We start from the raw sequence: 112,658 nt of genomic DNA on the forward strand, positions 1-112,658 counted from the left end.
ATCGTGCGGCGCTCTGCGTCGCATGCAGTTCTGGACGCTCTGCGTCCGATCTTGAGCGGGCGGTGCGGCACAGATTTATGACGCGAAGCGTCACCCACGGCATTCCTACGCTGGAGCGTGAGGAACGATAGTTCTGTAACTATCGTGGCGCTTAGTGCCCTTTGACCGAGCTCGGGTTGATCATCCGCGACAGGCCGAGGTTTTTCAGCGCCAGTTGCAGGGAGCTGCTGATGACTTGTGGGTTATCGTTGGTCATCAGTTGCGCAAGCAGTTCCTTGGCCTTGCTGAGGTTGATCTGACGCAGCATCCACTTCACTTTCGGCAGGTTGGTGGCGTTCATCGACAAGCTGTCAAAGCCCATCGCCATCAGCAGCACAGCTGCAGCCGGGTCGCCGGCCATTTCGCCGCAGATGCTGACCGGCTTGCCCTCGGCATGTGCATCACGCACCACGCTTTGCAGGGCCTGAAGCACGGCCGGGTGCAGGTAATCATAAAGATCGGCCACACGCGGGTTGTTGCGGTCGACCGCCAGCAGGTATTGGGTCAGGTCGTTGGAGCCTACCGAGAGGAAGTCGACCTGACGCGCCAGATCGCGGGTCTGGTAGACCGCCGCAGGCACTTCGATCATCACGCCCACAGGCGGCATCGGCACGTCGGTGCCTTCGTCGCGCACCTCGCCCCACGCCCGGTGGATCAGGTGCAGCGCTTCTTCCACTTCGTGGGTACTGGAGATCATCGGCAACAGAATGCGCAGGTTATTCAGGCCCTCGCTGGCCTTGAGCATGGCGCGGGTCTGGACCAGGAAAATTTCCGGGTGGTCGAGAGTGACGCGAATACCGCGCCAGCCCAGAAACGGGTTGTCTTCCTTGATCGGGAAGTAGGACAGCGACTTGTCGCCGCCGATATCCAGGCTGCGCATGGTCACCGGCAGCGGATGGAAAGCGGCCAGTTGCTCACGATAAATCGCCAGCTGTTCCTTTTCACTCGGGAAACGCTGGTTGATCATGAATGGCACTTCGGTACGGTACAGCCCCACCCCTTCGGCACCGCGCTGCTGGGCGCGAGCGACATCAGCCAGCAGGCCGGTATTGACCCACAGCGGCATGCGATGGCCGTCCAGGGTCACGCAAGGCAGTTCGCGCAGGGCATCCAGGCCTTGGGAGAGCTGGCGCTCCTCCTCGACCACCTTGCCGAACTGCTTGCGCATGATTTCGCTGGGGTTGGTGAAGACTTCGCCGTGATAACCGTCGACCACCAGATCGATGCCGTCGACCTTGGAGTAAGGGAAGTCCACCAGCCCCATGACCGTGGGAATGCCCATGGCCCGCGCCAGGATCGCAACGTGGGAGTTGCCGGAACCCTGAACCGATACAAGGCCGACCAGCTTGCCTTCCGGCACCTCGCCCAGCATGGCCGGGGTCAATTCTTCACTGACCAGAATCGTGTTGTCGGGGTAGACCAGTGCCTGCTGCCGCGCTTCCTGAAGGTAAGCCAGCAGGCGACGGCCCAGGTCCTTGACGTCCGAGGCCCGCTCGCGCAAGTAGGCATCGTCCATCAGTTCGAAACGTTTGACGTGCTCGCTGACCACCGAGCGCAAGGCACCCTGCGCCCACTGGCCGGTCTTGATGACATCGGTCACTTCGCTGCCCAGCGAGGCGTCATCGAGCATCATCAGGTAAACATCGAACAGCGCGCGCTCTTCGGGGCGCAGCTGGGTGGCGAGCTTGGCTGACAGGGTGCGCATGTCATTGCGCACGCCTTCCAGCGCGTTCTGGAACAACGCCAGCTCGGCGGCGATGTCAGTGACGGTCTTGTCCGGCACCACCTCCAGATCGGCAGGCGGCAGCATGACCACTGCCACACCTACAGCAGCGCCCGGCGAACCGGCCACACCCACGAACTTGGCCTCCTGAATGCCCTTGCCCTGGCGACCCAGACCGCGGATCGAGCCGGTGGCTTCGGCATGGGCAATAACGCCCGCCAGTTGCGCGCTCATGGTCACGAGGAAGGCTTCTTCGCCCTCGTCGAACTGACGACGCTCCTTTTGCTGGATCACCAACACCCCCACCACGCGACGGTGGTGGATAATCGGCGCGCCGAGGAACGAGGCGTAACGCTCTTCACCAGTCTCGGCAAAATAGCGATAACGAGGGTGATCTGCGGCGTTTTCGAGGTTTAGCGGTTCTTCACGCGTGCCGACCAGACCGACCAGGCCTTCATTCGGCGCCATGCTGACTTTGCCGATGGAGCGCTTGTTGAGGCCTTCAGAGGCCATCAGCACAAAGCGGTTGACCTCGGCATCGAGCAGATAGACCGAGCAGACCTGGCTGCCCATGGCCTCCTTGACGCGTAACACAATAATGCCCAACGCCGCCTTGAGATCCTTGGCGGAGTTAACTTCCTGGACGATCTTGCGCAGCGTATTGAGCATGGCTCGGGGTCGAACTCCGTGTCAGTCGCGCGATAACAGGCGCGGGGCAAGCTCTTTGAGTGCGCGTCGATACACCTCGCGCTTGAATGTCACCACCTGGCCTAACGGGTACCAATAACTGACCCAGCGCCAGCCATCGAACTCCGGTTTACCGGTCAAATCCATCCGCACCCGCTGCTCGTTGGAGATCAGGCGCAGGAGAAACCATTTTTGCTTCTGGCCGATACACAGCGGCTGGCTGTGCGTACGGACCAGACGTTGCGGCAGACGATAGCGCAACCAGCCCCGAGTGCAGGCAAGTATTTGCACATCATGTCGTTCCAGCCCGACTTCTTCATTCAATTCACGATAAAGCGCGTCTTCCGGCGTCTCCTGCGGGTTGATTCCACCCTGAGGAAACTGCCAGGCATCCTGGTTAATACGCCGAGCCCATAGGACCTGACCAGCATCGTTTGTCAGAATAATCCCGACATTAGGACGGAAACCATCGGGGTCGATCACGGCAACAACCTCGCAAACGCATGTCGCCGCATTGTTCCACAAAGGCGATCAAACCAGCAACGAGGCTTATCACCTTATGTGAAGACTTGTGAAAACCTCGTATTCTGGGACTCTTTTTTCAACTATTTCAGCGAGTAACCCTATGCGTCTGGCTTTATTCGACCTCGACAACACGCTTCTGGGCGGCGACAGCGACCATGCCTGGGGCGATTATCTGTGCCGACGCGGGATCCTCGATGCCGCAACCTACAAGACCCGCAACGATGAGTTCTATCAGGATTACATGGCCGGTACGCTGAACATGACCGACTACCTGAATTTTACCCTGGAGATTCTGGGCAACACTGATATGGCGCAACTGGAGGAATGGCACCGCGACTTCATGCGCGACTGCATCGAGCCGATCATGCTGCCCAAGGCGCTGGAATTGATCGCCAAACACCGCGACGCAGGCGACAAGCTGGTGGTCATTACCGCTACCAATCGCTTTGTGACCGCACCGATTGTGGCGCGGCTGGGCATCGATACACTGCTGGCAACCGAATGCGAGATGGTTGATGGTCGTTACACAGGCCGTACTACGGGCGTTCCGTGCTTCCGTGAGGGCAAGGTGACACGCCTCAATCATTGGCTTGAAGACAACGCGTTCAGCCTTGAGGACAGCTATTTCTACAGCGACTCGATGAACGACCTGCCGCTGCTGGAGCAAGTGGCCAACCCGGTTGCGGTCGATCCGGACGATAAATTGCGTGCCGAAGCCGAGCGACGCGGCTGGCCGGTTATCACCCTGCGTAACTGAACGTCGGCACTGCTCAGGCCGGTTTGAAGCCCATCAGACCGGCCATCGCCACAAAGCACACGACGCTGATCATGGTCAGCGCCAAGGTAAAGCCTCGCTTGCCGCCCTTGGCGCCGAGGCGCAACCGGTTGAGCCTGACCACCAGCCACACCCAACTGCACAGCCCCAAGGTGTAAAGCACGCTGCTGCCCAGCACCCAGGTCTGGCCCAGCGACAACCCTTTCAGATGCACCAGCCACCAGCCGCTGAATGGCAGTGTCGCAAGGCACACGGCCATAAGGACCCAGAAAAACAGCAAGGGCCGCTTGAGCAGGCGATTCTGAATGGTCGTGTCGCCTTCAAGACGCACCTTGACCACCCCGCTGGACAACACCAGCGCGCTGATCAACAACAGCGCAATGGCGACGATGTGCAGGGTATTGAGGGCGGTGATGGGTTCCATGACGCGGTGTTCCTCTGGAGTCGGGCTTGGGTGAGTTTAGCAGCGCGGACACAAGGGCCGCGCCTTAAGAGCTAGCGTGGGCATGCCGATCTGGACGCTCCGCGTCCTCTTCGACGCAGAGCGTCGTGAGCTGCATTCCCACGCTGGAGCGTGAGGAACGAGGGTCGTCAGGGATAACGTTACCGCTATCGTGCGACGCTCTGCGTCGCATGCCGTTCGGGACGCTCTGCGTCCTCTTGTGACGCGGAGCGTGAGGAACGGGAGTATCTAAGTCCTCAGCCCAGAAACAGCCTGTACGCCGGGTTCTCGCTCTCGTCCCAATACGGGTAACCAATCTCATCCAGAGCAGTACCGACCAGATGCCGCTCTTCCTCCGGCACCACCAGCCCGGCAACCACCCGGCCGTCAGCAGCGCCGTGGTTGCGGTAATGGAACATCGAGATGGTCCAGCGTCCGCCCAGGCGGTTGAGGAAGTTGAACAGCGCGCCCGGTCGCTCCGGGAACTCGAAGCGCAGCACCACTTCATCATTGACCCGCTCGGCATGCCCGCCAACCATGTGGCGAATATGCAGTTTGGCCAGTTCGTTGTCGGTCAGGTCCAGCACCGGAAAGCCCTGGCCGGTCAGGCTGGCGATCAGGGCGCTGCGTGGGTCGCTCTCGGGATGGGTCTGCACGCCGACGAAGATGTGCGCCTCGCGATCGGTGTGGTAGCGGTAGTTGAATTCGGTGATCTGGCGCTTGCCGATGGCTTCACAGAATGCCTTGAAGCTGCCCGGCTGCTCGGGAATGGTCACGGCGATGATTGCTTCGCGGCCTTCGCCCAGCTCGGCGCGCTCGGCAACGTGACGCAAACGGTCGAAGTTGACGTTGGCCCCGGAGTCGATGGCCACCAGTGTCTGACCGCTGATGCCGCGCTGCTCGACATATTTCTTGATCCCAGCAACACCCAGCGCGCCCGCAGGCTCGGTGATCGAGCGGGTGTCGTCGTAAATGTCCTTGATCGCCGCACAGATCTCATCGGTGCTGACGGTGATCACTTCATCGACATAATGACGGCACACTTCAAAGGTGTGATGGCCGATCTGCGCCACCGCCACACCATCGGCAAATAGCCCGACCTGGCTCAATACCACGCGCTCGCCCGCCGCCATCGCCGCTTGCAGGCAGTTGGAGTCATCCGGTTCGACGCCGATAACCTTGATCTCCGGCCGCAGGTATTTGACGTACGCCGCGATACCGGCAATCAAACCGCCACCACCGACCGGTACGAATATCGCGTCCAGCTGCCCCGGCTGCTGACGAAGAATCTCCATCGCCACGGTGCCTTGCCCGGCAATCGTATCGGGGTCGTCATACGGATGGATGTAGACGAAACCCTGTTCGTCGACCAGTTTCAGCGAGTAGTCCAGCGCTTCGGGGAAGGAGTCGCCGTGCAGCACCACTGTGGCGCCCCGCGAGCGCACGCCTTCGACCTTGATTTCCGGGGTGGTGCGCGGCATGACGATAGTCGCCAGAATGCCCAGTTCGCGTGCCGCCAGTGCCAGACCTTGCGCGTGGTTACCCGCCGAGGCCGTGACCACGCCGCGTGCGGCCTCTTCTGCGGTCAATTGCGCCAGCTTGTTGTACGCGCCGCGAATCTTGAAGGAGAACACCGGCTGCAGGTCTTCGCGCTTGAGCAATACCCGGTTTCCCAGCCGCTCGGACAGCTGGCGAGCGCCGTGCAGCGGAGTTTCGACCGCCACGTCGTACACGCGGGAGGTGAGGATTTTCTTGACGTACTGTTCAAGCATCGGGGTGGCATCACTGACGAAGCGGGCAAGGTCGGGAAGTCTACTCTGCGCACCGAAAGACGACCATACGAATGACAGGGCTTTGCAGCGCAGTCGCCGCTATAATGCGGGCCTTTTTTACATACCCCCTCTTTTTACCTACATCAGGCACCGTGGAGCCCGCATGAACCAGGATCAACTCAAACAGGCAGTCGCCCAGGCAGCTGTCGACTTCATCCTTCCGAAGCTCGATGACAAAAGCATTGTGGGCGTCGGCACCGGCTCCACGGCCAATTGCTTTATTGATGCGCTGGCTAAACACAAGACGGCATTCGATGGCGCAGTCGCCAGCTCGGAAGCTACCGCCGCGCGCCTCAAGGGCCATGGCATTCCGGTGTATGAGCTGAACACGGTCAGCGATCTGGAGTTCTATGTCGATGGTGCCGACGAAAGCGACGAGCATCTGAACCTGATCAAGGGTGGTGGCGCGGCGCTGACACGCGAGAAAATCGTCGCAGCAGTGGCCAAGACCTTTATCTGCATCGCCGACGGCAGCAAGCTGGTGCCGGTGCTGGGCGCATTTCCGCTGCCGGTCGAAGTCATTCCGATGGCCCGCAGCCACGTTGCGCGGCAACTGGTGAAACTGGGCGGCGACCCGGTTTATCGCGAGGGCGTTCTGACCGACAACGGCAATATCATCATTGATGTGCACAACATGAGCATCACCAATCCGGTGGAGCTGGAAGCACAGATCAACGCCATCGTCGGCGTGGTCACCAATGGCCTGTTCGCCGCCCGTCCGGCCGACCTGTTGCTGCTGGGCACCACCGAAGGCGTGAAAACCCTGACGCGCTGATAAAACCGGTCGTGCCCACGCAAGGTGGGCATGCCCCTCACAGGCTCAAGGCTTGCGGAACACGTAAAACAGGTTCGGCTCGCTCACCAGATACAGCGTCCCTTCTGCGTCCATAGCCATCCCTTCAGCCTGCGGCACGTCCTTGCTCAGCCCCATCGCCCCTTTTGCCAGCGAGCCGCTGCCAATCGGATGACCGCTGGTGTCGAGTTCAAGAATGCGCTTCGACTCATCGGACAAGGCCAGCAAATGGCCGCTGGTTTCATCGAATTGCAGGCTGGAAAGGTCACGAACCGACAGTCGGCCATCGCGCTTGCTGTTGGAGATGACCTGCAGATTGCCGGGAGCCTCGGAGTTGGTCCTGGGAAAGCCGCGCACTTCGATGATCTGCACCGGATCACGCTCGCGGGCGACAAACAGGCGCTTGCCGACGGAATCATAGGCCAGCCCTTCATAGCCCTTGTTGCCACTGGCGGTGATGCCCAGCGTCAATTGTTCTGCCTGGGCGGCGTCCAGACTTTTGGTGTTGTCATCGACGTGAATCTGAATCAGCCGGAGCCGGCGCTCATCGCTGATCACATAAGTGCCCGGGCTGATGTATTCGACAGCCTCGGCATCACCGAACCCCACCAGCGGAATGCGCCGCAGCACACGACCGTCCAGGCTCAGCTCGACCAGTTCAGGGTTCTGATTGGTCACCGTAAACAGGCTCTTGCGGTCCGGGTCGTAGCTCAGGCCCGAGACATCATCCTGCAGCCCGTCGATCACCTGTGCTTCGGTGACGACTCGGTACTGATCCAGACCAATGGACTGAAGTGAGTCGGACTGCCAGAACACCTGCCAGTCGAACAGGGCACTTTCAACATAGCGGTATCGCTGATTGGCGATCACGAACACAACGATCAGGGGTACAAGGGCCAGAAGCAGAACTAAAGAGCGAGTAGAGCGACGCATGAAGGGTGACTCGGACAGATTGAGCGGACGGGATTGATACCATGCCATCCTGAAAGCAAGCTTAATGGCATGGTGCTATATTTTTGCCGAATGTGTATCGGCGACCTGTGTAGTTGCCGTCCTGGCTCAGTGCTTGTGAAGCGCCCGGTGAAACGAATAGAACAGGTTCGGTTCGCTGACCATGTACAGCGTACCGGCCTCATCAAGGGCCACGCCTTCTGCGCGCGGAATTGTGTCCTTCAAACCGTTCATGCCGCCCAGCAGGGTCATGAAGCTTACCTGCTCGCCTTGCTCGTCGACTTCCAGCAACAAGTGCGAATCGGCAGACAGCGCGAGCATGTGGCCGGTGCGCGGGTCGATGCTCAATGACGACAGATTGCGCATGTCCAGCGAGCGACTCGACAGCGGTTGCTTGTCGCCTTTCAGCACGTCACTGCCATCACTTTTCCAGGTGTACAGCGCGGGAGGTCGCTCCTCGCCCAGTATCAGCTGCTGACGCTGCGGGTCCCAGGCGATACCTTCGAAGCCCTTGTTCTGGTTGGCAGACTTGCCCAGTTCGTACTGGGGGAAATCCGCGATGTTCAGGGTGGTGGTGTCGGCGTTTACTTTAACGATGGTCAGCTTGTGCTGGCGCTCGTCAGTGATCGCAATCAGGCCATCGTTCATGACGGCAACACCTTCCGGATTGCTCCAGCCCACCAGCGGGATCTTGCGCAGTACATCGCCCGTGAGCGTCAGCTCCACCAGAAACGCATTTTTGCCCATGACCGCAAACAGCGTTTTGGTGACCGGGTTATAGGACAGGTCGGACGCCTCGTCCTTTTCCATGCCCGGCAGCACCTTTGCGTCGATATCCACATGGTAGTCCGGCAGCCAGATACTGGCGTGACGACCTGCCTTGCTCTCGAACCGCTCCTGAAACCAGAGCAGCGCGCGATCATCCCAATGCATGATGAAGGCCAGCCCATAGCCCAGCAAGGCAACCACTAACAACCACGAATACCAGCGCATGTTTCGCAAGTAAGCGAAGCGTTTTTTGTTACGAGGCGGCGCTGCGGCAGTACTGGCCATTCATGTGTTCCTGAGCAAATGAGACTTCATGACGACGTGGTGCCCTTGCGGGGACGGCCGGATTATCCAGAACAGGTGTGAAAAAAACGCAAAATCGGCTGAACTATCAGTCACTCCACAAACAAAAGCCACCCGGGAGTGATCCCGCGTGGCTTTGGGTGCAGCCTGAAGATGCTGTCGGGTTACCTGACGACGCTCTCGAACGGCGTCTGCCCGACCAGTTCCAGTGCGATCTGGTCGCCGGCTTTGAACGGCCCGACACCGGCAGGCGTGCCGGTCATGATCAGGTCACCGGCCTGCAGCGAGAAGTTGGCTGCCATGTGCTGGATCATCGGCACGATCGGGTTGAGCATCATGTTGCTGTTGCCGTCTTGAACCACCTTGCCATTGAGGGTCAGGCGGATACCGATGTCCTCCAGGTCAGGGAAGGTCTCGGCGGGCACGAACGGCGGAATCACCGCAGCGCCGTCGAAACACTTGGCCAGCTCCCATGGAAGGCCTTTCTCACGCAGACGCGACTGCACGTCACGCAGGGTCAGGTCCAGGCCGGGCGCAAAGCCGCTGATCGCGTCGAGTACTTCTTCGCGCGAAGGGTTCTTGCTCAGAGGCTTGCCGATCAGGACAACGATCTCTGCTTCGTAATGCACCGAGCCGCGGTCTGCCGGGATAGTGAAGCCACCCTCCAGCGCAACCACCGCGCTGCCGGGTTTCATGAACAGCAGCGGCTCGGTAGGCACCGCGTTGCCCAGTTCCTTGGCGTGTTCGGCGTAGTTACGCCCGATGCAGACCACTTTACCCAGCGGGAAGTGAATGTTGGTGCCATCGACATATTTGTGCTGGTAGCTCATGACGTCTCCTGAGGCTGTAAGAGGTAGCCTGCTTATTGTTGCGACGGATCAAATGGTTGCGACGGATCAAACGGCGAAGATTTTGCCGGGATTCATGATCCCGTTGGGATCGAACACCGCTTTCAACGCCTTCATGTATTCGATTTCGACCGGCGAGCGACTGTACGTTAAATAGTCACGTTTGGTCATCCCGACACCATGCTCGGCCGAAATCGAGCCGTTGTACTTTTCGACAGTCTCGAATACCCACTTGTTGACCCGGGCACATTTGACGAAGAACTCGTCCTTGTCGAGGCCCTCGGGCTTGAGGATGTTCAGGTGCAGGTTGCCGTCGCCAATGTGGCCGTACCAGAGCACTTCGAAGTCTGGGTAGTGTTCGGCAACGATCGTGTCGATTTCAGCCAGAAACTCCGGCACTTTCGAGACAGTGACCGAGATATCGTTTTTGTACGGTGTGAAGTGCGAGATGGTTTCGGAGATGTACTCGCGCAGCTTCCACAGGTTGCGTAATTGCTGTTCGCTCTGGCTCATCACGCCGTCCAGCACCCAACCCTGCTCGACGCAGTGCTCGAAGGTCGCCAGGGCCTGATCGGCCAGGTCGTCGGTGGTCGCTTCGAACTCCAGCAACACATAGAACGGGCATGGCGTGTCGAAAGGCGACGGCACATCACCGCGCGCCATGACCCGGGCGAAGGATTTGTCCGAGAAGAATTCGAAGGCGGTCAGGTCGAGCTTGCCGTGAAAGGCATGCAGCACCGGCATGATCGAGTTGAAGTCCGAGGTGCCCAGCACCATCGCTGTGAGGTTCTTCGGCGCACGGTCGAGGCGCATGGTCGCTTCGACGACAAAGCCCAGCGTACCTTCGGCACCGATGAACAACTGGCGCAAATCGTAGCCGGTGGCGTTCTTGATCAGGTCCTTGTTCAGCTCCAGCAGGTCGCCCTTGCCGGTGACCACCTTGAGGCCCGCGACCCAATTGCGCGTCATGCCGTAGCGAATGACCTTGATACCGCCCGCATTGGTGCCGATATTGCCGCCGATCTGGCTGGAGCCCGAAGAAGCGAAGTCGACCGGATAATAAAGGCCGCTCTCTTCAGCCAGCGCCTGTAATTGCCGGGTGATCACGCCAGGCTGACAGACCGCCGTCCGGTCGGTGAGATTCAGCTCCAGCACCTGGTTCATGTAATCGAACGAGACGACCACTTCACCGTTGGCAGCCACCGCGGCCGCCGAAAGCCCGGTGCGTCCACCCGAAGGCACCAGCGCCACGAGCCGCTCATTGGCCCAGCGTACGATGGCCTGCACCTGTTCGGTGGTCTTGGGAAATACGATGGCCAGTGGCGCAGGAGTGAACTGCTTGGTCCAGTCCTTGCCGTAAGTTTCCAGAGAACCGGCATCGGTGAGTACCTTGCCGGGGTCAACCAGGGTCTGCAGCTCATCAATCAAAACGCGATCGGTCATTGAATCAACTCTCGAACGATTCATGGGCATCCTGAGAACGGTTCACGTTCGGGATGAGGTTTCGCGGGGCTCATATGCTAGCATACGCCCCCCGTGAGTCGTGCCCAGAGCCGAACCGGGCACCCCCTGCCAATTTTCTTCGGGACACAGGTTTACGCAGATGAGCAAGACTTCCCTCGACAAGAGCAAGATCAAGTTCCTTCTTCTCGAAGGCGTCCATCAGTCCGCTGTCGACGTCCTCAAGGCAGCCGGCTACACCAGCATCGAGTACCACACCAAGTCTCTGCCGGAAGCCGAACTGAAAGAAAAGATCGCCGACGCACACTTCATCGGTATCCGCTCCCGCACTCAGTTGACCGAAGAGCTGTTCGATTGCGCCAAGAAACTGGTTGCCGTCGGCTGCTTCTGCATCGGCACCAACCAGGTTGACCTCAATGCAGCGCGTGAGCGCGGTATTGCAGTGTTCAATGCGCCCTACTCCAACACCCGCTCGGTAGCAGAACTGGTGCTGGCCGAGGCGATCCTGCTGCTGCGCGGTATCCCTGAGAAAAACGCTTCATGCCACCGTGGCGGCTGGATCAAAAGCGCGGCCAACTCTTTCGAAATCCGTGGCAAGAAGCTCGGCATCATTGGCTATGGCTCGATTGGTACGCAGTTGTCGGTTCTGGCCGAAGGCCTGGGCATGCAGGTGTACTTCTACGACACCCTGACCAAGCTGCCACTGGGCAACGCGACTCAGGTGTCCAGCCTGAACGAGCTGCTGGGCATGTCCGATATCGTTACCCTGCACGTGCCGGAAACCTCGGAAACCCAGTGGATGATCGGCGAAAAAGAAATTCGCGCGATGAAAAAGGGCAGCATCCTGATCAACGCGGCTCGCGGCACAGTCGTTGAGCTGGACGCCCTGGCCGACGCGATCAAGGACAAGCACCTGATCGGCGCTGCAATCGACGTGTTCCCGGTCGAGCCACGCTCGAACGACGACATCTTCGAAAGCCCGCTGCGTGGCCTGGACAACGTGATCCTGACCCCGCACATCGGTGGTTCCACTGCCGAAGCGCAGGCCAACATCGGTCTGGAAGTCGCAGAAAAGCTGGTCAAGTACAGCGACAACGGTACCTCGGTGTCGTCGGTCAACTTCCCGGAAGTGGCCTTGCCTGCTCACCCTGGCAAGCATCGCCTGCTGCACATCCACGAGAACATCCCGGGCGTGCTCAGCGAGATCAACAAGGTCTTCGCCGAGAACGGCATCAACATCTCCGGTCAGTTCCTGCAGACCAACGAGAAAGTCGGTTACGTGGTCATCGACGTCGACGCCGAGTACTCGGATTTGGCACAAGCCAAGCTGCAACAGATCAAAGGCACCATCCGCAGCCGCGTTCTGTTCTGATCCGAGCGCCGTGCCCACCCCGTGTGGGCACGAGCGATGGTCTTGCGGGCACCGATCGTTCCTCACGCTCCAGCGTGGGAATGCAGTTCACGACGCTCCGCGTCGCAAGAGGACGCAGAGCGTCCAGAAAGGCATGCGACGCAGAGCGTCGCACGATAGTTGCGATAATCGTTCCTCACGCTCCAGCGTGGGAATGCCGTTCGTGACGCTCTGCGTCATACAAGCACTGACAGCCCTACTTCACATTGATCGTGATCTTCTTCGACTCGACCGACGGGTTCAGCGGCATGTGGCCTTTGTCGCCCATCAGCAATTGCAATGTGTGCTGACCAGGCGGCAGGTTGATTTCGGTTTCAGTCTGGCCCTTGCCGAAGTGGCGGATGTTGTCACTGACCGGCAGCGGCGCATTCATCGCTGGCTGGTCGTTCACATCGATCAGCAGGTGATGGTGACCGGTATCGGGAACATCCACACCCGCAGGCGCGACGCCCATGCCTTTGAGACCGAATTGCACCTTGAACGGTGAAGTCACGGTTTCACCATCCTTGGGCGAGATGATGTACACCTCGGCGCCTTCAGGGGATGCAGTGCGTGGCATATCGGCGGCGCTGACCAGCATGGATGCGCTGAGCAACAGGCCCGCGACCATCGTTCCAGAAAATAAGGATTTCATGATTGCTCCGGTTGCAGTTGACGTAAGTCGACCCTCACACAACAAATCCGTCGGTTCAGGAGTGCTCAAGATAGACCGCAGCCGGGCTCAATGGCTCACTGCATTGATGAAACAGTTTTCATGAACAGGCCACCGGTCACTGAAACAGCTCGTTACTGCGGCGCCTGAACCAGCCCGTCAGTGACAGTCGATCACGGCTGGCAGGCATGACTTCATGGGGAATATCACCGGACAGAAAAACCACCAGGCAACCGCCTGTAGGCTGGACGTCGTAAGCCACATCGTCCTTGAGGTACATGCGCAACTGGCCGCCATGCTCGGGCAGCCAGGCATTGTTGAGGTAAAGCACCGCCGACACCATGCGCTTGTCATCATCGCGAAAGCGATCCACATGCCTGAGGTAGCGGGCACCCGGTGGATACAGCGCAAAATGGCTTTCGTAGTCCTCCAGCCCCAGGAAAAGGCCGCGATTGAGCGCCTGACGCAGGCTTTCCATCAATTCCAGATAGCTGTCGCAACACTGCACCTGCCCCGCTTCAAGCCACTGAATGCGGTCACCACGAATACCTTCGCGTATTTCCTGCGCTGCGCCCTTGCCAATAGCGGCAGGCTCGAGCTCGCCTTCGGCAGCACGTTTTCGGCACTCTTGCTCAAGTTCAAGAGTCAGAGCTTCGGGCAGGAAAATATTCTGCTGCGACCAGCCGTTGGCGGCCAGGTCGTCGACGATTCGCAACAGCAGTGGGTGGTCAGAGGGTATGCGCATGGCGTGCATAGTATCGATAAGCCATGAAATCCGACAGAGGCGTATACATGTGGTATCACACGCGTGAGATTTCACTCGCCGACGGCACTCATAACTCGACAAATCCACGCTAACACCCGGAGAATAGCGGCCTGCCGACAGGAGTCCCCAATGCGTCGTTTGTTTGTTTTGCTGTTGATGTTCTGCACCTCCCCTGCCTGGGCAGACAGCTACGATCAGTTGTACAAGGCCGCAGGCTGGCCGGAACAGCGCGCGCATTTCAACGATGCTCTCAAGGCTGCTCAACAGCGCTACAGCAACAACCTGCCGCCTGCGGTTTATCAAGCGCTGGTCAATAACAGCAATCAGCGTTTTTCCCCCCAGGCCATGGACCAGCGCGCGTCGAAGCGCCTGCGTGAAAGCCTCAAGGACCCTGCCCCGTCGCTGCAGTTTTTCCAGTCGCCGCTGGGCCGAAAGATCGTCAACGCCGAGCTGACCGCCACCCGCGCCGATCAGCTGGCCAAACATGCCCAAGGGCTGCCGCATATCGAAGCGGATGCAACGCGTCAGTTGTTGATCGGCCATCTGGCCCAGGCACTGCCGGCCAGAGAGGCCGGCGCGGAAGTCAGCCTTGCCATCGCAGGCGTTGCCGCAGACAGCCTGAGCCAGATGATTCCCGGCCTGCTCGGTGGAGGCCAGGCGCAGGGCATGCTCGAAGGCCAGCGCGAGCGCCTGATGGCGCAGATGAGTGCTGATCTGAACAACACGCTGCTGTATGTGTACCGCGACCTGTCCGACCCTGAACTTGAAGAGTTCTCGACCTTCGCCGAGTCACCGGAAGGCAAAGCCTATTATCAGGCAGCACTGGCTGCGATTCGCGCCGGACTGGCGGTTGGGCAAAGTGCGTCGAGCCTGAACCCCTGATCGGTACCGACGGCTTAGCGCAAACGCCCTTCCAGAAAATCAAAGTACCTTGCCCGTAACTCCGGCGATTCATTGGCCAGATGATGCCGGGCGTGCCCCAGCATCAGGATCTGCGGCTGGCTGAACTTGCCTTTCAGAACCGTGAGGTTGTGAGACCAGTCGACCGTCATATCTGCGTCACCTTGAATGATCAACGGGCTGCGCAGGCTGCGCGGCGCGCGCTCAATACGCACAATCCATTGCGACAACGCGCCGACCCAGGCAGTGGGCAGGCGACGCGGCTGCAAAGGGTCCGCCAGGAGAAAAGGCAGGAACGCAGGCGCATTGGAGTTTTCGGTGAAACGCCGGGCAATGCCGTTTACGAACGGTTTGAGCAGGTGATAACTCAGACGCGACCAGCCCCAAGCGCGCGGCCGGACCAGCGGCGCCAGCAGGATCACCTCCCCCTGCGCCGGCGAGTCTGCCCCCTGATGAAGCAGGTGATCCGTCACGATGGCACCACCCATGCTTTGTCCGCACAGGTGCCAGGGATGTGGCAGCCCAAGGCCTTCGGCTTCAGACAGCAGACGTTGCAACACCAGTTGATACTCGGCGAAGTCATTGATACAGGCCCGACTGCCGCTGGACAGGCCATGGCCCGGCAAGTCGCAGGCGATCACGGCGAACCCCTGCTCCAGCGCCCATTCGATCACATGCCGGTATAGCCCCATGTGGTCGTAAAAACCGTGAAACAGAAACAGCGTGGCGACCGGACTGTCAGGCATCCACACCTGCCCGACAACCTCGTAGCCCGCGACATCGAGACGCCCCAGCCAGCTGCGTATGATTTTTTCGCCGCCCAGCCCGGCCAGGCCGTAGAAGCGTTGATAGGCCAGTCCGTCCATGGAAAGCGGGTCGATGATATTCAGCGGCAGCAGGCTGGCGCGCAGTTTATCGGGGTCAAACGTGGCGGACATGTGGCTTCCAGATTCCGGGAAACGGTAAGTAAAATTGTGTAACGATATTCTTCTGTATGCTCCGGCATGGCAAGCTGCTCGGCTGCAATCACACGCTTCACATGCTTAGGCACATCGCCATCAGACTGCACGGTAGCGAACGCTATCTTAATGTTTACTGCGTACTCGATCGCGGTAGGCTTTCGCGCTGTGTTATGCAGGGCGGCCTGTCAGGCTGCTGCCATATTGCACAACCATAGCCTTCGCCCATGCATCACGCCATTCACAGAGAAACCCGGATGAAACGCAGCCTCGTCATTCTAGCCATCATCATCGCCATCCTTGCAGGCGGCGCGGGCTGGTACGTCAATAGCAAACAACCGGTCCGTGATGGCGAGATTGCCATGAGCCATCTTCAGGCACCTGTCACGCTGCGTTACGACGAGCGTGGCGTGCCGCACATCCGGGCAGAGAACGAAGCAGATCTGTACCGAGCGCTGGGTTATGCCCATGCTCAGGACCGGCTGTTCCAGATGGAAATGCTGCGGCGTCTGGCGCGTGGCGAACTGGCGGAGATACTCGGGCCGAACCTGGTCGAGACCGACAAACTGTTTCGCACATTGCGTATTCGCGAGCATGCCGACGCGTATGTCGCACGCCAGGACAAGAACACCCCGACCTGGAAAGCGCTGGAAGCCTACATCGACGGCGTCAATCAGTATCAGGACACCCACGCACGACCGATGGAGTTCGACGCGCTGGGTATTCCCAAGCGGCGCTTCACTACCGAAGACACCGTGAGCATCGGTGGCTATCTGGCGTACAGCTTTGCGGCAGCATTCAGAACCGAACCATTGCTGACGTATGTGCGCGATCAACTGGGCCCGCAGTATTTGAAAGTGTTTGATCTGGACTGGCATCCGGACGGCATGCTCGGTTCTAAACCGGCATTGGCCAGCGCCGACTGGAAAGGCCTGGCGCAGTTGGCCCAGCTGAGCCACAAAGCGCTGGAAGGCGCAGGTCTGCCGCAGTTCGAGGGCAGCAACGCCTGGGTGATTTCCGGCAGCCGTACGCAAAGCGGCAAACCGATCCTCGCGGGCGACCCGCACATCCGCTTTTCCGTGCCTTCGGTGTGGTACGAAGCACAGCTTTCTGCGCCGGGTTTTGAGCTGTACGGACACTTTCCGGGGCTCAATCCGTTCGCGTTTCTGGGCCACAACATGGATTTCGGCTGGAGCCTGACCATGTTCCAGAACGATGACGTGGACCTGATCGCCGAGAAGACCAACCCGGACAACCCGAATCAGGTCTGGTACCACGGGCAATGGGTGGACATGAAACGCACCGAGCAGCAAATCACCGTCAAGGGCCAGGCCCCGGTCACACTGACGCTGCTCGAATCGCCGCACGGACCGATCGTCAACAATGTGATGGGCAAGAACGCCGGCCAGACGCCAATCGCGATGTGGTGGTCATTTCTGGTGTCCGCCAACCCGGTGCTGGATGGTTTCTACGAAGCCAACCGCGCCGACACGTTGGATAAAATGCGCAGCGCCGCCGAGAAGATCCAGTCGCCGGGCCTCAACATTGTCTGGGCCAATGCCAAAGGTGATATCGGTTGGTGGGCTGCGGCGCAACTGCCGATTCGTCCGCAAGGCGTCAACCCGAGCTTCATCCTCGATGGCAGCACCGCGCAGGCGGACAAATCGGGCTTTTACCCATTCAGCGCCAACCCGCACGAAGAAAACCCGGCGCGCGGCTACATCGTGTCCGCCAACTTCCAGCCGCTGTCGCCGACCGGCATGCAGATTCCGGGTTACTACAACCCGGCCGAGCGCGGTCAGGAGCTGAACCGGCAACTGAGCGACTCCACCATCAAGTGGGACCTGGCCGCCAGCAAGGCGCTGCAACTGGGCACGCAGACCGATTACGCACCGAGCATTCTCAAACCGCTGATTCCGGTACTGCGCAGCGTTGTCAGCGACCCGGACGAAATCGCCCTCGTGGAGCGGCTGGCCAGCTGGAAAGGCGATTACCCCGTTGATTCGGTGGGTGCCACACTGTTCAACCAGTTCCTGTTCGACCTGACGGAAGAAACATTCCACGACGAACTGGGCGATACGATGTTCGAAACGCTGCTGTCGACCCGCGTATTGGACGCCGCCCTGCCGCGTCTGGCCGCCGATGCCGATTCGCCGTGGTGGAACAATCGCAATTCACCCCATGAAGAAAGCCGCGCCAATACCGTCAAGGTAGCCTGGCGAGCCAGCGTGTCGCACTTGCGGTCGCTGTACGGCACCAACCCGGATGAATGGGTGTGGGGCAAGGCACACACCCTTACTCAGGGTCACCCGATGGGGTCGCAAAAGCCGCTGGACATGATCTTCAACGTTGGCCCGTATGCAGCGCCGGGCACCCACGAAGTGCCGAACAACCTGTCATCCAGCATCCGCCCTGCCCCGTGGCCCGTCGGCTACGGCCCTTCGACCCGCCGCCTTATCGACTTCGCCGACCCGGCGCATAGCCTGGGTATCAACCCGGTAGGCCAGAGCGGCGTGCCGTTCGACAAGCATTATTCGGATCAGGCCAAGGCGTTTGTGAGTGGCGAGTACGTGCCACAGCGCTTCAGCGAGAAAGACGTGGCAGAGCATACGGAAGGGGTTTTACGGTTAGTGCCGGGGGAATAGCCGCCCCCTGAAATGTGGCTTCTCGTGGGAGCGAGCTTGCTCGCGAACTGTCGGGAGCCGACAGTGAAACCTTCACGCACGGTACATCAGGCACAACCGGGTTTGACTATCGTGCCAATGCTCCGCGTTGGCATGCCTTTCGTGACGCTCCGCGTCACAAGTCTGCGTAGCACCGCGCTATCAAGATCGGACGCAGAGCGTCCAGAGCTGCGCTCCCACGCCGGAGCGTGGGAGCGATAAACCGAGATAGCTAGTTGCTGCCGGTAACCGGCAGTTCGCGAGCAAGCTCGCTCCCACGCCCTCCGGGCACGATCAGGTCTTCACGCCGCAGGCGCACGCCTTGGGTCCGGTTGTTTCCAGGCGTCTGCTGCGCTTTCCTCGATGGCTTGCTGGATGGCACGCTTGCGGCTGTTTTCCGCGCGGCGGGTGAAGAACCAGACCAGGAAGGTCGCCAATGAAACGGCCAGCAGAATCAGGCTCGCCACTGCGTTGATTTCAGGTTTAACGCCCAGTCTCACGGCGGAGAACACTTCCATCGGCAGAGTCGTCGAACCCGGCCCGGAAACGAAGCTGGCGAGCACCAGGTCGTCCAGCGACAGTGCAAACGACATCATGCCGCCGGCTGCCAGCGACGGCGCGATCATCGGGATGGTGATCAGCAAGAACACCTTCCACGGACGCGCGCCCAGATCCATCGCCGCTTCTTCAATCGACAGGTCCAGCTCACGCAGCCGCGCCGATACCACCACTGCCACGTAGGCCGCGCAGAACGTCGTGTGCGCGATCCAGATGGTCATGATGCCGCGCTCCTGCGGCCAACCGATCAATTGCGCCATGGCCACGAACAGCAGCAACAGCGAGAGGCCGGTGATCACTTCGGGCATTACCAGCGGCGCAGTTACCAGCCCGCCAAAGAACGTCCGACCCTTGAAGCGACTGATGCGGGTCAGCACAAACGCAGCCATCGTCCCCAGCGCCACCGCAGCAACGGCGGTGTAGCAGGCGATCTCCAGCGAGCGCATCACCGAGCCCATCAGTTGCGAGTTGTCCAGCAGGCCGACGTACCATTTCACCGACCAGCCGCCCCAGACCGTCACCAGTTGCGAGGCGTTGAACGAGTAGATGACCAGAATCACCATCGGCGCATAGATGAACAGCAAACCCAGAACCAGCATCAGGTTCGAGAATCGAAAGCGGTTCATGCCTTGCCCTCCAGTTCTTTGGCCTGACTGCGGTTGAACAGGATGATAGGCACGATCAGCACCAGCAGCATGATGACTGCCAGCGCCGAAGCCACCGGCCAGTCACGGTTGTTGAAGAATTCCTGCCACAGCACGCGGCCGATCATCAGGGTTTCCGGGCCACCCAGCAGTTCCGGAATCACGAATTCGCCGACCACCGGGATGAATACCAGCATGCAGCCGGCGATCACACCGTTCTTGGACAGCGGTACGGTGATTTTCCAGAAACTGTTGAAGGTGCTCGAACCCAGATCGGACGCGGCTTCCAGCAGGCTGGTGTCGTGCTTCACGAGGTTGGCGTACAGCGGCAAAATCATGAACGGCAGGTAGGAATAGACCACGCCGATGTACACCGCCAGGTTAGTGTTGAGGATCTGCAACGGCGCGTCGATCAGCCCGAGCCACATCAGGAATGCATTGAGCAGCCCGTTGTTGCTGAGAATGCCCATCCAGGCGTAGACGCGGATCAGGATCGCCGTCCAGGTCGGCATCATGATCAGCAGCAACAGCACGGTTTGCAGGTCCTTGCGCGCGCTGGCGATGGCATAGGCCATCGGATAGCCGATCAGCAGGCACAGCAAGGTGCTGATGAAGGCCATCTTCAGCGAGCCCAGATAGGCCGAAACATACAGGTCATCGCCACTGAGCAAGGTGTAGTTGGCGAAGTTGAGGACCATCTGCAGCTTTTCGTCGGCGTAGCTGAAGATCTCGGTGTATGGCGGGATCGCGACGTCGGCTTCGGCGAAGCTGATCTTGAGCACGATCAGAAACGGCAGGGCAAAGAACAGGAACAGCCAGAGGAACGGCACGCCGATGACCATCTGCCGCCCGTTGGGCTTTATGCGCTCGAACGCGCGCTTGATCTTGCGGATTTTCATGAGCGCAGCACCACGCCGCTGTCGTCTTCCCACCACACATAGACTTCATCGCCCCAGGTAGGCCGTGCGCCCTGACGCTCGGCGTTGGCGACGAACGACTGCACCAGTTTGCCGCCCGGCAGCTCGACGTAGAACACCGAATGACCGCCCAGATAGGCGATGTCGTGGACCTTGCCGCGTGACCAGTTGTATTCGAAGCCTGGCTGCTCGGTAGTGATCAGCAGCTTCTCAGGGCGCAGGGCGTAGGTGATGTGCTTGTCTTCCACCGACGTACTGACGCCGTGGCCGACATAGATATTGCGCTCCAGCTCGGGACTGCGGATCAGCGCGTGGGCTTCCATGTCTTCGATCACGTCACCTTCGAACAGGTTGACGCTGCCGATGAATTCGCAGACCAGACGGCTGGTCGGGGTTTCGTAGATATCGATCGGGCTGCCGATCTGCGCGATCCAGCCCAGGTGCATGATTGCGATGCGCTCGGCCATGGTCATGGCCTCTTCCTGATCGTGAGTCACCATTACGCAGGTCACGCCGACGCGCTCAATGATCTCCACCAGTTCCAGCTGCATCTGCGAACGCAGTTTCTTGTCCAGCGCACCCATTGGCTCATCAAGCAACAGCAGCTTGGGCTTTTTGGCCAGCGAGCGGGCCAGGGCCACACGTTGACGCTGGCCGCCCGAGAGCTGGTGCGGCTTGCGCTTGGCGTACTGGGTCATCTGCACCAGCTTGAGCATCTCCGCCACGCGGGCTTCGATTTCCGGCTTGGCCAGCTTGTCCTGTTTCAGGCCAAAGGCGATGTTGTCCGCCACGGTCATGTGCGGGAACAGCGCGTAGGACTGGAACATCATGTTGATCGGACGTTCATACGGCGGCATGTCGGTAATGTCGACACCATCTAGGTAGATACGGCCCTCGGTCGGGCGCTCGAAACCGGCCAGCATGCGCAGCAGTGTGGACTTTCCGGAGCCGGAGCCGCCAAGCAGGGCGAAGATCTCACCCTTGTTGATTTGCAGCGACACGTCGTCCACCGCAATCGTCTCGTCGAACTTCTTCGTGACCCGATCAATCCTGACCAGCACCTCTTTGGGTTGCTGACCGCCTTCGAGGGCTTTCTTGTAGGCGCCGGAGGCAACTGCCATGGGTGAAACTCCCAACAGATAGGCAACCGGCCAATACGGCCGGGTGCTGGATTTTTATTTGCCCGACTTGACCTTGGTCCAGCTGCGGGTCATCAGACGTTGCACCTTGGGGGGCAACTCGCTGTTCACGAACAGGCGGTCCAGCACTTCCTGAGGCGGGTAAACCGCTGCATCGGTGCGGATTTTCTGGTCCATGAACTCGCCGGAGGCGGGATTGGGGTTGGCGTAGCCGACTTCATCGCTGACCTGGGCGATCACCTTGGGGTCAAGCATGTAATTGATGAAGGCGCTGGCGACCTTGATGTTTTTCGAGTCTGCCGGAATGGCCAGCATATCGAACCACAGGTTGCCGCCCTCCTTCGGGATGCTGTAAGCGAGCTTCACGCCTTTGCCTGCCTCTTCTGCGCGCGCCTTGGCCTGGAACACATCGCCCGAAAAACCGGCTGCAACACAGATGTCGCCATTGGCCAGATCAGTGATGTATTTGGACGAGTGGAAATAGGTTACGTAAGGACGAATCGCCATGAGTTTGGCTTCGGCCTTCTTGTAGTCCGCTTCCTTGGTGCTGTTGGGGTCCAGCCCCATGTAGTTGAGCACCGCCGGCAACATTTCATCAGCGGAATCAAGAAACGCTACGCCACAGCTGGACAGCTTCTTGATGTTTTCCGGCTCAAACAGCACCGCCCAAGAGTCGATCTTGTCGACACCCAGCACTGCCTTGACCTTCTCGACGTTGTAACCGATGCCGTTGGTACCCCACAGGTACGGCACGGCGTACTGGTTACCTGGATCGTTCTTCTCCAGGCGCTTGAGCAGCGCCGGGTCGAGGTTCTTGTAATTGGGCAGCAGCGACTTGTCGAGTTTCTGGAACGCGCCAGCCTTGATCTGCTTGCCGAGGAAGTGATTGGACGGCACCACCACGTCATAGCCGGTGCGTCCGGCCAACAGCTTGGCTTCAAGGGTTTCGTTGGAGTCGAACACGTCGTACATCGGCTTGATACCGGTCGCGGCTTCGAAGTCCGCCAGGGTGGTCTTGCCGATGTAATCGGACCAGTTATAAATATGCACGGTGGATTCAGCCTGAGCACTGATCGACAGTGTCAGCCCGGCAGCCGCCAGCAAGGCTTTGGAAAAAATAGAAATAGACAAAGAATGAGTCCTTTTAACAGAGGGGCCTGAGCGCCGGAGGGCGTCCGGAAAACCAAACCGGCGCGCAACTTACCGTCTATGCGTCCAACCAGCAAAGGTTTAGGCAATATTCCTGTCTGTTGGAGGCTGCGCAGCCAAGGCTACGCAGCATCCACAGGTTTGATGACAGGCTTATTTACCTGACTTTATCTTGGTCCAGCTGCGGGTCATGATCCGCTGCGTGGCAGCAGGCAAGTCCGCGATTGCATACAGTTTGGCCTGTACGTCGGCAGGCGGATAAACGCCAGGATCACTGGTGATTTCCTTGTCGACCAGTGCCGTCGCTGCCGCGTTACCATTCGGGAAGCGCACTGCGTTGGTGATTTCAGCCATGATTTCGGGCTTCATCAGGAAGGTCATGAACTTGTAGGCACCTTCAACGTTTTCGGCATCCTTGGGAATGGCGACCATGTCGTAGAAGCTACCGGCACCTTCTTTGGGAATGTTGTAAGCAACTTTTACCTTGCCACCGGCTTCGGCAGCGCGGGATTTGGCCTGATAGATGTCACCCGAGTAGCCGACTGCGACGCAGATATTGCCGTTGGCCAGGTCCGAGATGTACTTGGACGAGTGGAAATAGCCAATCGACGGACGAATCTTCATGAACAGCGCTTCAGCTTCGGCGAGCTGCTTCTTGTCCTGAGAGTCGGTCGGGTAGCCCAGGTAATGCAGGGCAATCGGCAGCATTTCGGTCGGCGAGTCGAGGAAGCTGATGCCGCATGATTTCAGCTTGGCAGCGTTCTCGGGCTTGAACAGCAGATCCCAGGAATTGACCGGCGCATCGGCGCCCAGCGCAGCCTTGACCTTGTCCGGGTTGATGCCGATACCGATCGAACCCCACATGTACGGGAATGCGTGCTTGTTGTCCGGGTCGCTGACCGACACGGCTTTGAGCAACGATTCGTTCAGGTTTTTCCAGTTCGGCAGTTTGGATTTGTCCAGTTCCTGGTAGACGCCCGCCTTGATCTGCTTGGCCAGGAAGTTGTTGGACGGCACAACGATGTCATAGCCGGACTTGCCGGCGAGCAATTTGGCTTCCAGCGTCTCGTTGCTGTCGAAAACGTCGTAGACCACCTTGATGCCCGATTCTTTCTCGAACTTGGCAACGGTGTCCGGCGCGATGTAATCGGACCAGTTATAGACGTGCAGCACTTTATCATCGGCCTGCGCAGCGGCGGCCACAACGCCCATCAGGGACAGCGCGAGAAGGGTCTTGCCAAATTTTTTCATGCGTAGCTCCAATGTATTTTTATCACTGACCGTCAGTTAGCGGCTTGTAGCCATTAGTCTGGCAACTTCCAGGGCAGGCTTTCAAGCCGACACCCGTTAAACAACGCACATTGCGCTTGAATCGACCTTTTTTGCGGATTCAGCCCTGCAATACCGCCAGCGTCAGATCCAGGCATTTGCGAGCCTTTTCCACCAGTTCGTCGATTTCCGCAAAACTGATCACCAGTGGCGGCGCAATGATCATCGTGTCGCCCACGGCCCGCATGATCAGGCCATTATCGAAGCAGAAGGTTCGACAGATCATCCCGGCGCCCTTGTCGGTGTAGCGCTCGCGAGTGACCTTGTCCTTCACCAGTTCGATGGCCCCCAGCAGCCCGACGCCACGGACCTCGCCCACCAGCGGATGATCGCTCAACTCACGCAAACGCTTTTGCAAATACGGTGCCGTTTCCGACTTGACCCGTTCGACGATCTTTTCTTCGCGCAGGATACGTATGTTCTCCAGCGCAACGGCTGCCGCCACCGGATGCCCGGAGTAGGTAAAGCCATGATTGAAATCACCGCCCTCGTTGAGCACCGCAACGATTTCATCACGCACGATCAGGCCGCCCATCGGCACGTACCCGGAGGTCAGGCCTTTGGCGATGGTCATCATGTCGGGTTTGAGGCCATAAAAATCGCTACCGAACCACTCACTGGTGCGGCCGAAGCCACAAATCACCTCATCGGCGGCGAAAAGGATGTCGTAGCGGGAAAGGATCTCCTTGATCTTCGGCCAGTAGGAATCAGGCGGCACGATCACACCGCCTGCGCCCTGAATCGGTTCGGCAATGAATGCGCCGACATTCTCGACGCCCAGCTCGATAATTTTCTTTTCCAGTTGCTCGGCAGCCCACACACCGAACTCGTCCGGCGTCATGTCACCGCCTTCGCCGAACCAGTAGGGCTGCGGAATGTGGACAATACCCGGAATCGGCAGGTCGCCCTGCTCGTGCATGTAGGTCATGCCGCCCAGGCTGGCACCGGCGACGGTGGAGCCGTGGTAGCCATTGACGCGGCTGATGATGGTTTTCTTGTCTGGCTGGCCTTTTAGAGCCCAGTAATGACGAACCATGCGTAGCATCGTGTCATTGCCTTCAGAACCTGAACCGGTGAAGAACACATGATTCATGCCCTGCGGAGCGATTTCGGAAATGGCTTTAGCCAGTTCCAGCACCGGCGGGTGGGCGGTCTGGAAAAACAGGTTGTAATAAGGCAGCTCACGCATTTGTTTGCTGGCAGCGTCGGCCAGTTCTTCCCTGCCGTAACCAATGGCTACGCACCACAGGCCGGACATGCCATCGAGGATCTTGTTGCCCTCGCTGTCCCACAAATAAACGCCCTCGGCACGGGTAATAATGCGCGGGCCTTTCTCTTTCAATTGTTTGTAGTCGCTGAACGGTGCCAGGTGATGTTCGCTGCTCAAGGCCTGCCATTCGAGGGTTTGCGGATTATTGTGGGCACTCATGCAGCACTTCCTTTAATTAGGGTCAGTTATCAGAGCGCCGCATACCTGCTGCTGCGGCGCTCTGCGGGATCAGACGGCGAAGAGCAGGAATTCCCGCTCCCACGAGCTGATCACGCGCTTGAAGTTTTCATGCTCGGCGCGCTTGACCGCGACGTAACCGATGATGAATTTCTTGCCCAGGTACTTCTCGATGGTCTTGCTGTTTTCCATGCGCTCCAGCGCGTCTTCGATGGTCAACGGCAGACGCAGATTACGCCGCTCGTAACCCCTCCCGACCACCGGTGCGCTCGGGTTGATGCCTTCGACCATGCCGATGAAGCCGCACAGCAGACTGGCGGCGATGGCCAGATAGGGGTTGGCATCGGCACCTGGCAGACGGTTTTCCACGCGACGGTTCTGCGGCACTGCGTCCGGCACGCGCAGGCCGACGGTACGGTTCTCTTCGCCCCACTCGACGTTCACCGGTGCCGAGGTGTCGGGCAGAAAGCGGCGGAACGAGTTGACGTTGGGGGCGAACAGCGGCAATAGCTCGGGGATGAACTTCTGCAGACCACCAACGTGGTTCAGAAACAGCTCGCTCATGGTCCCGTCTTCATTGGAGAAGATGTTCTTGCCGGTCTCGATGTCGATGATGCTCTGGTGCAAGTGCATGGCACTGCCTGGCTCGCCGGTCATCGGCTTGGCCATGAAGGTCGCCGCGACGTCGTGCTTGAGCGCGGCTTCGCGCATGGTGCGCTTGAACACCAGAATCTGATCAGCCAGCGAAAGGGCATCACCGTGACGGAAGTTGATTTCCATCTGCGCCGTACCGTCTTCGTGGATCAGCGTGTCCAGGTCCAGGTTCTGCAGTTCGCACCAGTCATAGACGTCTTCGAACAGCGGATCGAATTCGTTGGCCGCTTCGATCGAGAACGACTGACGGCCGGTTTCCGGTCGCCCGGAGCGCCCGATCGGTGGCTGTAGCGGATAGTCCGGGTCGTCGCTACGCTTGGTCAGGTAGAACTCCATCTCCGGCGCCACGATTGGCTGCCAGCCCTGATCGGCGTAAAGCTTGAGGACCTTCTTCAACACGTTGCGCGGCGACAGCTCGATGGGGTTGCCCTGCTTGTCGTAGGTGTCGTGAATCACCTGCGCAGTGGGCTCGACCGCCCAGGGCACCAGGTACACCGCGTTCTGGTCGGGACGGCAGATCATGTCGATGTCTGCCGGGTCCAGCAGCTCGTAGTAGATATCGTCTTCTACGTAGTCGCCGGTCACCGTCTGCAACAGCACGCTTTCAGGCAGACGCATGCCTTTCTCGGCGATGAACTTGTTGGTCGGCGAGATCTTGCCGCGGGTGATGCCGGTAAGGTCGGACATCATGCATTCGACTTCGGTAATCTTGTGTTCTTTCAACCAATCGGTGAGCTGGTCGAGGTTGGTACTCATAAATACCTCAGGGTTTTATTGTCCTGATCGTGATCAGGCGTTCCAGACGCATCGGCGTCATGTTGTACAACTCGTTTCGGCAGACGCCGATTAGGGGTAAGGTGACAGCTGCGGGGCCGGATTTCCAGACGGCCGCGGTCACACTGACGAAGCCGTTATAGTGGTAATGTCCAGCATTGAGAGTAGAGCAGACTGGCTTCGATAGCCGTTCAGGGATGTCGCAAGGTGTGGCAACCCACCACGAGCACCGATATCACAGGCATGATGAGCGCTGTACGGACTTGATAGTCGCGTGTCGACCAGGGAAAGGTGAAGCATTGGACCCCCGCTATTGTTGCTCTACTGGGTTGCGATCGAGCTTAGCCTCGTTCATTTTTTTATACAACAACCCGTTAAAAATAGAAGACAGGCCGCTCTAGCTCGTATTTAACGACGGTCAGAAACGGAATAAAACGCCCTAAATAGCGGCAAAAAAGGCCATATGGCGCAGTTTTAGGGCAAAAAAGGCTCTATTGACTTCATCATGGCTTTCGGATTGACTGAGATCCGCAATCATTGATGATTGATATTTTTAACAACAAAGGTGTTGCATCATGTCGGTACCCCCGCGTGCCGTTCAGCTTAACGAAGCGAACGCGTTCCTTAAGGAACATCCTGAGGTTCTGTACGTTGACCTTCTGATTGCAGATATGAATGGTGTGGTGCGTGGCAAACGCATCGAACGCACCAGCCTCCATAAGGTTTACGAGAAAGGCATCAACCTGCCGGCCTCTTTATTTGCTCTGGATATCAATGGCTCCACGGTGGAAAGCACCGGCCTGGGCCTGGATATCGGTGATGCTGACCGAATCTGTTATCCCATCCCCGACACCCTGTGCAACGAGCCATGGCAAAAGCGCCCTACTGCGCAATTGCTGATGACCATGCACGAACTCGAAGGCGACCCGTTTTTCGCCGACCCGCGTGAAGTATTGCGCCAGGTCGTCGCAAAGTTCGACGAAATGGGCCTGACCATCTGCGCCGCGTTCGAGCTGGAGTTCTACCTGATCGATCAGGAGAACGTGAACGGTCGCCCGCAACCGCCCCGCTCGCCGATCTCCGGCAAACGCCCGCATTCGACACAGGTCTACCTGATCGATGACCTGGACGAGTACGTCGACTGCCTTCAGGACATCCTTGAAGGTGCGAAGGAGCAAGGCATTCCTGCCGACGCAATCGTCAAGGAAAGCGCCCCGGCACAGTTCGAAGTCAACCTGCATCACGTCGCCGACGCGATCAAGGCGTGCGATTACGCCGTGCTGCTCAAGCGCCTGATCAAGAACATCGCCTACGATCACGAGATGGACACGACCTTCATGGCCAAGCCCTATCCGGGTCAGGCGGGTAATGGTCTGCACGTTCACATCTCGATCCTGGATCGCGATGGCAAGAATATCTTCACCAGCGAGGATCCCGAGCAGAACGCCGCATTGCGTCATGCAATCGGCGGTGTGCTCGAGACCCTGCCGGCACAAATGGCTTTCCTGTGCCCGAACGTCAACTCGTATCGCCGGTTCGGTGCGCAGTTCTATGTGCCCAACTCGCCGACCTGGGGTCTGGACAACCGTACGGTCGCCGTTCGCGTACCGACCGGCACCGCCGATGCCGTGCGTATCGAACACCGCGTTGCCGGTGCCGATGCCAACCCGTATCTGGTCATGGCTTCGGTCCTGGCGGGCGTGCACCACGGCCTGGTTAACAAGGTCGAGCCTGGCGCCCCGGTAGAAGGCAACTCGTACGAGCAACACGAACAAAGCCTGCCGAACAACCTGCGCGACGCACTGCGCGAGCTGGACGACAACTCGGTGATGGCCAAGTACATCGACCCAAAATACATCGACATTTTTGTCGCCTGTAAAGAGAGCGAGCTGGAAGAGTTCGAACACTCCATCTCCGACCTCGAGTACAACTGGTACCTGCACACCGTCTGATTGAGGCTGAGCAACATAAAACGCCGCAAAGCCTTGAGCTTTGCGGCGTTTTTGTTTGCGCCCGGAGCACCTCTCGCGCCGCATAATCAGGAGAGAACGCGGAGCGTCCAGAACTGCGCTAACACGCGGAGCGTGGGAGCGATAATCGTTTGGCGACGACAGAGATTCATCCAGTCAGAATCCCTTACAATGCCGTCAGCCCAACCACGAGCCACGCCCATGACACGCGCCGCCACGCCCCGCAAACCTCAAGCACGCAGCCAGGCCAGGATCGATTCGATTCTCGACGCCGCGCGCACGCTGCTCGCCGAGCAAGGGGTGGCCAGCCTGTCGATCTACAGCGTGGCTGAACGCGCAGGTATTCCACCCTCATCGGTGTATCACTTCTTCGCCAGCGTTCCGGCGCTGCTTGAAGCGCTGACCGCTGATATTCACGCGGCTTTCCGCGCCTCACTGCAAGCGCCTATCGATCACGACCAGCTCACCACTTGGCGCGACCTATCGCGTATCGTCGAACTGCGCATGCTGGCCATCTACAACGCCGACGCCGCCGCCCGCCAATTGATCCTTGCCCAGCACGGCCTGACCGAAATCAACCAGGCAGACCGCCAGCACGACATAGAGCTGGGGCATTTGATGCTTGAGGTCTTTGACCGCCACTTCCAGCTGCCTGCGCTGCCGGATGACGTGGACGTATTTGCGCTGGCGATGGAACTGGGGGATCGGGTGTATGCACGGTCAGTGCAGTTGCATGACGAGATCACACCGCGCATGGCTGAGGAAGGGATGCGGGTGTTTGATGCTTATTTGGGGTTGTATTTGCCGATGTTTTTGGTGAAGCGAGTTATTTAAAGCTCACTATTCACGGATCTTCTTCACACCTTCATGATAAGGCGTAAAACGTTTTCTATATTTTCTTTCTCGCTCGATAAACCTGGCGTTCAGAACATTGTACCTCTCAGGATCAAAAGCACTGGTTCCTTTCGACGCCTCCATCACTTCGAGCGCTTTCACTGTAACGTCTAACTCTTCTCGGAAGGTGCTTTCTGCCAACTTGAGTACGTCTGCTTTGCGCTGGTCAGCTGCACCAGATTTATAAAAACGATTAAAAGTTTCACGTTTTTCTTTATAATTTCTGATCATGGATTTTAAAGTCCCGCCTGCACTCGGATCAACAGACGAGCTGGAAATTGAACTCTTACTTGCCAAGCCCACACCTGTTGATGAAGCAATGGGAAGCGAGGGAGTTGACGAAACAGTAGCAGAGGAATATGGCAATTCATCAACCATGCCAGGCAACTGTGATAACGGTATTTTTTTAGGCGCCAGTATAATTGTTCCGGCGCGTAATAACTTATCAAGCAACCCAGCACTTATATGCCCCGACGGATCCCCAAACCCAACCGGATCCCCACCCACATAACCATAAGCATTCAACCCTCCCTCGCCAAACGGGCTCAGACTGTCCGGGCTGTTAAACCGCATCAACACCGGGTTATAAGCCCGATACCCATTCCCCAGCAGATAATGCCCGGTCGCCGGATCTCGTCGCTCGCCATTGAAGCCCAGCAAACTGGTTAGTCCGCTTTCAGCCGGATGATGTCCGTAGACGCTATACGCCATAGACTCAACCCCGGTGTTATCCACAAGTTGCAAAACTGAACGTTGCTGATCGGTCGCCAGCAGCGTCGTGTCCACTAGATCATCAACGTGCCGCTGTTGAGCCAATAGCCGGTCTTCATGCTGAAAGACCGTGCTCCGCAACGCCCCCTGAATCTCGGTCGCCAGAACGTTCTTCCGATAGAAGCGCTGGATATCTTCCTGCCTCACCGGCGAACTGGAAGCCAGACGGTCCAGCGGGTCGTAGCGATAGCGGCATAAAACTGCTTGGGCTGAAGAGGTCATGGCTGATGCTTCAAATAGAACCAGCTATCAGCATCCAGCAAAACTGATACTTCGCCTACCTCACATAATTGCTAGGTAAACAGCAAAAAACCCCGGAGGGTCAGGACCGTCCGGGGCGTTTTTTATTCATTGTTTATAGCTTGGCGATGGAGACTTCTGTCGACTTCACGAAGGCAATCACTTCGCTGCCGACGACCAGTTCCAGCTCTTTTACCGAGCGGGTGGTGATAACCGAGGTCACAACGCCGGAAGCGGTCTGTACGTCGATTTCCGACAGTACGTCGCCGTGGACGATTTCCTTGATGGTGCCTTTGAACTGGTTGCGAACGTTGATGGCTTTAATAGTCATGGCATGTCTTCCTTTGGGGATCAGGGTTAATTTGCCCAGCGCAATTGCGTAGGCAGTGGCGAAAACGGTTCCGGGTCAGGTGGCGAACCCGGCAGGGCCAGCACACGGTTGAGCACTTCGGCCTCCAATGCTGCAAGGCGATGCGAACCACGAACACGCGGACGTGGCAGGTCGACCAACAGGTCTAAGCCGATCTGGCCTTCTTCGATCAGGATCACGCGGTCGGCGATGGCGACTGCCTCGCTGACATCGTGAGTAACCAGCAGTACCGTGAAGCCGTATTGGCCCCACAGTTTTTCAATCAGTTGCTGCATTTCGATGCGGGTCAAAGCGTCCAGCGCGCCCAACGGCTCGTCGAGTAACAGCAGGCGCGGCTTGTGAATCAGCGCACGCGCCAGAGCAACACGCTGCTTCTGGCCACCGGACAATGCCGCTGGCCACTCGTTGGCGCGTTCGGCAAGGCCGACGGCCTCGAGCGCTTCGAGTGCTTGCGCACGCCAGTCGCCGCTCAGGCCAAGGCCGACGTTGTCGATGATCTTCTTCCAGGGCAGCAACCGCGCCTCCTGGAACATCAAACGCGTATCTTCGCGAGCGTCGTCCAGTGGTGCAGAACCTGCAAGCAATTGACCCTCGGTTGGCTTGTCGAGACCGGCAAGCAGGCGCAGCAAGGTACTTTTACCGCAGCCACTACGGCCGACGATGGCGACGAACTGACCGGCCGGAATATGCAGGTCGATGTCCTTGAGCACTTCGCGAGTGCCGAACGCTTTTTTCAGGTTGCGTACTGCCAGCGGAATACCGCGCAGCAAATGTGGAGGTTGCTGTTTCAGACTGGTCATGCGGCACCGCCTTTGCTCACTTGATAGGCCGGGTGCCAGCGCAGGCACACACGTTCAAGGCCTCGCGCCGCAAGATCAGCCAGTTTGCCGAGGACTGCGTACAACACAATGGCCAGTACCACGATGTCGGTTTGCAGGAATTCCCGCGCATTCATCGCCAGGTAACCGATGCCGGAGCTGGCAGAAATGGTTTCCGCCACGATCAGCGTCAGCCACATGAAGCCCAGCGCAAAGCGCACACCGACCAGAATCGAAGGCATGGCACCTGGCAGGATCACATGCCGGAACAGGCTGAAACCTGACAGGCCATAGCTGCGGGACATTTCTACCAGCGCCGGATCGATGTTGCGGATGCCGTGGTAGGTATTCAGATAAATAGGGAACAGCGTGCCCAGCGCGACCAGAAATATCTTCGCTGTCTCGTCGATGCCGAACCACAGGATGACCAGCGGAATAAGCGCCAGGTGCGGCACGTTACGGATCATCTGCACCGAGCTGTCCAGCAGGCGCTCGCCCCATTTGCTCAGGCCGGTGATAAAGCCCAGAGCCAGACCGATGCCGCCGCCGATGGCGAAACCGATCCCGGCACGCCAGCCGCTGATAGCCAGGTGGGTCCAGATTTCGCCACTCGCGACCAGATTGATACCCGCCTCAATGACTGCGCTGGGTGCGGGCAGAATGCGTGTGGATAACCATCCGGCGCTGACAGACAGCTGCCAGACGGCCAACAACAGGACTGGAAGTGCCCAGGGCGCCAGTCGGTGAATGATGCGTTGCGAAGCACTGAGGCTCATGGAGTTGTCTCCTCGAAGGGCCTGACGATCACTGTGCTTGAGCAACAGCAGCAGGAGGTGTCCAGACCACATCAGCAATGCTGAGCGGCTTCGGAATCAGTTTGAGCTGGTAGAAGGTGTCAGCAATTTTCTGCTGCGCCGCTACAACCGGCGGAGTAATGAACAGCGCACCGTAGCCCTGGCGTTTTACCGAGGTCAGGGTGATGTCGGCGGGCAGCCCCAGCAACGGCGCAACCTGTTTGGTCACTTCGTCAGGGTGAGCCTTGGACCATTCGCCCACCGCACGAACTTCTTCGATCAAGGCTTGAATCACCTTCGGATTCTTTTGCGCGTAAGGCTTGGTCGCCAGATAGAACTGGTGGTTGTCGACAATGCCGGTGCCGTCTTTCAAGGTCCGCGCCTGCAATTGCTTCTCTGCGGCAGCCTGATACGGGTCCCAAATGACCCAGGCGTCTACGCTGCCGCGCTCGAAAGCGGCACGCGCATCGGCCGGAGGCAGGAAGACGGTCTGGATATCGGTGTATTTCAGGCCGGCATCTTCCAGTGCCTTGACCAGCAGGTAATGGACGTTCGAGCCTTTATTGAGGACGACTTTCTTGCCTTTCAGGTCTTTAACCGAAGTAATAGGCGAGTCTTTGGGCACCAGGATGGCTTCGCTGGTCGGCGCTGGCGGCTCGTAAGCCACGTACAGCAGATCCGCGCCTGCTGCCTGAGCGAAAACCGGCGGCGTTTCACCGGTCACGCCGAAATCAATCGAGCCCACGTTCAGACCTTCAAGCAACTGCGGGCCGCCCGGAAATTCTGTCCACTGAACCTTTACGCCCTGCTCGGCCAGGCGCTTCTCCAGCGAACCCTTGGCCTTGAGCAGCACCAGCGTGCCGTATTTCTGATAACCGATGCGCAGATCTTCCGCCTGGGCCTGGGTGACCGCGCCAAGCGCGACCGCAGCAGCAAACAGAGCGACAAGGCCTCGACGCAAAATGACAGTGCGCATATGCGCTCCTTTAGCGGGTGTTGGGTAGTGCCTGCTCAGCCAGTCACAGACGAACAAGGCGGGAATAGGGACGACATTAACAGCACTTTTTTATATCTATAAATCTTATTTATTCATTTAGTTATTCCATAAATGAATATAAAGGGCAGTACTATTTTTCAGCTATCGTGCGGCGTACTGCGGCGGCATGCCGTTCTGGACCCTCTGCGTCTGATCGTGAGTATGCGGCGTGGCGCATATCCATGACGCGGAGCGTCACCACAGGCATTCCCACGCTGGAGCGTGAGGAACGATGATCTCAACTATCGTGCGACGCTCTGCGTCCGATCTTGAACAGGCGGCGGGGCGAAGATCTGTGACGCGGAGCGTTACTCGCGGCATTCGTACGCTGGAACGTGAGGAACGATGATCTCGACTATCGTGCGACGCTCCGCGTCCGATCTTGAACAGGCGGCGGGGCGAAGATCTGTGACGCGGAGCGTCACCACAGGCATTCCCACGCTGGAGCGTGAGGAACGATGATCTCGACTATCGTGCGACGCTCCGCGTCGTATGCCGTTCTGGACGCTCTGCGTCCGCGCTTGATCAAGCGACGCAGTCGGCGGCTATGAGGGAGGAATAAAAAAGGGCCGATGAATCGGCCCAAATAACCCCACGCTTGGTAGATCGAAAATTAGCGGTTTGGCTGAGGTGTCAGGCGCAGATAAGGCGTGACGGCCTTGTAGCCCTTGGGAAAGCGTTCTTTGATCTCGGCTTCGTCTTTGATCGACGGCACAATCACTACATCATCGCCGTCCACCCAGTTGGCGGGCGTGGCAACCTTGTAGTTTTCGGTCAATTGCAGCGAGTCGATAACGCGCAGAATCTCGTGGAAATTACGCCCGGTACTCGCCGGATACGTAATCGTCAGGCGCACTTTCTTGTTCGGGTCGATCACGAACAGCGAGCGCACAGTCAGTGTGTCGTTGGCATTGGGATGAATAAGGTCATACAGGTCGGAGACCTTGCGGTCGGCATCGGCCAGAATCGGGAAGTTAACCTGGGTGTTTTGCGTGGTGTTGATGTCGTCGATCCACCTGATGTGCGAATCAACCGGGTCAACGGACAGCGCAATGGCTTTTACACCGCGCTTGGCAAACTCGTCTTTCAATTTGGCGGTGAAGCCCAGCTCAGTGGTGCAGACAGGTGTGAAGTCTGCCGGATGAGAAAACAACACACCCCAGCTGTTGCCGAGCCATTCATGGAAACGGATACGACCTTCGCTGGATTCCTGCTCGAAGTCAGGGGCGATGTCGCCAAGTCGCAGTGTCATGGTGTTGCTCCTTGTCTGTATCGGGTAGGCCTTGGTATGACGTTACTGTGCGCCCTGTTGAGAAAAGTTAAAAAGAATAAATAATGCGCTTGATAGACCTGCCAGGAATATCAAAAAACGGGCAAAAGAAACCCCGCACCGGGCGGGGTTTCTTCAGGCTTCAGTACACTTACAAGAAGTTGTAGGTGTAGTTGAAGAGGATACGGGTTTGATCGGTGTCAGCAGTAGTAGCGACGTCACCGCGGAAGGTGCCGTGACGTACAGTAGTACCGAAGCCTTTCAACACGCCGCTTTGAATCACGTAGTCAACGCGCATATCACGTTCCCACTCGGAGTGAGTACCCAGATTGCGGTTTACGTCACGGATGTCATCACCGCTCAAGTAAGCAATCGCAGCCTTCAGACCAGGAACACCGACCTTGGCAAAGTCATACGAGTACTGACCGAATGTGGTGTTTTCACCAGCACGGTTGAAGCCGTTGATCATCGAATCGGTGAACAGGTAGAAGCTTGAACCGCCGTTACCTTCAGGACGACCGCGACCATCCACTACGTTACCTTGACCAAGGTAGACCATGCCGCCGCTGTCACCCACTTGCTGGTGACCGACCATGAGCGCGTGACCACCCAGGGAGTAAGTGAACATTGCAGACCAGGTCTGGTTGTCGACTTCACCGGTGTGAGAGGCGTAACCACCGTTGTTGTTGAAACGATAGCCTGCTGCGGCCTGGCTGTTTTTGCCGTCAGCGCTGCTGTTGAAATAACGCAGGTCAGTCTTGAAGGACTGGTTGTCGCTGATCGGGTAAACATGAACCAGACCCAGGAAGTGCTGCTTGTAGAAGTCTTCCAGGTTGGCGTAGTAGTACTGCAGGGTCAGGTCTTTGGTGACTTTCCAGTCAGCACCAGCGAAACGGAACTGGTCGGAGCCCTGAGTAGCACCGGCAACGGACAGGTCAGTCCAGTTGCTCGAAGCACGGCCGATGGACTTGTTCAATTGACCAGCGGTGAAGGTAACGCTGTCCAGATCCTTCGAAGTCAGGATGCCGCCCTCAAAAGCTTGAGGCAACAGGCGACCATCGTTGCTAACCAGAATTGGCAGGTTCGGTGCCAGAGCGTTACCGACCTTCAATTCAGTTTTGGAGAAGCGCATCTTGGCGTTGGCGCCGACACGGGACCAGTCGCTGACCGAAGAACCATCAGTATCAGTCGGAACAACAGTGTTGGCCGTGTTGACAGTGTGGTGCTGAATGCCGCCACCCAGGTGCAGACCCATTACAGCTTGTGCATCAAGACCAAAACCAACGGTGCCTTGGGTAAAGCCAGAGAGGTAGTCGAATTTCAGACCGGTAGCGGTTTCACGCTGGTCAGATGCACGAACGCCTTCACGCAGGTCGTTGTTGAAATACAGGGTACGAGAACTGACGGACGCTTTGCTGTCTTCAAGGAAACCAGCTGCACCGGCCTGCTGAGCCAATGCCGCGACGGTTACGGCCAAGGCCAGGGTGGACTTCTTCATTAACTACGCTCCTCGTGAATCTAATTTTTTATGTCTCCGGTGCCGGGCATTGCCCTGACCCAGAGATATTGCGAAAGGTGACAGTCCCGATCTGGAGATCAATGGATTCTGTACACCCCGACTTTTGACTAGACCGCGCATGTCGGTGGCCGTACGTTAGTGAAAATTCATCATGCTCAAAAGAAACCGTTTTGCAGGTTCTAAGAACAATCAGGCATATGTCACAACTCGTGTCAGCCAGGACGTCACGGAGTGTATCGACCTAATCGGGTAATTCCCAAAATTTATTTCGGTACCATTCGTCAGATCTTTTGGTTTTGTATCAGTGACCGGCCAAATCGCGACCAACCGGTCATAGTCCCCAACGGCAAAGCGCAATTTGCTTGCCAGTAAAAGCCTTGTAAAACGGGTACTTCAGAGAGATTAGTGATGAAATGTGACAATTGTCATCACCTTGACTCCCGACGCTCCACGGTCATGAAATATTTTCTAAAAACCGCTCCAAACACCCTTTTTCAGCGTTTTTTACCGTCTGAAACATGCGCTCAACTGTAGTCCAGGTGAACAAAAAAGCAATTTTGGTGTCTGGCGCGTGAACCCCGAGCCGATCGGCAGATGCGCAACAGCCCCTCGATGTGCAAATGGGTTCTGCAGATGGCTCTAAAGCCCCTTCATAAGCTAATTCCCAAAAGTTATTTATTTTAAGATTCTTAGATCACTTAGTCTCCTTATCCAGCCAGTCCTCGGCCCGTCTGATTCGGAGCTTCATCATGAAACTGCATTTTTCCCTGCGCTTGCTGACTGCGCTGTCGTTGACTGGCGCAACATTCATTGCACAGGCAGCAGACTTTACCGTCGCCTACCAGACCACCATCGACCCGGCCAAGGTTGCCCAGGCCGATAACGCCTACGAAAAAGCCACCGACTCAAAAATCTCCTGGCGCAAGTTCGATAATGGTGCGGACGTCATCACCGCAATCGCATCCGGCGACGTACAGATCGGTTATCTCGGTTCAAGCCCGTTCACAGCCGCCGCTACACGCAAACTCCCGGTGGAGACCTTTCTGATAGCCACGCAGATCGGCGCGGCCGAGGCGCTGGTTGCCCGTAATGGTTCGGGGATCAACTCACCGCAGGACCTGATCGGCAAGAAAGTGGCCGTGCCCTTTGTCTCCACCGGCCATTACAGCCTGCTTGCAGCGCTCAAACACTGGAACATCGATCCGGCCAGGGTCACGATCCTGAACCTCGCGCCGCCCGCCATTGCTGCGGCCTGGAAGCGCGGCGACATTGATGCCACTTACGTCTGGGACCCGGCACTGGGCGTCGCCAAGGAAACCGGCAAGGTGCTGATCACCTCCGGCGAACTGGCGAAGGTCGGAGCGCCGACCTTCGATGCCTGGATCGTGCGCAAGGACTTCGCCAACAAACACCCGGAAGTTGTCAGCGCATTCGCCAAGGTAACGCTCGATGCCTACGCCCGATATCGCCAGGACCCGGCTGCATGGATCGCCAACCCGGCCAACGTAGACAAGCTGACCCGACTGTCTGGCGCCAAGGCATCTGACGTACCTGGCCTGTTGCAAGGCAATGTCTACCCGCTGGCTGCCGAGCAGACCGCGCTGCTGGGTACACCGACCATCGAGGCGGTGACCAAAACCGCAGCATTCCTTAAAGAGCAGGGCAAGGTCGACGCAGTACTGCCTGACTACTCACCTTACGTCAGCGCCCGGTTCATCCCACGCTAAGCGCTCTCAGCACAAGGAGACACGTATGGCGCTGTTGCAGTTGGAGCGTATTGGCGCTCAGTACCCCGGTGCAGCGGCACCCGTGCTGGCAGACATCAACCTGAGCCTGGGCCCACACCAACTGCTGGTTGCGCTTGGCCCTTCCGGCAGCGGTAAAACCTCGTTACTGAACCTCATCGCCGGCTTCATCAAACCCGGCAGCGGCCGCATTACTCTCGACGGCATTCCCGTAGAGGGGCCGAGCGCAGAGCGTGGCGTGGTGTTTCAGGACGATGCCTTGCTGCCCTGGCAGAACGTGTTGGCCAATGTTGCGTTTGGCCTGGAACTGGCGGGTGTCGGCCGCTTGGAACGTGAAACCAGAGCGCGGGAGATGTTGGCACTGGTGGATCTGGCCGGTTTTGACCAGCGGCGAATATGGCAGCTGTCCGGTGGACAACGGCAACGCGTCGGCCTGGCCAGAGCGCTGGCAGCCGATCCGCGCATCCTGTTGATGGACGAGCCATTCGGTGCACTGGATGCCTTCACCCGTGAGCAGATGCAGGAGCTATTGCTGCAAGTCTGGCAACGTACCGCCAAGCCGGTGTTTCTGATAACCCACGACATAGAAGAAGCAGTTTTCCTCGCCACCGACCTGGTTCTGCTCGCCCCTAACCCTGGTCGTATCGCCGAGCATCTGCACCTGGACTTCGGCCGTCGCTACGCCGCTGGCGAATCGGCCCGCGCGATAAAGTCCGATCCGCGCTTTATCGAAACCCGCGAGCATGTGCTGGCCAGCGTGTTTTCCCAGCGCACCCGGGAGCAGCGTGTATGAGCAGACTTGAGCCTGTTGGCAGCCATGAGCTTATAGATAGCCGCGAACTGACCGGCATCAGCAAACCGTTCGCCAAACAACCGGCTGCCCCCACGCCGAAGGTTTATCTGAGCACCCGAGCGATCAGCATCCTGACCCTCGTGGCACTGCTGACTCTTTGGTGGGCGATAACTGCCGGGGGCTGGATCGAGCCGCTGTTTCTGCCACCGCCAGCGGATGTGCTGAGCAAAGGCTGGCTGCTGGCAACCAAGGGCTACATGGACGCCACACTCTGGCAGCATCTGGACGCCAGCCTGCAACGCATCGGTCTGGCGCTGGCCGCGGCAATTTTGACGGCCATCCCGATAGGAATCGCCATCGGCCATAACCGCATCGCTCAGGGCATATTCGACCCGCTGATCGAGTTTTACCGACCGATACCACCGCTGGCCTACCTGCCGCTGATCGTTATCTGGTTCGGTATCGGCGAATTCTCCAAGGTACTGCTGATTTATCTGGCGATCTTCGCGCCGATTGCCATTGCCACGGCTACCGGCGTTCGCACCGTGGACCCGACCAAAGTGCGGGCGGCACAGTCGCTGGGCGCGACGCGCTGGCAGTTGATTCGGCACGTGGTCCTGCCCAGCGCACTCCCGGACATTCTTACCGGTATTCGCATCGGCCTGGGCGTGGGCTGGTCGACGCTGGTGGCCGCAGAGCTTATTGCTGCCACCAGCGGGCTGGGATTCATGGTGCAGTCGGCGGCGCAGTTTCTGGTGACAGACGTTGTGGTGCTGGGGATTCTGGTGATCGCCGTGATCGCTTTTGCCATGGAGCTGGGACTGCGCGCGCTGCAACGCAGGCTGGTGCCCTGGCATGGTCAGCAGCATTAATGCATCAGTATGGGTGTGTGCGTCGTTGCGGTGCGCAAATTGAGTGCATGCGCTGATACCGCATTGCGGGGCCTGGCGCGACATTTAGGGCGACCAGATGCCAGCGCCGAGCATTCACAGCGGCTGACTCATCAACCAATCCAAGGTTTTCGAATATGAAAAATACTTAATAAATTCAGTATCTTGATGATATTAAACGGCTTCGAACTCAAGAAGTGCTTAACCGGATATAGCTAAGTCAGCCTGTTCTTTCGGATTAATTCTCAAAACTGGCACGCACTCTGCAATAGGTATTACATCACCAGTTTTGGGGACCTTGGTACAGGCAGGCCGGGGATTCCCCTCTTTTATTCCTCCCGGAGACTGACCTCCAGTCTCCAGCGCCCGTCCACCTTCTCAGTGCGCCAGTCGCCATGAAGTGGACGGGCTGCCAGGAGTGTCAGCACCAACCCCTTCTCACCTCGCTCCACCTTCCAGCGTGCAACCCTGTTGTCGAACCTCAGTTGGCCCGTCCACGGCCGCCCTGAAGCATCGACGTTGAGCACCACAGCGCCATCCACCGTCGACCCTTGGTACTTCGGCTCCTCATTGAACCAGAGCGCCAGCCCGGCAGGCAGCTCCTCGATCTGCTCCAGTTCAACGGGGTCAGGTTGCTGCAGACGACCGATAATGGTGCCCACGGTAAAGCCGACAATCGCCATCGAACCCAGAACTCGCGGCCATAGCTTCGGTCTCGGGTCCTCTTCAGGGGTAGAATGCATCCCGTCCTTTCGTTCGGAGCCGTGCATGTTTCACGTCATCCTTTTTCAACCAGAAATTCCGCCGAATACCGGCAATGTCATCAGGCTATGCGCCAACAGCGGCTGCACCCTGCATTTGATCGAACCCTTGGGTTTCGAGCTGGACGACAAGCGCTTGCGCCGTGCCGGGCTCGACTATCACGAGTATGCCACGCTGCAGACGCATCCTGACCTGGCAAGCTGTATGGAGAAGATCGGCAACCCACGGTTATTCGCTTTCACCACCAAGGGCTCGCGCCCCTTTCACGATGCCAGCTTTGAACCTGGTGATGCATTTCTGTTCGGCCCGGAGAGCCGCGGCCTGCCCGCCGACATCCTCGACTCGCTGAGCAGCGAGCACCGCCTGCGACTGCCCATGCGCGAAGGCTGCCGCAGCCTGAACCTGTCCAACACCGTGGCGGTGGCCGTCTATGAAGCATGGCGCCAGCACGGGTTTGCCTGATAGCGCGCCGCCAGACACAAAAAAGCGCCCCGAAAGGCGCTTTTTGCTTGCAGCGGTAACGCTTATTGCACAGTCGGCGTTTCGCCAGCTTCCTGCATGCGTTGCAGCTCTTGGGCGTACAGGGCGTCGAAGTTCACCGGGGCCAGCATCAGCGCAGGGAACGAGCCGCGTACAACCAGGTTGTCGATGGCTTCGCGTGCATACGGGAACAGGATGTTCGGGCAGAACGCGCCCAGAGTGTGGCTCATCGCGCCGTCGTCCAGACCCTTGATCAGGAAGATACCGGCCTGTTGCACTTCAACGATGAAAGCAACTTCGTCGCCATTGTTGACGGTCACGGACAGGGTCAGCACGACTTCATAGAAATCGCCTTCCAGCTGCTTCTGACGGGTGTTGAGGTCCAGGCTGACGGTCGGTGTCCACTCCTGGCGGAAGATTGCCGGGCTTTTTGGCGCTTCGAACGACAGGTCGCGAACGTAGATACGCTGCAGGGAAAATTGTGGGCCGTTTTCTTCGTTGGCAACAGCACCGTTGTTCGGTTGGTCGGTCATCTCGGATCCTTGTCAGATAGGGCTGAAAGTTTAAGGGGAATCAGGCCAGCAGCGCATCAAGCTTGCCGGCACGCTCCAGAGCAAACAGGTCATCGCAGCCGCCCACGTGGGTCGAGCCGATCCAGATCTGCGGTACGGAAGTGCGACCGGCCTTCTTGGTCATTTCGGCACGCAGTTGCGGCTTGCCGTCGACACGGATTTCCTCGAAGGCCACGCTCTTGCTCTGCAACAGCTGTTTGGCGCGTATGCAATACGGGCAATAATCGCTGGAATAGACGATGACTTGAGCCATGTTCACTTCACCAGGGGAAGGTTGTCGCCGCGCCAGCTGGAAATACCGCCGGACAGCTTGGCCGCCTTGAAGCCGGATTTGAGCAACTCGCGGGCGGTGGTGCCAGCATGCTGCCCCATTGCATCGACTATGATCAACGTCTTGTCCTTGTATTTCTGCAGTTCAGCGGTACGCGTCAGCACCTTGTCCTGCGGGAAGTTCAGGGAGCCCACGATGTGGCCGGCAGTGAAATCCTTTTTCGAGCGCACGTCGATGACCACGCCCTGGTCGCTGTTGACCAGCGCGGTCAGCTCGCGAGTGCTCAGGCTGGCACCGCCCTTGCTCAGTTCGTAAGCGATCAGCAGTCCCAGCAGAATGACGAAGGCACCGGTGATCAAATAGTGGTTAGTGGCGAATTCAAGCAGGTGAGCAACCATCAGTAGGTTCCAGGGCGTTAAAATGTCGGCCAGTATACACAGCAGCCAAGGTGGGCCAAAGTCCGTACGGCAGTGACGCCGTTTGAACTTGTCCCTAAAATGCCGCTCCCTTGTACTTTGTTACTCTCTTTATTCAACCAGCATCGAGTGGGTTCTATGACTGCCACGCCAAAACCTCTGGTTCTTATCATCCTGGATGGCTTCGGACACAGCGAAAGCCATGAAGGCAATGCCATCCTGGCCGCGAAGATGCCGGTCATGGATCGTCTTTACGAAACCATGCCCAACGGCCTGATTTCAGGGTCGGGCATGGACGTCGGTCTGCCGGACGGTCAGATGGGCAACTCCGAAGTCGGACACATGAACCTGGGTGCCGGTCGCGTGGTGTATCAGGACTTCACTCGAGTGACCAAAGCGATTCGCGACGGCGAGTTCTTCGAGAACCCGACCATCTGTGCCGCTGTGGATAAAGCTGTCGGTGCGGGCAAGGCGGTCCACATCATGGGCCTGCTGTCCGATGGCGGCGTGCACAGTCACCAAGACCATCTGGTCGCCATGGCCGAACTGGCGGTCAAGCGCGGTGCAGAAAAAATCTATCTGCACGCCTTCCTCGACGGTCGCGACACGCCACCGCGCAGCGCGAAGAAATCCCTTGAGCTGATGGACGCAACCTTCGCCCGCCTGGGCAAGGGCCGCACCGCCACGATCATCGGCCGCTACTTCGCCATGGACCGTGACAACCGCTGGGACCGGGTCTCCACCGCCTACAACCTGATCGTCGACAGCACCGCCGAATTTCACGCAGACAGCGGTGTTGCCGGGCTTGAAGCTGCCTACGCACGTGACGAGAACGACGAATTCGTCAAAGCCACACGCATCGGTGAACCCGCTCGCGTCGAGGACGGCGATGCTGTGGTGTTCATGAACTTCCGCGCCGACCGCGCCCGTGAGCTGACCCGTGTGTTCGTCGAAGACGACTTCAAGGATTTCGAGCGCGCCCGTCAGCCCAAGGTCAATTACGTGATGCTGACCCAGTACGCGGCAAGCATCCCCGCGCCCTCGGCATTTGCAGCTGGCAGCCTGAAAAACGTGCTGGGTGAATACCTGGCAAACAACGGCAAGACTCAACTGCGTATCGCCGAAACCGAAAAATACGCGCACGTCACGTTCTTCTTCTCTGGCGGTCGTGAAGAGCCGTTTCCGGGCGAAGAGCGCATTCTGATTCCATCGCCAAAAGTCGCCACCTACGACCTGCAGCCGGAAATGAGCGCGCCGGAAGTGACCGACAAAATTGTCGATGCCATCGAGCATCAGCGTTATGACGTGATTATCGTCAACTACGCCAACGGCGACATGGTCGGCCACAGCGGCATCATGGAAGCGGCAATCAAGGCCGTGGAATGCCTGGACGTATGCGTCGGTCGCATTACCGCGGCATTGGAAAAAGTCGGCGGTGAAGCACTTATTACCGCTGACCACGGCAACGTCGAGCAGATGACCGATGACTCTACAGGCCAGGCGCATACCGCGCACACTTCCGAGCCGGTGCCTTTCGTGTACGTCGGCAAGCGCCCGCTGAAAGTCCGCGAAGGTGGTGTTCTGGCTGACGTGGCACCGACCATGCTGCATCTGTTGGGCATGGAGAAACCGCAAGAGATGACGGGCCACTCGATCCTTGTGGCGAAGTAAAACGCTGAAAACCGGCCTATAGCCATCAGGCAAAGCCGGTTTTTTATGTTTCAAGCCCTAAAGCAGTGGCTGCGGGGCGTTTTTTTTGCAGCGCATGGCGGGCATACTAAGCCTGACATTTTTTCTCACAATTCCTCGGTATCGCCCACCCACATGCTTCGCGCCTTGATTGCCCTTGCTCTGATCTGCCTGCTCAATCCGGCGTTTGCCGAAGACGAGCGTGTGCAAACCCAAAAACAGATAGATGCTGCGCGTCAGGATGTGACGGAGCTGCAAAAAGTCCTGGGCAAGCTTCAGGAAGAACGTGCAGGCGTCCAGAAGGACCTGCGCACCACCGAAACCGAAATGGGCAAGTTGGAAAAGCAGGTCGAGGTCCTGCAAAAGGAACTAAAAAAGACGGAAACCGAGCTGCAAAAGCTCGACAGTGAAAAGAAGAAACTGAACAGTGCCCGCGTTGAACAGCAACGCCTGATTGCTATCCAGGCCCGCGCCGCCTATCAGAGTGGCCGCCAGGAATACCTCAAGCTGTTGCTCAATCAGCAGCACCCAGAGAAGTTCGCCCGAACCCTCACGTATTACGACTACCTGAGCCAGGCGCGCCTGGAGCAGCTACGCAACTTCAATGAAACCCTGCGCCAGCTGGCCAATGTCGAAAAAGACATCGATCTGCAACAGGCACAGTTGCTGGTGCAGAAGAGCAACCTGGACAGCCAGAGCGAAGAACTGGCCAAGGTGCGCCAGGAGCGTCAGCAGGCACTGGCCAAGCTGAATCAGGACTACAAGGCCCGCGATCAGAAACTGCAGGCCCGTCAGCAGGATCAGGCCGACCTGGCCAAGGTTCTCAAGACCATCGAAGAAACCCTGGCCCGGCAGGCACGCGAAGCTGAAGAGGCTCGCCAGAAGGCGCTGGTCGCCGCTCGCGAGGCCGAAGAGAAACGTCAGCGCGAAGCTGAGGCCGTCGCCCGCAACAACAGCACCAGCAGCAGTAAAAGCGCTGATGAACCCACACCGCGTCGCCCGGTCAAAGCCCCCGGCGCAGTCGTTTCCAGTGCCGGAGTTTCCTACGGCGGACCTTTTGCAGAGGCCCGGGGAAAACTTCCATGGCCTATTGATGGTCGACTGCTTGCGCGTTTCGGTGAAGCCCGCGGTGATGACGAGCGAACCAAATGGGACGGCGTCATGATCAGCGCCGCAGCCGGAAGCCAGGTACATGCAGTGCATGGCGGACGAGTGGTGTTCGCCGACTGGTTGCGTGGTGCCGGGCTTCTGGTCATTCTCGACCATGGCAACGGTTATCTCACCCTGTATGGGCATAACCAGAGCCTGCTCAAGTCGGCAGGTGACATTGTAAAAGCCGGTGAAGCGATTTCCACGGTCGGCAATAGTGGCGGTCAGGACACGGCAGCGTTGTACTTTGCTATTCGTCAGCAGGGTCGCCCCAGCGATCCAGCCCAATGGTGCCGCACTCAAGGATAAGCCGGCGTCAATATCTGTAGGAGTTCGTTAGACATGCTGCATTTGTCCCGCCTCACCTCGCTGGCCCTGGCAATTGCCATCGTTATTGGCGCGCCTTTGGCGCAAGCTGCCGAAAAGACCGCGCCAGCCACGCCTGCAGCAGTCTCGCCCGCCAAGCCCAATGCCAACGCCAAGCCGCCGCTGCCGCTTGACGAGCTGCGCACCTTTGCCGAGGTCATGGATCGGGTCAAGGCGGCCTATGTCGAGCCAGTGGACGACAAGACTCTGCTGGAAAACGCCATCAAGGGCATGCTCAGCAACCTTGATCCACACTCCGCCTACCTGGGCCCGGAAGATTTCCAGGAGCTGCAGGAAAGCACCAGCGGCGAGTTCGGTGGACTGGGCATCGAAGTGGGCGTCGAAGACGGGTTCGTCAAGGTGGTTTCACCCATCGACGACACACCTGCTTCCAAGGCTGGCATTGAGGCAGGCGACCTGATCGTGAAGATCAATGGCACGCCGACCCAGGGCCAGAACATGCAGGAAGCGGTCGACAAGATGCGCGGCAAAATCGGCGAGAAGATCACCCTGACACTGGTGCGCGATGGCGGTACGCCGTTTGATGTGACGCTGGCGCGGGCGACCATCCAGGTCAAGAGCGTCAAGGCGCAGATGCTGGAAAACGGATACGGCTACATCCGCATTACCCAGTTCCAGGTCAAGACCGGGGACGAAGTCGGCAAGGCGCTGGCCAAATTCCGCAAGGACAATGGCAAGAAGATGAGCGGCCTGATTCTCGACCTGCGCAACAACCCCGGCGGCGTGCTGCAATCGGCGGTGCAGGTGGCGGACCACTTCCTTACCAAAGGCCTGATTGTCTACACCAAAGGTCGCATCGCCAACTCCGAACTGCGTTTCTCGGCAGACCCGGCAGACGCCAGCGAAGGCGTACCGCTGGTGGTGTTGATCAACGGCGGCAGCGCTTCTGCGTCGGAAATCGTCGCCGGTGCCCTGCAAGACCAGAAACGCGGGATTCTGATGGGCACCGACACCTTCGGCAAAGGCTCGGTGCAAACCGTTCTGCCGTTAAACAACGATCGCGCTCTGAAGATCACCACAGCGTTGTATTACACGCCGAACGGTCGCTCGATCCAGGCGCAGGGCATCAACCCGGACATCGTGGTACGTCGGGCCAAGGTCACCAGCGAAGCAGACGGCGAGAACTACAAGGAAGCCGACCTGATGGGCCACCTGGGCAATGGCAACGGCGGTGCCGACAAGCCGACCGTCAAGGGTGGCGCAGCAGCCAAGGCGCGTCCGCAGGATGATGACTTCCAGCTCAGCCAGGCCCTCAGCCTGCTGAAAGGGCTGAGTATCACCCGCGGCAATTGACGGATGCGCGCTCTCGCTCTGTTACTGCTGACACTCTCGATCACTGGTGCTGCCCATGCAGCGCCAGTCGAGAGCACCGGCAAGCCGCCGAAGGCCTATCTCAGCCTGATCATCGACGACCTGGGTCAGAACCCGGCGCGGGATAGCCGTACGCTGGCGCTCCCCGGCCCGGTAACGCTGGCGATCATGCCTGACACTCCGCACGCCACCGAATTTGCCCGCGAGGCCCACCGCGCAGGCAAGACGGTCATGCTGCACATGCCGATGGACCCGGCGACCGGGCCTTACGCCTGGCACCCCGAGCTGCCCTTGCCTGAACTGGAAAGCCGTCTCAATGCGGCGCTGCTGAAAGTGCCTTATGCAGCCGGCATCAATAACCACATGGGCAGCCGGATGACCGCCGAACCGGTCGCGATGGCCTGGTTGATGGCCGAACTGCAAAGACGTCATCTGTTTTTCGTGGACAGCCGCACCAGCGCGAAAACCGTGGCAGCCGCAGAGGCTCAGCGCATCGGCCTCGCAAGCGTCTCACGCGACGTGTTTCTGGACGACGAGCGCACGGCCGAAGCCATCAACCGACAATTGCAGTCAGCCATCAAAATCGCCCGCAAGCATGGCTCGGCAGTGGTCATCGGTCACCCCTACCCTGTCACGCTGGACGTACTGGAACGCGAGTTGCCCAAACTCAAGGATCAGGGCGTCGAATGGATCGACCTGCGCAGCATGATCAGCGAACGCGGCAATCAGGCGAGTGCGGCGCATGGCAAGAATGGGGTGTATCGCTGAGCCTGCGAACGACGAAACGTCCGTCAGCTGGTCTTTCAAATGAGGTGTTACACATCAAGCGGCCCGCTCAATGCTCAACGTAATACGCCGACCAAGCTCAGCCAGCGCTCGCTCCACCTGCTCGATTTTCGAGGCATGCAGAAAGTCCACAAGCCGATCCACCACTTGCCGCGTGCAACCGAGGCGACGCGCCAGCTCAGCACGGCTAACGCCCTCTTCCAACAAGCTGTTCCATAGCATGATTTTGGCAACCGTCAGCGCAGGCAAACGCATCAACAGTTCATGGCCGGGTACGACTGAGGCTTGGGGAATCTTGCGACGCTGATCGACGTAGAGCGATAGAGCCGATTCCATGCCGTCAAGAGCTTCGCTAAATGCTTCAGGCAGGGTGTCGCCAGAGGCGCTCATTTCGGGAATGTCTGGACACGACAGCCAAACGCCTGTCGGCTCCCGATGTAGATCCAATGGATATTGATACATAAGGTCTCACCTGTAGTGGAGCAGCTCGACGTCAATCCTTAAGGCCGAGCTGCTTGATGATCGACTTGCGTAACCCTTCGTGCATTTCTTTGCTTCCATGGTCTGCAAAGATGGTTGCCTTACCATTCAGGTAAACCTTGAAATGACTACCCTTGGCAGCCCTGAACTCAGCGCCTTGAGCCTGCAACCATCGCCGAAACTCGTTGCACTTCATTGCTTGAATCCTACCGTTTCGGCAACATCAATATGCAACACTTATGTAGCGCGGGCAACACTTATGATGCATATAAATAGCTCTTAATTGCATATAATTGGCTTTCGCCAATCTGCGCTCGCCTTTCCAGACATGACGCTGACGGATTTTACCGTCGATCCCGCCAAAACCGAGTCAGCACGTTCCGCACGCAAAGTAGGCAAGGTCTGTTTTCCATGTCACGCGCCGTTTCAGCCTTGATAACCCGATCAATTCCGGCTTAAAGGATGAGGTCTCCACAACGGAGAGCAAGACACCGTTATCAAGGACGGCATCCAGCCGCTTGCGCTTGCCATAGAGCTGCAACCGGCGGGACCGACGCCCGAGCCACAGGTGGTTATGGGGAAAAACCGGTTAGGCGCATTATCGGTCAGTTGGTCGTACGAACATCGCCCGATCGACCATTAAACGGTCAAGATGGGCCCGCCAGACACTGCTGCCGTTGAAGATCTGCACTTACGCCCATGACATCAATGGGCAGCCCTCCAACGTACGTGAAGACACCCTTCCCGCAGCAGGTTGAGCGATTACTGATAGCGCGCCTTGACGGCATCGACCCAACCCTCGGCGCGCATCTGGTCGAGGGCTTTCTGCAGGCGAGCCACAACATCGTCAGGCGTGCTCTTGTTGACTGCCAGGTAAAGTTCGGCGCTGTTGAAACGCAGCGCTGTCTTGAACCCCGAGACCCCTTCCAGTTTCGCCAGATAGCGGCCAACCGGATCGCCCACGGCCCACAGATCGATCTGACCATTGTCGAGCTTTTTCACGTTGTCCCGGTCACGCAGCATCAAAATCGGGTTAAGGCCCATCGCGTTCAGACGCTCGCCGATGGCGTCGCCTTTATAGGCACCAATCCTGTAGTTCTTTGCCTGCTCAAGCGACGTTAACGTGATGGGGCTGTCGCCGCGGGCGAGCATGATCCAGTCATAGGAGCCTACCGGACCCACCCATTTGAACAGTTTTTCGCGCTCAGGCAGGCGAGTGGTGGAGAACACACCATAGCCGGGCTTGTCGAGGGCAAGCTTGTAAACCCGATCCCACGGAAAACGCAGGGTCATGCTGTAACCAATGTTTGCGCGCTTGAACATCTCGCGCACCACTTCAGCGGCAATACCGTCGATGTTGTTTTCCTGCGCGAAATTCTTGCCATCGACCGCCATGTTGAACGGCGGGAAATTCTCGGTGAGCAACACCATGGAATAAGGCGTTGAGTCGCTGGCTCGCGCAGTTTCATTCAGCAACAAGCCGACACCGATCAGTGCGAGAAATAGACGTTTGAACATGTTCCGGCACTCGATCGTGACTGACGCATGCAGAGTGCCGCGAACCCGGCGCACTGTCTAGCGCGCTGTCCGGCGATGTCGCTTACAGGTAATACTCGAATGCCACAGGGCTGAAACAGAGCGAGCGCCGACTGCTTCAAACCCATGGTCTGAAACAAGCGACGCCCGCTTTGATGCGCAGCGACTCAGCGCACCACAATCCCGCGACTGGCCATATAAGCCTTTGCTTCGGGAACGGTGTATTCGCCAAAGTGGAAAATACTCGCCGCCAGCACGGCACTGGCGTGGCCTTCGATGACGCCGGCGGCCAGATGCTCAAGGTTGCCGACACCACCGGAAGCAATCACCGGGATGCCCAGCGCATCACTGATGGCGCGGGTGACGCCCAGGTCGAAGCCGTTCTTCATGCCGTCCTGGTCCATGCTGGTCAACAGGATCTCGCCAGCCCCCAGGTCTTCCATCTTTTTCGCCCAGAGCACCGCGTCCAGCCCAGTGGGTTTGCGTCCACCGTGGGTGAAGATTTCCCAGCGCGGGGTTTCACCCGGGCCGGAGACCTTCTTGGCATCAATAGCGACCACAATGCACTGCGACCCGAAACGAGCGGCGGCTTCACCGACAAACTCAGGGTTGAACACCGCTGCCGTGTTGATCGACACCTTGTCCGCGCCCGCATTGAGCAGGTTACGGATGTCCTGCACGGTACGCACGCCGCCACCGACAGTCAGCGGAATGAACACCTGACTGGCCATGCGCTCGACGGTGTGCAGCGTGGTGTCACGGCCATCGACGCTGGCAGTGATGTCGAGAAAAGTAATTTCGTCGGCACCCTGCTCATCGTAACGACGAGCAATTTCCACCGGATCGCCTGCATCCCGGATGTTCTCGAACTTGACACCCTTGACCACTCGACCGTTGTCGACGTCCAGGCAAGGGATGATGCGTTTGGCTAGGGCCACAGGGTCAGTCTCCAGCTATTCAGCGTTGTTCGCGGTCGCAGAGCGCCTGGGCTTCGGCCACATCCAGCGTACCTTCGTAGATCGCACGACCGGTGATTGCGCCGATGATGCCCGGAGCCTTCGCATTCAACAGCGCCTGAATGTCGCCCAGGTTATGAATGCCACCCGAAGCAATTACCGGGATCCGCGTGGCGGCCGCCAGCGCGGCGGTGAACGGGATGTTGCAGCCCTGCATCATGCCGTCTTTGGCGATGTCGGTGTAGACAATGGCAGACACGCCATCGGCTTCAAAACGCTTGGCCAGATCAATGACCTGAACCGAGCTGACTTCAGCCCAGCCATCGGTGGCGACGAAACCGTCCTTGGCATCCAGACCGACGATCACCTTGCCTGGGAACGCGCGGCAGGCTTCAGCCACGAACTCGGGCTCTTTGACTGCCTTGGTGCCAATGATGACGTAGCTCACGCCTGCCTTGACGTAGTGCTCGATGGTTTCCAGCGAACGGATGCCGCCACCAATCTGGATCGGCAGGTTCGGGTAGCGTCTGGCAATGGCCGTGACCACATCACCGTTGACCGGCTGTCCTTCGAACGCACCGTTCAGATCGACCAGATGCAGACGGCGGCAACCACCGTCGACCCACTTGGCAGCCATGGCCACCGGGTCATCGGAGAACACCGTGGAATCTTCCATCCGGCCCTGACGCAGACGTACACAGGCACCGTCTTTGAGGTCGATAGCGGGGATAATCAGCATGCTTATTCCTTGGTCAAAAAGAGCGGCAAGCTGCAAGCGATTAGCTGCAAGTATGCGTACTCACTGATTCTTGCGGCTTGAAGCCTGAAGCTCAAAGCTGCTTCTATTCAATTCTTTTCGAGCGCCCAGAGGTCGCTTTCGATGCTCTCGAACCGCTCCTTGAGCTGCTGCTGAACATCGAAAATAGCGCGATTGTAGTAATGCGGGGCAATCTCGCGGGTGAACAATTCCAGTACCTCAGCCACTTCAAACGTACCCAGCTCCAGCTCGAAGCGCTCTGCGAACAGGCGCTTGAGCTTGTCGATCGCCTGCTGCTCATGCTCGGGCGAAAGGGTCAGAATCGGCGGCTTGCTCTTGGTTTTGCTCATACGATTACCAGCGACCATCCCAGGCAGCGAAGTTCTGCAGTAATTGCAGACCGTGGATGTGGCTCTTTTCCGGGTGAAATTGCACGGCAAAACGCGAACCGTCGGCCAGCGCGGCGGCAAAGTCGAGGCCGTAGTGACCGCGCCCGACCACCTGACGCTGGTTGGCGGCATCGATGTAGAAACTGTGCACGAAGTAGAAACGCGCCAGGTCCGGAATGTCATGCCACAGCGGGTGATCCACCGCCTGAGCGACCTGATTCCAGCCCATGTGCGGCACTTTCAGGTGCTCGCCTTCTTCATACAGGTCCTTGCCGAAAAACTTCACCTGGCCAGGAAAAAGACCGATGCAGTCCACGCCGCCGCTCTCTTCACTTCTGTCGAGCAACGCCTGCATGCCGACGCAGATGCCGAGAAACGGACGGTCCTGGCTGACTTCCCTGACCAGCGAATCAAAGCCCAGACGGCGGATCTCGGCCATGCAGTCGCGAATCGCGCCCACACCCGGAAACACCACACGGTCGGCTTCGCGAATCACCTTGGCGTCACTGGTAATCAGCACACGGCCTGCGCCTACGTGCTCAAGCGCCTTGGCGACAGAGTGCAGGTTGCCCATACCGTAATCGATGACCGCAACCGTCTGCATCAGAGCACACCCTTGGTGGATGGCATTTGCCCGGCCATGCGCTCATCCAGCTCGACCGCCATGCGCAGCGCGCGACCGAAAGCCTTGAACACGGTCTCGATCTGGTGGTGAGTGTTGGTGCCACGCAGGTTGTCGATGTGCAGCGTCACGTTCGCGTGGTTGACGAAGCCCTGGAAGAACTCCTGAAACAGGTCCACATCAAAGCCACCCACCGTGGCACGGGTATACGGCACATGCATCTGCAGGCCCGGACGGCCCGAAAAGTCGATGACCACGCGCGACAGCGCTTCGTCGAGCGGCACATAGGCGTGGCCGTAACGACGAATGCCTTTCTTGTCGCCGATGGCCTGGCTGAACGCCTGTCCCACGGTGATACCGACGTCTTCCACCGTATGGTGATCATCGATTGCCAGGTCACCCTTGCACTCGATGTCCAGGTCGATCAGCCCGTGCCGGGCGATCTGGTCGAGCATGTGCTCAAGAAAAGGCACACCGATATCGAATCGGGCCTTTCCGGTGCCATCCAGGTTGATCGAGGCTTTGATCTGGGTTTCCAGAGTATTACGCTCGACGTACGCCTTACGTTCGGCCATCACCAGCTCCGCAAAATCATTGGGCGAAAAAAGGCGAGCATTATAGGCCCAGATGCGCCCGCCATGAAGCAAACAGACGACCAGCAGGGCATTTAGTGGGTGAAGAGGCTCGCGATTGCGTTACATACCTTGTCGATATTGCCTTCATTCAGGCCCGCCATGCACACCCGGCCACTGCGCAGCATGTAAATGCCGTGAACGTCTTTCAGTTCATCGACCTGCTGTGGCGTCAGACCGGTATAGCTGAACATCCCGCTCTGCCTGAGGATAAAGCTGAAATCACGTCCGGAAACCTTCTGCGCCAGCACCTCAACCAGCCGCGTGCGCATGTCGATGATGCGCACGCGCATGGCCTCGACTTCGCTCAGCCACTGCTCGCGCAGGTGCGGTGTGTTGAGCACTTTTGAAACCAGAAAGGCGCCATGCGCAGGCGGGCTGGAGTAGTTGCGACGTACAGTGGCCTTCAGCTGGCCGAATACGTTGGCAGCCGACGCGGTGTCTTCGCAGACGACCGACAGCCCGCCGACCCGCTCGCCGTACAGCGAGAAGATTTTCGAGAACGAGTTACTGACCAGCGTTGTAACACCTGCGTTGGCCATTGCGCGGATGGCATAGGCATCCTCATCAATGCCCTTGCCGAAGCCCTGATAGGCAATATCCAGAAACGCGATGAGCTGACGATCCTTGATAACCTCGATCAACCGGTCCCATTGCTCGACTGTCAGATCGGCACCGGTCGGGTTATGGCAGCACGGGTGCAGCAGGAGGATGCTCTGCGCAGGCAGGCCCTGCACCGTGTCGAGCATGGCCTCGAACCTGACCCCGCCAGTCTGCGCGTCGAAATACGGGTAGCTGTTGACCTTGAAGCCCGCACCACCGAACAGCGCGTTGTGGTTTTCCCAGGTCGGATCGCTGACCCAGACCTGCGAGTCCGGGAAGGCATACTTGAGGAAGTCGGCACCTACTTTCAGCGCGCCGGAGCCGCCCACGGTCTGGATGGTCGCCACGCGTCCTGTCTGCACAAGCGGGTGATCCGCCCCGAACAACAGGGTCTGCACTGCCTGCCGATAAGCCGCCAGGCCTTCCATCGGCAGATAGACAGAAGCCGCCTGCTCGCCCTCGGCCAGTTGCTGTTGTGCCGTTGCTACGCATGCCAGCTGAGGGATACGGCCCTGCGCGTCGTAATACAAGCCGATGCTCAGATTGACCTTGTCCGCACGGGAATCCTTGCCAAAGGTTTCCATCAGGGAAAGGATCGGATCACCAGCGTATGACTCCACGTGGGCTAGCATGCAAACAACTCCTACAGGCAATAAAAACAGGGGTTGCTAATGTAGCAGCGTCTGCGGGGGAACGGGCAGTGCATCAAACACATTGAGCCGCAGATAGGTGACGCAGAGCGTCACGAACGGCATTCCCACGCTGGAGCGTGTGGAACGATAGCCTCAACTATAGTGGGATGCTCTGCGTCCGATTCAGAGTGCGTGGAACAAGAATTCTGTGCACAAAAAAAAGCGCCTGCACCTAAGTGCAAGCGCTTATCTGTTACCTACAGGCTTTTAGTGGAACAGCACTGCGGTTTTTTGCAGGGTAATCCAGACGCCCCACGCCAGCGGGATGCCTACGGCCAGCCAGGCGGCGATGACCAGCGGCTTACTGCCTGCGGATGCTTTCCACTCCAGCGAAGTCGTGGCATTGGCACCCTTGTCGTGACCGATGGCTTGTTCAGCCGCCAGCTCGGCGTCGGTCATGAAGTACTTGTCGGCAACCGGACGAATCAGCAGGTTGCAGATAAAGCCCAGCACCAGCAGACCCGAGAGGATGTACAAGGTGATGTCGTAGGCATCGGCACGTGCAACACCGTGGGCGAGTTGGTACTCACGCAGGTAGTTGACCAATACCGGACCGAGCACACCGGCCGCAGCCCAGGCAGTCAGCAGACGACCGTGGATCGCGCCGACCATCTGCGTACCGAACAGGTCAGCCAGATAAGCCGGAACCGTCGCGAAACCGCCACCGTACATCGACAGCACGATGCAGAACGCGGCCACGAACAGGGCAATGCTACCCATGTGGCTCAGGGTCGGAACCGACGCATAAAGCAGGAAGCCCAGTGCGAAGAATACGAAGTAGGTTGCCTTGCGACCGATGAAGTCCGAGCACGAAGCCCAGAAGAAACGACCGCCGATGTTGAACAGACTCAACAGACCCGTGAAGCCGGCTGCAATCGCAGCAATGGCTTTCAGTTGGTCGGCATTGAGCTGGCTGAAGGTCAGATCGACGCCCAGCAGTTTGCCGGCGAACACTTCCTGCAACAGCGGCGAAGCCATGCCCAGGATGCCGATACCGGCCGATACGTTCAGGCACAGCACCAGCCAGACCAGACGGAACTGCGGTGTCTTCCAGGCCACGCTGACGTGCACGTGACGGTTGGTGATCATCGAGTTCTTGGCCTTGGCAGCCGGAGCGGTCCAGCCTTCAGGTTTCCAGCCGGTTGGCGGAACGCGATAGCCCAGCGCGCCACCGATCATGAAGATGAAGTAGATCACCGCCATCACCACGAAGCTCTGCCAGACGCCAACGCTTTCAGCCGAGGCAAAGTGGCCCATCAGCGCAGTGGCCAGTGGTGCACCGACCATTGCGCCGCCACCAAAGCCCATGATCGCCATACCGGTCGCCATGCCGCGCTTGTCCGGGAACCACTTGATCAGGGTCGAAACGGGGGAGATATACCCCAGCCCCAGACCAATGCCGCCGATAACCCCCGAGCCCAGCCACATCAGCCAGATCTGGTGGGTATAAATACCCAACGCGGAAATCAGCAGACCGCCACACCAGCACAGGGCAGAAACAACACCGGCCTTGCGTGGACCTGCGTGCTCCAGCCAGCCACCCCAGATGGCAGCCGAGCAACCCAGGAAGATAAAGAACAGGGTGTAGATCCAGCCCAGCATGGAGATCTGCCAGTCACAGGTCGACGCGAACATCTGCGCGAAGAAACCCATGTCCGGAGTACAGGCGACGGGTGCAGTAATACCCACGGCCTTGGACAACGGCAACCAGAACACCGAGAAGCCGTAAGCCATACCGATACAAAGATGGATGGCCAATGCTGCTGGTGGAACAAGCCAACGGTTGAAACCGGGCTTGGCGATAATGCGCTCTTTGGACAAGAACGCAGGCTGAACGGCGTCGCCGCCCAAGGCTGTGCTTGTGCTCATTATAATTACCCCAATGTGTGAAGCTCGCAGATGGTCCGCTGGTCCGCCACAGACTCTATGCCGAGCGGCCATGTCTGTTTTATCGGCAGGTTGTTCAGATACGTGACAAAAAGACGCACCTGAGCCAGCAAAAACGGAGACTATCACTGTCTGATGGCAAATAAGCATCTCGTTACATGCTTTTTATTATCTATTTTATCGGTTAATCCGCGCGCTCTATGACGCCATAGATGCAATCAATTAAATGATAAGGAAAAGCCTGTCAGAACCTTAGTTGAGGCAAAAAAGCTATGTAGCTGTAGGGTCGAGAGGAGCGCTGCTACCTCAAACCGGCGACCGGACAGCAATAAAGGCATCCGCAGCCCGGTACGCGCGTCAGAGCGGTATACTCACGGGCTATTTTTGAATATCGACACAAGGACTCGCCCATGAAAGCGTTCGGCAAAATCCTGGGGCTGTTTATTCTCGGGCTGTTGCTGATCATCGTGGCTCTCGGCTTCGCCCTGACCCACCTGTTTGATCCCAACGACTACAAAGACGAGATTCGCCAGCTGGCACGCGACAAGGCCAACGTCGAGCTGACGCTCAACGGTGATATCGGCTGGAGCCTGTTCCCCTGGCTCGGCCTGGAATTGCACGACGCTCATGTCGCCACCCTGACCGCCCCCGATCAGCCGTTTGCCGATGTGCAGATGCTCGGCCTGTCCGTACGTGTCCTGCCATTGCTTCGTCGTCAGGTGCAGATGAGTGACATCCGCGTCGAAGGCCTTAACCTGGCCCTGCACCGTGACGAAAACGGTCATGGCAACTGGGAGGACATCGGCAAGCCCGCTGTCGCAACCACCGCAGCGCCTGGCGAACCAACCCCTGCGCCTGCCCCGGACGCGCCCAAGGCCGATCGCCCTTCCCAGCCGATCCGGCTGGACATCGACAGCCTGACTGTCAACAACGCCCGCGTGGATTACAGCGATGCCCGCAAAGGCCGAACCTTCACGGCCGAGAGCATTCAACTGAGCACCGGACCAATTCGTGAAGCATCCGACATCCCGATCAAACTGACGGCGTTCCTGAGCACCAACCAGCCCGTCGTGCGCGCCAAGACCGAACTGGTCGGCGAACTGCGCATGGACCGCGTACTCAAGCGCTATCAATTCGAAGACATGCGCTTGTCCGGCGAAGTCGCAGGCGAGCCGCTGCAGGGCAAGACCGTCACTTTCTCGGCGCAGGGCCAGTTGCTGGCAGACCTTGCCGCCAATATCGCCGAATGGAACAGCCTCAAAGTGTCAGCCAACCAGTTGCGCGCACTGGGCGAACTGCGTGCCCGTGATCTGGACAAGACGCCACAGATCAGCGGCGGTCTGTCCATCGCCCAGCTCGACCTGCGCACCTTCTTCGAAAACATCGGCCAGCCATTGCCAGCCATGTCCGAGGGCGCGCTGAGCAAGGTTGAAATGGTCACACGCCTCGCTGGCACGCCCACCAGCCTTGCGCTGGAAAACCTCAACCTGAAAGTCGACGACAGCACCTTCACGGGTCGGATCGCCGTGGACGACTTCGCCAAGCAGGCGCTGCGTGTCCAGCTCAAGGGCGATACCTTCGACGCCGACCGCTATCGTCCGGCTGAGAGCGAAGAAAGCAAAGGTGCCAAGGCCGCGCGCAAATCCGAGGTTCAGTCCGGTGAAGCCGCCGCTGCTGCGGGCGATTCACCGCTGCCCGAACAACCGACCAAGGCCGCCTGGAGCACTGCCAGGCTGCTGCCGCTGGAGCGCTTGCGTACGCTGGATGTCGAAGCTGACCTGAGCTTCGGCAAACTGACCCTCAACAAACTGCCCATCGACAACGCAGCGTTCAAGACCCAGGCCAACGGTGGTCTTATCAAGGTCGATACGCTGAGTGGCGACCTGTACAACGGCAACTTCGAGGTCAAGGGCAATCTGGACGCGCGTCCGGACACGCCTGTGGCCACGGTACAGACGCGCATTGCCAAAGTACCGGTCGAACGCATTCTGGAAAGCCAGGGCCAGACACCGCCAGTGCGTGGCCTGCTGAACCTCGACAGCAACCTGACCGGCACAGGCAACAGCGAAAAAGCCCTGATCGACAGCCTGAACGGCACCGCCAGCTTTGCGCTCAATAACGGCGTACTGGTCAATGCCAACCTGGAGCAGCAGCTGTGCAAGGGTATTTCGATCCTCAACCGCAAGACGCTTAGCGGCGAACCACGCGCCAAGGACACCCCTTTCCAGCAGCTCAACGGCAATCTGGTGATACGCAACGGCGTGGCCAGCAATCCGGACCTCAAGGTTCGTACGCCGGGCATGGCCGTCAACGGTAACGGCGACGTCGATCTGCGCGTACTGGGCATGAATTACCGCGTCGGCATCATCGTCGAAGGCGACAAGAGCGACATGCCGGACCCAGCGTGCGAGATCAATCCGCGCTTTGTCGGCATCGAGTGGCCGGTGCAGTGCCGCGGCCCGCTGGAACTGGGTGCCAAAGCCTGCCGCCTGGACAAGGAAGGCGTCGGCCAGATCGCTGCCAAGCTGGCGGGCGACCGGATCAGCGAGAAGCTTGAGGACAAGCTGAATGAAAAACTCGGTGACAAGGTCAGCCCCGAACTCAAGGACGCCCTCAAGGGATTGTTCAAACGCTAGAGCAATGTGAACAGCTCAGGAGCGCCCTCGCGGCGCTCCACTGGCGCACCCTTTCCTATCCCGACTCATACCCCGACGACGAGAGCCCTTCAGGCCATGCAACCCGAACAATTCTCCAGCGCCGTGCTGGACTGGTACGACCGTCATGGCCGACATGACCTGCCCTGGCAACAAGACATCACGCCGTATCGGGTCTGGGTATCGGAAATCATGCTGCAGCAGACCCAGGTCAGCACCGTTCTGAATTACTTCGACCGCTTCATGGAGGCCCTGCCGACCGTGCAGGCGCTGGCTGAGGCACCGGAAGACGAAGTGCTGCACCTATGGACCGGGCTGGGCTACTACACCCGCGCCCGCAACTTGCAGAAGACCGCAAAAATCGTGGTTGCCGATCACGATGGCGAGTTTCCCCGCGACGTCGAAAAACTCATCCTGCTGCCCGGTATCGGTCTATCCACCGCAGGCGCAATCGCCAGCCTGAGCATGGGTCTTCGCGCGCCGATCCTCGACGGCAACGTCAAACGCGTGCTGGCGCGCTTTACCGCGCAGGAGGGCTATCCCGGCGAACCCAAGGTGGCCAAACAGCTGTGGGCCACAGCTGAACGCTTCACACCGCATAGCCGGGTCAACAACTATACCCAGGCCATGATGGACCTCGGTGCCACGCTCTGTACCCGCAGCAAACCCAGCTGCCTGCTCTGCCCGCTGGAACGCAGTTGCGAGGCGCACATGCTGGGCCTGGAAACGCGCTACCCGATCCCCAAGCCGCGCAAGACCGTGCCGCAGAAACGCACGCTCATGCCGATGCTCGCCAACGAAGACGGCGCGATCCTGCTTTATCGTCGCCCTTCCAGCGGCTTGTGGGGCGGCCTGTGGAGCCTGCCGGAACTGGATGACTTCGATGACCTTCAGCACCTGGCCACCCAACACGCGCTGCAACTGGGCGAGCATCATGAACTGCCGGGGCTGATCCACACTTTCAGCCACTTCCAGTTGAGCATCGAACCCTGGCTGGTCAAGGTCCAGGAGTCCGCCGATCACGTGGCCGAGGCCGACTGGCTCTGGTATAACCTCGCCACCCCGCCACGCCTGGGCCTAGCTGCCCCGGTGAAAAAGCTGCTCAAACGCGCAGCCGACGTATTGAACGCAGGAGAGTCGTCATGACCCGCACCGTAATGTGCCGCAAGTACAAAGAAGAACTGCCCGGCCTGGAACGCGCCCCATACCCTGGCGCCAAGGGCGAAGACATTTTCAATCACGTCTCGCAAAAAGCCTGGGCCGACTGGCAGAAACACCAAACCCTGCTGATCAACGAGCGCCGCCTGAATATGATGAACGCTGAAGACCGGAAATTCCTCCAGACCGAGATGGACAAGTTTCTCTCCGGCGAAGAATACGCCCAGGCCGAAGGCTACGTACCCCCCGAAAAATAAAGCGTTTCACGCAGTGAAGGTCGTAAGCGTCGGTAATAATTCAAATTTTTTAAAAAACACGCTTGACGACCTCCTGAAAAACACGTCTAATGCGCCCCGTTGCCCAGATAGCTCAGTCGGTAGAGCAGGGGATTGAAAATCCCCGTGTCGGCGGTTCGATTCCGTCTCTGGGCACCACCTTTCGTTTTCAGGTGATGCCAAGCACACCTGAAAGCACACAAAAAGCCCGCCTCGTGCGGGCTTTTTGTTGTCTGGTTTTTTTGAATGACAGACGTGTCTGCACCCTGCGCGCGCAGAAGAGACCAGTAGAATCAGACTACTGCACGTGTCGCCTCTTCCTGCACCGCACGTCTGCCGCCATCCGGCTTATTCGCTTGCCCGCATTTCGCAGCGCGTGACAAGGTAGCCAAGCCTCGGCAAACCAAAACCCGCTAATTTCAAAGGCTCCAAGCGCGACGCCTCAAGCGGAAAATAATCATTATTTACGACGCAAGGACGACACCCTAATATGGTGTCACCTATAAGGATTATAGGCAGCATGAAAAACAGGCAGCCCTTGTGGAGCAAGCAGCAACTTGAGGATCTTGTTCATGTCCTGGCAAGAGATTCCTCCAAAGTCGTCTTTCGCGAGCATTGCCTGGAGCGCCTCTATGAGCGCGGCATAACCGCCACGGAGGCCCTGAGATGCCTGCGTCGAGGAGCAATCATCCGAGGGCCTACGTACAGCGAGAGGCATGGCAACTTCGAGTTCCGGATGAGCGAGCTCGCGCCGAGAGATGTTGTCTGCATGGTAGTAGCCGTCAATCCAAGTCCTGAGCCTGACGAGCTTTTCGCAATTACGGTGTGGGAGGTATGAAAATGTACAAATATAAAGGCAGTGGACTGGACGGCATCTTCTTGAAAAATGGCTATACGATCCTCGAAACGCCATACGGCGAGGGTGTGAAGATCGAAGATATCGACGGACTTCATCGAGCGATAGCTGTGGATATCATTGGCCAGAAAACGCCAATGACCGGGCGTCAGTTTCGCTTTTTGAGAAAGGAGCAGGATCTCATTCAGGAGGAGGCTGCAGCCATTTTCCGGGTCGATGTGCAGACCATTGCCAACTGGGAAAAGCGCGAATCTCAAGAAATACCGGGACCAGCTGACGTTGCCATGAGGGCTTTTTACGCTGCCTATATCCACGCCAATTTTGGTCCGATCATCTTCGAACGAAATGCACAACCCCACGAAGGAGCCGCGTTCGAATTGGACGGAACACAGTGGAAAGAGTCCGAGCTGAAAGTCGCTTGACTCAGAGGGTGATTAGTCTGGCGGCATGTAAAGGTGCCGTTCAAGGCAACACTTGAGAAGATCACAACGGCCTTCTGCTACTCATACCAGCCATCCAGAGCCCTGCCAACCCATCCCGTTGAACTAATTTTCCCTCCCCACCATCGAAGCCATACATTTGCTTCCACAAGGAAAATTACGTGCTCAAGTTTACTGCCTCCGCCCTCATCATCGCCGCCACTCTGGGTCTGGCTGCCTGCGACAGCAAATCCGAACAGAAAGCACAGGACGCTCAGGCTCATCAGGAGAAATCCCAGGAGAAGATGGAGTCTGCCCAGGACAAAGTGAACGAGGCTGCCAAAGAGAACACCGAAGCGGCCAAGGATAAAGCTGCGTCCAAGGAAGCGGCTGCCGAAGAATCGAAGACCTTCGTGCCGACGTCCGAAGTGACCAACACCATCCAGCCGGAAAAAAAGTGAAAACAGTGAATACTCTTCACAAAGTTTTCACAGCGGCCGCGTCATTGTAGAGCTGCTCCCAAGTGTGAATCCTTAAGCCCGCTCCCCCATCGCGGGCTTTTCTTTGTCCGGAATTTGACGGGCAGACCGCTTTTCCAGATATCTGTGCACTTATAGTCAATGTATTTTTCTTTGACCAAAAACTGCACTTTTTTGACGCCAATAAATCTCTTCATTTATCCAGTCGATTGTTGCGATGAACCGTTCATGTCGCCGCTTTTCGAGCCGATACTCTAATCACAGCAAGTCCACAAACACACCAAGGGGCAGGTTATGTTCGGAAACAAGAACAAAGCTGAACTGACAGCCATGAAGGCCGAGGTAGATGGACTCAAAGGACTGACAAGCGCACTGGAAAAATCAATGGCGGTGGTCGAGCTGGGTCTCGACGGCAAGATCCTTCGTGCCAACGATAACTTCCTTGCAGCGATGGGCTACCGGGCCGATGAGCTGGCCAGCAAGACGCACCGCGACTTTTGCGAGCCGGAGATGCTCCGCAGCCGTGAATACGCGGACCTGTGGGCGTCTCTGAAGGCTGGCAAGTTCATCTCCGGCACCTTCAAGCGCATCGATAAGAGTGGCCGTAGCGTCTGGCTGGAGGCAAGCTACAACCCGGTGACCGATACGCAGGGCAAAGTCTTCAAGGTGGTCAAATATGCTCTGGACGTCACCAAACGCGTAATGCTCGAAAACGAGACCAACAGCAAGCTGGCAGCAGTAGACCGGGCCATGGCTATTTGCGAATTCGAGCCCAATGGCAATGTGATAACCGCCAACAGTAATTTCCTGAACGTCATGGGTTACGCACTGAACGAGATCAAAGGTAAACACCACAGATCATTCTGCGAACCGGCACTGACCAACAGCCCGGAATATGCCGAATTCTGGCGCAAGTTGAATCAGGGCGAGTTCATTGGCGATCAGTTCAAACGCCTCGGCAAACATGGCCGGGTTGTCTGGCTGGAAGCAACGTATAACCCGGTTTTTGATGTCGACGGCAAGCTCTACAAGATCGTCAAGTTTGCCAGTGACATTACCCAGCGTGTCGAAAAGCAGGAAGCCGATGCGCATGGTGCGTCGCGTGCCTACCATATCTCGGCAGAAACCGAGAAAGTGGCCGAACAGGGAACCCTGGTCATTCAGGAAACCGCTCGGGAAATGCGCCAGATTGCCGAAAACATCGGCGCGTCGGCGAAGCTGGTGAGCCAACTGGGCGATCGCTCCGAGCAGATCACCGCCATCGTCAATACCATCCGCGGCATCGCCGACCAGACCAACCTGCTGGCGCTCAACGCTGCCATCGAAGCGGCACGGGCGGGTGATCAGGGTCGCGGGTTTGCCGTGGTGGCAGACGAAGTCCGGCAACTGGCCGGACGTACCAGCGGCTCTACCACCGAGATTGCCGAAATGATCGGCAAGATTCTCGCCGAAACACGTGAAGCGGTGGCGAGCATGGATGCCACGCAGGAAGGCGCCATTCGAGGTGTGACACTGGCCGATCAGGCCGGACAGGTCATCGTGCAGATCCGCGACGGCGCAAGCGATGCGGTCGAGGCCGTGAACATGTTCGCCACGCGCATGGATGAAGCCGAAGCGTTTGCAAAGCCGGGCAAGCGATGACGATCGTGTAACACCCAGCACATCAAAACCCGCGTCCTGCGGGTTTTTTATTGTCCAGAGATTACGGCCAAGCCTTGGTTATCCAGCCCGTCTGCGCTTCAATAGCGGCCATCGCATTTCACGCCAGCCAAAGGACCGCTCATGGCCTCGCCAGACAAGCAGCAAAAACGTGCCAAGCGCGCAAAAATCAAGGCCAAGCAGAACCGTTCGGGCAAGGGCACAACCAGCCTTGTCCATCCGGTGTTTGCCTCTGCGCTGGTCAATCTGCCGTTTGATGACGTCGAACTTGATCTAAACACGTTCGACTTCAAAGACATCGTAGAGAACGGCTTCGACCCGGCCGACTATGATGATCTCTTCGTGGCCATGAAAGCCGCCGAAGCCATCAGCCAACTGGCGCTGTGCGTCGTCTTCCTGCAGTACCCGGTGCTGGCACTGGTCGTTTCCGAAGAGGACGAAGACCCTGCCACGGACTTCATGATGGGCCTGCTTATCGTGTACCGCGCCATGTACCACGATGAAGACGAAGACACGGCGATCGAATGGATCGAAAGCCCTGCCTTCCAGAAGGATTACACCCTGGCATCCGATCTGCTGATGAAACGAGACACCAAGGCCGCACGCTGATCGAAATCGTGCCGACGCAGAGCGTCAGCACGATAGTCAGCGGCCAATCAACCCAGCGCAGCAGCGCCTACACGCCCGGCTTTGCGGCGGCGCGAAACCAGCAGGCCAGCACTGATCACCAGCAGGCTTAGCAGGCCGGTGGCGATGATTTCGACGCGGTGCTCTTCCTGGATCAACATGATCGTCAGCACTGCAACGATGAATGCGATCACCGCCCAGGTCAGCCATGGGAACAACCACATCTTGAAGTCGATAGCCTCTCCCGCAGCAATGCGCTTCTGGCGCATCCGCAGTTGCGACACGGCAATCACCAGATACACCAGAAGGGCAATGGCACCGGAGCTGGCCAGCAGGAAATCAAACACGGCAGCCGGTGCAATGTAGTTGGCGAACACGGTCAGGAACGCCGCGGCAGTCGACATGATCACTGCCCAGTAAGGCGTGCCGCCCTTGCTGGTGCGTTTGGACAATGCTGGTGCATCGCCGCGCTTACCGAGCGAGAACAGCATGCGCGAAGCGGTATAGAGCGCCGAGTTCAGGCAACTGGTCACAGCAACCAGCACCACCAGATCGACAATCAGCTTGGCGTTCGGAATACCCATCGCATCAAGCACGGTCTGATACGAACCTACCTCGGCCAGGCGCGGATCGTTCCACGGCACCAGCGACACAACGATGAAGATCGAAACCAGATAGAACAGGAAGATCCGCCAGATCACCGAGTTGGTGGCCTTGGTGATCTGCTTGCCAGGGTTCTTGGACTCCGCCGCAGCAATGGTCACAATTTCGGTGCCCATAAACGAGAACATGGTTGTCAACATCGCCGCCAGCACCGCGCCCATGCCGTTTGGCAGGAAGCCACCGGTATCAAACAGATGGCTCACGCCACTGACGTTACTGGTTGGCAGCAGACCAAAAATCGCCGCAACACCCAGCACCACGAACGCGATGATCGCCACAACCTTGATCAGCGCAAACCAGAACTCGAATTCGCCGTAATTCTTCACACTGAACAGGTTGGTCGCGGTCAGCAGCAATGTGATGACCAGCGTGAACATCCAGATCGCGATCTTCGGGAACCAGGCATGCAGAATGGTCGCGGCGGCATTGGCCTCCAGCGGGATCACCAGCACCCAGAACCACCAGTACAACCAGCCGATGGTGAAGCCGGCCCAGTGCCCGATAGCGCGGTCGGCATAGGTTGAGAACGAACCGGTGTCTGGCGAGGCAACGGCCATTTCGGCCAGCATACGCATCACCAGCACCACCAGCGTACCCGCAGCGGCATAGGCCAGCAGCACGGCAGGGCCTGCCTCGGCAATCGCGTGGCCGGAGCCGACGAATAGACCGGCACCAATCACGCCGGCAATCGACAGCATCGTAATGTGTCGCGGTTTCAGCCCTTGTTCGAGCTCGGAAGAGTTAGCGGTACTGCTCATAAAACCACCTGTGCAAGACGAGCGAGGCACACCGAAGCGTTACGTAAAAAGAAAGCTACGGTGCCGTTCTTTATTATTGACGCAAGAATTGCGCCAAAATATTTCGAAAACGACGTCGCTTAGAGAATACGAGGCCTGTGGCTTAGCCCGTGAAGCATGCAGGGTGATGGCTTTTATACGCAGTCCGTAGGACTTGTTACCAAACGCCTCAGATTCGCCTACATGCACGCACCAAAAATGCCCCAAACCTTCCTCAAAGCGCAAACATGGTGCAGAAATCAGACCACCACTCAGCAAATGCTACTTCCAACACCAGGCCAAAGCTGGCAACATCGCGCCTTTTTCGCGCACGCCCCTGTTTTGCAGGGCATGGCGCTTGCCTTCATGCGACCGTCCGCTGCCCGGATGAGACAACCCGTCGAGCGCCTCCACGCTCGACACAATACGTCGATGGTTGTCCTTTAAACGCTGTGCTAGCTTGGCGTTCGCTGGCAGCCAGCGCGCACACTTCAACGAGGACCCCACATGGCCGAGGCCACGCCCGCCCTGGAAATCCGCAACCTGCACAAGCGCTACGATCAGCTTGAGGTGCTCAAAGGCATCTCGCTGACCGCTCGCGACGGCGATGTCATATCGATCCTCGGCTCATCCGGTTCCGGCAAGTCCACGCTGCTGCGCTGCATCAACCTGCTGGAAAACCCGCATCAGGGGCAGATTCTGGTGGCCGGTGAAGAGTTGAAGCTCAAGGCTGCGCGCAACGGCGACCTGATTGCCGCCGATAACCGGCAGATCAACCGCTTGCGCAGCCAGATCGGCTTCGTGTTCCAGAATTTCAACCTGTGGCCGCACATGAGCGTGCTCGATAACATCATCGAAGCCCCGCGTCGCGTGCTCGGTCAGAGCAAGGCCGAGGCCATTGCGGTGGCTGAAGAGTTGCTGGCCAAGGTCGGTATCGCCGACAAGCGACATGCCTACCCCGCGCAACTTTCCGGCGGACAGCAGCAACGCGCCGCCATTGCGCGTACGCTGGCCATGCAACCAAAGGTTATCCTGTTCGACGAGCCGACCTCGGCCCTCGACCCGGAGATGGTTCAGGAAGTACTCGGCGTCATCCGCGCACTGGCTGAAGAAGGCCGGACCATGCTGCTGGTGACCCACGAAATGAATTTTGCACGTCAGGTATCAACTGAAGTGGTGTTTTTGCATCAGGGAATGGTCGAAGAACAGGGCACACCGCAGCAAGTATTCGAAAACCCGCTGTCGGCAAGGTGCAAACAATTCATGTCGAGTCACCGCTAACGGAGCAACACCCATGCAGTCGTACAAAAAGATCTTGCTGATCGCAGCGGCCACCCTTGCCTTCAGCGGCAGTACCTTTGCTGAAACAATGAAAATGGGCATCGAAGGTGCCTACCCGCCGTTCAACAACAAGGACGCGAGTGGCCAGGTGGTGGGCTTTGACTATGAAATCGGCCAGGCCCTGTGCGCCAGGATGAAGGTCGAGTGCGAAGCGGTGACGTCAGACTGGGACGGCATCATCCCGGCGTTAATGGCCAACAAGTTCGACTTCCTGATCTCGTCGCTGTCGATCACCGAAGAACGCAAGCAGGTGGTCGATTTCACCAACCCGTATTACTCGAACAAGCTGCAATTCATCGCGCCGAAAACTTCCTCGATCGACGTATCGAGCACTGAAAAAGCCAAAGAAAGCCTTGCCGGCAAGTCAGTGGGTGCACAGCGATCGACACTGGCCGCCACCTGGCTGGAAGACAAGCTCGGGATCATGGACGCCAAGCTCTATGACACTCAGGAAAACGCCTTCCTCGACCTGTCCTCCGGTCGCGTCGACGCCATGCTGGCCGACAAATACGTCAGCTTCGAGTGGCTGAAAAGCGAAGCGGGTCAGAACTTCGAGTTCAAGGGCGAACCTGTCGTTGAAGACGACAAGATCGGCATCGCCGTGCGCAAGGGTGATGATGCCCTGCGCGAGCGCTTGAACGCGGCCCTGAAAGAAATCATCGCTGATGGCACCTACAAGAAGATCAACGACAAGTATTTCCCTTTCAGCATCCTCTGATTCACCTGACCGCGTCGCCGCCGCTTCCTGTAGAAGCGCGGCGACCGGCCCTGACAAAGCCTGCCCATGAACATTGATCTCCACGGATTCGGCCCGGCCCTTGCGGCTGGCGCGCTGATGACGGTCCAGCTTGCACTCTCGGCCCTGTGCCTGGGGCTGATACTCGGACTGCTCGGCGCCTTGGCCAAGACCTCGCCCTACAAGCCGCTGCAATGGCTGGGCAGTACCTACTCGACCCTGGTACGCGGCATTCCCGAACTGCTTTGGGTGTTGCTGATTTACTTCGGCACCGTCAACGGCATGCGCGCTCTGGGCAAACTGTTCGACATTCCTGACCTGGCCCTGAGCGCCTTCGCTGCCGGGGTCATCGCCCTGGGCATTTGCTTTGGTGCCTACGCGACCGAAGTGTTTCGCGGCGCGATTCTGGCCATCCCCAAAGGTCATCGTGAAGCCGGGCTGGCGCTGGGCATGTCACGCTCGCGCATCCTCTTCAAGCTGGTGCTGCCGCAGATGTGGCGCATCGCCCTGCCCGGCCTGGGCAATCTGTTCATGATTCTGATGAAAGACACCGCGCTGGTCTCGGTGATCGGCCTGGAAGAAATCATGCGCCACGCGCAGATCGCCGTGGGCTTCACCAAGCAAGCGTTCACCTTCTACATGGTCGCGGCCTTCATGTACCTGGGGCTGACCGTGCTGGCCATGGCCGGCATGTACTTCCTGGAGAAGCGTGCCAGTCGCGGCTTTCTGAGGAGCGCGTCATGAACTGGGAAGTCATCATCAAGTGGCTGCCACGCCTGGCACAGGGCGCGACCCTGACCCTTGAGCTGGTGGCGATTGCCGTCATCGCCGGGCTGATCCTCGCCATCCCGATGGGCATCGCCCGTGCATCGCGTCACTGGCCGGTGCGCGCCCTGCCCTACGCCTACATCTTTTTCTTCCGCGGTACACCGCTGCTGGTGCAACTGTTTCTGGTCTATTACGGCCTGGCGCAGTTCGACGTGGTGCGTCAGGGGCCGCTGTGGCCGTACCTGCGCGACCCTTTCTGGTGTGCGGTTGTCACCATGACCCTGCACACCGCCGCCTACATCGCAGAAATCCTGCGTGGCGCCATTCAGGCCGTGCCGGTCGGTGAAGTCGAGGCTGCGCGGGCGCTGGGCATGTCGAAATGGAAAGCATTGTTCTACATCGTCCTGCCCCGCGCGGCACGTATCGGTCTGCCTGCGTACAGCAACGAAGTCATCCTGATGCTCAAGGCCAGTGCCCTGGCCAGCACCGTTACCCTGCTGGAGTTGACCGGCATGGCCCGCACGATCATCGCCCGCACCTACCTGCCGGTAGAAATTTTCTTCGCCGCCGGTATGTTCTACCTCGTGATGACGTTCGTGCTGGTACAAGGCTTCCGCCTGCTGGAAAAGCTATTGCGTGTAGACGCCAGTCAGGGGCGCTGATATGAAGGGTGCTGGCGTCGACCCAGTCAGCACCTTGCCCCGCGAGGCCGCCACTATGCCCACTGAACCTTGCTTGCAGGATGAACACCTCGGCAGCCACTTTCGTGCGCTGGACAGCTTTCTGTTCGCGCATCAGGCCTTGTGGCGGCCAAAACCGTTCACACACCTGCGTCTGCCGTGGGAAGACAAATACCCGGACCTCGCAAACTGGCTGCGGCAACGCACGCTGGAACAGGCCGAGGCCGCGCATAACCACCCGGAACAACTCGACGCGCCGTTTCCGTTCCCGCAACTGGCCGCCGAAGCCGTCGCCCTGAGCCACGTCGCTGAACTGCCTTCACATCCTCTGGAGCCAGTCGATGCGCGCATGAGTGTCGACGTTCCGGGGCGCAAATGGCAACAGATCGAAGCCTTCGCCAGCCATCTGGACATGCGTGATGCCACCACTCACTGGCTGGACTGGTGCGCAGGCAAAGGCCACCTGGGGCGTCGCCTGACCGGGCGCGGTCAGCGTCTGACCTGCCTGGAGCACGACCCGGCGCTGATCGAAACAGGCCTGGCACTGAGTACGCGGCAAGGCATCGACGCCAGGCATGTGCAGCAGGATGTCATGGCCGACGACGCCTGGCGCTGCCTGCAACCCGAGCACACGCCTGTGGCGCTGCATGCCTGCGGCGACCTGCACATCCAGTTGATGGAGCTGGCAAGCCAGACCGGCTGCCGGCACATGGCAATCGCGCCATGCTGCTACAACCGCACCCGGCACGACCTTTATAGGCCGCTGTCCAGCGACGGCAAGGCATCGGGTTTAAAGCTGTCGCGAGACGAACTCGGCCTGCCACTCAGCGAAACCGTGACGGCTGGCGCTCGCGTGCGTCGTCAACGCGACATCTCAATGGCCCGCCGTCTGGGCTTCGACCTGCTGCAGCGCAGCTTGCGCGGCATTGACGATTACTTGCCCACGCCCTCGCTGCCGACTTCCTGGCTGGACGCGTCCTACGCGGACTACTGCAATCATCTGGCGCGACTGAAGAATCTACCGGCACCGGGCCAGCAGGACTGGGCTTCTCTGGAAGCCGCTGGCTGGAAAAGGCTGGCCGAAGTGCGCAACCTGGAACTGATCCGCGACCTGTTTCGGCGTCCGCTGGAGATGTGGCTGGTGCTCGACAGGGCAATGTATGTCCACGAGCAGGGCTACAGCGTCAGCGTTGGCACTTTCTGTGACAGCCGGATTACACCACGCAACCTGCTGATTCTGGCTCGAAAATCGTGACCTAAATCGGTTGAGCAACCTGTGGATAAGTCTGTTGATGAAAATGTGGATGAGTGCGTTAAAGCTTGGCGCGCCAGTTACTAAAGCCCCTTATTTTTTCCCGCAATCCTTTGCGTACCCCGCAAAAACAATGCCTTGCGGCGCATCAGGCCAATGTGCGCACATTTGGTAACGCGCGTATTTTTTTATCAAGCAATTGTGCATAAAGATTTGGTAAAGGCTCTGGAACAAGCCTTTTATCTGGCTCAATCGTGCACACGCAAGTGCCTGTGCACGACTTGTTTAGTGCGAGGTTTCAGACCTCTTCGACACACTCCAGCGAGCGCTCGACCATGACTTTGGCCATTTCCAGCATGTGCATGGAGGCAAACGCCAGGTCGCGTTGCGCACCGGCCAATTCATCGCCCAGTTCGTGGGCAGTAGCCGATGCACAACGCAGGAAATCCAGCGCATGCACCAAGGTTGCTTCCAGGCTGATGAAGTCGAACTTGCTGTCGTGGGGCTCTTTGTCAGTGCGGGGGATTGGCAGGTAACACGCCATGGCGCGCTTGACGACCGCCTTGTCGAAGATTGGCGCGGTGCTGGACTGTTTGGGTGGGTCGGGGGTTATTTTGACCATGCTTAGCTCTCTCCTCAATGGAACTGCCACTGGGGTCGCGACTAAACGAGTGAGGTGGCAGCTGTGCGAAGGTTAGTCGACCGGGAGCTAAGACCGGCGCACCCGAAGGTGCCCTCGCGCACAGCCGCCATAAAGTGCAGGAAGAAGACCTGACCAAAACAGCGACGCGATACGCCTTAACTCAAATCCGGGCGACTAAACCCGATCGCTGATATGCAGCGACGGGCGGAGATTAGAAGCACACATCGAGAGGCGCAAGCGGTCGGGGATTCTCTCGGAAATGTCCTTCAAAAGAAAGAGACCAAGCCTGCAAAAACCGGCCTGAAAGCGTTGCAAAAGATGATCTCTGCACACAATTGCCGAAGCCCGTAGGAGCGGACTTGTCCGCGAAGAATTAACAGACGACGCGGTACTCACGTCACAGCCCAACCGCTAAAACTGATCATCCTTCAACCGCGCAAACGGCACACTGCGGTTCTGCAACTTGCGCAACGTCAGCTTGTACGCACTGGACTTGATCTGACTGCCCATCGGCGTCTCTTCCAGCAAGATCCGACCCGACGCAAAGGCACAGCCCGTGCTCATCATCTTGTACTTGAGCAGATACAGCCCCGGGTCCATCTTGGCGAACGTAAACACCGCACCGGCCGGTACAAACGCATGCCGAAACGCCCTGCGCCCCACCGCATCCGTGACCTTGGCATACACCGCCGACTCGCCGGCCGAGTTATCCACCGTGATCTGCGACCAGCCGTTGTCCTTGAGCAACGGCATATCTTTCACGTAACCCGCCTTTTCCGGCCAGGGTGCGCCCATCGGATCCAGCACGGGCACCTCACACTCCGACGTTACCGCATCAACCGGCTTGGCCGGGCTGGCCACAGGCTCTTCAACCGGTGCGGCGGGCGCTGGCTTGACCCACGTCTGCGCCACCGGCTCGGCTGGCACAAACGCCTTGCCAGCATCCGGGTCATAACCCATCCACGCCCCGGCTGCGCAAAACACCACAAACACCAGCGCCCAACGCCACGCACTGCGACGACGCTTGTCACTGGAAGGCGATGAGAAGGAAGGAGAAGCCTTGGGAGCCGAGCCCGTCCGAGCCGCCCGAGAGGGCGTTGCAGTGGCAGTAGCAGAGTTTGCGGCGTACACATTCACCGCCTGCCCACCCGCCGCCCGCGCCTGCTTGCGCCGCAACGCGTCCATACGAGCCTTGTGCTCATCGGCAGCAAGCTGCGCATCATAAGCCGCACGCCGCGAAGGGTCCGCCAGCACATCATGAGACGCGTTGACCACGCCCATCATGTCCGAGGCGTAAGGGTCGGGATTCCTGTCCGGGTGCAGCTTCTGCGCCAGCTTGCGATAAGCCTTCTTGATCTGCTCAGGAGAGGCATCGCGAGCAACACTCAGCAGCTCGTAATGCGTGGGCGTTCTCTGCATTGCACTTGCTGTCCATGGCTGACTGCCATTTTGATACAGATGTATCGGCCAAAAAGCCCATATCTCCAGTGCAAATGCAACGCAACAAGAACCAGCCCACAAGAAAATGCCCGAATCCAGAGGATCCGGGCATTTCTTGAAACATCGACGAAGCCTTCGTGAGCGTCCAGACGCACATTCATGCGATTCAGACAGCAATCCTCAGCCCCACCTTGCGCAAGACCCGACAGGCCAGACGCAACTACAGATATCCTTCAACAACTCCTCAGCGAATGACCAGCCTGCGGCAAACAAAACCCCAAACCCGGTTACGATCCATCGCATTACTCATCAGATAGTCCTTTATCTGCTGGCTGAAAAGCTAACGCCCCGTGCTGCTGACTCAGTAGCCTGGGCCGTTGAGAACAAGCCTATGCAAAGCCTTCCCGCCCCGCAACAGCCCGAAAATGGCGGGGTCGGATGGGTGTCTGTTCATACGCCAAATCGCCATCAACGCTGGGCGCATTGGTTTGCGCGACCAGGTTAAAAATCCAGCGTTCTGTCAGGCACAAGCTGTGCGTGCCAGAGGCGAAATCAGCGTTCAAATACGCAGTGCTCACACACATCAAGCAGACCATTCCGCCAAAACCAACAGAAACGTCCTGCACCACCACCCGCCCGCATCCCACCCAAAGCGCCAATGGTCGATTTTTTTCAACTGAATCAGACAGCTAGGCTTTACAAGCGCATCAGAAGCTATATACTCGCAGCCCATTACGCCGGTATAGCTCAGTTGGTAGAGCAACTGACTTGTAATCAGTAGGTCCCGGGTTCGACTCCTGGTGCCGGCACCATATAAATCAAGGGCTTGCAGCGATGCAGGCCCTTGTTTTTTTCCCCAGACGTAATAAGCCACGTAACAAGGCCAAAGATCGGGCCTGTCTTACGCGCTCCACGTCGAGCTCCAACCGCAGCTACAGACGCTCATGAGCAGTAGCGCGAGACCCTGGCCAACCGCTCGGTACAGGGGGCCCCGCTCAAAATCTGAGGGGGGTCAGAAAAAAGGTAATATTAGTAATACGTCTCGGGAAAATTGGCTGCAGCCCTTGCAGGCCGTGGCTTTCAGCGTTTTCGGGCAAAGGTAATATTGAAGCGATACAAAGGCGATAATATTACCTTTTACTAAAGCTATATTTTCATTTCCTAAAACCCAATGAATCCGGGGGTTTCAGGAAAATATTACCTTTCATATTGCTTCATATTACCTTTCGATGTAATACGCGCAGCCCAGTAAAACCGTGGCCTCCAGCCTAGGTTCGTGGGTCATATAGCTAATATCGCTCTTTTTGAAAACACCCTCCCATACCTGAGCTTCGATCTCATTTAAAACGGCTTTTTTTCAAAACGCCGACTGCAGCGGACTAAGGTCTTCAGGTCGTCACCAGCACGTGTAACCGTGTGCAACGTCCAAAGCATCCTGAGTGCGGCTATAGCCCCCGTCCTGCGTGCGTTGTAGAGGTTTGACGTGATCTGGCTATCGATGCCCTGATGCGCCGCTTCAGGACTGGTGTCGATTTGGAAAACCACCCTCCTCCTCGGTTTTCCAACTTTTCACCCAAGCGGGCCGGGCCCCTGAGGTTTGCCACCATCTGTACCGCTCCGTCGCTCACTGTGTAAGGCGCTGACATTTTTCTGCATAAGCTTGCACGTTGTGCAATTGCCGCTCCCCTGCGCAACCACACGGCTGGCCTGGGCTGGGGTAGTGCTTTCATCGCATCTGGATTCGCACAAAAAACGGACGTGGAGCCCGTCGGCGGGAGGGGGATAAGTGCTTTTCCTTCAATTTTTTTATTTCTAATACGATTTCCGGCCAGGCTGATCAGGGCCACCAATCGCAAATTTTTACACCCGAAATTGCCACTCTCCTGCTTTCGACGATTACTGGGCATTCATACAAAAATTTTGCTCAGGCATGCATAATGAACGTCCGAATCCTTGGCCGCCTCTCTGAGTCGGGGCTACTGCTACCGTTTTACTCATTCAGGATCCCCACGGGATTCTCTAATCCAGCAGCTGCTCATATCGAACAAGATTTCTCGTCAGGTAGGCTGATGGACGTCAGGGCACCATATATCTATGTGGCGCAGATCGACAGCGACAGCATGAGGGGAATCGGAATATTTGATGCCGACTTGATCGCTGTTGATAGGTCGCTAAAAGCTGGTCACAAAAGCATCGTCATTGCTGCCGTGAATGGTGAGCCAATGTGCAAGCGTTTGTGCATCAAGGGTGACGACGTCAGTCTGCAGTCGGAGAACCCGAGCTATGCCGCCAAGTACATTCTGAAAGGTGAAGAGTTGATGTTTGGGGGGTAGTACGACATAGGGTACGCACCTTTGAAACCCCAGCCCGAACCTATCTTTTGGTTGATCAATTGCAGCTTCTATGCGAGCTGTGAACGAGTTTTTCGCCCAGATCTGGCCAGAGGTTTAAGCGACAACGATTGCTGCGTCGTCGCTCGAAGCCACGACGCCAAGAAGCACGTCAAAATGTGTGCACCGTATTATCAGATCAAGCACTCGCTTCGACAGAAAGGGATCATGGCCTTTAGCAGCAACTACGCATTTTAGTAGCTTAGGCGGAATGCTTCTGAGCCACCCTGATTCTGTCGACGTTCTGGGGGCCATGGCCTTGACGAAATCGTATGCGCACGGTCAATGGCCATAGCTCCGTGTTATAGTTAATTCCTATAAGGACTAGGGGTAAGTGACGACAACTGCATTGATCCGCCTGGTTGTTCCGCTATGCGATAGTGTTCTGAGGAGGCACGCGCTGGCATGGCCTGCTGTAATTCTCTACGAAATCCATCCCATTTAGATTTCAGGCTCTGAATGCTACTCATAAGTTGATCTGAGGTTGTGCTTGATATGGCTGATATGTCTCCCCTCACGCTCCTATCATGAATATCTACCGCGTCGAGCACCGTCTGTGTATTTCGAAAGAGGGTGTTATGGCGATCTCTTAGATCTGCAGGTGCACTGTTGCTACTAATGAAGCTGTGTACATCTCTGGGCAGGCCTGCCACTTCACTCAGTTCATGCCTTGCATTAATTAATTGATCGGGTGTTATGCCATTATTATCGCCAGAGCTGCTGTTGGCTCGATCTGGAGAATGTACCTGATTAGCCATACTGGACCCACGTACACACATATTTCCCATTTATATAAAGCCTCTTAAGATGAAAGCATGGTCGACTGCTAGTGAGTGGCGCTTGAGGTGCATTCGGTTCCACTGTCCTATCCAACTCTCGTAAGGGACTCTAAAAAACCTAGGGTTATGGTGCAATACCCGCCTGATGTAGCTTAGCGGTCGGTTTTACGATACATGTCCTTCGCCTTCGCTGGATACGCCAGGAAAAGTCAAGCGTCTCCTGATTGAGATGGGGTCAGGTTGTACCCTGGAAAAGAATGGTTCCCAAATTGGCTGGGAAGCTGGTTGACTGTTCCGCATCTAGAACACTTGTTAGTGGTATGGCGTAAAGGGTTGACTTTCCATTGAAGTGGATGGTGGAGAGCAACCAGTTGGGCCAAGAGCGGCGCATTCAGATTTTTATATGCAGCTCACCGCGTGCTCGAACAGGTGCCGGATCAACCGAGATATATTCATAAATAGTAACTATGGGTTTCGGCGCATTTTTTACTACTTTTAAAAAATCTTCAGCACGACCCCACCAATCATTAATTTTAAAATCGACACCGTCGTAAGAAAGAAAGTATCCATAATCAGATTTTTGATGCGAGTTGACAGGTGAAAAAACAACGGCAGCGGCACACCGGCCAATACCGGCAACGTCGTGTCGATCTCGCCGTCTGGCCCCATCACCTGCAGGTCGACCGAGAAGCGCGGTCGGAAGTCGTCACACAGACCGGCGCTGGCCGGCGCATCCGCCACGGCTACGACCTTGGCGAAGCGCGGCAAGTGATAGCCACCAGTGAGTTCAGGGAATTGCCGCTCTACGCTGCGCTTGATTGCGTCGTCCATTTGATAGCCATCTGCGTGCCGGCCAGCGTCACGTTCGTGATCCGCTCGCCCTGATTGATTGATACGCCTGGTCGCAAGCCCGGTAGGGCCGCGATCATTGCGCTCTGACTGCCCTGGTAACCGTCGAAAAGGTTAACCGGCAACTGCAACGGCGACCGAGCGCCGTAGAAACTGTCAGCCCAGGCACCAACGTAGATCTCGCCGTCGCCCTGTTGCTGCCAGATAAAGTCCTTGATGCCAAACACCCGCGCCATGCTGTCCAGTGCCTGGTAACCAGCGGCCAGGTTGTAGAAAAACGGCGTCTTGGTGCGTGTATAAGCCTGATCCGGTACCTGAAAGCGCAGCCCGGTCTTGCCGCCGATATCGGCCAGCACAGCGCGCAGATCCACGTGGCGCAGGTTCATGGGCAACGGGTTGGCCAGCACCGCGGCTAACTCGCTGCAAAGCACCACCTGCTCGATGCCATTGGTGGCGGTGCAGCGTTCGACGTAGCCAATGAAATGACGCTGCAGAACGGCTTCGTTGTAGCCGATATCGAACGTGACCAAACCTTTGACGGTAACGCCCGCCTTGATCGTGAACGTGGCGCGGCCCGGACTCTTGAGGTCAAGACGGACATCGTCGTTGACCAACGGCATGACCGTGCCGCCGATCGTCAGCACCTTGTGCAGCTTCATGCTCACCTCAAGCGTAGGGGCATCACCGACACGGCAGGTACTAGGGCAGATAAGCAAGAGGCGAGCGGTCACAGGGACGGAGCGATGATGGATGTCTACGATCTCAGCATCCCACTTGTTAACGCCTCACGGACGTAGACCTACTGTATGCGTACCTGAAGGATGTTCTCATGCGCTTGCCGACGCGCCGAACGAGCGAGATTGATCAGTTGCTGCCGTCTATTTTGAAGACTGAGTAAGACGGAATGTCGGGAGGAATAGCGCCTGCCTGCATGTTATGGAACCGAATGGCTCATCCGGACACCCACATATCGATTTTAGGGTACTTGGCCAGTTTCTTGGTCGAAGAGCCACGTCGAAAGCAATCTGAGGCACATATGAAGATAAATATAGCAACATCATCGATAGCTATTTTACATCATCAGGAAAACCATGCTCCAAAGGCATCAAGCGCGCCTCAACCTGAGCATGCGCAAACAAATCAACAGATGCCTTTGGACTTAGCTTTAAGGCCTAAGACACGCGGGATACATCCGTTTCTAGCCCTGATGCTGGGTGACAAAGGCTGCGTATCTTCTTCAAATGTAAATCTAGAAGATGATTCTACGACACAGGTTAACTTAGAAGATTTTGCAGTAGCATCCAGAGATGTTAATCGAAACAATATCTGCGCAGGTCTTTCTACCGAATGGCTTGTAATGAGCAACAGCGGCGACGCTCAATCGCGCATGGACCACCTTGACCATAATGGAGAAGGGCAAAGTAACGGAGCACAGAGGCATCAGGTTTATGACAATGCATTAGCCTCGGCACTTTCAAATGATGACGAAGCCCCGTTTTTCACGGCCAGCACCGCTGTCATCGAGGATGCAGGTTTCTCATTGCGCAGAGAACCTAAAACTGCTCGAGCATCAGGTGGTAGTGCGCAATTAGCCCAAACATTAGCAAACGATTTGGCTCAGACAGGTAGAAAGCATTTGCTAAGCTTACGCTTTGCGAGCGTTCAAGGCCATGCAATAGCTTGTTCTTGTGAAGGAAGTAGGTTCAAGTTGTTCGACCCCAATCTTGGTGAGTTTCAATCATCTCGTAGTGAAGCCCCACAGATGCTTAAAGCTTTGATCGATCACTATAACAACTTGAATTACGATGTATATTGCGTAAACGAGTTTAGAGTTTCGTAGCGTTGAGTTAGTAGATTTTCGTCCTGATCTACGGGCAAAGCTATGCTGGTCAGTGGAACCGTTTTCAGTCGAAAATTGAACAGCATCAGATACTACTAGTTGCTTTCGATTGATCCCTAATCAGTATTTCAAAAAAGGGATGATGCCCGACAGCACACACGCTAATAGGAGCTGCAGACTCGTTGTGCCCTATCCCGTCACTTTGCCCAGTGGTACCTCTGGCGTCCAGCAGACGCCAAAAAAAAGCCCGCCAGAGCGGGCTTTCTTGTGAGATCGATTGAACATAAGACCTGTTATGAGAACTTAACGGCGCGAGCTTAATGTGTAGGTAAACAACTCTGCGTCATGCGCTGTGGTTCATCCAACGAACGCCATGGGGATGAGCGCTTATCCGCCCTTGGCGTCACGGCTGGATTGTGTCGGGTTGCGACTCCGCGACTGCCGGGCTTATCGATTCCCGGCGCAGTAATGTCCAATCAATTAGGGATTCAATCGTTGGGCCGAGCGCCAATCCCAAGTCGCTAAGCGCATACTCGACGCGTGGCGGCACTTGCGGGTAAATGGTGCGCGTGAGGATGCCATCTTTTTCAAGCTCTTTCAGTTGCTGAATAAGCATCTTCTGATTCACCCCCTCGACACGTCTACCTAGCTCAGAAAAGCGCAGTGGCTCTTTGGCAGCGAAAAGTTGGACGATTATTGCGATTTTCCACTTACCTTCCAAAATCCGTAGCGCTTCCCCAGTCGCTGCTGCCCAAATAAGCTGCTGTCTAGGGTTGTCGCATTGCCAATCGCGCTCTGCCATAGGGTGCCCTGCTCAATCAATACTTACTTTTTGGTTACCTACCCACTTTTCAGTAGGTACTTGACGACTAGTTTATATATCAACATTCTGGCTACCGAGCAATAGATATCAGATAGGCGAACTTATGAAGATCGGAATTCTCGGCACAGGCAACATTGGTAAATCTCTCGTCAAAAAACTAAGCCAGGCTGGACACATTGTGAAGGTGGCCAACTCGCGCGGCCCGGACACGATCGAAGCTGACTTACTGTCTTGGGGAGCGCGGGCAGTGACAACAGACGAAGCTTTGACCGATGTAGAGTGCGTCATATTATCGATCCCCCTCAATCGTATCCCCGATGTCGCAACGCAAATCGGCCGCCTTCCAGAAAGTACAGTGATCGTAGACACCTCGAACTATTACCCGTTTCGAGACAATAAAATCGAAGCGATTGAAAATGGACAGGTGGAGAGTCTGTGGGTTGCCGAGCAACTTGATCGCCCAATTGCCAAAGCTTGGAATGCCATTGGTTCTGCATCCCTCGCCAAGAAGGGTAAGCCTGCCGGTGCACCCGATCGCATAGCCATTCCAATTGCAGCCGACCGTGATCACGACAAAGAGTTTGTGAAGATTCTGGTTAACGACACCGGTTTAGACGCGTTCGACGCAGGCTCGCTAGCACAAAGCTGGCGCCAGCAACCTGGAGCTCCAGTTTACTGCACTGATTTAACCTATGGCGAAATCGCAACAGCCCTCGAGTCGGCAGAGCGAGAGAGGTTGCCCAAGCGCCGAGATCTGGGTGTTGCCGTAATGCAAGAAAGGCTTGGCGATGGGACTGCTAACCCTGATGAAGACTGGGGTGTACGCCTAGTACGTGCTATCAACATCTGAGTGATATTGCAGCTATCGGAACCTGCCGAACGCGGCTTTCCATCACGTAATAAGGACTAGAAACCCTATGCAGTACAGCGTTTCTACCACGTTGCCACGTAATAAGAAAATCTCTAACCGATTGATATTACTGCTAAAAGCATCTTCGTTGTAATCAGTAGGTCCCGGGTTCGACTCCTGGTGCCGGCACCATATAAAAGAAGGGCTTGCAGCGATGCAGGCCCTTTTTTGTGCTGCATATATAACTAAATTGCTCGCCCCTCCCTGAATACCCGCACATCAGTTACTTTTTGCCTCGCAGAGCTATAGCTGGGGAAACGCGGGATGAGGCAGATCGGGCATCTCCATGCACACATTGACCGATTGCTCAGATTTGAGTAGCCCACCGGTGTCTGGATATATACGGAGTCCGTATCTCAGGTGATTCGAAAGCTTTCTCGATTCGTCTTGATTTACGGGTGTTCAGATGCCGCCAATGGTTCCGGCCGTGCCGGTTGATGGGTTTACCCTAAGGGCATCCGTGCCCCCCCTTCACTGGGGGGTTTGTTTTTTCAGCGCTTGCCAAGCTTCAAGTTGTTCCCCTTATGCCCTCTGACGGGCTGCCCCCTCGCTCGTTTCAAAAACAGCTTCCAAGCCGTTATCTTGTCTTCTTTCTTGAAATTCACCGGCTCATTTTCGGCGTGCTCATCACGCACGTAGACGCTTTCGATGAATAACTTGACCGTATTCTTGTGATCGTCTTTTCTGACGTTGAAGTAAATCTCGTACTTGGTATGGGCATCGTAACCAGGAAGGATTTCTCCCAGCTCAAGGGTCAGAAAATTTTCCTTACCTGTGAAAAAACATCTCCGATCCTTAAAAGTACCAGTGCCGCATTTGGTAACAAGTGAAGCTTGAAGTCGGAGCTACCCATTCATAAGCGATCGATGGGCGGCTAAGCGCCCAAGATATCAAGTGTCCGCTGTGGGTTCGAAGTGTTTAAAAACGCTGGCCTTGGCGAAGCTTTACAAGGCTATGGTGTATTGTCGGACACTAGGACTGGATCGATTCCAAGAGGATGAAAATGACGTTGACTGTCGAGAGGTTGGCCAGGATAGCAATGGCCAATCCATTAAACGCTGAACTCATCTTACGCTTACCTTCACTCGGCTTGAATCAATGCATGCTCACTGCCGGCTGCCTGTTCCAAGCCGTCTGGAATCATCAGTCTCACCTGCCGTCAGCCTGGGGGGTGAAGGATTACGACGTTTTTTACTTCGACAATGATCTGTCTTGGGAGGCAGAGAATGAGGTCATCAACTCTGTTCGGTGTCTCTTCCAAGACCTCGAAGTTAACATTGAGATCAAAAATCAGGCTCGCGTTCATTTGTGGTACAGCAAGCGGTTTGGCGGGAATTACCCCCAGCTTCAGTCGGCTAAAGACGGGATTGATCGCTACCTGATTGCCGGTACCTGCATAGGTTTGGATGTTGAAACTAGCGAAGTCTATGCTCCCAATGGCTTGGCCGACACCGAGCAAGGGCTACTTCGTATCAATCCAAAGAATCCCAAGCCAGATCTGTTCTATCAGAAGGCGAAAAGTTATCAAGCTCGCTGGCCCTGGCTCAGCATCGTAGACCCCCAAGGTTGAATCGAAACGCGCGGAGTATGCCGATGAAGGCATTTATGGGGGATGAGAGCCGATTGCTGTCTATCCCTATGGCTGCAAACGGCATCGGGTTTGTAAAAGCACAACAGCGAACATTTGTGATTTATGAGGAGTTCATCGCAAGGATTACCCATGAAGCGCTTCACCCAAGGCGAACATTGACGTCAGAGCACTTTGCTTCCGGAAAGCCTCGACGACTATGTCAGCGATATCAGCCTAACCCCCATCCAGCGTCGCCTGCGCGCCTGGAGAGCACATATCCACAACCATTAAGCACATGGTTCGCGATTTCATACTCACGCAACTCAGCCATAGCCCGCTCACAAATGACCTGCGGCCTGCACTCGATCAACCAGGCGACGGCATTGATGAATTGCCCATGCGAAAACACTGCGATGTTCTGGGCGGGATGGTCTGTGAGTCGAGCCAGGAAAGTCTGGGCTCTGGTTATAAATTCTGAAAAAGACTCAGCGCCTGCGCCATCCGTAAACGCCGGGTCTGACCTGACCCAATAAGCGTCTACCCAATCCTTTCTCTGAGCAACGGTCGTGTTGGCACACCGCGCGGGTTCGAGGTAGGTGAATTCCTGAATAGGCCAGGTTTCAAAAGGGGTGTCAGGGTAGGTAGCTACGGTCGCCATCGCGGTTGCCTGCGCTCGGGAAAACGGCGAAGCGATAATCAGGTCCGGCGCATGTGTGAATGATCGGGCCACTAGTTGCGCTTGTTCTACACCCTTCAGTGTGAGGGGAATAGTCGCGTGATCCACACTGGCTTCGCCTGCGTTGGCAGCGCTTTGTCCGTGACGAATTAGTCTGACCTGCTTCATTAATCAGAGACTCGTGTGAGGGGTAGAGACTGAGCTCATTCCAGCGTACGCCCTCTTCTGGCAAAAACCATCAACATCAGGGGCGCCGCATACATGGGGCGGATTACCACTCGCGCGGCGCAATCATTTCCTCAATGTCTGCGTCGGTGAAACCATAAGCGTCTGCTATCCGTACGAAATCCTCAGCAATGGTTTCGCGGGCGAAGGTTTCGATCTCACTGCCGTTCTCTTCGAACACCTCCTCCAGCTCGTTGATTTGCTCTGTCGCTTTGTGAGTCAGAGCATACAGCGCATCCAGGTCGGAAGGCTTTTGCCGCTCGATTTCGTGACACAGGTTGACCAGCACGTCTTCGCACATTTTCACAACGGCATCGGGGAAATACTCGTCCTGATACATGCCTTTCAAGAAGGTGTGTTTGGCCATGGTTTCATTGGTCAACTGCATGGGTGTCCCTCGTCGATGTACAGTGAGCGCTCAGTGAGTCCAATTGAGGTGACAATCTGAGATGCATTACAAGATTATTGCCCACTCTGCGGGCTGGGCGTATACGGCGGCGGAGCCAGGACTGATAGCCTACAAGACAGTGGTCACTTATAACTCCGTTGTGAGCAGCGAAGATCAGGTTTTTTAGCCATGCACGAACCCCTTGATTACAAAATAATGGATAGCATCGTCGTCTGTATCCACGATACCGCAGGCTTTGGAAGGAAGGCATTTGAAAGCTTCAGCTTGGCGACCGATGTCGCGAGGGACATGGGTGTAGATGGCGACGATTCAAATGATCTGATGGTCGAGTTCTTCGAAAGGTTCTCTATCGATCTTAACGATTACGACCCTTATCGGTACTTTTTGGAAGAAGGTTTCAACTTCTTTTCCTTCAGGCGCGCCAAAGACAGACGCGGAAACATACCGCTGAGAGTGGGCATGTTGTATTTAGCCTTGAAAGCGAGACGTTGGGATACACAAGCATTTGAACAAGCCACATTCAGCGATGCTCCACTGTATGAGCGCACAGAAGATATTCCGATTGATGGCTACAAGATAAAGAGCCGTTGATCTTGCCTACGTGATCCGCTTGGTATGCATGTCATACCCCAAGGCCTTACGAAAAGTGGATGCGCTCGGTGATGACGTCAGATTGCAGCAATCCACATAATTCAAACCTCCTTTCAGCGTGACGGAGGTTTCCCGTACGCGTGGCCTTGAGCAGGCCGCGACCTACCAAGCTCCCGAGGCAAAGCTCATAAGGCAGCTCTGGCATTGGGCATAAAAGCAGGTGTCGACCAGTAGCATCAACAACGACTGGACCAATTCGAGAAGCTCGACTATTGGTGCCGGCACCATACAAAATAAGTGCTTTCAGCCTACAAGCCCTTTTTTCGCATCAGATTTAGCAACGCACATTTAGATCTTCATTACGAACGAACCAAAACAGACCACTCCTCCCGCTATGCCCCGCCACGCGTAAGAAGTTTCCGATTTCCTCAGATATCTCCGCTCACGTCTCAAAATCCTATAGCTATTTCGCAGCCCCTCGTAGTAGCGTTGCGCCTCTATTGACTATCGATAGGACTGAGGGCTCACGAGCCCGGCACGGAGCAATAAAAATGGATTTTCTTGAAGCACTCAATTCCCTTTCCGCAAAAGTCCGCCAGCAAGCTGCGTCCATACGCACCGAAGAGGCTACCAAAACGGCTCTGGTCATGCCGTTTATCCATACCGTGCTGGGCTACGATGTATTCGATCCTTCTGAGGTTGTGCCGGAATACACGTGCGATGTAGGCACCAAGAAAGGCGAGAAGATTGACTATGCCATCGTTAAAGAGGGCAATATTCAGATCCTCATAGAGACCAAGAAAATCGGCGAGCCGCTGAACATCAATCATGCCAGCCAGCTGTTCCGTTATTTCCATGTGACAACTGCAAGGATTTCGATCCTCACCAATGGCCGGGTCTACAAGTTTTTTACAGACCTGGACGCGCCTAACAAGATGGATGAAAAACCATTTCTTGAACTGGACCTGTTGGCGATTGATGACCATGCCATTCCGGAATTACAGAAGCTGACCAAGTCGTCCTTCGACGTTGAGTCAATTCTCAATGCCGCTGGTGAGTTGAAGTACGTAGGTCAGATCAAGCGTGTGATTGCGGCCCAGTTCAGTCAGCCGGACGATGATTTCGTCCGTTATTTCGCGTCACGCATTTATGAGGGCGCAATCACTCAGAAGGTACGTGAGCAGTTCACGATTCTGACCAAAAAGGCCACCTCGCAATTTCTGAACGATCAGGTCAACGACCGGTTGAAGCTGGCAATGAGCGGAGTTCAGGCACCCACGGTGGCCGAAACCATCATCGAAAATAACACTCAGCCTGAAAAGGAAGAGCCGTTAGACGACCGGATCGTAACGACGGTGGAAGAAATGGAAGGCTTCCATATCGTCAAGTCGATTATCCGCACTGTGGTTGAAGCGAAACGTATTGCTCATCGTGATACACAAAGTTATTTCGGCATTCTTCTGGATGACAACAACCGAAAACCCATCACTCGCCTGCATTTCAATCGCGCTCAGAAATACATCGGTATTTTTGAAAAGGACAAGGGCGAGACCCGCCACCCGATCGCTTCCCTGGACGATATTTACGGTTTTGCCGATGCCCTAAAGGACACTGTATTGAGCTACGCAGAGTCCTGAAGAAGCATTAATACCGTTAAGGGCGCGCGCGGCAATGCGCGCCTTGCAAGTACGTCGGAATATTTACGCCCCCCGACCTCCCCTCAAGCTCTCCCCCTCCCCGTCGATACCCTCCTTACACCCCGCAATCATGGATCGATGAAATGGTTATCTCACTAACCCCCGGCAACAACACCTCTCCCACCATCACTCTGCCCAACTCCGGCATCACGCTAACGCCGCAGCCGCTCACCGACGCGCAGAAAGAAGCGCTGAAGAACGCTGCCGCCAACACGCCTGCCGTTGTTTACCACCCGAGTACCGAAGTGCCTGCAACCACTGAGCCGATGGAAGCAGTCGATACCTGGATAGGCCGTTCGCAGTCGCCTGACTTCCCGCAGAAAGCGGCGCAGCACAGTAACTCTACAGAGGCGTTGAAGACTTCGTATGAAGCGTTCAAGTCGACGCTGGCGTCTGTCTATCCGGATCTGGCCAGCAAGAAGTTTGGCTTCACGATTGAGGCAAACGGCAATCTGAAGGCGACCAACAGTTCCGGTGAGTTGAGCGATGCGGACACTCAGCAATTAAACACGCTGCTGAATGCGTCCAGTGGGCTGAAAGCTGCAGCCGCCACCTACCGGGAGACGGCTATCGATATGGTCGATGCCGATTCACCGTGGAGCGGCAGTTATCTGGGACGGTACAACCTGACAAAGGAGAACTTCGCCAGCTCGCTGGATCTGGGCGCGTTGTTTATTCCCAAGACGTCGACGCCATCGAAAGATCAGATCGACGGCATGTTCTTCAATCAACTGGCGTACAAAGGTGAGCTGCACACCCAGGAAACGGAAGCGGCGATGCTCGCTGCACGTGCGGCCAAAAAGGCCGCCACTGAGGGTTGATCAACACCAGTCAGCGACTCGTCAGCCGTTGCGGGCGGACATCCACGCTTGTCTACCGCAACCACGAAGACCACAACCTCTTGGTCAATAACCTGATAAACCAGCCGATAGCCGCTACTGCGCAGTTTGATTTTGTAGCAGTCAGGCAATGCATGCAGACGATTGGCTTCAACACGCGGAGCAACCAGAATCGTAGCCAGCTTTTTCTTGAGCTGCTGACGCACGGTATCTCCTAATTTGTGCCATTCCTTTAGAGCCCGCGCATCGAATTCGAGGTTATAGGTCATCCAGTGAAACCTTGACCCGCTGCGGAGCTGCAAGGCGCTCGCGCACAGTTGCCAACAGCGCTTCGTCTTCCTCTGTCATCAGAACCGTCTTGAAGGGTAGCTGACCACGCTCAGCTACGTACTGCAGGGTTTGGCGCAGCAACTCCGAGGGGGTGACTCCAAGCTTTTCCAGCTCGAGGTAAGCACGCGCTTTGAGATCGTCGTCGATACGAACGTTGATAGACGCCATGTGGGCATCCTCCAGTGTAATGACATTTGTATTTACAGTGAGGCAAAGTGGCCATTTTTGCAAGCAGCTGTAAAGATCATTTAGATCCCTACGCTCTCGCTGATCAGCTCGAGCTGCGCGTACAGCCAAAAACGTGACAACTGCGGATTAATATTCCAACCCGTCAGCACATCGGCAGACGTTGCGGGCGGAGGTAGTAGTTGTCGAACTCGCCGCTCTCAACGAGCTGAAAACCGTGGCGAATGTAGAAGCGGTTTGAGTCGCTGTCTTTCAAGGCGCCTACCCGTACTGTCGAGGCGGTTGCGTCTGCTTGTGCGAACACCTGCCGAAGCACGGCAGCACCAATGCCCTGCCCTTGAAAGGCGGGCTTGATGTATAGGTGATCCAGCAACAGGCCATCGCTGGTCGGTTTGACGACCATAAAGCCGACCTTACTGCCGTCTACCTGGATGTAGTGTGTGCATGGCGCAGAAAACCCTTCACGAAAACGCTCTCGGGCGCGCACCGGGTCGAACCGACCAACGCGCTCGAGGCTTTCGCGCATGGCTTCGATACGTATGGCCACCAAGGTTTCGAAGTCTTCGGGTTGGACCATTACCAGGGTAATGTCGGGCTCGGTCTTGCGGGTCAACGGCATTCGGGTCGCCCTCTGTTTATCGGGAATATCACTGGGCTCGTGGTTTTGGCAACAGATTAGTGCCCGGTCGGCCTCTACGTCAGATGTTCGAAGTGGCTGTTTACAGCCCCCGCGCCGACCACTCCTCCCGCGTCATCTCCCAGACTTCCACTTCGAACCGCCCGCTGACGAACTCACCCTCGTGCGTGCTCACTATGCGCATGCCTTCGTTGATTGAAATACGCCGCGAGGCTTCATTCGGGGCGGCTTTGGGTACCTGCATCACGGGCATGCCCATTACTTCGAACCACTGTCGATTGACCACATGGCAGGCCTCTTTCATGTAGCCGTTACCTTGCCAGTCCGGGTGTAGCCAGAAGCCGCGGTTGTTGCCGCGGTGGGTCATGAGGGTAATGCTGCCGATGATCTCCTGGGGCGCGCTGTGTAGGCGGATCATCCAGTGCCACTCGGTGCCGCTTGCGATGGCTGGCAGCGCAACGTCCTGAATGTAGTGCAGCGCACCGTCCTCAGGGTAAGGCCAGGGGACGCGGTTGTTCAGGTACTGCACGATTTCCCATAGCGGGAAACGCTGCTGGACAGCTGGCGCATCCTCTAGCTTGAGGGGCGTCAGCAGTAGGCGGTCTGTGTACAGCGTGGGGGTGTTAGTCATGACTATGTCCCTCTCCGTCGAACAGTGCTCACAGGATGAACGGTCCCGTATGCCGGGGATTAAGTCGAACTGCTTGATGCACAAGGGAGTCTATCCAGCATCTTTTACAAATCGGTAACGCCAGTGCCCAGAATCATTACGGATCAGACACCCCAAAGCGTGGTGGATGAGCAGCAGGTCAAATTGTTTGGCTCGCCCAAGGAACGGCTGGATTTCTATCGACGCGAAATTCATTACGAAACCACCAATCTGTCCAACCGCACCAACGCCTATTTATCAGCACAGTCGTTTCTGGTGATTGCTTACGCGTCGTCCATGGCGAACATGAACACTGAATGGGGCGCGATGTTCACGCTGGTGGTGCCGCCGATGCTGGCCTTGCTGGGGCTGCTCAGCACGCTGTTCGCCTGGCCGGGGATTCGGGCGGCTTGCGACATCATCCAGCACTGGCATCACAAACAGTCTCAGTTGCTGCTCAGCGAGCCCGTCATCGGGCTGACCTATGACGACTCACCGCTGTTCAGCGACTGGGAATCCAGCGAAACAGGGCCGAAAAAGTCCTTGCTGTTCTCCAAGCGCAGTCCTTGGCTGTTCAGCTTTTTCTGGATATTCCTCGGCGGCTTCGCGGTGTTTGTGCAGTTGATTGCGGATTGAGGCGGCCTTTTTTGCCAGGCCGCCTCCCTCACATCAAAAAACGTTGATCGGGTAGTCGACGAAGATACGCGTCTCGTTGCCTTCGCTGTTGTACGCCAACGCATCATCCGAGACACGCAGGAATGAGTTGCGCAGGCGGATCGAGAGGTCCTTGGCCGGGCCGCTCTGAACCACGTAGGTCAGCTGACTGAAGATCTCGCGTTCGGTGCCATCGCCGCTTCCAGGCGTGCCGTCGTCGATATTGTCGCCGCGTACATAAGCCGCTTTGTAGCTCAGACCGGGCAGGACCAGGCCGGACAGGTCGACGCCGTAGGCAGCCTGCCAGGAGCGCTCGTCCTTGCCGTTGAAGTCGGACCAGTAGGAGTTGGCGAGGTAGATGGTGTTGCCGCCATCACCAAAGCCGCCATCGTTGCGATAGCCACCGTAGGCGTAGCCCATGTCGCCGGTGCTGCGCTGGTGTGCGAGGGTGAAGGAGTGGATGCCCACAGCCCAGGTCGCGGCCAGGCTCCAGATTTTGTTGTCACGCGCATCGCTGGTGGTGAAGTCCTTGTCCAGCTTGGTCTTGTAGCCGTTGAAGTCGAAGGTCAGCGACTGATCTTGCGGCAGAGCAAAGACGTAGTTCAGGTTGACGTACTGCTTCTTGAGCACGTCTTCGTTGTCGGAGGCGTAGAAAGCTGCACTGAATGCATCGGTGAACTTGTAGCTGGCACCGTAGACGTTGATGCTTTTCAGATCACCGCTGTCGCGACCCTCAGCACTTTTACGCGCCTCCTGGGTGAAACGCCCGGCAACCACTTCAAGCCCGTCGATCTCTTTAGAGGTGATCATGGTGCCGGTGTAGCTTTCCGGCAGCAGACGGGAATTGTCATAACTGAGCACCGGCAACTGAGGCATCTGGTCGCCGTACTTGATAACAGTATTGGAGATACGGGCCTTTACCGCCGCACCTGCACGGGACAGGTCATCGGCAGCAGCGCCGCTGTCACCTTGCTTGAAAAAGTCGATGCCGCCATTGCCGCTGCGACCCTTGCCGCCATCCAGACGGATGCCGTACAGGGCAAAGGCATCAACGCCGACGCCCACAGTGCCCTGAGTGAAACCGGACGCGAAGTTGCCCATGAAAGCCTGGCCCCATTCGGACTTGTCTTCACGGTCGTTCTTGTAGTCGCGATTGATGTAGGCGTTACGCAGATTGACGATCAGCCTGCTGTCTTCGACGAAACCCTTTGAGTCTGCTTGCCCTTCGGCCATGGCCTGACTGGCGCTGATGATGCCCAAAGCGAGCATGCCCATACGTTTGTTAAGCATCTTGTCTTCCTTTTCTGCGAATTGACACGCGCTGCAGCGACAGCCAATGGCTATCGGGGCCTCCAGCCTCTGAACAAGCAGTATAGAAGGCGACACGAATTCATCGCAGTGGACTGCTGATGCACGTACAGGATTGAGCCGCAGACGGTGGGACGCGAATCCTAGTCCCGACGCATGGGGGTGTCAAACACGCAGATGGCCGGCCTAGAGCGGCTCAGCCAAGTTTGCTGGAGCAATCAACACGCTCGGTCAACACGCGGAGCAACGCTTCGAGCTCGGCCTCGTTGAACAGGCCTGCCGGGTAACGCTGTAACAACATTGCGCGAACATCCGGTCTGGATTTCGCGGGCCTGGTCGTCCTTAACCAATCCGCCACTAGCTGGCGGGCCTCGTTACTGAGAGAAGCAGAAAAACCACGAGCACGCTGCTGGTTCATACCTGCGTTCATAACGAAAACCTCTTGATTTCATGAGGGGCTAAATCTACTCACGCCATATGACAGTCAAGCTAAGAAAACGAACGTTTACCAACCTGCTTCAGAGGTAGCGCTCTGCGCATCTGTTACAGGATGTTACTCGACAGGTAAAAACAAAAAGCCCATCGGGTGATGGGCTTGATACAGCAAGAACGGGACCAGTTGCCCCTTATCGGATGTTACTAGTTATTTCTAACTAGGCCTTGTGAGGGGCCGGTTGCTGCTGCGTCAGGCAGTGAATATTGCCGCCACCGAGCAGTAATTCGCGGCCAGGTGCCATCACCACTTCGTGCTCTGGAAACAGTGTTTGCAGGAGCTCACGGGCCTTTTCGTCCATCGGATCGTCGAAACTCGGCGCAATGATGCCGCCATTGACGATCAGGAAGTTCACATAGGACCCGGCCAAACGCACTGAAGGGTTGCGTTCCTGACTGCCGTGCACCTGATCGACGCCTGCACATTCTTCTTCTGTGGCGAACAATGGTCCGGGAATCGGCATTTTATGAACGATAAACGCGCGCCCCTTTGCATCCAGTGTGTTTTCCAAAATACCCAGCGCCGCATGGCAACGTGAATAGTTGGGGTCTTCGGGATCATCGGTCCAGGCCAGTAACACCTCACCCGGACGAATGTAGCAACAGAAGTTATCCACATGCCCATCGGTTTCATCGTTGAACAGACCATCTGGCAGCCAGACAACTTTATCCACAGCCAGATAATCACCGAGGATTGCTTCGATCTGTTCGCGGGTCAGGTGCGGGTTGCGGTTGCGATTGAGCAGGCACTCTTCGGTGGTAATCAGCGTGCCTTCGCCGTCGACGTGAATCGAGCCGCCTTCCAGCACGAAGCCTTCGGTGACGTAACGCGGGCAGCGCTCGATTTCCAGTACCTTGCTGCCCAGCTGAGAGTCCAGGTTCCACGGCGCATACAACCCGCCGTCGAAGCCACCCCAGGCATTGAATTCCCAGTTCACACCGCGCACTTCGCCACGCTCGTTGATGACGAACGTCGGGCCGCTATCGCGCACCCAGGCGTCGTTGCTGCTCATTTCCACAACCCGGATGTTCGGCATGTCCAACCGCGCACGAGCGTTGTCGTACTGCGCGGCAGACACGGCCACGGTAACCGGCTCAAAGCGGGCGATGGCCTTGGCGATCGCAACGTGGGCGGCCTGGGCGGGCTTGCCGCCCAGGCGCCAGTTGTCCGGGCGCTCGGGCCAGACCATCCAGACCTGGGTTTGCGGTGCCCATTCGGCCGGCATGTGGAAACCGTCGGCGCGTGGCGTGCTATTGAGCGTGGTCATGGCGATCAGGACTCCAGCGAACCGTCGAGGGTCTTCACCGCGCCGTACAGGTTAGGGCGGCGATCACGGAACGTACCCCACGCGCTACGGATGTGCTCCAGCTCGTCCAGGTCGAAGCTATGGACCAGCACGCCTTCTTCGGTTTCGTTGAGCTCGGCGACTTTCTCACCAAACTGGTTGGCAATGAACGACGAGCCGTAGAAGGTGATGTCGTAGCCATCCTGCTCTTCGTTGCCGATACGGTTGCTGGCGATCAGCGGCATCAGGTTCGCGCCGGCATGGCCTTGCTGCACGCGCTGCCAGTGATCGCGCGAGCTGATGGTTTTGTCGTGTGGCTCGCTGCCGATGGCTGTCGGGTAGAACAGAATTTCTGCGCCCTGCAACGCCATGCTGCGTGCGCACTCCGGGAACCACTGGTCCCAGCAGATGCCAACGCCGATTTTCGCGTAGCGGGTCTGCCAGACCTTGAAGCCGGTGTCGCCCGGGTTGAAGTAGTACTTTTCGTGGTAGCCGGGGCCGTCCGGGATGTGGCTCTTGCGGTAGATGCCCAGGTTGGTGCCGTCTGCGTCGATGATCGCAATGGTATTGAAACGTGCACGGCCGGCCAGCTCGAAGAAGCTGATCGGCAGTACAACTTGCAGCTCTTTGGCGAGCTTCTGGAAATGCTTGATTGCGACGTTGGATTCGATAGTAGTCGCCAACTGCAGATAGTCCGGGTTCGGCTTCTGGCAGAAGTACGGGGTTTCAAACAGTTCCTGAATCAGGATGATCTGTGCGCCCTTGGCGGCAGCTTCACGCACCAGCTTTTCAGCGGTCTCGATGTTGGCTTCCAGATCCCAGGAACAGGCCATCTGGGTAGCAGCGACAGAAACGATACGGCTCATGAAAATATCTCCAGGGGCGGATGCAAGGACTTATCACCATAGCAGACAGGCGATGAAGATTATGAATGCCTTTATAACGGATATAAATCGGCATTAAAAGCTAAAATTTTGTTACGTTCATCATATTTTGTTATTTTTGCCGATATTAATCGACTTAAAATCCATCACAGTGCCCATTCCCCAAGCTGGGTGTGACGCGGAGCGTCACGAACGGCATTCCCACGCTGGAGCGTGCGGAACGATGGGCCCCCGGGCACCACCTATCGTACCCATTCCCTCGCTGGTACATGCGGAACGATGGGTGCCCGGGCACCACCTATCGTGGCCATTCCACCGCTGGTGCGTGCGGAACGATGGGTGCCCAGGCGCCACCTATCGTACCCATGCTCCGCGTGGGTATGCCGTTCTGGACGCTCTGCGTCCTCTATTCCAGTTCGTGGAGCACCTTCGATACGTTGTCGACGAAAAAGTCCACGCTTTGGCGGGTGGTGCACATCGGAGGTTTGATTTTCAGGATGTTCAGGTAGTCGCCGGTCGGCTGCATGAAGATGCCCAGTTCACGCAGGCGCTCGCAAAGCTGCGCGGTTTCTTCTGTGGCAGGTTCCAGGGTCTGGCGGTCGCGGACCAACTCCATGCCCAGATAAAAACCCATGCCATGCACCGCGCCTACCAGCGGATGTTTGTCGGCCAGGGCCTGCAGCCGCGCCTTGAAGTGATCGCCCACGAGTCTGGCATTGTCCCAGAGCCTTTCCTCCTCCATGACGTCCAGCACTGCCATGCCGATCCGGCAACTGACCGGGCTGCCACCGGATGAGGAGAAGAAATAGCCCTCGGCCTCCAGCGCCTCGGCGATCTCACGACGGGTGATGACCGCGCCCAACGGATGGCCGTTGCCCATGCCCTTGGCCATGCTGATGATATCCGGCACCACGCCCTGCTCTTCGAAGCCCCAAAAGTAATGACCCAGACGGCCATAACCCACCTGCACCTCATCGGCAATGCATACACCACCCGCAGCGCGAATCTTCTGATACACCTGTTGCAGATAGCCGGCAGGCAAGGAAATCCCGCCTGCATTGCCATACACCGGCTCGCAGATGAAGCCCGCCACCTGCCGTTGCTGCTCTGCCAGCGTGACGAGTACCTTATCGATACTGCGCACATACTCCAGCGCACTGTCAGCGCCACGAAACGGCCCGCGATAGGTATTGGGTGCGGTGACCGGATGCACCCAGTCCGGGCGGGTGCTGAGTGCCTGCGGGTTGTCGGCAATCGAGGTGGAAATGGCGTCGGTCGCCACCGACCAGCCGTGATACGCCTCCAGCACACTCAGCATGTCGCGGCCGCCGCTGTAGGCCCAGGCCAGCCTGATTGCCAGGTCGTTGGCCTCGGTGCCGCTGTTGACCAGAAACACGCGGTCCATGCCCTTGGGTGCCAGCTCGAGCAAACGCTCAGAGAACTCGGCAATCGCCGCGTAATGAAAGCGCGAGTTGGTGTTGAGCAGCGACCACTGACGAGCCGCTTCATGGGCCATGCGCGGGTGGCCGTGGCCGAGGACCGCGACGTTATTGAGCATGTCCAGATAGGAACGGCCCTGCATGTCGATCAGGTGATTGCGCCAGCCACGCTCGATCTGCGGCGGAGCCTGATAGTAGTGTTTTTGCGAGCGGGCGAAGCTGGCATCACGCCGCGCCAGCAATTGCGCCGCGTCTGCGGGCGCTGGCGCGTCACAATCAAAACCGAGCAAGGCCGATGGCGACGGGCACACTGTGCGCCAGGCTGCCGCCCAGGCAGGTGTGGTGAACAGCGGCGGGCTGAGGTCTGCCATGGTGCACAGTTGCAGCAACAGCGAACCACCGCCCTGCCCGATCAACGCGCCTGCTGATACTTGATCAGCCAGTGAAGCATCCGGCAGCACGCCCCACAGCTTCAGACTTATGCCTTCCCCGACCAGCAGCAATGCCGCATCCGCGGTCAACCGCAGAGTGCCGTTGAACGGCGCATGCAGCGCCGTTTCGGCGGGCACATGCAGTTCAACGTGCAGGGCGAAGGTTTCGGGCTCCTTAGCGCTGTCAGGCAAGGTGCGCGACAGACGGTATTCCCCAAAGCGGCTGGCTGCCAGGCCATCGTCACCCGCAGCCTGGGAGAGCAGGTATTCATCAATGCCACTTTGCTCCCAGTTGCCTGCTACAAAGTGCTCACTGAGCACACCCAGATCCACCACTGTCGGCTTGAGCCCCTGCAGAGCGGGCAGCATAGGCTGGTAAGCGGGCTGTCCGGCAGGCGGAAACTCCACACCCACGGCCTGCAGAATCGCCGCTTCCATCAGCGCCATCGGCACCGAAGTGGCGACGTCGAAGATGTTCCATTCCCCGGCAAGGTTGGCCTGGATGTACGCGTTGTCCGGCTCGATGCTGGCCTGCTGTTCGCTGCTGAGCACCAGCACTGCGGATCGAGCGACAATCAGCGGCCAGAGCGCCTGCAATTCTTCGGTCTTCAGCGGATTGAGGGCGTGGTAGGCGCGAATGGCTGGCAGGATGTACAGCGGGTCGCCGTCGGCATGGTGCAGCAGCGCCGCGCAGGTCACCGACAGGTCGGCCACTCGCCAGGTGCTGACCAGATCGCCGAAGTCGATCAACCCCTGCAATTGCCATTGGCGCTGTGCATCACGCAGCCAGACCACGTTGTGCTCGGTGATGTCCAGATGCACCGCCTGTATCGGCAGCGCTGCTATCAATGGCAACAAACGACGATGAGCCTGTTCACCGGCCTCGATGACACAGGCGCGAGCGTCGGCGTCCTTGATCACCGGCAGCAGGTGCTTGATCAGCGCATGAGCGTGGCGCGGGTCCCATTGCAGAATGCGCTCCAGGCCCGGATGCTCGAAACCTGCCAGTGCCATGTCTACCCTCGCACACAGCTCGCCCAACCCGACCACCACCTCATGGCCCAGATGCCCGGCGTGCCCCAATGACTGCCCATCAATGAATTCAAGCAAGCGCACGTGAACCGCCTGCCCGTCGATCCTGATGGATAACAATTGCTCGCCGTCATTGGCGCCAACCACGCCGGGCACGCCAACGGCACTGTGGCTGCTCAGGTGTTGCAGCGCCGCGTGCTGGGCGTTCAGTTCAGTGGTCGAATAGGCCCCGTGGCAGATTTTCAGCACATAACGCCGCGTGTCGGTTTCAAGCAGAAAGTTGCGATCCTGCTGGCTGCCCAGCGTTTTCAGCGTGCCGCTCAAGCCGTAATGCTGCGCGAGCAATTGCAGCGCCTGATCCACGCTCACCTCGGGACAAGGCAGACTGGACCGGCGGATGAGCGTGGCAAGCGGCATGGAGAACCTCGATCTTGTTGGAAGGCCCGGGCTCGACGAGCAAGGCGTCATGGGCAGTCGCGCAACTATAAGGGCATTGACGGGGGATTGCTCTGCACTCCCCATCAGCACGAGTACTTCAGTGTTGGAAGCCCGCCAGAGTTTTATTCAACCGCCTGCTCGGGTTTAATGGCCTTATCTCGCCATATGCGCTCAAGCGCTATGCTGCTATTACGTCAAAACACACAAGAAGGTCAGTTAATGCGAATACTCGTTACCGGGGGCGCAGGTTTCATTGGTTCTGCACTGATCCGCCACCTGATAAACAACACCGAACACGAAGTGCTGAACTTCGACAAACTGACCTACGCGGGCAATCTTGAATCGCTGCAGTCAATTGCGACCGACACGCGCTATGAGTTCGTTCAGGCCGATATCTGCGATCAGGCCAGCGTCAGCGCGGTGCTGGAACGGTTTGCACCACAGGCGATCATGCACCTGGCGGCCGAGTCCCACGTCGACCGTTCCATTGATGGCCCGGCCGAGTTCATTCAGACCAACATCGTCGGTACCTATAGCCTGCTGGAAGCCACGCGCGCTTACTGGCTGAAACTGCCGGAAGCTGAACGTCAGGCGTTCCGTTTTCACCATATCTCTACCGATGAGGTGTATGGCGACCTGCACGGCGTCGATGATCTGTTTACCGAAACCACGCCGTATGCGCCCAGCTCGCCCTACTCGGCGAGCAAGGCGGCGTCGGATCATCTGGTGCGCGCCTGGCATCGCACCTACGGCCTGCCTGTCGTGGTAACCAACTGTTCCAACAACTACGGGCCGTTCCACTTTCCCGAAAAGCTCATCCCGCTGGTGATTCTCAACGCCCTGGCGGGCAAGCCGCTGCCGGTGTACGGCAATGGCCTGCAAGTGCGCGACTGGCTGTATGTCGAGGATCACGCACGAGCACTGCTCAAGGTCGTGACCGAAGGCAAAGTCGGCGAGACCTACAACATCGGCGGTCATAACGAGCAGAAAAACATCGACGTCGTTCGCGGTATCTGTGCGCTGCTCGATGAGCTGGCCCCGCAGCACCCGACGGGCGTCGCGCAATACAGCGACCTGATCACCTACGTGGTTGACCGCCCGGGCCACGACCAGCGCTATGCCATCGATGCCAGCAAAATCGACAACGACCTGGGCTGGACGCCCGAAGAGACCTTCGAGTCCGGGCTGCGCAAGACGGTGCAGTGGTATCTGGACAACCTGGACTGGTGCCGCAGGGTTCAGGACGGCAGTTATCAGGGCGAACGACTGGGTTTCACCGACCCAAAGGACCTGATTGCCTGATCACCCTACTTTTCGGCAGACGCGCGTGAGTGCAGACTGTCGAGCTGCCACCATTTATTGAAGATTGCAGGGGAAGCCACGTGAACGTAGTAGCGACAAAATTGCCGGAAGTCCTGATTCTGGAACCCAAGGTATTCGGTGATGAACGAGGCTTCTTCTATGAAAGCTTCAACGCCAGGGCTTTTCAGGCTGCTACTGGCCTGACCCGTGAGTTCGTGCAGGACAACCACTCGCGTTCGCAGCAAGGCGTGCTGCGCGGCCTGCATTACCAGATCGAAAACGCCCAGGGCAAACTGGTGCGCGTCACCGTTGGCAAGGTGCTGGATGTGGCCGTAGACATTCGCCGCAGTTCGCCGAACTTCGGTCAGTGGGTCGGCGTCGAGCTGTCTGCCGAGAACGCCCGTCAGCTGTGGGTGCCGGAAGGTTTTGCGCATGGCTTCGTAGTACTCAGCGAGCATGCCGAGTTTCTCTACAAGACCACCGACTACTACACGCCGTCAGCTGAGCGTTGCATCGCCTGGAACGATGCGGATCTGGCCATCGACTGGCAGTTCGACGGCCAGCCCAGCCTGTCGGCCAAGGATCAGCAAGGCAAGTGTCTGAAAGAAGCCGATCTGTTTCCCTGAACACATGACCACAGGCCACCCGGCGCAATGTCCGGGTGCCTGACGAGTCGGCGGCGGGCATAATACGCGCCTGATGCCCACGTCAGGATCGACCGGGTGTTTCTGTTGCCTGTACCGGCCTTGTCGCTGGCAGGCATCGCCAACCCTTCGGCGACGGCCAATCGATGACCATGACTTCTGCTGCTCTGCCGCCCCGCCCTCGCTGGCGCAGCCTTGCCCTTCTGGCACTGTGCCTGGCGCCGCTGCTGTGGCCGCTGGAGCATCTGGCCGAACGTTATTACCGCAGCGTGCTGGCCAACCAGAACCGCCAGACCCTGGACCTGTACGTCGCCAATCTGCTCGGCACCCTGCACCGTTATGAAACCCTGCCGCAGATTCTCGGCGACCTGCCCGCCTTGCGCGGCGCACTGGCCGCACCGAGCGACGTCACCACCCTGAAAAACGCCAATCTTTTGCTCAGCGAGATAACGCACCAGACCGGTGCCGACGTCATGTACCTGATGGACGCCAACGGCCTGACCCTGGCCGCTTCGAACTCGGAGCAGAAGGACAGCTTCATCGGCCGAAACTTTTCCTTCAGACCCTATTTCATCGATGCGCTGGCAGGCAGAACCGGGCGTTTCTTCGGCCTTGGCACCACGTCGGCCAAGCGTGGCTACTTCTTCGCAGGCCCGGTGCGCGACGGTGATCGGGTGATCGGCGTGCTGGTGATCAAAGTCGACCTGGACCACACCGAAACACTGTGGGGCAAGACGCCCGAGCAACTGCTGCTGACCGATCAGAACGGCGTGGTAATCCTGACCTCCAACCCGGAGTGGCGCTTTCGGGCGACCCGCGACCTGACCGATGACGAGAAAAAGGCCATTGTCGCGATCCAGTCCTACCCGACCCGCGACCCGCGGCCTCTGAGGATTGATGAGCACGCCTGGCTGACCCAGACCCAGGCCATCGAAGAAACCGGCTGGAACGTGAACATTCTCGCGCCTCGCGCCCTTGTTGACCGTCAGGTACGCACGGTGGTGGCGATTGGCGGCGCAGCGCTTCTGGTGCTGATGTTGTTGCTGGGCCTGATGATGCAGCGTCGCCGCCATTATCTGGACCGCATCGCCTTCGAGGCCAAGGCACGTCGCGAGCTGGAAATGCGCGTTATAGAACGCACCAGCGATCTGGAAGGGCTCAACAGTCGTCTGCGCCAGGAAGTGCTGGAGCGCGAACAGGCGCAGCAGGAACTGGTGCAGGCTCAGGACGAACTGGTGCAGACCAGCAAGCTGACCGCGCTGGGCACCATGTCAGCGAGCATCAGCCACGAATTGAATCAGCCCTTGGCCGCCATCCGCAGTTACGCCGAAAACGCCGAAGTGCTGCTTGATCATCAGCGCACCGAAGACGCACGCGGCAACCTCAAGCTGATCAGCGAGCTGACCGGGCGCATGGCCTCGATCATTGCTCACTTGCGCGCGTTCGCCCGCCGAGACCGGCACGCCCCTGAAAGCGTGGCGCTACAACCGGCGCTGGACGATGCGCTGGCGTTGCTGGCCAAGCGGCGGCGCGCCATGGAAGTCGAGCTGATCCGAGACCTGCCGGACGCAACGCTGTGGGTACAGGCCGGTGAAACCCGTCTGCGTCAGGTGCTCGGCAATCTGATCGCCAACGCGCTGGACGCACTCACCGAAAAAGGCCCGCCGCGCAGGCTGTGGATAAGTGCCGAGCAAACTGCCGAGGGCGTCAATCTGTACATTCGTGACAACGGCCCCGGATTTTCTCAGGAAGCACTGGCGCGGGCCCGCGAGCCATTCTTCACGACCAAGACCCGTACCCAGGGCCTTGGCCTGGGTCTGGCCATCTGCGATACGCTGATGCGCGCGCTGGGTGGCGAATTGCTGTTCGCCAACCATCCGAGCGGCGGCGCAGTGCTTACCCTGCGCCTGCGTGCCGGCGCTTCCGGGGCCAATCTTCAACCGCCAGAGGACCTTTCCGCATGAGTTCGGACACAGCCATCGACAGCCAGATTCAGGTGGTGCTGATCGACGACGACTCGCACCTGCGTCAGGCACTTCGCCAGACCCTGGACCTGGCTGGACTGAACGTTCTGTCGCTGTCCGAGGCAACCGGGCTGGCCGAACGCATCGGCCGCGACTGGCCTGGCGTGGTGGTCAGCGATATCCGTATGCAGGGCATGGATGGCCTGGAACTGCTCGACCAGCTTCACGCGCAGGACCCCGACCTTCCAGTGCTGCTGATCACCGGTCACGGCGATGTGCCGCTGGCGGTCAAAGCCATGCGCGCCGGAGCCTATGATTTTCTGGAAAAGCCCTTCGCCAGCGATGCCATGCTCGACAGCGTGCGCCGGGCTCTGGCGCTACGCCGTCTGGTACTGGATAACCGCAGCCTGCGCCTGGCCCTGAGCGATCGCCAGCAATTGAGCACACGGCTGATCGGTCAGTCACCGTCGATCCTGCGTCTGCGTGAACAGATCGGAGCCTTGGCCGGGACTCGCGCTGATGTGTTGATCCTCGGCGAAACCGGTGCGGGCAAAGAAGTGGTGGCGCGCGCTCTGCACGATCTGTCCAACCGTCGCAGCGGCCCGTTCGTGGCGATCAACGCCGGCGCGCTGGCTGAATCGGTGGTGGAAAGCGAGTTGTTCGGTCATGAACCCGGTGCCTTTACCGGCGCGCAGAAGCGACGTATCGGCAAGTTCGAGTTTGCCAACGGCGGCACGCTGTTCCTCGATGAAATTGAAAGCATGAGCCTGGATGTCCAGGTCAAACTGCTGCGCCTGTTGCAGGAACGCGTGGTCGAGCGAATGGGCAGCAATCAGCAGATCCCGCTGGATATCCGCATCATTGCGGCGACCAAGGAGGACCTGCGTCAGGCAGCTGATCAGGGCCGCTTCCGGGCGGACTTGTATTACCGGTTGAACGTGGCCTCGCTGCGTATCCCGCCGTTGCGCGAACGTGGCGAAGACGCGCTGATGCTGTTCGAGCATTACGCTGATGCTGCGAGCATGCGCCACGGCATTCCCAAGCACGAACTCAAGCCCGGCCAACGCGCGCTGTTGCTGCGTCATAACTGGCCGGGCAACGTCCGGGAACTGCAAAACGCCGCCGAACGCTTTGCGCTGGGTCTCGAGCTGGAGCTGGAGGGCGGCGATGCAGAGCAGGCGCCACCGCCGGGCGGCGGCTTGAGTGATCAGGTGGAAAGCTTCGAACGGGCCTTGATCGCCGCCGAGCTGGCTCGCCCGCACAGCTCGGTTCGCAGCCTGGCGGAAGCGCTGGGTGTGCCGCGCAAAACCCTGCACGACAAACTGCGTAAACACGGCCTGACGTTTGGCGACAGCAGCGGAGCTTCCGATGACAACGATTGAGCCTGAGCATGACGCAGCCCGCGAGCTGGAACATGTGCTGCATCACGACATTCCGCTGACCCGCGAAATGGGCATGCGCGTGATTGACTGGCACAACCAGACACTGCGCCTGCACCTGCCACTGGCACCCAACGTCAATCACAAGAACACGCTGTTCGGCGGCAGCCTGTATTGCGGCGCAGTGCTGGCGGGCTGGGGCTGGCTGCACCTGCGGCTACGCGAGGCCGGGATCAGCGATGGGCATATTGTGATTCAGGACGGGCAGATCAGTTATCCACTGCCGGTACGCACCGACGCCATCGCCCGCTGTGAGGCGCCAGAGCTGGCGCTGTGGGACAAGTTCATCACCACCTACCAACGCCGAGGCCGCGCCCGCATGACCCTGCACACCAGCATTACCGCGCAGGACAGCGAAGAACAGGCTGTTCGTTTTGTCGGGCAGTTTGTATTGCACCGGTGAAGCTGCGCGCAGTGGATGCACTGGACGCAGACCTGTGGGAGCGAACTTGTTCGCGAAGGCGTCGTTTCAAGCACTGGATTTGCTGTGGATTCACCGGCCCTTTCGCGAGCAAGCGAAGCGTCGCCCGGTTCGCTTCTACGCTCGCCGGGCAGAGGCCTTGAAGCCGGCCTCAGGACTGCGCAAGCACCAGCAGTTTGTCGCGCCATTCGGCGTTGGCAGGCAACGCCAGGAAGAACGGGTTGAGCAGCGATTCGCGTGCCGGGTAGCTGAACGGTTTGCCGTCCAGCTGCAGCACTTCGCCACCAGCGCCTTCAAGCACGCCTTGCGCCGCAGCGGTGTCCCATTGCGAAGTCGGGGCCAGTCGCGGGTAGCAATCGGCAGCACCTTCGGCCAGCAGGCAGAATTTCAATGAGCTGCCGATATTGGTCAGCTGCAAATGCCCAAGCCCGCTCGACAGGCCAGCCAGCAAATGCTCCTGCTCCGGACTGGAATGGCGGCGGCTGGCGACTACGGTAAAGGTCTGCCCTTCGCCCGGCTGAGTGCGCACGGCAATCGGCTGGAGGTGGTCGATGTCATCGCTGCGCCAGGCACCCAGCCCTGCACCGCCGAAGTAACAACGGTTGTTGGTGGGCATCGACACCACACCGAACACCACACGACCGTGCTCAATCAGCGCGACGTTGACGGTGAACTCCTCACTGCCGGAGATAAACTCCTTGGTACCATCCAGCGGATCGACCAGCCACCAGCGCTCCCATTTCGCCCGCTCGCTGAACGGGATGTCGGCGTCTTCTTCAGAGAGCACATGAATGCCTGGATCAAGCGCCTGCAAACCCTCGACCAAAACCTGATGGGCTGCCAGGTCGGCGGCGGTCACTGGCGAGTCGTCGGTCTTGGTGGTGACGGTGACATTGGCTCGCCAGAACGGCAGGATCACCTCGCCCGCCAGGCGGACCAGTTCAATCACCGGGGCGAGCAGCGGATGTGGCAGGTTTTGTAACGAATCGGTCATGGCTGGAACAATCCACGCTGGGTTAGCAGGTCACGGGTCAGGTACAGCGCCGCAAGCGCCCTGCCTTCACTGAACTGAGCATTCTGCGCAAGACTCGACAGCTCGCGCAGGTTGATCCGGTCGACCCGGATTGGCTCGGGCTCGTCGCCTTCCAGCCGCTCTTCATAAAGGTCAGTGGCGAGGACCACCTGAATTTTCTGGCTCATGTAACCGGGGGACAGCGACAGTTCAGTCAACAATTCCAGTTGCCGGGCACCAAAACCGGCTTCTTCCTTGAGTTCGCGGTTGGCGGCTGCCAGCACGTCTTCGCCGGGCTCGATCAGCCCCTTGGGCAGGGACAGCTCGTAGGCATCGGTACCACCGCAATATTCTTCGATCAATACCGCGTGGTCGGCATCGAGCATGGCCACGATCATCACCGCGCCGGGCCCCGTCCCCCGGCTGGCCAGACGCTCGTAGGTCCGCTCGACGCCATTGGCAAAGCGCAGTTGCAGCTCTTCAACGCGGAACAGACGACTACTGGCGACAATTGCACGGGCAAGTACGGTAGGTTTCTGACGCATGACAGGCTCCTTTACATGAACGAGGTACTATACCGAGCTTTTCCCGATGTCTGTGTCGGATATGCTTACCCGCACTCAACCCCTGACGAGGCCTTAATGCTTTCCATGCCCTGGAGCGAAATCGATACCGTCCTGCTGGATATGGACGGCACGTTGCTCGACCTGCATTACGACGAACACTTCTGGATGCAACACCTGCCGCAGCGCTACGCCGAACTGCACGGCGTCAGTTTCGCCATGGCCTGGCTGGAGTTAAAGCCGCTGTTCGAAAACAACGCGGGCACGCTCAATTGGTACTGCCTGGATTTCTGGAGCGCCGAGCTTAAACTGTCGGTTCGCGACCTGAAACGCGAAATTGCGCACATGATTGCACTGCGCCCGGACGCCGAGACCTTTCTCGCCGCCATCAAGCAGGCGGGCAAACGGGTGATCATGATCACCAACGCGCACCGCGATTCGTTGTCGCTGAAGATGGAGCGAATCGAGCTGGCGCCTTATTTCGAGCGCCTGATCAGCTCTCACGATTACGGCTTCCCCAAAGAGAGCCAGCATTTCTGGGACGCCTTGAAGGCCGACACCGCGTTTGACCCGGCACGCAGCCTGTTTATCGACGACACCTTGCCGATCCTGCGCAGCGCCCGCCACTTTGGTGTAGCCCATTTGCTGGCCGTCAGCCAGCCCAACAGCCAGAAAGGCCCGAAAGACACCGAAGAGTTCGCTGCGGTGGACGATTATCGGGAGCTGATCAAGGGCGTGCTCCATCCTTCAGCCTGAACGCGTAGAATCGGCCGTCTGGACGGCCCAGCGGAGTGAATATGGACATCAAGCAACTTAAGTTTCTGATCGCCCTCGATGAAACGAGGCACTTCGGCCATGCGGCTGCGCGTTGCAATATCACCCAGCCCACCTTGTCGATGCGTCTGCGCAATCTGGAAGAAGAACTCGGTTTGCCCCTGGTCAATCGGGGCCAGCGTTTTGAAGGCTTCACTGCGCCAGGCGAACGCGTGTTGGCCTGGGCACGCACGGTACTGGCAGCCTACGACGGCCTGCAGGCTGAAGCGGCTGCCTGCCGGGGGCACTTGGTCGGCACACTGCGCTTGGGTGTAGTGCCGCTGTCGAGCTTCGATCCGCTGCCATTGCTGCACCGGCTGCACCAGATGCACCCCAACCTGCGCTTCGAGCTGTCGTCACTGAGTTCCGAGCAGGTGCTGGAACAACTGGCGAGCAATCGTATCGATCTGGGCGTTTCGTACCTGGAACGGCTGGACACCGAACGCTTCGACTCGCTGACCCTGGACGACACGCGCATGGGGCTGCTGTATGACCGTCGGCACTTTACCTTTGGTGACGAACCGTTGAGCTGGGCCGATCTGGTCGAATTGCCGCTGGGCACTCTGACCAGCGGCATGCATTTTCGCCAATCGATCGATCACAACTTCCACAGCCGTGGCCTTCAGCCCAATCCGTTGATCCAGACCGATGCCGTTCATCAGTTGCTGCAGGCCGTCCATGGCGGTTTTTGCTGCGCGATCATGCCGCTGGATGGCGGCCTGGAAACGCTCACCGAGCATTTGCGCCTGCACCCGATCGCCGACGCCCGTACGCTGGCCCGGCTGGGGTTGATCATGCGCCGCAGTGCACCGCGCTCGGCACTGGCTGAAGCCTGCTTTGCACTGGTAGCAGAAATGCCGCGCTAGAGCGTTGATCGACGTCATCTATCGGCACATCAGCACTAGCGATTAGACGATTTACCAGAACGGGCCTAGTCTTGCAGATGTCATTCTGCCGGTATTTCAGCCCATGCCCGTTACGCGCAAGGTCAGCTCGGCGTCCTTTGCTACGCCAGCCCCCGAAGCAAGCCAGTCTTACAGCTACTCGAACCTCGAGGGCACGGACTCTGCACGTAACGAACTTGCCGAAGAAGTGGCGCTGGCGATTGCCTACAACGGCATCAGCCAGGCAGTCATGCTGGTCAGCCCCACCGATCTGGAAGACTTTATCGTTGGCTTCAGCCTGGGCAGCGGCATCATTGCCTCGCACGACGAAATCTACGACTTCAAAATCAGCGGTTGCGGCTCGGCGATGCAGGCCGAAGTCGAAATCGCCAGCCGTGCCTTCTGGGAACTCAAGCAACAGCGTCGGCAACTGGCAGGCACCAGCGGTTGCGGGCTCTGTGGCGTTGAAGCGGTAGAGCAGGCTCTGCCAGAACTGAACGTGTTGCCCGGCGCACCCTTGCCGCCGATTGAGTGGCTGGAAGGCTTGCGTCAGCGCATCGGTGAGTTCCAGCCGCTTGGCCGCCATTGTGGCGCTGTGCATGCTGCGGTGTTCATGGACGGTAACGGCCAGTTGTTGCTGGGACGTGAAGACATTGGCCGCCACAACGCGCTGGACAAGCTGATCGGCGCATTGATCCGTCAGGACATCCCCTTGGCAGGCGGCGTCGCCATCGTGACCAGCCGCTGCAGCCTGGAACTGATTCAGAAAGTATTGCGCGCAGGCATCCAGACCCTGGTCAGCCTGTCGTCGCCCACCGGCCTGGCCCTGCAATGGGCCCGCCGCCACAACCTCAATTTAATTCACCTGCCGCAGCACAGTGCGCCGCGGGTCTATAGCCCTGCGATGGAGATTCAAGCGTGAGCACTCATCATCAAGCCGACAAGACACCTATCCCCCGCTACAAGCCATACAAAGGTGCGGCAGGCGGCTGGGGCGCACTGATCAGCGTGACGCAACACTGGCTGGGCAGTGACAACGCGCTGAAGAACCTGCGCATGATGCTCAAGACCAACCAGAATGGCGGCTTCGACTGCCCTGGCTGCGCGTGGGGCGATTCGCCGGAAAGCGGCATGGTCAAGTTCTGCGAGAACGGCGCCAAGGCGGTCAACTGGGAAGCCACCAAACGCCGTGTCGATCCGGCCTTCTTCGCCCGCTACAGCGTCAGTGCATTGCTGGAGCAGAGCGACTACTGGCTTGAGTATCAGGGCCGCCTGACCGAGCCTCTGGCCTACGATGCCGAAACCGACCGTTACAAGCCAATCAGCTGGGACAACGCATTCGCGCTGATCGCCAAGCACCTGAAGAACCTGCCCAGCCCGAACATGGCCGAGTTCTACACCTCGGGTCGCGCCAGCAACGAAGCGGCGTACCTGTATCAGTTGTTCGTGCGCGCCTATGGCACCAACAACTTCCCGGACTGCTCGAACATGTGCCACGAAGCCAGTGGTGTAGCGCTGTCGCAAAGCGTCGGCGTGGGCAAGGGCACCGTGACGTTCGAAGACTTCGAACACGCCGACGCCATCTTCGTCCTCGGCCAGAACCCCGGCACCAACCACCCGCGCATGCTGGAACCCCTGCGTGAAGCGGTACAACGCGGCGCGCAGGTGGTGTGCGTCAACCCGTTGAAAGAGCGTGGTCTGGAGCGTTTCCAGCATCCGCAACACCCGGTCGAAATGCTCACCAACGGCGACCGCCCGACCAACACCGCTTACTTCCGCCCTGCCCTGGGTGGCGACATGGCGCTGTTGCGCGGCATGGCCAAGTTCCTGCTGCAATGGGAGCGCGAGGCGCAGCTGGCGAATGAGCCGTCGGTCTTTGATCACGCGTTCCTCAACGAACACACCGAAGGCGTGCTTGAATACCTGGCCGCCATCGATGACACGTCCTGGGACGAGATTGTCGAGCAGTCCGGCCTGCCGCTGACTGACATCGAACAGTCGGCACGCATGTACGCCAAGGGCAAGAACGTCATCATGTGCTGGGCAATGGGTATCACCCAGCACCGCCATTCGGTTGCGACCATTCAGGAAATCGCCAACCTGATGCTGCTGCGCGGCAACATTGGCCGTCCAGGCGCAGGCCTGTGCCCGGTGCGCGGTCACAGTAACGTGCAGGGTGACCGCACCATGGGCATCAACGAGCGCCCACCGGTGTTCCTGCTCGATGCTCTGGAAAAACGCTTCCAGTTCAAAGTGCCCCGCGAAAATGGCCACAACGTGGTCGAAGCCATTCACGCCATGGCCGAAGGTCGCGCCAAGGTGTTCATCGCGCTGGGCGGCAACTTCGCCCAGGCAACACCGGACAGCCATCGCACTGCAGAAGCCCTCAGCAACTGCGACCTGACCGTGCAGATCAGCACCAAACTGAACCGCAGCCACCTGTTCCACGGCAAGGACGCGCTGATCCTGCCGTGCTTCGGCCGTACCGACATCGACATCCAGGCCAACGGCCCACAAGCCGTGACCGTGGAAGATTCGTTCAGCATGGTCCACGCGTCCAACGGACAGTTGAAGCCGTCGTCGAAGCAGATGCGTTCCGAGCCTGCGATCATCGCCGGTATCGCCAACGCAACACTGGGCAAGGCACCTGTGGACTGGTTGTGGCTGGTCGAAGACTACGACCGCATTCGCGACCTGATCGCCGACACCATCCCCGGTTTCAAGGACTTCAACGAGCGCGTTAAACACCCCGGTGGTTTCTACCTGGGCAACGCCGCCGGTGCCCGCCGCTGGAACACAGCCTCGACGCGCGCCAACTTCAAATCCAACGCGTTGCCGCTGAGCCTGATCCATGAAGACATCAGCTCGACCGGGCAGATTCCCGACCTGATCATGCAATCGATGCGCTCGCACGATCAGTACAACACCACTATCTATGGCCTGGACGACCGTTATCGCGGTGTCAAAGGCCAGCGTGATGTGCTGTTCGTCAACGAAGCCGACATCATTCGTCTGGGCTTTCAGCCGGGTCAGAAAGCTGACGTGATCTCAATCTGGAGCGACAACCGCGAGCGCCGCGTCAAAGGCTTCACCCTGCTGGCGTTCGACATTCCGGCCGGTCAGGCTGCGGCCTACTACCCAGAGGTCAACCCGCTGGTACCGCTGGAAAGCGTTGGCGATGGCAGCAGCACGCCGACGTCGAAGTTCGTGGCCATTCGTCTCGAGCGATCGGCAGAGTCGGCCCGCATCATCTGACGTTCATAAAAGACGCCCACAAAAAAGGCCCGTTTCGCTGGAAACGGGCCTTTCACAAGTAACCTCAGACTCTCTTTTCCGACTTAAGTTCCTTAGCCAAAACAATAACTTAGCAGTTTGTGTGGCAATCGTGTTACTCGTCGGAATTGCATTGCTACATTCTTCACTTGACACCAAGATCGCGCCGTCATCCCTATGAGATTCCATACATGAAGTATTCCTCGATACTGTTGTTGTCTCTTGCCTTGATCAGCGGTGCAGCCTCTGCAGGCAACCTCGAATCAGGCGCAGGCGGAGCATTGGGTGGGGTACTCGGCTCGGTCGTCGGTCAACAGCTCGGCGGCAGCACCGGTTCAGCGATTGGCGCTGGCCTGGGTGGCGCAGCCGGCGGTGCGGTCGGTGCAGACCGTCGCAACCGTACAGAAGCAGCCATTGGCGGCGGTCTGGGCGCAGCAGGCGGTAACGTTGTAGGCCGCAGCGTTGGCGGCAGCACCGGCAGCCTGATCGGCTCGGCGGTAGGCGGCGGCGGTGGTGCCGCACTCGGCAACTACATGGGCAACGAAAGCCGCAGCGATGATCGTCGTTATCGCGGTGGCCGTGATGATCGCCGCTACTATCGCGATCATGACCGTCGTCCGAAGCACCACGGCCATCGTCGTCATCGCGACTGATACAGCCGTTATTTACTGATGAATCAAAACCGGCCGCTCTTGAGCGGCCGGTTTTGTTTTAAAGCATCGCCTGCACCCATGCCCTCACCTGCGCATACGGATAATCCTCCAGCAAGGCAAAACCGCTGGTGGCGCGAGCCTTGAGTTTGGTGAACAAAGGCACGCTGATGCCGCACAGAAAGCGCGTCAGGCATTCGGCGCTGGGCGGCTGACCAGTGAAGTCCTGGTGCTTGTGGATAAAATCACCGCACACCTGCTGAAAGTCCCGGTTATCCAGAGGTTCCAGCGCAGGTGGCTGTGGAAGATGGGCGATCTGGCCGTGGCAGACCGAGCAATGGCCGCATTGCTCGGGCGCGTTGTAATCGCCGAAGTAGCGTGCCAACCGATGAGTCAGGCACTGATCACTGGAGAACACCTCAAGCATTGCATGAATGCGCGCAACTTCAGTGGCCTCGTGGTGGGCGAAATAATCGTGCAGCTCGACGCTCAGCGCCTGCGGGTCAAAGTTACTGCGCAACACGCTGTAGACCTCGGTCATCTGCTTACTTTCCAGCTCGATCCAGCCCTTTTCCTGAAGGTAATCCAGCGCCTTGACCACCCGCCCACGCTCGGCACCGTATTGCTGGTACATCGCGTCGAAGTTGACCGTGGCCCAGGTACGCGCCCGGCTGGACGTATCGATCAACGCCTGAACGAATTCGCGCCGCTCACCCTCGAAACGCGCCATCAGGTCGTGCGGTTGAAGCAGAAACTTGAAGCGGTACTCGGCGAAGTAAGCGTAACGCGGTGCGATGATTCCGCGCAGTTCCAGCTGCACCAGCAGGGTCTTCAACGGTAGCTGACGGATATTGCTGAGATCAGCCAGCGGCCCGAGCAGAAACTCCCACTGCCCGTCATGGCGTGCATCGAGCAAATCCTCCAGCACACGGGCAATCCCCTCGCGCTCCGGCGTGTCGCCATACACAAAATTTTCCAGCACATTGAGGCTGTCGCGGTTGGCCAGCACCAGACAATCCGAGGCACCACCATCGCGCCCTGCCCGGCCGATTTCCTGGCTGTAGTTCTCGATGGATTTGGGCAGGTCGAAATGCACCACATTACGGATGTCGCTTTTGTCGATACCCATTCCGAACGCAATGGTCGCCACGATGCAGTTCAGGCTGCCGCCCATGAAACGCTTCTGAATCGACTCGCGCTGATCATTAGGCAGCCCGGCATGGTAAGCACTGGCAGGCAGACCATTCTGTTCAAGGTGCACCGCGACATGCTCGGCGGTCTTTTGCAGCGTCACGTATACGATTGTCGGTTGCCCGCGCCGCTCATTGAGCCACTCGACCAGCAGCCGCCTTTTGTCACGCCCGCTGACCGGCTTGACCCACAGGTGCAGGTTGGCGCGGTAGAAGCCGGTGGTGATGACATCCTCCGGGGTAATGGCGAATTTGTCCTGCATGTCAGTAATGACCTGCGGTGTCGCGGTCGCCGTCAGCAGCAGTGCCTGAGGGATGTTGAATTCGCGCTGGTAGTCCGGCAGCTTCAGATAATCAGGCCGGAAGTTATGCCCCCACTCCGAAATACAGTGCGCCTCGTCGACCACCAGCAATGAAATCGGCACCTGGGCGATGAAGTTGCGGAAACGTTCGTTCTTCAGGCGCTCGACCGAGATCATCAGGATCTTCAGCTCTCCGGAACGCGCGCGAGCCATGACGTCGGCGACATCATCGCGGCTTTGCGCCGAATCAATGCTTGCTGCGGCAATGCCGTGGCGGTGCAAAAAGGCAAGCTGATCCTGGATCAGCGCCAGCAACGGCGAAACCACCAGCGTCAGATTGGGCAGCAGTAGCGCAGGCAATTGGTAACATAGCGACTTGCCTGAGCCCGTCGGGAAAATTGCCGCAGCCGAGCGTCCGGCCAGCACGGCGCTGATCGCTGCCTCCTGGCCTGGCCGGAACTGCGTGTAACCAAAAACCTGCTCAAGACGCTGGTGCATTCGCGGTTCATCCATCAGTCAAACAAAACGGTCCCAACCTTAGCGCGACAGGCCAAATGCATACACCACCAAAGCGTTACAGAAACACGGCGCGTGGCCGATAACGTTGAGATTTCATGCCTACTGCGTCAGCAGGCGCGGCGCTCACCTTCATACCGCTTGATCTGGAGCAGGAATGGATTCCACACAGCAACCCGAAGACGACGGGATCATCCGCATTCAGCGCCTTGTGCCGGGCCAGGTCGATGTCGTTCTGGGCGCGCATCCAAGCCGTAAACTTAGCGCTCGACCGGGCAAGTTGCGGCCCTACTGGCTATGGTTGGCAGGCCTTATCGTTGCGGGTTGCCTGGCCGGGCTGGTCGTGTCTCATGGGCGAAGCCCGAAGTTGGCACTGGCACCACCTGTCGAGCGACCTGCACCTGAACCAGAGACCACCGTGATCGACAGCGAACCGACAATGGTGGCAAGCCCCGCACCCGCGCCGTCGATCCATGCGCCTGACCTGTTACCTGTCGCCGCAACCCGGGAACAGCCAGCCGCCGTGCAGCCGCTGGATAACTGCATGAAAAGCGGCAATGTCATCGATGAGAGCGTATTGAACTGTCGCTTTGGCCAGGTTCCTCGACCCGCTCAGGCAGAACCGGCGAAAGGCATGGTGTCCGCAGACTACATGGCTGACTTCAAAGCCAACGCTGCTCGCAACCCTGCTCGCTCGGCCCGGCCCTACAGCGTTGCGACGGCCTCCATCCGTGAATGGGACGGCAGAAACCGCTATCGGGCGCAGTGGCGGGTTTACGGCAACAGCATCGACGGCGACAGCGTCTGCGAAAACTTCGCCATTCGCTCATTCGAACGGCGCGAGTGTCGCAAGGCTGCGCAGGTCAACTTCAAGGAGGAATGCCGGGAGTGGACCAAACGTGCTGCCCGAAATCGCGACGAGGACAGTAAAAATGCCGAGCAGCGTTATTGTGAAGTGGCGGCGACTTTCTCGCCTTAGCAACACATTGAACCCCTCTGGAGCAACTGTTTCGCCGCTAAAACCGGTTTTTGATGCGTACGTTCACGGCCATCCACATACAAAACCTTACACATGTATAGCCAAAGGCTTACACGCAATAGGGAAGGTTGGCTATTTTTCACCTGCTATCAGCGCCGTAAGATTGGATCCAACAACTGGCGAACAAGGAGTTCGCCAGGATCAGGGACGATCGACCATCGCCGGGAAGGCAGCCGACAGGGAGTTGGAATGGTCTTGGTACAAACCCGCTTCGGCGGGTTTTTTATTGCCTGCGATTTTTGCTGTCGGCGAACCTGCAG

The 112,658-nt window shown here is 58.0% G+C and carries 106 protein-coding genes, 2 tRNA genes and 5 pseudogenes (1 of these 113 running past the window's edge); 53 read left to right on the forward strand and 60 right to left on the reverse strand.

The features are described 5' to 3' along the window. Window positions 1-151: 151 nt before the first annotated feature. Both ptsP and RYB66_RS17600 read right to left on the reverse strand, forming a co-directional pair. Window positions 152-2,431, reverse strand: coding sequence for a phosphoenolpyruvate--protein phosphotransferase (gene ptsP / locus RYB66_RS17595; RefSeq protein WP_002555744.1), 2,280 nt, complete (start codon window positions 2,429-2,431; stop codon window positions 152-154). A gap of 21 nt (window positions 2,432-2,452) precedes the next feature. After that, on the reverse strand, window positions 2,453-2,932 hold the full coding sequence (locus RYB66_RS17600; protein ID WP_002555745.1) for an RNA pyrophosphohydrolase: 480 nt from the start codon (window positions 2,930-2,932) through the stop codon (window positions 2,453-2,455). Window positions 2,933-3,074: 142 nt separating this feature from the next. On the opposite strand from RYB66_RS17600, the gene RYB66_RS17605 reads away from it, so the two are divergent. After that, entirely contained in the window at window positions 3,075-3,731 is a 657-nt protein-coding gene (locus RYB66_RS17605; protein WP_005781560.1) for an HAD family hydrolase, read from the forward strand. Window positions 3,732-3,744: 13 nt separating this feature from the next. Here RYB66_RS17605 and RYB66_RS17610 read toward each other — a convergent pair whose 3' ends face one another. Continuing rightward, window positions 3,745-4,173, reverse strand: a complete 429-nt coding sequence (locus RYB66_RS17610; protein ID WP_005745074.1) for a DUF2269 family protein — start codon at window positions 4,171-4,173, stop codon at window positions 3,745-3,747. A 275-nt stretch (window positions 4,174-4,448) separates the two neighbouring features. After that, entirely contained in the window at window positions 4,449-5,963 is a 1,515-nt protein-coding gene (gene ilvA / locus RYB66_RS17615; RefSeq protein WP_080164817.1) for a threonine ammonia-lyase, biosynthetic, read from the reverse strand. A 163-nt stretch (window positions 5,964-6,126) separates the two neighbouring features. Here ilvA and rpiA point away from each other — a divergent pair, with 163 nt between their 5' ends. Beyond that, a complete protein-coding gene (rpiA, locus tag RYB66_RS17620) occupies window positions 6,127-6,798 on the forward strand; it encodes a ribose-5-phosphate isomerase RpiA (RefSeq protein WP_057404911.1) in 672 nt (223 codons plus the stop codon). A gap of 45 nt (window positions 6,799-6,843) precedes the next feature. On the opposite strand, the gene RYB66_RS17625 is transcribed toward rpiA, so the two are convergent. From RYB66_RS17625 to RYB66_RS17640, 4 genes are all read right to left on the reverse strand, one after another. Continuing rightward, window positions 6,844-7,749 carry an SdiA-regulated domain-containing protein gene (locus RYB66_RS17625; protein WP_032704014.1) on the reverse strand — a complete coding sequence of 302 codons (906 nt, stop codon included), beginning with the start codon at window positions 7,747-7,749 and terminating at the stop codon, window positions 6,844-6,846. Window positions 7,750-7,875: 126 nt separating this feature from the next. Continuing rightward, entirely contained in the window at window positions 7,876-8,820 is a 945-nt protein-coding gene (locus RYB66_RS17630) for an SdiA-regulated domain-containing protein (RefSeq protein WP_005745071.1), read from the reverse strand. Window positions 8,821-9,002: 182 nt separating this feature from the next. Beyond that, window positions 9,003-9,668, reverse strand: a complete 666-nt coding sequence (locus RYB66_RS17635; protein WP_005781573.1) for a fumarylacetoacetate hydrolase family protein — start codon at window positions 9,666-9,668, stop codon at window positions 9,003-9,005. 66 nt (window positions 9,669-9,734) lie between these two features. Further along, entirely contained in the window at window positions 9,735-11,129 is a 1,395-nt protein-coding gene (locus RYB66_RS17640) for an FAD-binding oxidoreductase (RefSeq protein WP_016982739.1), read from the reverse strand. A gap of 160 nt (window positions 11,130-11,289) precedes the next feature. Between RYB66_RS17640 and serA the strand changes: the two genes are divergently transcribed. Then, complete coding sequence (gene serA / locus RYB66_RS17645) at window positions 11,290-12,519, forward strand: phosphoglycerate dehydrogenase (RefSeq protein WP_002555754.1); 1,230 nt, start codon at window positions 11,290-11,292, stop codon at window positions 12,517-12,519. A 235-nt stretch (window positions 12,520-12,754) separates the two neighbouring features. On the opposite strand, the gene RYB66_RS17650 is transcribed toward serA, so the two are convergent. Beyond that, a complete protein-coding gene (locus RYB66_RS17650) occupies window positions 12,755-13,192 on the reverse strand; it encodes a DUF4399 domain-containing protein (RefSeq protein ID WP_016982738.1) in 438 nt (145 codons plus the stop codon). Between the two features lie 136 nt (window positions 13,193-13,328). Then, window positions 13,329-13,964, reverse strand: a complete 636-nt coding sequence (locus RYB66_RS17655; RefSeq protein ID WP_005741083.1) for a 2OG-Fe(II) oxygenase — start codon at window positions 13,962-13,964, stop codon at window positions 13,329-13,331. A gap of 141 nt (window positions 13,965-14,105) precedes the next feature. On the opposite strand from RYB66_RS17655, the gene RYB66_RS17660 reads away from it, so the two are divergent. Next, a complete protein-coding gene (locus tag RYB66_RS17660) occupies window positions 14,106-14,858 on the forward strand; it encodes a DUF2059 domain-containing protein (RefSeq protein ID WP_117140111.1) in 753 nt (250 codons plus the stop codon). A gap of 14 nt (window positions 14,859-14,872) precedes the next feature. On the opposite strand, the gene RYB66_RS17665 is transcribed toward RYB66_RS17660, so the two are convergent. Continuing rightward, window positions 14,873-15,814, reverse strand: coding sequence for an alpha/beta hydrolase (locus RYB66_RS17665; protein WP_016982735.1), 942 nt, complete (start codon window positions 15,812-15,814; stop codon window positions 14,873-14,875). A gap of 278 nt (window positions 15,815-16,092) precedes the next feature. On the opposite strand from RYB66_RS17665, the gene RYB66_RS17670 reads away from it, so the two are divergent. Beyond that, a complete protein-coding gene (locus tag RYB66_RS17670) occupies window positions 16,093-18,480 on the forward strand; it encodes a penicillin acylase family protein (protein ID WP_316895023.1) in 2,388 nt (795 codons plus the stop codon). 320 nt (window positions 18,481-18,800) lie between these two features. Here the strand turns inward: RYB66_RS17670 and RYB66_RS17675 are convergent, their stop codons facing one another. From RYB66_RS17675 to RYB66_RS17705, 7 genes are all read right to left on the reverse strand, one after another. Further along, complete coding sequence (locus RYB66_RS17675; protein WP_004655028.1) at window positions 18,801-19,682, reverse strand: ABC transporter permease subunit; 882 nt, start codon at window positions 19,680-19,682, stop codon at window positions 18,801-18,803. Continuing rightward, on the reverse strand, window positions 19,679-20,599 hold the full coding sequence (locus RYB66_RS17680; protein ID WP_003372160.1) for an ABC transporter permease subunit: 921 nt from the start codon (window positions 20,597-20,599) through the stop codon (window positions 19,679-19,681). Before RYB66_RS17680 ends, RYB66_RS17675 begins: the two co-directional genes overlap by 4 nt. Then, window positions 20,596-21,738, reverse strand: coding sequence for a polyamine ABC transporter ATP-binding protein (gene potA / locus RYB66_RS17685; protein ID WP_005758600.1), 1,143 nt, complete (start codon window positions 21,736-21,738; stop codon window positions 20,596-20,598). Before potA ends, RYB66_RS17680 begins: the two co-directional genes overlap by 4 nt. Window positions 21,739-21,792: 54 nt before the next feature. Further along, window positions 21,793-22,887, reverse strand: a complete 1,095-nt coding sequence (locus RYB66_RS17690; protein ID WP_316895026.1) for a polyamine ABC transporter substrate-binding protein — start codon at window positions 22,885-22,887, stop codon at window positions 21,793-21,795. Between the two features lie 171 nt (window positions 22,888-23,058). Further along, window positions 23,059-24,156, reverse strand: coding sequence for a polyamine ABC transporter substrate-binding protein (locus RYB66_RS17695; protein WP_004663257.1), 1,098 nt, complete (start codon window positions 24,154-24,156; stop codon window positions 23,059-23,061). 139 nt (window positions 24,157-24,295) lie between these two features. Further along, window positions 24,296-25,663: an aspartate aminotransferase family protein gene (locus RYB66_RS17700; RefSeq protein WP_010195719.1), complete on the reverse strand. Its 1,368-nt coding sequence runs from the start codon at window positions 25,661-25,663 to the stop codon at window positions 24,296-24,298. A gap of 69 nt (window positions 25,664-25,732) precedes the next feature. Next, window positions 25,733-27,091 (reverse strand): glutamine synthetase family protein, encoded by a 1,359-nt coding sequence (locus tag RYB66_RS17705; protein ID WP_002555767.1) that lies wholly within the window; start codon window positions 27,089-27,091, stop codon window positions 25,733-25,735. Window positions 27,092-27,684: 593 nt separating this feature from the next. On the opposite strand from RYB66_RS17705, the gene RYB66_RS17710 reads away from it, so the two are divergent. After that, the gene (locus tag RYB66_RS17710) at window positions 27,685-29,061 is read left to right on the forward strand and encodes a glutamine synthetase family protein (RefSeq protein ID WP_005781591.1); all 1,377 of its coding nucleotides are present in this window, start codon (window positions 27,685-27,687) and stop codon (window positions 29,059-29,061) included. Window positions 29,062-29,280: 219 nt separating this feature from the next. Further along, on the forward strand, window positions 29,281-29,913 hold the full coding sequence (locus RYB66_RS17715) for a TetR/AcrR family transcriptional regulator (RefSeq protein ID WP_004655040.1): 633 nt from the start codon (window positions 29,281-29,283) through the stop codon (window positions 29,911-29,913). Window positions 29,914-29,919: 6 nt separating this feature from the next. Here RYB66_RS17715 and RYB66_RS17720 read toward each other — a convergent pair whose 3' ends face one another. From RYB66_RS17720 to RYB66_RS17750, 7 genes are all read right to left on the reverse strand, one after another. Then, window positions 29,920-30,966 (reverse strand): RHS repeat-associated core domain-containing protein, encoded by a 1,047-nt coding sequence (locus tag RYB66_RS17720; RefSeq protein WP_316895030.1) that lies wholly within the window; start codon window positions 30,964-30,966, stop codon window positions 29,920-29,922. Between the two features lie 133 nt (window positions 30,967-31,099). Continuing rightward, entirely contained in the window at window positions 31,100-31,315 is a 216-nt protein-coding gene (locus tag RYB66_RS17725) for a molybdopterin-binding protein (protein WP_002555770.1), read from the reverse strand. Between the two features lie 26 nt (window positions 31,316-31,341). After that, window positions 31,342-32,154 (reverse strand): aliphatic sulfonates ABC transporter ATP-binding protein, encoded by an 813-nt coding sequence (ssuB, locus tag RYB66_RS17730; protein ID WP_010195713.1) that lies wholly within the window; start codon window positions 32,152-32,154, stop codon window positions 31,342-31,344. After that, complete coding sequence (gene ssuC, locus RYB66_RS17735; RefSeq protein ID WP_004655051.1) at window positions 32,151-32,948, reverse strand: aliphatic sulfonate ABC transporter permease SsuC; 798 nt, start codon at window positions 32,946-32,948, stop codon at window positions 32,151-32,153. The genes ssuB and ssuC overlap by 4 nt, the downstream gene beginning before the upstream one ends. A gap of 28 nt (window positions 32,949-32,976) precedes the next feature. Continuing rightward, a complete protein-coding gene (locus RYB66_RS17740) occupies window positions 32,977-33,942 on the reverse strand; it encodes a sulfonate ABC transporter substrate-binding protein (protein WP_002555773.1) in 966 nt (321 codons plus the stop codon). A gap of 673 nt (window positions 33,943-34,615) precedes the next feature. Further along, a complete protein-coding gene (locus tag RYB66_RS17745; RefSeq protein ID WP_316895032.1) occupies window positions 34,616-35,254 on the reverse strand; it encodes a peroxiredoxin in 639 nt (212 codons plus the stop codon). A gap of 169 nt (window positions 35,255-35,423) precedes the next feature. Then, on the reverse strand, window positions 35,424-36,770 hold the full coding sequence (locus RYB66_RS17750; RefSeq protein ID WP_005781600.1) for an OprD family outer membrane porin: 1,347 nt from the start codon (window positions 36,768-36,770) through the stop codon (window positions 35,424-35,426). A gap of 770 nt (window positions 36,771-37,540) precedes the next feature. Here RYB66_RS17750 and tauA point away from each other — a divergent pair. From tauA to tauC, 3 genes are read left to right on the forward strand one after another with little or no spacing between them, the layout of a single operon-like run. Continuing rightward, window positions 37,541-38,518, forward strand: a complete 978-nt coding sequence (tauA, locus tag RYB66_RS17755) for a taurine ABC transporter substrate-binding protein (protein WP_016981262.1) — start codon at window positions 37,541-37,543, stop codon at window positions 38,516-38,518. 25 nt (window positions 38,519-38,543) lie between these two features. Then, the gene (gene tauB, locus RYB66_RS17760; protein WP_117182418.1) at window positions 38,544-39,329 is read left to right on the forward strand and encodes a taurine ABC transporter ATP-binding subunit; all 786 of its coding nucleotides are present in this window, start codon (window positions 38,544-38,546) and stop codon (window positions 39,327-39,329) included. After that, a complete protein-coding gene (gene tauC / locus RYB66_RS17765; RefSeq protein ID WP_005745053.1) occupies window positions 39,326-40,201 on the forward strand; it encodes a taurine ABC transporter permease TauC in 876 nt (291 codons plus the stop codon). Before tauB ends, tauC begins: the two co-directional genes overlap by 4 nt. A 347-nt stretch (window positions 40,202-40,548) precedes the next feature. Here the strand turns inward: tauC and RYB66_RS17770 are convergent, their stop codons facing one another. Continuing rightward, complete coding sequence (locus RYB66_RS17770) at window positions 40,549-40,989, reverse strand: hypothetical protein (protein ID WP_004655063.1); 441 nt, start codon at window positions 40,987-40,989, stop codon at window positions 40,549-40,551. Here RYB66_RS17770 and RYB66_RS17775 point away from each other — a divergent pair. After that, window positions 40,988-41,443 carry a tRNA (cytidine(34)-2'-O)-methyltransferase gene (locus RYB66_RS17775; RefSeq protein ID WP_005781609.1) on the forward strand — a complete coding sequence of 152 codons (456 nt, stop codon included), beginning with the start codon at window positions 40,988-40,990 and terminating at the stop codon, window positions 41,441-41,443. The genes RYB66_RS17770 and RYB66_RS17775 overlap by 2 nt on opposite strands. A 62-nt stretch (window positions 41,444-41,505) precedes the next feature. On the opposite strand, the gene secB is transcribed toward RYB66_RS17775, so the two are convergent. The 3 genes from secB to RYB66_RS17790 are packed head-to-tail and all read right to left on the reverse strand — an operon-like array spanning window position 41,506 to window position 42,702. Next, window positions 41,506-41,994, reverse strand: a complete 489-nt coding sequence (gene secB / locus RYB66_RS17780) for a protein-export chaperone SecB (protein WP_002551468.1) — start codon at window positions 41,992-41,994, stop codon at window positions 41,506-41,508. A gap of 40 nt (window positions 41,995-42,034) precedes the next feature. Next, window positions 42,035-42,286: a glutaredoxin 3 gene (gene grxC / locus RYB66_RS17785; RefSeq protein ID WP_002551467.1), complete on the reverse strand. Its 252-nt coding sequence runs from the start codon at window positions 42,284-42,286 to the stop codon at window positions 42,035-42,037. Between the two features lie 2 nt (window positions 42,287-42,288). Continuing rightward, window positions 42,289-42,702: a rhodanese-like domain-containing protein gene (locus tag RYB66_RS17790; RefSeq protein ID WP_002551466.1), complete on the reverse strand. Its 414-nt coding sequence runs from the start codon at window positions 42,700-42,702 to the stop codon at window positions 42,289-42,291. A gap of 156 nt (window positions 42,703-42,858) precedes the next feature. Between RYB66_RS17790 and gpmI the strand changes: the two genes are divergently transcribed. The 4 genes from gpmI (at window position 42,859) to RYB66_RS17810 (ending at window position 48,024) form a co-directional block, all read left to right on the forward strand. Beyond that, window positions 42,859-44,391 (forward strand): 2,3-bisphosphoglycerate-independent phosphoglycerate mutase, encoded by a 1,533-nt coding sequence (gpmI, locus tag RYB66_RS17795; RefSeq protein WP_005733621.1) that lies wholly within the window; start codon window positions 42,859-42,861, stop codon window positions 44,389-44,391. Window positions 44,392-44,544: 153 nt separating this feature from the next. Next, on the forward strand, window positions 44,545-45,867 hold the full coding sequence (locus RYB66_RS17800) for a murein hydrolase activator EnvC family protein (RefSeq protein WP_029240926.1): 1,323 nt from the start codon (window positions 44,545-44,547) through the stop codon (window positions 45,865-45,867). Between the two features lie 33 nt (window positions 45,868-45,900). Beyond that, window positions 45,901-47,238, forward strand: a complete 1,338-nt coding sequence (locus RYB66_RS17805) for a S41 family peptidase (protein ID WP_002551463.1) — start codon at window positions 45,901-45,903, stop codon at window positions 47,236-47,238. Window positions 47,239-47,241: 3 nt separating this feature from the next. Continuing rightward, window positions 47,242-48,024 carry a divergent polysaccharide deacetylase family protein gene (locus RYB66_RS17810; protein WP_005745049.1) on the forward strand — a complete coding sequence of 261 codons (783 nt, stop codon included), beginning with the start codon at window positions 47,242-47,244 and terminating at the stop codon, window positions 48,022-48,024. Window positions 48,025-48,078: 54 nt separating this feature from the next. Here the strand turns inward: RYB66_RS17810 and RYB66_RS17815 are convergent, their stop codons facing one another. Continuing rightward, window positions 48,079-48,504, reverse strand: coding sequence for a type II toxin-antitoxin system HicB family antitoxin (locus RYB66_RS17815; protein WP_016981256.1), 426 nt, complete (start codon window positions 48,502-48,504; stop codon window positions 48,079-48,081). A gap of 31 nt (window positions 48,505-48,535) precedes the next feature. After that, window positions 48,536-48,718 (reverse strand): type II toxin-antitoxin system HicA family toxin, encoded by a 183-nt coding sequence (locus RYB66_RS17820; RefSeq protein WP_005781617.1) that lies wholly within the window; start codon window positions 48,716-48,718, stop codon window positions 48,536-48,538. Between the two features lie 321 nt (window positions 48,719-49,039). Here RYB66_RS17820 and RYB66_RS17825 point away from each other — a divergent pair. Then, window positions 49,040-49,280: pseudogene (locus tag RYB66_RS17825) on the forward strand (serine protease); the annotation flags it as partial. A 4-nt stretch (window positions 49,281-49,284) separates the two neighbouring features. On the opposite strand, the gene RYB66_RS17830 reads toward RYB66_RS17825, so the two are convergent. From RYB66_RS17830 to RYB66_RS17865, 8 genes are all read right to left on the reverse strand, one after another. Continuing rightward, window positions 49,285-50,040: a substrate-binding periplasmic protein gene (locus tag RYB66_RS17830; RefSeq protein ID WP_004663214.1), complete on the reverse strand. Its 756-nt coding sequence runs from the start codon at window positions 50,038-50,040 to the stop codon at window positions 49,285-49,287. A gap of 185 nt (window positions 50,041-50,225) precedes the next feature. Continuing rightward, entirely contained in the window at window positions 50,226-50,996 is a 771-nt protein-coding gene (hisF, locus tag RYB66_RS17835) for an imidazole glycerol phosphate synthase subunit HisF (protein WP_002551458.1), read from the reverse strand. 19 nt (window positions 50,997-51,015) lie between these two features. Beyond that, the gene (gene hisA, locus RYB66_RS17840; protein WP_002551457.1) at window positions 51,016-51,753 is read right to left on the reverse strand and encodes a 1-(5-phosphoribosyl)-5-[(5-phosphoribosylamino)methylideneamino]imidazole-4-carboxamide isomerase; all 738 of its coding nucleotides are present in this window, start codon (window positions 51,751-51,753) and stop codon (window positions 51,016-51,018) included. 107 nt (window positions 51,754-51,860) lie between these two features. Next, window positions 51,861-52,121 (reverse strand): DUF2164 domain-containing protein, encoded by a 261-nt coding sequence (locus RYB66_RS17845; protein ID WP_002551456.1) that lies wholly within the window; start codon window positions 52,119-52,121, stop codon window positions 51,861-51,863. Window positions 52,122-52,125: 4 nt separating this feature from the next. Then, window positions 52,126-52,764: an imidazole glycerol phosphate synthase subunit HisH gene (gene hisH / locus RYB66_RS17850; protein WP_117140106.1), complete on the reverse strand. Its 639-nt coding sequence runs from the start codon at window positions 52,762-52,764 to the stop codon at window positions 52,126-52,128. Then, complete coding sequence (hisB, locus tag RYB66_RS17855; RefSeq protein ID WP_002551454.1) at window positions 52,764-53,357, reverse strand: imidazoleglycerol-phosphate dehydratase HisB; 594 nt, start codon at window positions 53,355-53,357, stop codon at window positions 52,764-52,766. The genes hisH and hisB overlap by 1 nt, the downstream gene beginning before the upstream one ends. 92 nt (window positions 53,358-53,449) lie before the next feature. Further along, on the reverse strand, window positions 53,450-54,649 hold the full coding sequence (locus RYB66_RS17860; RefSeq protein WP_316895034.1) for an amino acid aminotransferase: 1,200 nt from the start codon (window positions 54,647-54,649) through the stop codon (window positions 53,450-53,452). A 267-nt stretch (window positions 54,650-54,916) separates the two neighbouring features. After that, the gene (locus tag RYB66_RS17865) at window positions 54,917-56,578 is read right to left on the reverse strand and encodes an OFA family MFS transporter (protein WP_002555774.1); all 1,662 of its coding nucleotides are present in this window, start codon (window positions 56,576-56,578) and stop codon (window positions 54,917-54,919) included. Between the two features lie 428 nt (window positions 56,579-57,006). On the opposite strand from RYB66_RS17865, the gene RYB66_RS17870 reads away from it, so the two are divergent. The 9 genes from RYB66_RS17870 to RYB66_RS17910 all read left to right on the forward strand — a co-directional run bounded on the left by RYB66_RS17870 (window position 57,007) and on the right by RYB66_RS17910 (window position 64,705). After that, window positions 57,007-59,232, forward strand: a complete 2,226-nt coding sequence (locus RYB66_RS17870) for an AsmA family protein (RefSeq protein ID WP_316895036.1) — start codon at window positions 57,007-57,009, stop codon at window positions 59,230-59,232. Between the two features lie 96 nt (window positions 59,233-59,328). After that, window positions 59,329-60,396 carry an A/G-specific adenine glycosylase gene (mutY, locus tag RYB66_RS17875; protein WP_002555776.1) on the forward strand — a complete coding sequence of 356 codons (1,068 nt, stop codon included), beginning with the start codon at window positions 59,329-59,331 and terminating at the stop codon, window positions 60,394-60,396. Further along, window positions 60,393-60,665 (forward strand): oxidative damage protection protein, encoded by a 273-nt coding sequence (locus RYB66_RS17880; protein ID WP_002555777.1) that lies wholly within the window; start codon window positions 60,393-60,395, stop codon window positions 60,663-60,665. The genes mutY and RYB66_RS17880 overlap by 4 nt, the downstream gene beginning before the upstream one ends. 101 nt (window positions 60,666-60,766) lie before the next feature. Continuing rightward, window positions 60,767-60,842: transfer RNA gene (locus RYB66_RS17885), tRNA-Phe, on the forward strand. Window positions 60,843-61,203: 361 nt separating this feature from the next. After that, on the forward strand, window positions 61,204-61,521 hold the full coding sequence (locus tag RYB66_RS17890; RefSeq protein ID WP_005781631.1) for a DUF4258 domain-containing protein: 318 nt from the start codon (window positions 61,204-61,206) through the stop codon (window positions 61,519-61,521). Continuing rightward, window positions 61,518-61,961 (forward strand): helix-turn-helix domain-containing protein, encoded by a 444-nt coding sequence (locus RYB66_RS17895; RefSeq protein ID WP_003372222.1) that lies wholly within the window; start codon window positions 61,518-61,520, stop codon window positions 61,959-61,961. The genes RYB66_RS17890 and RYB66_RS17895 overlap by 4 nt, the downstream gene beginning before the upstream one ends. 179 nt (window positions 61,962-62,140) lie before the next feature. Then, complete coding sequence (locus tag RYB66_RS17900; RefSeq protein WP_004655093.1) at window positions 62,141-62,419, forward strand: hypothetical protein; 279 nt, start codon at window positions 62,141-62,143, stop codon at window positions 62,417-62,419. A 312-nt stretch (window positions 62,420-62,731) separates the two neighbouring features. After that, complete coding sequence (locus RYB66_RS17905; RefSeq protein ID WP_046835156.1) at window positions 62,732-64,078, forward strand: methyl-accepting chemotaxis protein; 1,347 nt, start codon at window positions 62,732-62,734, stop codon at window positions 64,076-64,078. A gap of 141 nt (window positions 64,079-64,219) precedes the next feature. Then, window positions 64,220-64,705 carry a hypothetical protein gene (locus RYB66_RS17910; protein WP_005745037.1) on the forward strand — a complete coding sequence of 162 codons (486 nt, stop codon included), beginning with the start codon at window positions 64,220-64,222 and terminating at the stop codon, window positions 64,703-64,705. Between the two features lie 47 nt (window positions 64,706-64,752). Here RYB66_RS17910 and gabP read toward each other — a convergent pair whose 3' ends face one another. After that, the gene (gabP, locus tag RYB66_RS17915) at window positions 64,753-66,144 is read right to left on the reverse strand and encodes a GABA permease (RefSeq protein ID WP_057404901.1); all 1,392 of its coding nucleotides are present in this window, start codon (window positions 66,142-66,144) and stop codon (window positions 64,753-64,755) included. A 525-nt stretch (window positions 66,145-66,669) separates the two neighbouring features. On the opposite strand from gabP, the gene RYB66_RS17920 reads away from it, so the two are divergent. From RYB66_RS17920 to RYB66_RS17940, 5 genes are all read left to right on the forward strand, one after another. Next, entirely contained in the window at window positions 66,670-67,443 is a 774-nt protein-coding gene (locus RYB66_RS17920) for an ABC transporter ATP-binding protein (RefSeq protein ID WP_016981246.1), read from the forward strand. A gap of 13 nt (window positions 67,444-67,456) precedes the next feature. Then, the gene (locus tag RYB66_RS17925; RefSeq protein ID WP_057404900.1) at window positions 67,457-68,221 is read left to right on the forward strand and encodes an ABC transporter substrate-binding protein; all 765 of its coding nucleotides are present in this window, start codon (window positions 67,457-67,459) and stop codon (window positions 68,219-68,221) included. Window positions 68,222-68,287: 66 nt separating this feature from the next. After that, window positions 68,288-68,983, forward strand: a complete 696-nt coding sequence (locus RYB66_RS17930) for an ABC transporter permease (protein ID WP_003318319.1) — start codon at window positions 68,288-68,290, stop codon at window positions 68,981-68,983. Further along, window positions 68,980-69,669 (forward strand): ABC transporter permease, encoded by a 690-nt coding sequence (locus RYB66_RS17935; protein WP_002555785.1) that lies wholly within the window; start codon window positions 68,980-68,982, stop codon window positions 69,667-69,669. Before RYB66_RS17930 ends, RYB66_RS17935 begins: the two co-directional genes overlap by 4 nt. 1 nt (window position 69,670) lies before the next feature. Continuing rightward, window positions 69,671-70,942 (forward strand): methyltransferase, encoded by a 1,272-nt coding sequence (locus RYB66_RS17940; protein WP_057404897.1) that lies wholly within the window; start codon window positions 69,671-69,673, stop codon window positions 70,940-70,942. Between the two features lie 295 nt (window positions 70,943-71,237). On the opposite strand, the gene RYB66_RS17945 is transcribed toward RYB66_RS17940, so the two are convergent. The 3 genes from RYB66_RS17945 to RYB66_RS17955 form a co-directional block, all read right to left on the reverse strand. Then, window positions 71,238-71,561: a DUF6124 family protein gene (locus tag RYB66_RS17945; RefSeq protein ID WP_005745034.1), complete on the reverse strand. Its 324-nt coding sequence runs from the start codon at window positions 71,559-71,561 to the stop codon at window positions 71,238-71,240. Between the two features lie 432 nt (window positions 71,562-71,993). Then, entirely contained in the window at window positions 71,994-73,001 is a 1,008-nt protein-coding gene (locus RYB66_RS17950) for a J domain-containing protein (protein WP_005745032.1), read from the reverse strand. A 410-nt stretch (window positions 73,002-73,411) separates the two neighbouring features. Then, window positions 73,412-73,654, reverse strand: a complete 243-nt coding sequence (locus RYB66_RS17955) for a hypothetical protein (protein ID WP_227024881.1) — start codon at window positions 73,652-73,654, stop codon at window positions 73,412-73,414. Window positions 73,655-73,758: 104 nt separating this feature from the next. On the opposite strand from RYB66_RS17955, the gene RYB66_RS17960 reads away from it, so the two are divergent. The 3 genes and pseudogenes from RYB66_RS17960 to RYB66_RS17970 form a co-directional block, all read left to right on the forward strand. Further along, window positions 73,759-73,834: transfer RNA gene (locus tag RYB66_RS17960), tRNA-Thr, on the forward strand. A 1,125-nt stretch (window positions 73,835-74,959) separates the two neighbouring features. Next, window positions 74,960-75,355: a S24 family peptidase gene (locus RYB66_RS17965; protein WP_005781638.1), complete on the forward strand. Its 396-nt coding sequence runs from the start codon at window positions 74,960-74,962 to the stop codon at window positions 75,353-75,355. 21 nt (window positions 75,356-75,376) lie between these two features. Continuing rightward, window positions 75,377-75,604: pseudogene (locus RYB66_RS17970) on the forward strand (DNA-directed DNA polymerase); the annotation flags it as partial. 116 nt (window positions 75,605-75,720) lie between these two features. Here the strand turns inward: RYB66_RS17970 and RYB66_RS17975 are convergent. The 3 genes and pseudogenes from RYB66_RS17975 to RYB66_RS17985 form a co-directional block, all read right to left on the reverse strand. Next, on the reverse strand, window positions 75,721-76,200 hold the full coding sequence (locus tag RYB66_RS17975) for a type III effector (RefSeq protein WP_081023545.1): 480 nt from the start codon (window positions 76,198-76,200) through the stop codon (window positions 75,721-75,723). A gap of 597 nt (window positions 76,201-76,797) precedes the next feature. Beyond that, a pseudogene (locus RYB66_RS17980) lies at window positions 76,798-77,022 on the reverse strand (hypothetical protein); the annotation flags it as partial. Then, window positions 76,995-77,705 (reverse strand): hypothetical protein, encoded by a 711-nt coding sequence (locus RYB66_RS17985; protein ID WP_029240923.1) that lies wholly within the window; start codon window positions 77,703-77,705, stop codon window positions 76,995-76,997. The pseudogene RYB66_RS17980 and the gene RYB66_RS17985, both read right to left, overlap by 28 nt. Here RYB66_RS17985 and RYB66_RS17990 point away from each other — a divergent pair. Next, window positions 77,706-77,837, forward strand: a pseudogene (locus tag RYB66_RS17990) (integrase); the annotation flags it as partial. A gap of 239 nt (window positions 77,838-78,076) precedes the next feature. After that, window positions 78,077-78,880: a YopT-type cysteine protease domain-containing protein gene (locus tag RYB66_RS17995; RefSeq protein ID WP_160309133.1), complete on the forward strand. Its 804-nt coding sequence runs from the start codon at window positions 78,077-78,079 to the stop codon at window positions 78,878-78,880. 403 nt (window positions 78,881-79,283) lie between these two features. Here the strand turns inward: RYB66_RS17995 and RYB66_RS18000 are convergent, their stop codons facing one another. Then, window positions 79,284-79,682 (reverse strand): winged helix-turn-helix transcriptional regulator, encoded by a 399-nt coding sequence (locus RYB66_RS18000; protein ID WP_005741057.1) that lies wholly within the window; start codon window positions 79,680-79,682, stop codon window positions 79,284-79,286. A 124-nt stretch (window positions 79,683-79,806) separates the two neighbouring features. Between RYB66_RS18000 and RYB66_RS18005 the strand changes: the two genes are divergently transcribed. Together RYB66_RS18005 and RYB66_RS18010 are read left to right on the forward strand one after the other, a co-directional pair. Beyond that, window positions 79,807-80,553 (forward strand): NADPH-dependent F420 reductase, encoded by a 747-nt coding sequence (locus RYB66_RS18005; RefSeq protein WP_005741056.1) that lies wholly within the window; start codon window positions 79,807-79,809, stop codon window positions 80,551-80,553. A gap of 1,063 nt (window positions 80,554-81,616) precedes the next feature. Beyond that, complete coding sequence (locus RYB66_RS18010; protein WP_005781643.1) at window positions 81,617-82,183, forward strand: nucleotidyltransferase family protein; 567 nt, start codon at window positions 81,617-81,619, stop codon at window positions 82,181-82,183. Window positions 82,184-82,412: 229 nt separating this feature from the next. On the opposite strand, the gene RYB66_RS18015 is transcribed toward RYB66_RS18010, so the two are convergent. Both RYB66_RS18015 and RYB66_RS18020 read right to left on the reverse strand, forming a co-directional pair. Then, complete coding sequence (locus RYB66_RS18015; protein ID WP_005746667.1) at window positions 82,413-83,027, reverse strand: histidine phosphatase family protein; 615 nt, start codon at window positions 83,025-83,027, stop codon at window positions 82,413-82,415. A 103-nt stretch (window positions 83,028-83,130) separates the two neighbouring features. Beyond that, entirely contained in the window at window positions 83,131-83,472 is a 342-nt protein-coding gene (locus tag RYB66_RS18020; RefSeq protein ID WP_005746665.1) for a DUF5713 family protein, read from the reverse strand. Window positions 83,473-83,661: 189 nt separating this feature from the next. Between RYB66_RS18020 and RYB66_RS18025 the strand changes: the two genes are divergently transcribed. The 3 genes from RYB66_RS18025 to RYB66_RS18035 all read left to right on the forward strand — a co-directional run bounded on the left by RYB66_RS18025 (window position 83,662) and on the right by RYB66_RS18035 (window position 86,602). Next, complete coding sequence (locus RYB66_RS18025; RefSeq protein ID WP_005746664.1) at window positions 83,662-84,084, forward strand: DUF1493 family protein; 423 nt, start codon at window positions 83,662-83,664, stop codon at window positions 84,082-84,084. Between the two features lie 551 nt (window positions 84,085-84,635). Then, window positions 84,636-85,721: a type I restriction endonuclease gene (locus tag RYB66_RS18030; RefSeq protein ID WP_005746663.1), complete on the forward strand. Its 1,086-nt coding sequence runs from the start codon at window positions 84,636-84,638 to the stop codon at window positions 85,719-85,721. 143 nt (window positions 85,722-85,864) lie between these two features. After that, window positions 85,865-86,602, forward strand: coding sequence for a hypothetical protein (locus RYB66_RS18035; RefSeq protein ID WP_005746662.1), 738 nt, complete (start codon window positions 85,865-85,867; stop codon window positions 86,600-86,602). A 44-nt stretch (window positions 86,603-86,646) separates the two neighbouring features. Here RYB66_RS18035 and RYB66_RS18040 read toward each other — a convergent pair. From RYB66_RS18040 to RYB66_RS18055, 4 genes and pseudogenes are all read right to left on the reverse strand, one after another. Further along, window positions 86,647-86,889, reverse strand: a pseudogene (locus RYB66_RS18040) (type II toxin-antitoxin system RelE family toxin); the annotation flags it as partial. Further along, window positions 86,879-87,118, reverse strand: coding sequence for a type II toxin-antitoxin system RelB/DinJ family antitoxin (locus RYB66_RS18045; protein ID WP_002551444.1), 240 nt, complete (start codon window positions 87,116-87,118; stop codon window positions 86,879-86,881). The pseudogene RYB66_RS18040 and the gene RYB66_RS18045, both read right to left, overlap by 11 nt. Window positions 87,119-87,281: 163 nt before the next feature. Continuing rightward, entirely contained in the window at window positions 87,282-87,755 is a 474-nt protein-coding gene (locus tag RYB66_RS18050; protein WP_005746659.1) for a GNAT family N-acetyltransferase, read from the reverse strand. Window positions 87,756-87,855: 100 nt separating this feature from the next. Then, on the reverse strand, window positions 87,856-88,404 hold the full coding sequence (locus RYB66_RS18055) for a GNAT family N-acetyltransferase (RefSeq protein WP_005746658.1): 549 nt from the start codon (window positions 88,402-88,404) through the stop codon (window positions 87,856-87,858). 159 nt (window positions 88,405-88,563) lie between these two features. Here RYB66_RS18055 and RYB66_RS18060 point away from each other — a divergent pair, with 159 nt between their 5' ends. Then, complete coding sequence (locus RYB66_RS18060; protein WP_004667254.1) at window positions 88,564-89,058, forward strand: hypothetical protein; 495 nt, start codon at window positions 88,564-88,566, stop codon at window positions 89,056-89,058. A 33-nt stretch (window positions 89,059-89,091) separates the two neighbouring features. Here RYB66_RS18060 and RYB66_RS18065 read toward each other — a convergent pair whose 3' ends face one another. The 4 genes from RYB66_RS18065 to RYB66_RS18085 all read right to left on the reverse strand — a co-directional run bounded on the left by RYB66_RS18065 (window position 89,092) and on the right by RYB66_RS18085 (window position 96,365). Continuing rightward, window positions 89,092-90,366, reverse strand: coding sequence for an OprD family porin (locus RYB66_RS18065; RefSeq protein WP_004667253.1), 1,275 nt, complete (start codon window positions 90,364-90,366; stop codon window positions 89,092-89,094). A 671-nt stretch (window positions 90,367-91,037) separates the two neighbouring features. Continuing rightward, window positions 91,038-92,144 carry an agmatine deiminase gene (aguA, locus tag RYB66_RS18075; protein ID WP_005746654.1) on the reverse strand — a complete coding sequence of 369 codons (1,107 nt, stop codon included), beginning with the start codon at window positions 92,142-92,144 and terminating at the stop codon, window positions 91,038-91,040. Window positions 92,145-92,149: 5 nt separating this feature from the next. Next, window positions 92,150-93,028 (reverse strand): N-carbamoylputrescine amidase, encoded by an 879-nt coding sequence (gene aguB / locus RYB66_RS18080; RefSeq protein ID WP_004654103.1) that lies wholly within the window; start codon window positions 93,026-93,028, stop codon window positions 92,150-92,152. 424 nt (window positions 93,029-93,452) lie between these two features. Continuing rightward, complete coding sequence (locus RYB66_RS18085; protein ID WP_316895042.1) at window positions 93,453-96,365, reverse strand: aminotransferase; 2,913 nt, start codon at window positions 96,363-96,365, stop codon at window positions 93,453-93,455. Between the two features lie 240 nt (window positions 96,366-96,605). Between RYB66_RS18085 and rfbB the strand changes: the two genes are divergently transcribed. From rfbB to RYB66_RS18110, 5 genes are all read left to right on the forward strand, one after another. Next, window positions 96,606-97,688 (forward strand): dTDP-glucose 4,6-dehydratase, encoded by a 1,083-nt coding sequence (gene rfbB / locus RYB66_RS18090; protein ID WP_054098430.1) that lies wholly within the window; start codon window positions 96,606-96,608, stop codon window positions 97,686-97,688. A gap of 80 nt (window positions 97,689-97,768) precedes the next feature. After that, window positions 97,769-98,314, forward strand: coding sequence for a dTDP-4-dehydrorhamnose 3,5-epimerase (gene rfbC / locus RYB66_RS18095; protein ID WP_016981497.1), 546 nt, complete (start codon window positions 97,769-97,771; stop codon window positions 98,312-98,314). A 164-nt stretch (window positions 98,315-98,478) separates the two neighbouring features. Then, a complete protein-coding gene (locus RYB66_RS18100; RefSeq protein ID WP_016981496.1) occupies window positions 98,479-100,296 on the forward strand; it encodes an ATP-binding protein in 1,818 nt (605 codons plus the stop codon). After that, window positions 100,293-101,678, forward strand: a complete 1,386-nt coding sequence (locus RYB66_RS18105; RefSeq protein WP_005734105.1) for a sigma-54-dependent transcriptional regulator — start codon at window positions 100,293-100,295, stop codon at window positions 101,676-101,678. The genes RYB66_RS18100 and RYB66_RS18105 overlap by 4 nt, the downstream gene beginning before the upstream one ends. Beyond that, on the forward strand, window positions 101,665-102,138 hold the full coding sequence (locus tag RYB66_RS18110) for a YiiD C-terminal domain-containing protein (RefSeq protein WP_316895046.1): 474 nt from the start codon (window positions 101,665-101,667) through the stop codon (window positions 102,136-102,138). Before RYB66_RS18105 ends, RYB66_RS18110 begins: the two co-directional genes overlap by 14 nt. A gap of 169 nt (window positions 102,139-102,307) precedes the next feature. Here RYB66_RS18110 and cysQ read toward each other — a convergent pair whose 3' ends face one another. Together cysQ and nudE are read right to left on the reverse strand one after the other, a co-directional pair. After that, entirely contained in the window at window positions 102,308-103,150 is an 843-nt protein-coding gene (gene cysQ, locus RYB66_RS18115) for a 3'(2'),5'-bisphosphate nucleotidase CysQ (RefSeq protein WP_316895048.1), read from the reverse strand. After that, complete coding sequence (gene nudE, locus RYB66_RS18120) at window positions 103,147-103,713, reverse strand: ADP compounds hydrolase NudE (RefSeq protein ID WP_005734101.1); 567 nt, start codon at window positions 103,711-103,713, stop codon at window positions 103,147-103,149. Before nudE ends, cysQ begins: the two co-directional genes overlap by 4 nt. 96 nt (window positions 103,714-103,809) lie before the next feature. Here nudE and yrfG point away from each other — a divergent pair, with 96 nt between their 5' ends. The 5 genes from yrfG (at window position 103,810) to RYB66_RS18145 (ending at window position 109,354) form a co-directional block, all read left to right on the forward strand. Next, window positions 103,810-104,487: a GMP/IMP nucleotidase gene (gene yrfG, locus RYB66_RS18125; protein WP_002551431.1), complete on the forward strand. Its 678-nt coding sequence runs from the start codon at window positions 103,810-103,812 to the stop codon at window positions 104,485-104,487. A gap of 41 nt (window positions 104,488-104,528) precedes the next feature. Beyond that, window positions 104,529-105,410, forward strand: a complete 882-nt coding sequence (locus RYB66_RS18130) for a LysR family transcriptional regulator (protein ID WP_002551430.1) — start codon at window positions 104,529-104,531, stop codon at window positions 105,408-105,410. A gap of 103 nt (window positions 105,411-105,513) precedes the next feature. After that, window positions 105,514-106,350 carry a formate dehydrogenase accessory sulfurtransferase FdhD gene (gene fdhD, locus RYB66_RS18135; RefSeq protein WP_002551429.1) on the forward strand — a complete coding sequence of 279 codons (837 nt, stop codon included), beginning with the start codon at window positions 105,514-105,516 and terminating at the stop codon, window positions 106,348-106,350. Further along, entirely contained in the window at window positions 106,347-108,683 is a 2,337-nt protein-coding gene (locus tag RYB66_RS18140; RefSeq protein WP_316895049.1) for an FdhF/YdeP family oxidoreductase, read from the forward strand. Before fdhD ends, RYB66_RS18140 begins: the two co-directional genes overlap by 4 nt. A gap of 209 nt (window positions 108,684-108,892) precedes the next feature. Next, entirely contained in the window at window positions 108,893-109,354 is a 462-nt protein-coding gene (locus tag RYB66_RS18145) for a glycine zipper domain-containing protein (RefSeq protein ID WP_002551428.1), read from the forward strand. A 58-nt stretch (window positions 109,355-109,412) separates the two neighbouring features. Here RYB66_RS18145 and RYB66_RS18150 read toward each other — a convergent pair whose 3' ends face one another. Next, complete coding sequence (locus RYB66_RS18150; protein ID WP_316886568.1) at window positions 109,413-111,341, reverse strand: RecQ family ATP-dependent DNA helicase; 1,929 nt, start codon at window positions 111,339-111,341, stop codon at window positions 109,413-109,415. 175 nt (window positions 111,342-111,516) lie between these two features. On the opposite strand from RYB66_RS18150, the gene RYB66_RS18155 reads away from it, so the two are divergent. Continuing rightward, the gene (locus RYB66_RS18155) at window positions 111,517-112,338 is read left to right on the forward strand and encodes a hypothetical protein (RefSeq protein ID WP_316895051.1); all 822 of its coding nucleotides are present in this window, start codon (window positions 111,517-111,519) and stop codon (window positions 112,336-112,338) included. Further along, on the forward strand, window positions 112,292-112,658 hold the 5' portion of the coding sequence (locus RYB66_RS18160) for a hypothetical protein (RefSeq protein WP_316895052.1). 155 nt of this gene lie beyond the right edge of the window; the window shows 367 of its 522 coding nt (coding positions 1-367); its start codon is at window positions 112,292-112,294; its stop codon lies off the right edge, out of view. The genes RYB66_RS18155 and RYB66_RS18160 overlap by 47 nt, the downstream gene beginning before the upstream one ends.

It is taken from the genome of Pseudomonas syringae group sp. 243L2 (assembly GCF_032587875.1).
Classification (GTDB): domain Bacteria; phylum Pseudomonadota; class Gammaproteobacteria; order Pseudomonadales; family Pseudomonadaceae; genus Aquipseudomonas; species Aquipseudomonas amygdali.

Excerpts from the sequence above, each read along its gene's own strand:
- ptsP (WP_002555744.1), bottom strand. The coding sequence starts at position 2,431 with ATGCTCAATACGCTGCGCAAGATCGTCCAGGAAGTTAACTCCGCCAAG.
- RYB66_RS17605 (WP_005781560.1), top strand. The coding sequence starts at position 3,075 with ATGCGTCTGGCTTTATTCGACCTCGACAACACGCTTCTGGGCGGCGAC.
- RYB66_RS17610 (WP_005745074.1), bottom strand. The coding sequence starts at position 4,173 with ATGGAACCCATCACCGCCCTCAATACCCTGCACATCGTCGCCATTGCG.
- ilvA (WP_080164817.1), bottom strand. The coding sequence starts at position 5,963 with ATGCTTGAACAGTACGTCAAGAAAATCCTCACCTCCCGCGTGTACGAC.
- rpiA (WP_057404911.1), top strand. The coding sequence starts at position 6,127 with ATGAACCAGGATCAACTCAAACAGGCAGTCGCCCAGGCAGCTGTCGAC.
- RYB66_RS17625 (WP_032704014.1), bottom strand. The coding sequence starts at position 7,749 with ATGCGTCGCTCTACTCGCTCTTTAGTTCTGCTTCTGGCCCTTGTACCC.
- RYB66_RS17630 (WP_005745071.1), bottom strand. The coding sequence starts at position 8,820 with ATGGCCAGTACTGCCGCAGCGCCGCCTCGTAACAAAAAACGCTTCGCT.
- RYB66_RS17635 (WP_005781573.1), bottom strand. The coding sequence starts at position 9,668 with ATGAGCTACCAGCACAAATATGTCGATGGCACCAACATTCACTTCCCG.
- RYB66_RS17640 (WP_016982739.1), bottom strand. The coding sequence starts at position 11,129 with ATGACCGATCGCGTTTTGATTGATGAGCTGCAGACCCTGGTTGACCCC.
- serA (WP_002555754.1), top strand. The coding sequence starts at position 11,290 with ATGAGCAAGACTTCCCTCGACAAGAGCAAGATCAAGTTCCTTCTTCTC.
- RYB66_RS17650 (WP_016982738.1), bottom strand. The coding sequence starts at position 13,192 with ATGAAATCCTTATTTTCTGGAACGATGGTCGCGGGCCTGTTGCTCAGC.
- RYB66_RS17655 (WP_005741083.1), bottom strand. The coding sequence starts at position 13,964 with ATGCACGCCATGCGCATACCCTCTGACCACCCACTGCTGTTGCGAATC.
- RYB66_RS17660 (WP_117140111.1), top strand. The coding sequence starts at position 14,106 with ATGCGTCGTTTGTTTGTTTTGCTGTTGATGTTCTGCACCTCCCCTGCC.
- RYB66_RS17665 (WP_016982735.1), bottom strand. The coding sequence starts at position 15,814 with ATGTCCGCCACGTTTGACCCCGATAAACTGCGCGCCAGCCTGCTGCCG.
- RYB66_RS17670 (WP_316895023.1), top strand. The coding sequence starts at position 16,093 with ATGAAACGCAGCCTCGTCATTCTAGCCATCATCATCGCCATCCTTGCA.
- RYB66_RS17675 (WP_004655028.1), bottom strand. The coding sequence starts at position 19,682 with ATGAACCGCTTTCGATTCTCGAACCTGATGCTGGTTCTGGGTTTGCTG.
- RYB66_RS17680 (WP_003372160.1), bottom strand. The coding sequence starts at position 20,599 with ATGAAAATCCGCAAGATCAAGCGCGCGTTCGAGCGCATAAAGCCCAAC.
- potA (WP_005758600.1), bottom strand. The coding sequence starts at position 21,738 with ATGGCAGTTGCCTCCGGCGCCTACAAGAAAGCCCTCGAAGGCGGTCAG.
- RYB66_RS17695 (WP_004663257.1), bottom strand. The coding sequence starts at position 24,156 with ATGAAAAAATTTGGCAAGACCCTTCTCGCGCTGTCCCTGATGGGCGTT.
- RYB66_RS17700 (WP_010195719.1), bottom strand. The coding sequence starts at position 25,663 with ATGAGTGCCCACAATAATCCGCAAACCCTCGAATGGCAGGCCTTGAGC.
- RYB66_RS17705 (WP_002555767.1), bottom strand. The coding sequence starts at position 27,091 with ATGAGTACCAACCTCGACCAGCTCACCGATTGGTTGAAAGAACACAAG.
- RYB66_RS17710 (WP_005781591.1), top strand. The coding sequence starts at position 27,685 with ATGTCGGTACCCCCGCGTGCCGTTCAGCTTAACGAAGCGAACGCGTTC.
- RYB66_RS17715 (WP_004655040.1), top strand. The coding sequence starts at position 29,281 with ATGACACGCGCCGCCACGCCCCGCAAACCTCAAGCACGCAGCCAGGCC.
- RYB66_RS17720 (WP_316895030.1), bottom strand. The coding sequence starts at position 30,966 with ATGACCTCTTCAGCCCAAGCAGTTTTATGCCGCTATCGCTACGACCCG.
- RYB66_RS17725 (WP_002555770.1), bottom strand. The coding sequence starts at position 31,315 with ATGACTATTAAAGCCATCAACGTTCGCAACCAGTTCAAAGGCACCATC.
- ssuB (WP_010195713.1), bottom strand. The coding sequence starts at position 32,154 with ATGACCAGTCTGAAACAGCAACCTCCACATTTGCTGCGCGGTATTCCG.
- ssuC (WP_004655051.1), bottom strand. The coding sequence starts at position 32,948 with ATGAGCCTCAGTGCTTCGCAACGCATCATTCACCGACTGGCGCCCTGG.
- RYB66_RS17740 (WP_002555773.1), bottom strand. The coding sequence starts at position 33,942 with ATGCGCACTGTCATTTTGCGTCGAGGCCTTGTCGCTCTGTTTGCTGCT.
- RYB66_RS17745 (WP_316895032.1), bottom strand. The coding sequence starts at position 35,254 with ATGACACTGCGACTTGGCGACATCGCCCCTGACTTCGAGCAGGAATCC.
- RYB66_RS17750 (WP_005781600.1), bottom strand. The coding sequence starts at position 36,770 with ATGAAGAAGTCCACCCTGGCCTTGGCCGTAACCGTCGCGGCATTGGCT.
- tauA (WP_016981262.1), top strand. The coding sequence starts at position 37,541 with ATGAAACTGCATTTTTCCCTGCGCTTGCTGACTGCGCTGTCGTTGACT.
- tauB (WP_117182418.1), top strand. The coding sequence starts at position 38,544 with ATGGCGCTGTTGCAGTTGGAGCGTATTGGCGCTCAGTACCCCGGTGCA.
- tauC (WP_005745053.1), top strand. The coding sequence starts at position 39,326 with ATGAGCAGACTTGAGCCTGTTGGCAGCCATGAGCTTATAGATAGCCGC.
- RYB66_RS17775 (WP_005781609.1), top strand. The coding sequence starts at position 40,988 with ATGTTTCACGTCATCCTTTTTCAACCAGAAATTCCGCCGAATACCGGC.
- RYB66_RS17770 (WP_004655063.1), bottom strand. The coding sequence starts at position 40,989 with ATGCACGGCTCCGAACGAAAGGACGGGATGCATTCTACCCCTGAAGAG.
- secB (WP_002551468.1), bottom strand. The coding sequence starts at position 41,994 with ATGACCGACCAACCGAACAACGGTGCTGTTGCCAACGAAGAAAACGGC.
- grxC (WP_002551467.1), bottom strand. The coding sequence starts at position 42,286 with ATGGCTCAAGTCATCGTCTATTCCAGCGATTATTGCCCGTATTGCATA.
- RYB66_RS17790 (WP_002551466.1), bottom strand. The coding sequence starts at position 42,702 with ATGGTTGCTCACCTGCTTGAATTCGCCACTAACCACTATTTGATCACC.
- gpmI (WP_005733621.1), top strand. The coding sequence starts at position 42,859 with ATGACTGCCACGCCAAAACCTCTGGTTCTTATCATCCTGGATGGCTTC.
- RYB66_RS17800 (WP_029240926.1), top strand. The coding sequence starts at position 44,545 with ATGCTTCGCGCCTTGATTGCCCTTGCTCTGATCTGCCTGCTCAATCCG.
- RYB66_RS17805 (WP_002551463.1), top strand. The coding sequence starts at position 45,901 with ATGCTGCATTTGTCCCGCCTCACCTCGCTGGCCCTGGCAATTGCCATC.
- RYB66_RS17810 (WP_005745049.1), top strand. The coding sequence starts at position 47,242 with ATGCGCGCTCTCGCTCTGTTACTGCTGACACTCTCGATCACTGGTGCT.
- RYB66_RS17815 (WP_016981256.1), bottom strand. The coding sequence starts at position 48,504 with ATGTATCAATATCCATTGGATCTACATCGGGAGCCGACAGGCGTTTGG.
- RYB66_RS17820 (WP_005781617.1), bottom strand. The coding sequence starts at position 48,718 with ATGAAGTGCAACGAGTTTCGGCGATGGTTGCAGGCTCAAGGCGCTGAG.
- RYB66_RS17830 (WP_004663214.1), bottom strand. The coding sequence starts at position 50,040 with ATGTTCAAACGTCTATTTCTCGCACTGATCGGTGTCGGCTTGTTGCTG.
- hisA (WP_002551457.1), bottom strand. The coding sequence starts at position 51,753 with ATGCTGATTATCCCCGCTATCGACCTCAAAGACGGTGCCTGTGTACGT.
- RYB66_RS17845 (WP_002551456.1), bottom strand. The coding sequence starts at position 52,121 with ATGAGCAAAACCAAGAGCAAGCCGCCGATTCTGACCCTTTCGCCCGAG.
- hisH (WP_117140106.1), bottom strand. The coding sequence starts at position 52,764 with ATGCAGACGGTTGCGGTCATCGATTACGGTATGGGCAACCTGCACTCT.
- hisB (WP_002551454.1), bottom strand. The coding sequence starts at position 53,357 with ATGGCCGAACGTAAGGCGTACGTCGAGCGTAATACTCTGGAAACCCAG.
- RYB66_RS17860 (WP_316895034.1), bottom strand. The coding sequence starts at position 54,649 with ATGCTAGCCCACGTGGAGTCATACGCTGGTGATCCGATCCTTTCCCTG.
- RYB66_RS17865 (WP_002555774.1), bottom strand. The coding sequence starts at position 56,578 with ATGAGCACAAGCACAGCCTTGGGCGGCGACGCCGTTCAGCCTGCGTTC.
- RYB66_RS17870 (WP_316895036.1), top strand. The coding sequence starts at position 57,007 with ATGAAAGCGTTCGGCAAAATCCTGGGGCTGTTTATTCTCGGGCTGTTG.
- mutY (WP_002555776.1), top strand. The coding sequence starts at position 59,329 with ATGCAACCCGAACAATTCTCCAGCGCCGTGCTGGACTGGTACGACCGT.
- RYB66_RS17880 (WP_002555777.1), top strand. The coding sequence starts at position 60,393 with ATGACCCGCACCGTAATGTGCCGCAAGTACAAAGAAGAACTGCCCGGC.
- RYB66_RS17890 (WP_005781631.1), top strand. The coding sequence starts at position 61,204 with ATGAAAAACAGGCAGCCCTTGTGGAGCAAGCAGCAACTTGAGGATCTT.
- RYB66_RS17895 (WP_003372222.1), top strand. The coding sequence starts at position 61,518 with ATGAAAATGTACAAATATAAAGGCAGTGGACTGGACGGCATCTTCTTG.
- RYB66_RS17905 (WP_046835156.1), top strand. The coding sequence starts at position 62,732 with ATGTTCGGAAACAAGAACAAAGCTGAACTGACAGCCATGAAGGCCGAG.
- RYB66_RS17910 (WP_005745037.1), top strand. The coding sequence starts at position 64,220 with ATGGCCTCGCCAGACAAGCAGCAAAAACGTGCCAAGCGCGCAAAAATC.
- gabP (WP_057404901.1), bottom strand. The coding sequence starts at position 66,144 with ATGAGCAGTACCGCTAACTCTTCCGAGCTCGAACAAGGGCTGAAACCG.
- RYB66_RS17920 (WP_016981246.1), top strand. The coding sequence starts at position 66,670 with ATGGCCGAGGCCACGCCCGCCCTGGAAATCCGCAACCTGCACAAGCGC.
- RYB66_RS17925 (WP_057404900.1), top strand. The coding sequence starts at position 67,457 with ATGCAGTCGTACAAAAAGATCTTGCTGATCGCAGCGGCCACCCTTGCC.
- RYB66_RS17930 (WP_003318319.1), top strand. The coding sequence starts at position 68,288 with ATGAACATTGATCTCCACGGATTCGGCCCGGCCCTTGCGGCTGGCGCG.
- RYB66_RS17935 (WP_002555785.1), top strand. The coding sequence starts at position 68,980 with ATGAACTGGGAAGTCATCATCAAGTGGCTGCCACGCCTGGCACAGGGC.
- RYB66_RS17940 (WP_057404897.1), top strand. The coding sequence starts at position 69,671 with ATGAAGGGTGCTGGCGTCGACCCAGTCAGCACCTTGCCCCGCGAGGCC.
- RYB66_RS17945 (WP_005745034.1), bottom strand. The coding sequence starts at position 71,561 with ATGGTCAAAATAACCCCCGACCCACCCAAACAGTCCAGCACCGCGCCA.
- RYB66_RS17950 (WP_005745032.1), bottom strand. The coding sequence starts at position 73,001 with ATGCAGAGAACGCCCACGCATTACGAGCTGCTGAGTGTTGCTCGCGAT.
- RYB66_RS17965 (WP_005781638.1), top strand. The coding sequence starts at position 74,960 with ATGAACGTCCGAATCCTTGGCCGCCTCTCTGAGTCGGGGCTACTGCTA.
- RYB66_RS17975 (WP_081023545.1), bottom strand. The coding sequence starts at position 76,200 with ATGGGAAATATGTGTGTACGTGGGTCCAGTATGGCTAATCAGGTACAT.
- RYB66_RS17995 (WP_160309133.1), top strand. The coding sequence starts at position 78,077 with ATGAAGATAAATATAGCAACATCATCGATAGCTATTTTACATCATCAG.
- RYB66_RS18000 (WP_005741057.1), bottom strand. The coding sequence starts at position 79,682 with ATGGCAGAGCGCGATTGGCAATGCGACAACCCTAGACAGCAGCTTATT.
- RYB66_RS18005 (WP_005741056.1), top strand. The coding sequence starts at position 79,807 with ATGAAGATCGGAATTCTCGGCACAGGCAACATTGGTAAATCTCTCGTC.
- RYB66_RS18010 (WP_005781643.1), top strand. The coding sequence starts at position 81,617 with ATGACGTTGACTGTCGAGAGGTTGGCCAGGATAGCAATGGCCAATCCA.
- RYB66_RS18015 (WP_005746667.1), bottom strand. The coding sequence starts at position 83,027 with ATGAAGCAGGTCAGACTAATTCGTCACGGACAAAGCGCTGCCAACGCA.
- RYB66_RS18020 (WP_005746665.1), bottom strand. The coding sequence starts at position 83,472 with ATGCAGTTGACCAATGAAACCATGGCCAAACACACCTTCTTGAAAGGC.
- RYB66_RS18025 (WP_005746664.1), top strand. The coding sequence starts at position 83,662 with ATGCACGAACCCCTTGATTACAAAATAATGGATAGCATCGTCGTCTGT.
- RYB66_RS18030 (WP_005746663.1), top strand. The coding sequence starts at position 84,636 with ATGGATTTTCTTGAAGCACTCAATTCCCTTTCCGCAAAAGTCCGCCAG.
- RYB66_RS18035 (WP_005746662.1), top strand. The coding sequence starts at position 85,865 with ATGGTTATCTCACTAACCCCCGGCAACAACACCTCTCCCACCATCACT.
- RYB66_RS18045 (WP_002551444.1), bottom strand. The coding sequence starts at position 87,118 with ATGGCGTCTATCAACGTTCGTATCGACGACGATCTCAAAGCGCGTGCT.
- RYB66_RS18050 (WP_005746659.1), bottom strand. The coding sequence starts at position 87,755 with ATGCCGTTGACCCGCAAGACCGAGCCCGACATTACCCTGGTAATGGTC.
- RYB66_RS18055 (WP_005746658.1), bottom strand. The coding sequence starts at position 88,404 with ATGACTAACACCCCCACGCTGTACACAGACCGCCTACTGCTGACGCCC.
- RYB66_RS18065 (WP_004667253.1), bottom strand. The coding sequence starts at position 90,366 with ATGCTTAACAAACGTATGGGCATGCTCGCTTTGGGCATCATCAGCGCC.
- aguA (WP_005746654.1), bottom strand. The coding sequence starts at position 92,144 with ATGACCACGCTCAATAGCACGCCACGCGCCGACGGTTTCCACATGCCG.
- aguB (WP_004654103.1), bottom strand. The coding sequence starts at position 93,028 with ATGAGCCGTATCGTTTCTGTCGCTGCTACCCAGATGGCCTGTTCCTGG.
- RYB66_RS18085 (WP_316895042.1), bottom strand. The coding sequence starts at position 96,365 with ATGCCGCTTGCCACGCTCATCCGCCGGTCCAGTCTGCCTTGTCCCGAG.
- rfbB (WP_054098430.1), top strand. The coding sequence starts at position 96,606 with ATGCGAATACTCGTTACCGGGGGCGCAGGTTTCATTGGTTCTGCACTG.
- RYB66_RS18100 (WP_016981496.1), top strand. The coding sequence starts at position 98,479 with ATGACCATGACTTCTGCTGCTCTGCCGCCCCGCCCTCGCTGGCGCAGC.
- RYB66_RS18105 (WP_005734105.1), top strand. The coding sequence starts at position 100,293 with ATGAGTTCGGACACAGCCATCGACAGCCAGATTCAGGTGGTGCTGATC.
- RYB66_RS18110 (WP_316895046.1), top strand. The coding sequence starts at position 101,665 with ATGACAACGATTGAGCCTGAGCATGACGCAGCCCGCGAGCTGGAACAT.
- cysQ (WP_316895048.1), bottom strand. The coding sequence starts at position 103,150 with ATGACCGATTCGTTACAAAACCTGCCACATCCGCTGCTCGCCCCGGTG.
- nudE (WP_005734101.1), bottom strand. The coding sequence starts at position 103,713 with ATGCGTCAGAAACCTACCGTACTTGCCCGTGCAATTGTCGCCAGTAGT.
- yrfG (WP_002551431.1), top strand. The coding sequence starts at position 103,810 with ATGCTTTCCATGCCCTGGAGCGAAATCGATACCGTCCTGCTGGATATG.
- RYB66_RS18130 (WP_002551430.1), top strand. The coding sequence starts at position 104,529 with ATGGACATCAAGCAACTTAAGTTTCTGATCGCCCTCGATGAAACGAGG.
- fdhD (WP_002551429.1), top strand. The coding sequence starts at position 105,514 with ATGCCCGTTACGCGCAAGGTCAGCTCGGCGTCCTTTGCTACGCCAGCC.
- RYB66_RS18145 (WP_002551428.1), top strand. The coding sequence starts at position 108,893 with ATGAAGTATTCCTCGATACTGTTGTTGTCTCTTGCCTTGATCAGCGGT.
- RYB66_RS18150 (WP_316886568.1), bottom strand. The coding sequence starts at position 111,341 with ATGCACCAGCGTCTTGAGCAGGTTTTTGGTTACACGCAGTTCCGGCCA.
- RYB66_RS18155 (WP_316895051.1), top strand. The coding sequence starts at position 111,517 with ATGGATTCCACACAGCAACCCGAAGACGACGGGATCATCCGCATTCAG.